General features: G+C 53.6%; 99 protein-coding genes, 3 pseudogenes and 1 riboswitch. Of the genes and pseudogenes, 76 read left to right on the top strand and 26 right to left on the bottom strand.

The features are described 5' to 3' along the window. Both PVA01S_RS05170 and PVA01S_RS05165 read left to right on the top strand, forming a co-directional pair. A pseudogene (locus tag PVA01S_RS05170) lies at positions 1–315 on the top strand (glycosyl transferase); the annotation flags it as partial. After that, the gene (locus PVA01S_RS05165; protein WP_127605705.1) at positions 312–1,391 is read left to right on the top strand and encodes a glycosyltransferase; all 1,080 of its coding nucleotides are present in this window, start codon (positions 312–314) and stop codon (positions 1,389–1,391) included. The pseudogene PVA01S_RS05170 and the gene PVA01S_RS05165, both read left to right, overlap by 4 nt. Before the next feature lie 206 nt (positions 1,392–1,597). Here PVA01S_RS05165 and murQ read toward each other — a convergent pair whose 3' ends face one another. Together murQ and PVA01S_RS05155 are read right to left on the bottom strand one after the other, a co-directional pair. Continuing rightward, complete coding sequence (murQ, locus tag PVA01S_RS05160) at positions 1,598–2,512, bottom strand: N-acetylmuramic acid 6-phosphate etherase (protein WP_127605703.1); 915 nt, start codon at positions 2,510–2,512, stop codon at positions 1,598–1,600. 118 nt (positions 2,513–2,630) lie between these two features. Next, positions 2,631–3,677 (bottom strand): N-acetylglucosamine kinase, encoded by a 1,047-nt coding sequence (locus tag PVA01S_RS05155; RefSeq protein WP_164751735.1) that lies wholly within the window; start codon positions 3,675–3,677, stop codon positions 2,631–2,633. A 170-nt stretch (positions 3,678–3,847) separates the two neighbouring features. On the opposite strand from PVA01S_RS05155, the gene PVA01S_RS05150 reads away from it, so the two are divergent. The 10 genes from PVA01S_RS05150 to PVA01S_RS05105 all read left to right on the top strand — a co-directional run bounded on the left by PVA01S_RS05150 (position 3,848) and on the right by PVA01S_RS05105 (position 15,884). Then, a complete protein-coding gene (locus PVA01S_RS05150; protein ID WP_054798416.1) occupies positions 3,848–4,702 on the top strand; it encodes a MurR/RpiR family transcriptional regulator in 855 nt (284 codons plus the stop codon). Positions 4,703–4,726: 24 nt separating this feature from the next. Continuing rightward, entirely contained in the window at positions 4,727–6,127 is a 1,401-nt protein-coding gene (locus PVA01S_RS05145) for an ABC transporter substrate-binding protein (protein ID WP_127605699.1), read from the top strand. Positions 6,128–6,292: 165 nt separating this feature from the next. Beyond that, positions 6,293–7,213 carry a carbohydrate ABC transporter permease gene (locus PVA01S_RS05140; RefSeq protein ID WP_127605697.1) on the top strand — a complete coding sequence of 307 codons (921 nt, stop codon included), beginning with the start codon at positions 6,293–6,295 and terminating at the stop codon, positions 7,211–7,213. 14 nt (positions 7,214–7,227) lie between these two features. Beyond that, the gene (locus tag PVA01S_RS05135; protein WP_054800397.1) at positions 7,228–8,061 is read left to right on the top strand and encodes a carbohydrate ABC transporter permease; all 834 of its coding nucleotides are present in this window, start codon (positions 7,228–7,230) and stop codon (positions 8,059–8,061) included. Positions 8,062–8,076: 15 nt separating this feature from the next. Next, positions 8,077–9,183, top strand: a complete 1,107-nt coding sequence (locus PVA01S_RS05130) for an ABC transporter ATP-binding protein (protein WP_127605695.1) — start codon at positions 8,077–8,079, stop codon at positions 9,181–9,183. Positions 9,184–9,218: 35 nt separating this feature from the next. Next, on the top strand, positions 9,219–9,908 hold the full coding sequence (locus tag PVA01S_RS05125) for a DUF2189 domain-containing protein (protein WP_127605693.1): 690 nt from the start codon (positions 9,219–9,221) through the stop codon (positions 9,906–9,908). Beyond that, positions 9,905–11,074 (top strand): exo-beta-N-acetylmuramidase NamZ family protein, encoded by a 1,170-nt coding sequence (locus tag PVA01S_RS05120; protein ID WP_127605691.1) that lies wholly within the window; start codon positions 9,905–9,907, stop codon positions 11,072–11,074. The genes PVA01S_RS05125 and PVA01S_RS05120 overlap by 4 nt, the downstream gene beginning before the upstream one ends. Positions 11,075–11,113: 39 nt before the next feature. Further along, positions 11,114–12,874, top strand: coding sequence for a beta-N-acetylhexosaminidase (nagZ, locus tag PVA01S_RS05115; RefSeq protein ID WP_244932899.1), 1,761 nt, complete (start codon positions 11,114–11,116; stop codon positions 12,872–12,874). Next, the gene (locus PVA01S_RS05110; protein WP_127605689.1) at positions 12,871–14,076 is read left to right on the top strand and encodes an anhydro-N-acetylmuramic acid kinase; all 1,206 of its coding nucleotides are present in this window, start codon (positions 12,871–12,873) and stop codon (positions 14,074–14,076) included. The genes nagZ and PVA01S_RS05110 overlap by 4 nt, the downstream gene beginning before the upstream one ends. Positions 14,077–14,420: 344 nt before the next feature. After that, positions 14,421–15,884, top strand: a complete 1,464-nt coding sequence (locus tag PVA01S_RS05105) for an amino acid permease (protein WP_127605687.1) — start codon at positions 14,421–14,423, stop codon at positions 15,882–15,884. 86 nt (positions 15,885–15,970) lie between these two features. Here the strand turns inward: PVA01S_RS05105 and PVA01S_RS05100 are convergent. The 3 genes and pseudogenes from PVA01S_RS05100 to PVA01S_RS05090 all read right to left on the bottom strand — a co-directional run bounded on the left by PVA01S_RS05100 (position 15,971) and on the right by PVA01S_RS05090 (position 18,104). After that, positions 15,971–16,919: pseudogene (locus PVA01S_RS05100) on the bottom strand (ABC transporter ATP-binding protein). A gap of 65 nt (positions 16,920–16,984) precedes the next feature. Further along, on the bottom strand, positions 16,985–17,329 hold the full coding sequence (locus PVA01S_RS05095; RefSeq protein WP_412760998.1) for an ABC-2 family transporter protein: 345 nt from the start codon (positions 17,327–17,329) through the stop codon (positions 16,985–16,987). 13 nt (positions 17,330–17,342) lie between these two features. Continuing rightward, positions 17,343–18,104 carry a sulfite exporter TauE/SafE family protein gene (locus PVA01S_RS05090; protein WP_127605683.1) on the bottom strand — a complete coding sequence of 254 codons (762 nt, stop codon included), beginning with the start codon at positions 18,102–18,104 and terminating at the stop codon, positions 17,343–17,345. Positions 18,105–18,541: 437 nt separating this feature from the next. Here PVA01S_RS05090 and PVA01S_RS05085 point away from each other — a divergent pair, with 437 nt between their 5' ends. The 7 genes from PVA01S_RS05085 (at position 18,542) to PVA01S_RS05055 (ending at position 27,378) form a co-directional block, all read left to right on the top strand. After that, entirely contained in the window at positions 18,542–20,317 is a 1,776-nt protein-coding gene (locus PVA01S_RS05085) for an ABC transporter ATP-binding protein (protein ID WP_127605682.1), read from the top strand. Positions 20,318–20,330: 13 nt separating this feature from the next. After that, positions 20,331–22,100, top strand: coding sequence for an ABC transporter ATP-binding protein (locus PVA01S_RS05080; RefSeq protein ID WP_127605735.1), 1,770 nt, complete (start codon positions 20,331–20,333; stop codon positions 22,098–22,100). Between the two features lie 178 nt (positions 22,101–22,278). Continuing rightward, the gene (locus tag PVA01S_RS05075) at positions 22,279–23,379 is read left to right on the top strand and encodes a DUF7847 domain-containing protein (protein ID WP_127605680.1); all 1,101 of its coding nucleotides are present in this window, start codon (positions 22,279–22,281) and stop codon (positions 23,377–23,379) included. Then, positions 23,372–24,013: a DUF4129 domain-containing protein gene (locus PVA01S_RS05070; RefSeq protein WP_127605678.1), complete on the top strand. Its 642-nt coding sequence runs from the start codon at positions 23,372–23,374 to the stop codon at positions 24,011–24,013. The genes PVA01S_RS05075 and PVA01S_RS05070 overlap by 8 nt, the downstream gene beginning before the upstream one ends. Beyond that, positions 23,997–25,124, top strand: a complete 1,128-nt coding sequence (locus PVA01S_RS05065) for a DUF4350 domain-containing protein (RefSeq protein WP_127605676.1) — start codon at positions 23,997–23,999, stop codon at positions 25,122–25,124. The genes PVA01S_RS05070 and PVA01S_RS05065 overlap by 17 nt, the downstream gene beginning before the upstream one ends. 6 nt (positions 25,125–25,130) lie before the next feature. Next, positions 25,131–26,051, top strand: coding sequence for an AAA family ATPase (locus tag PVA01S_RS05060; protein WP_127605674.1), 921 nt, complete (start codon positions 25,131–25,133; stop codon positions 26,049–26,051). Then, positions 26,002–27,378, top strand: a complete 1,377-nt coding sequence (locus PVA01S_RS05055) for a DUF58 domain-containing protein (RefSeq protein WP_244932898.1) — start codon at positions 26,002–26,004, stop codon at positions 27,376–27,378. The genes PVA01S_RS05060 and PVA01S_RS05055 overlap by 50 nt, the downstream gene beginning before the upstream one ends. A 23-nt stretch (positions 27,379–27,401) precedes the next feature. On the opposite strand, the gene PVA01S_RS05050 is transcribed toward PVA01S_RS05055, so the two are convergent. Further along, positions 27,402–28,427: a stage II sporulation protein M gene (locus PVA01S_RS05050; RefSeq protein ID WP_127605672.1), complete on the bottom strand. Its 1,026-nt coding sequence runs from the start codon at positions 28,425–28,427 to the stop codon at positions 27,402–27,404. Positions 28,428–28,498: 71 nt separating this feature from the next. Here PVA01S_RS05050 and PVA01S_RS05045 point away from each other — a divergent pair, with 71 nt between their 5' ends. Continuing rightward, a complete protein-coding gene (locus PVA01S_RS05045) occupies positions 28,499–29,302 on the top strand; it encodes an RDD family protein (RefSeq protein WP_127605670.1) in 804 nt (267 codons plus the stop codon). Positions 29,303–29,414: 112 nt separating this feature from the next. Here the strand turns inward: PVA01S_RS05045 and PVA01S_RS05040 are convergent, their stop codons facing one another. Continuing rightward, positions 29,415–29,594, bottom strand: a complete 180-nt coding sequence (locus PVA01S_RS05040) for a hypothetical protein (protein WP_127605668.1) — start codon at positions 29,592–29,594, stop codon at positions 29,415–29,417. Between the two features lie 209 nt (positions 29,595–29,803). On the opposite strand from PVA01S_RS05040, the gene tenA reads away from it, so the two are divergent. Next, entirely contained in the window at positions 29,804–30,469 is a 666-nt protein-coding gene (tenA, locus tag PVA01S_RS05035; RefSeq protein ID WP_127605667.1) for a thiaminase II, read from the top strand. 21 nt (positions 30,470–30,490) lie between these two features. Here tenA and PVA01S_RS05030 read toward each other — a convergent pair whose 3' ends face one another. The 4 genes from PVA01S_RS05030 to PVA01S_RS05015 form a co-directional block, all read right to left on the bottom strand. After that, positions 30,491–31,267, bottom strand: a complete 777-nt coding sequence (locus tag PVA01S_RS05030; protein WP_127605731.1) for an SDR family oxidoreductase — start codon at positions 31,265–31,267, stop codon at positions 30,491–30,493. Positions 31,268–31,378: 111 nt separating this feature from the next. Then, positions 31,379–31,738 carry a response regulator gene (locus PVA01S_RS05025; protein ID WP_127605665.1) on the bottom strand — a complete coding sequence of 120 codons (360 nt, stop codon included), beginning with the start codon at positions 31,736–31,738 and terminating at the stop codon, positions 31,379–31,381. 577 nt (positions 31,739–32,315) lie between these two features. Further along, a complete protein-coding gene (locus tag PVA01S_RS05020) occupies positions 32,316–33,299 on the bottom strand; it encodes a zinc-binding dehydrogenase (protein WP_127605663.1) in 984 nt (327 codons plus the stop codon). 93 nt (positions 33,300–33,392) lie between these two features. Then, on the bottom strand, positions 33,393–33,623 hold the full coding sequence (locus PVA01S_RS05015; protein ID WP_054799049.1) for a hypothetical protein: 231 nt from the start codon (positions 33,621–33,623) through the stop codon (positions 33,393–33,395). Between the two features lie 246 nt (positions 33,624–33,869). Here PVA01S_RS05015 and PVA01S_RS05010 point away from each other — a divergent pair, with 246 nt between their 5' ends. The 10 genes from PVA01S_RS05010 (at position 33,870) to PVA01S_RS04965 (ending at position 43,522) form a co-directional block, all read left to right on the top strand. Next, positions 33,870–34,619 (top strand): hypothetical protein, encoded by a 750-nt coding sequence (locus PVA01S_RS05010; protein ID WP_127605661.1) that lies wholly within the window; start codon positions 33,870–33,872, stop codon positions 34,617–34,619. Positions 34,620–34,942: 323 nt separating this feature from the next. Continuing rightward, positions 34,943–35,890: a 1-phosphofructokinase family hexose kinase gene (locus PVA01S_RS05005; RefSeq protein ID WP_054795300.1), complete on the top strand. Its 948-nt coding sequence runs from the start codon at positions 34,943–34,945 to the stop codon at positions 35,888–35,890. Positions 35,891–36,003: 113 nt separating this feature from the next. Next, on the top strand, positions 36,004–37,323 hold the full coding sequence (locus PVA01S_RS05000; RefSeq protein WP_127605657.1) for an ABC transporter substrate-binding protein: 1,320 nt from the start codon (positions 36,004–36,006) through the stop codon (positions 37,321–37,323). Between the two features lie 65 nt (positions 37,324–37,388). Next, complete coding sequence (locus tag PVA01S_RS04995; protein ID WP_155614238.1) at positions 37,389–38,282, top strand: carbohydrate ABC transporter permease; 894 nt, start codon at positions 37,389–37,391, stop codon at positions 38,280–38,282. Positions 38,283–38,288: 6 nt separating this feature from the next. Continuing rightward, positions 38,289–39,107 (top strand): carbohydrate ABC transporter permease, encoded by an 819-nt coding sequence (locus PVA01S_RS04990; RefSeq protein WP_054795283.1) that lies wholly within the window; start codon positions 38,289–38,291, stop codon positions 39,105–39,107. Next, the gene (locus PVA01S_RS04985) at positions 39,104–40,114 is read left to right on the top strand and encodes an alcohol dehydrogenase catalytic domain-containing protein (protein WP_127605654.1); all 1,011 of its coding nucleotides are present in this window, start codon (positions 39,104–39,106) and stop codon (positions 40,112–40,114) included. The genes PVA01S_RS04990 and PVA01S_RS04985 overlap by 4 nt, the downstream gene beginning before the upstream one ends. A gap of 11 nt (positions 40,115–40,125) precedes the next feature. After that, complete coding sequence (locus PVA01S_RS27145; RefSeq protein ID WP_127605652.1) at positions 40,126–40,881, top strand: sugar kinase; 756 nt, start codon at positions 40,126–40,128, stop codon at positions 40,879–40,881. Continuing rightward, entirely contained in the window at positions 40,853–41,545 is a 693-nt protein-coding gene (locus tag PVA01S_RS04975; RefSeq protein WP_244932897.1) for a xylulokinase, read from the top strand. Before PVA01S_RS27145 ends, PVA01S_RS04975 begins: the two co-directional genes overlap by 29 nt. A gap of 5 nt (positions 41,546–41,550) precedes the next feature. Then, the gene (locus PVA01S_RS04970; RefSeq protein ID WP_054799092.1) at positions 41,551–42,594 is read left to right on the top strand and encodes a galactitol-1-phosphate 5-dehydrogenase; all 1,044 of its coding nucleotides are present in this window, start codon (positions 41,551–41,553) and stop codon (positions 42,592–42,594) included. A 139-nt stretch (positions 42,595–42,733) separates the two neighbouring features. Next, entirely contained in the window at positions 42,734–43,522 is a 789-nt protein-coding gene (locus PVA01S_RS04965) for a DeoR/GlpR family DNA-binding transcription regulator (protein WP_127605648.1), read from the top strand. Positions 43,523–43,612: 90 nt separating this feature from the next. Here the strand turns inward: PVA01S_RS04965 and PVA01S_RS04960 are convergent, their stop codons facing one another. Both PVA01S_RS04960 and PVA01S_RS04955 read right to left on the bottom strand, forming a co-directional pair. Continuing rightward, positions 43,613–44,644: a Leu/Phe/Val dehydrogenase gene (locus PVA01S_RS04960; protein WP_054795278.1), complete on the bottom strand. Its 1,032-nt coding sequence runs from the start codon at positions 44,642–44,644 to the stop codon at positions 43,613–43,615. A 198-nt stretch (positions 44,645–44,842) separates the two neighbouring features. Beyond that, positions 44,843–45,370 carry a type 1 glutamine amidotransferase domain-containing protein gene (locus tag PVA01S_RS04955; RefSeq protein ID WP_054795277.1) on the bottom strand — a complete coding sequence of 176 codons (528 nt, stop codon included), beginning with the start codon at positions 45,368–45,370 and terminating at the stop codon, positions 44,843–44,845. Positions 45,371–45,612: 242 nt separating this feature from the next. Here PVA01S_RS04955 and PVA01S_RS27140 point away from each other — a divergent pair, with 242 nt between their 5' ends. Both PVA01S_RS27140 and PVA01S_RS04945 read left to right on the top strand, forming a co-directional pair. After that, positions 45,613–45,867, top strand: a complete 255-nt coding sequence (locus PVA01S_RS27140) for a YkgJ family cysteine cluster protein (protein WP_127605646.1) — start codon at positions 45,613–45,615, stop codon at positions 45,865–45,867. A 58-nt stretch (positions 45,868–45,925) separates the two neighbouring features. Then, on the top strand, positions 45,926–46,891 hold the full coding sequence (locus PVA01S_RS04945) for a D-2-hydroxyacid dehydrogenase family protein (RefSeq protein WP_127605644.1): 966 nt from the start codon (positions 45,926–45,928) through the stop codon (positions 46,889–46,891). 90 nt (positions 46,892–46,981) lie between these two features. On the opposite strand, the gene PVA01S_RS26485 is transcribed toward PVA01S_RS04945, so the two are convergent. The 3 genes from PVA01S_RS26485 to PVA01S_RS04935 all read right to left on the bottom strand — a co-directional run bounded on the left by PVA01S_RS26485 (position 46,982) and on the right by PVA01S_RS04935 (position 48,690). Beyond that, a complete protein-coding gene (locus tag PVA01S_RS26485) occupies positions 46,982–47,155 on the bottom strand; it encodes a hypothetical protein (RefSeq protein WP_164751734.1) in 174 nt (57 codons plus the stop codon). 194 nt (positions 47,156–47,349) lie between these two features. Next, positions 47,350–47,985, bottom strand: coding sequence for an FMN-dependent NADH-azoreductase (locus PVA01S_RS04940; protein WP_127605643.1), 636 nt, complete (start codon positions 47,983–47,985; stop codon positions 47,350–47,352). Positions 47,986–48,441: 456 nt separating this feature from the next. After that, complete coding sequence (locus tag PVA01S_RS04935; RefSeq protein ID WP_054795275.1) at positions 48,442–48,690, bottom strand: DUF1450 domain-containing protein; 249 nt, start codon at positions 48,688–48,690, stop codon at positions 48,442–48,444. 251 nt (positions 48,691–48,941) lie between these two features. Here PVA01S_RS04935 and PVA01S_RS04930 point away from each other — a divergent pair, with 251 nt between their 5' ends. The 3 genes from PVA01S_RS04930 to PVA01S_RS26475 all read left to right on the top strand — a co-directional run bounded on the left by PVA01S_RS04930 (position 48,942) and on the right by PVA01S_RS26475 (position 50,345). Next, positions 48,942–49,583, top strand: coding sequence for a sensor domain-containing protein (locus tag PVA01S_RS04930; RefSeq protein ID WP_127605641.1), 642 nt, complete (start codon positions 48,942–48,944; stop codon positions 49,581–49,583). A 185-nt stretch (positions 49,584–49,768) separates the two neighbouring features. Next, positions 49,769–49,906 carry a hypothetical protein gene (locus PVA01S_RS26480; RefSeq protein WP_155614243.1) on the top strand — a complete coding sequence of 46 codons (138 nt, stop codon included), beginning with the start codon at positions 49,769–49,771 and terminating at the stop codon, positions 49,904–49,906. Positions 49,907–49,982: 76 nt separating this feature from the next. Then, positions 49,983–50,066: riboswitch (cyclic di-GMP riboswitch) on the top strand. Positions 50,067–50,168: 102 nt separating this feature from the next. Continuing rightward, positions 50,169–50,345: a hypothetical protein gene (locus PVA01S_RS26475; protein WP_155614244.1), complete on the top strand. Its 177-nt coding sequence runs from the start codon at positions 50,169–50,171 to the stop codon at positions 50,343–50,345. A 102-nt stretch (positions 50,346–50,447) separates the two neighbouring features. Here PVA01S_RS26475 and PVA01S_RS04925 read toward each other — a convergent pair whose 3' ends face one another. Next, positions 50,448–51,446, bottom strand: coding sequence for an acrylyl-CoA reductase family protein (locus tag PVA01S_RS04925; RefSeq protein WP_054799051.1), 999 nt, complete (start codon positions 51,444–51,446; stop codon positions 50,448–50,450). Positions 51,447–51,875: 429 nt separating this feature from the next. On the opposite strand from PVA01S_RS04925, the gene PVA01S_RS04920 reads away from it, so the two are divergent. The 4 genes from PVA01S_RS04920 (at position 51,876) to PVA01S_RS27135 (ending at position 53,959) form a co-directional block, all read left to right on the top strand. Then, a complete protein-coding gene (locus PVA01S_RS04920; RefSeq protein ID WP_155614282.1) occupies positions 51,876–52,226 on the top strand; it encodes a response regulator in 351 nt (116 codons plus the stop codon). Positions 52,227–52,330: 104 nt separating this feature from the next. Next, positions 52,331–52,783, top strand: a complete 453-nt coding sequence (locus tag PVA01S_RS04915) for a GNAT family N-acetyltransferase (RefSeq protein WP_306439332.1) — start codon at positions 52,331–52,333, stop codon at positions 52,781–52,783. 150 nt (positions 52,784–52,933) lie between these two features. After that, positions 52,934–53,668, top strand: coding sequence for an ABC transporter transmembrane domain-containing protein (locus PVA01S_RS04910; RefSeq protein WP_244932896.1), 735 nt, complete (start codon positions 52,934–52,936; stop codon positions 53,666–53,668). Between the two features lie 42 nt (positions 53,669–53,710). Further along, the gene (locus PVA01S_RS27135; protein ID WP_244932895.1) at positions 53,711–53,959 is read left to right on the top strand and encodes a hypothetical protein; all 249 of its coding nucleotides are present in this window, start codon (positions 53,711–53,713) and stop codon (positions 53,957–53,959) included. 179 nt (positions 53,960–54,138) lie between these two features. Here the strand turns inward: PVA01S_RS27135 and PVA01S_RS04905 are convergent, their stop codons facing one another. Next, positions 54,139–55,695 carry an LTA synthase family protein gene (locus PVA01S_RS04905; protein ID WP_244932894.1) on the bottom strand — a complete coding sequence of 519 codons (1,557 nt, stop codon included), beginning with the start codon at positions 55,693–55,695 and terminating at the stop codon, positions 54,139–54,141. Between the two features lie 232 nt (positions 55,696–55,927). Between PVA01S_RS04905 and PVA01S_RS04900 the strand changes: the two genes are divergently transcribed. The 7 genes from PVA01S_RS04900 (at position 55,928) to PVA01S_RS04870 (ending at position 65,515) form a co-directional block, all read left to right on the top strand. Beyond that, complete coding sequence (locus PVA01S_RS04900) at positions 55,928–57,178, top strand: DUF2087 domain-containing protein (RefSeq protein WP_127605637.1); 1,251 nt, start codon at positions 55,928–55,930, stop codon at positions 57,176–57,178. 226 nt (positions 57,179–57,404) lie between these two features. Next, on the top strand, positions 57,405–58,013 hold the full coding sequence (locus tag PVA01S_RS04895; protein ID WP_236595937.1) for an FHA domain-containing protein: 609 nt from the start codon (positions 57,405–57,407) through the stop codon (positions 58,011–58,013). Between the two features lie 73 nt (positions 58,014–58,086). Further along, on the top strand, positions 58,087–59,376 hold the full coding sequence (gene murA / locus PVA01S_RS04890) for a UDP-N-acetylglucosamine 1-carboxyvinyltransferase (RefSeq protein WP_127605635.1): 1,290 nt from the start codon (positions 58,087–58,089) through the stop codon (positions 59,374–59,376). Positions 59,377–59,818: 442 nt separating this feature from the next. Next, entirely contained in the window at positions 59,819–62,509 is a 2,691-nt protein-coding gene (gene ppdK, locus PVA01S_RS04885) for a pyruvate, phosphate dikinase (protein ID WP_174817559.1), read from the top strand. A gap of 86 nt (positions 62,510–62,595) precedes the next feature. Next, the gene (gene ndk / locus PVA01S_RS04880; RefSeq protein WP_054795267.1) at positions 62,596–63,069 is read left to right on the top strand and encodes a nucleoside-diphosphate kinase; all 474 of its coding nucleotides are present in this window, start codon (positions 62,596–62,598) and stop codon (positions 63,067–63,069) included. A gap of 154 nt (positions 63,070–63,223) precedes the next feature. Then, on the top strand, positions 63,224–64,339 hold the full coding sequence (locus tag PVA01S_RS04875; protein WP_127605633.1) for an aminopeptidase: 1,116 nt from the start codon (positions 63,224–63,226) through the stop codon (positions 64,337–64,339). Positions 64,340–64,372: 33 nt separating this feature from the next. Continuing rightward, the gene (locus PVA01S_RS04870; protein WP_127605631.1) at positions 64,373–65,515 is read left to right on the top strand and encodes an AbrB family transcriptional regulator; all 1,143 of its coding nucleotides are present in this window, start codon (positions 64,373–64,375) and stop codon (positions 65,513–65,515) included. Positions 65,516–65,604: 89 nt separating this feature from the next. On the opposite strand, the gene PVA01S_RS04865 is transcribed toward PVA01S_RS04870, so the two are convergent. After that, positions 65,605–66,579 (bottom strand): MraY family glycosyltransferase, encoded by a 975-nt coding sequence (locus PVA01S_RS04865; protein ID WP_230875987.1) that lies wholly within the window; start codon positions 66,577–66,579, stop codon positions 65,605–65,607. Between the two features lie 240 nt (positions 66,580–66,819). On the opposite strand from PVA01S_RS04865, the gene PVA01S_RS04860 reads away from it, so the two are divergent. The 22 genes and pseudogenes from PVA01S_RS04860 (at position 66,820) to PVA01S_RS04750 (ending at position 87,661) form a co-directional block, all read left to right on the top strand. Next, entirely contained in the window at positions 66,820–67,359 is a 540-nt protein-coding gene (locus tag PVA01S_RS04860; protein WP_127605627.1) for an HXXEE domain-containing protein, read from the top strand. 196 nt (positions 67,360–67,555) lie between these two features. Next, entirely contained in the window at positions 67,556–69,778 is a 2,223-nt protein-coding gene (locus tag PVA01S_RS04855; RefSeq protein ID WP_127605625.1) for a helix-turn-helix domain-containing protein, read from the top strand. Positions 69,779–69,915: 137 nt separating this feature from the next. After that, positions 69,916–70,366, top strand: a pseudogene (locus PVA01S_RS04850) (enoyl-CoA hydratase-related protein). Positions 70,367–70,377: 11 nt separating this feature from the next. Then, entirely contained in the window at positions 70,378–71,559 is a 1,182-nt protein-coding gene (locus PVA01S_RS04840; protein ID WP_127605621.1) for an acetyl-CoA C-acetyltransferase, read from the top strand. A gap of 111 nt (positions 71,560–71,670) precedes the next feature. Next, positions 71,671–73,254 carry a long-chain-fatty-acid--CoA ligase gene (locus PVA01S_RS04835; RefSeq protein ID WP_127605619.1) on the top strand — a complete coding sequence of 528 codons (1,584 nt, stop codon included), beginning with the start codon at positions 71,671–71,673 and terminating at the stop codon, positions 73,252–73,254. Between the two features lie 220 nt (positions 73,255–73,474). Next, the gene (locus PVA01S_RS04830; protein WP_127605617.1) at positions 73,475–74,353 is read left to right on the top strand and encodes an alpha/beta fold hydrolase; all 879 of its coding nucleotides are present in this window, start codon (positions 73,475–73,477) and stop codon (positions 74,351–74,353) included. A gap of 354 nt (positions 74,354–74,707) precedes the next feature. Then, positions 74,708–75,322: a TetR/AcrR family transcriptional regulator gene (locus tag PVA01S_RS04825; RefSeq protein ID WP_127605615.1), complete on the top strand. Its 615-nt coding sequence runs from the start codon at positions 74,708–74,710 to the stop codon at positions 75,320–75,322. Between the two features lie 25 nt (positions 75,323–75,347). Further along, positions 75,348–75,539 (top strand): hypothetical protein, encoded by a 192-nt coding sequence (locus PVA01S_RS04820; RefSeq protein WP_054795259.1) that lies wholly within the window; start codon positions 75,348–75,350, stop codon positions 75,537–75,539. A 78-nt stretch (positions 75,540–75,617) separates the two neighbouring features. Continuing rightward, positions 75,618–76,844, top strand: a complete 1,227-nt coding sequence (locus tag PVA01S_RS04815; protein WP_127605613.1) for a hypothetical protein — start codon at positions 75,618–75,620, stop codon at positions 76,842–76,844. 429 nt (positions 76,845–77,273) lie between these two features. Further along, positions 77,274–78,137 carry an alpha/beta fold hydrolase gene (locus tag PVA01S_RS04810; protein ID WP_127605611.1) on the top strand — a complete coding sequence of 288 codons (864 nt, stop codon included), beginning with the start codon at positions 77,274–77,276 and terminating at the stop codon, positions 78,135–78,137. Positions 78,138–78,139: 2 nt separating this feature from the next. After that, on the top strand, positions 78,140–79,600 hold the full coding sequence (locus PVA01S_RS04805) for a 4-hydroxyphenylacetate 3-hydroxylase family protein (RefSeq protein WP_127605609.1): 1,461 nt from the start codon (positions 78,140–78,142) through the stop codon (positions 79,598–79,600). 13 nt (positions 79,601–79,613) lie between these two features. Continuing rightward, positions 79,614–80,402, top strand: coding sequence for an SDR family oxidoreductase (locus PVA01S_RS04800; RefSeq protein WP_054795256.1), 789 nt, complete (start codon positions 79,614–79,616; stop codon positions 80,400–80,402). Positions 80,403–80,419: 17 nt separating this feature from the next. Further along, positions 80,420–80,938, top strand: a complete 519-nt coding sequence (locus tag PVA01S_RS04795) for a cupin domain-containing protein (protein ID WP_127605607.1) — start codon at positions 80,420–80,422, stop codon at positions 80,936–80,938. A 13-nt stretch (positions 80,939–80,951) separates the two neighbouring features. Next, a complete protein-coding gene (locus tag PVA01S_RS04790) occupies positions 80,952–81,833 on the top strand; it encodes a VOC family protein (RefSeq protein WP_127605605.1) in 882 nt (293 codons plus the stop codon). After that, complete coding sequence (locus tag PVA01S_RS04785) at positions 81,830–82,093, top strand: hypothetical protein (protein WP_127605603.1); 264 nt, start codon at positions 81,830–81,832, stop codon at positions 82,091–82,093. Before PVA01S_RS04790 ends, PVA01S_RS04785 begins: the two co-directional genes overlap by 4 nt. 13 nt (positions 82,094–82,106) lie before the next feature. Next, positions 82,107–83,048 carry a 3,4-dihydroxyphenylacetate 2,3-dioxygenase gene (gene hpaD / locus PVA01S_RS04780; RefSeq protein WP_127605601.1) on the top strand — a complete coding sequence of 314 codons (942 nt, stop codon included), beginning with the start codon at positions 82,107–82,109 and terminating at the stop codon, positions 83,046–83,048. A 501-nt stretch (positions 83,049–83,549) separates the two neighbouring features. Further along, positions 83,550–84,896, top strand: coding sequence for an aromatic ring-hydroxylating oxygenase subunit alpha (locus tag PVA01S_RS04775; protein ID WP_127605599.1), 1,347 nt, complete (start codon positions 83,550–83,552; stop codon positions 84,894–84,896). A 48-nt stretch (positions 84,897–84,944) separates the two neighbouring features. Then, positions 84,945–85,463, top strand: coding sequence for an aromatic-ring-hydroxylating dioxygenase subunit beta (locus tag PVA01S_RS04770; RefSeq protein ID WP_054799067.1), 519 nt, complete (start codon positions 84,945–84,947; stop codon positions 85,461–85,463). A gap of 59 nt (positions 85,464–85,522) precedes the next feature. Then, the gene (locus PVA01S_RS04765; protein ID WP_127605597.1) at positions 85,523–86,290 is read left to right on the top strand and encodes an SDR family NAD(P)-dependent oxidoreductase; all 768 of its coding nucleotides are present in this window, start codon (positions 85,523–85,525) and stop codon (positions 86,288–86,290) included. Between the two features lie 23 nt (positions 86,291–86,313). Beyond that, positions 86,314–86,571 (top strand): YciI family protein, encoded by a 258-nt coding sequence (locus PVA01S_RS04760; RefSeq protein ID WP_127605595.1) that lies wholly within the window; start codon positions 86,314–86,316, stop codon positions 86,569–86,571. 52 nt (positions 86,572–86,623) lie between these two features. After that, a complete protein-coding gene (locus PVA01S_RS04755; protein WP_054795247.1) occupies positions 86,624–86,830 on the top strand; it encodes a hypothetical protein in 207 nt (68 codons plus the stop codon). A gap of 168 nt (positions 86,831–86,998) precedes the next feature. Next, positions 86,999–87,661, top strand: a complete 663-nt coding sequence (locus PVA01S_RS04750; RefSeq protein WP_230876004.1) for a GntR family transcriptional regulator — start codon at positions 86,999–87,001, stop codon at positions 87,659–87,661. A gap of 80 nt (positions 87,662–87,741) precedes the next feature. Here the strand turns inward: PVA01S_RS04750 and PVA01S_RS04745 are convergent, their stop codons facing one another. Continuing rightward, the gene (locus tag PVA01S_RS04745) at positions 87,742–88,539 is read right to left on the bottom strand and encodes an exodeoxyribonuclease III (RefSeq protein WP_054795245.1); all 798 of its coding nucleotides are present in this window, start codon (positions 88,537–88,539) and stop codon (positions 87,742–87,744) included. Positions 88,540–88,679: 140 nt separating this feature from the next. Between PVA01S_RS04745 and PVA01S_RS04740 the strand changes: the two genes are divergently transcribed. The 3 genes from PVA01S_RS04740 (at position 88,680) to PVA01S_RS04730 (ending at position 89,573) form a co-directional block, all read left to right on the top strand. Then, positions 88,680–88,847: a XapX domain-containing protein gene (locus tag PVA01S_RS04740; RefSeq protein WP_127605591.1), complete on the top strand. Its 168-nt coding sequence runs from the start codon at positions 88,680–88,682 to the stop codon at positions 88,845–88,847. 76 nt (positions 88,848–88,923) lie between these two features. Beyond that, entirely contained in the window at positions 88,924–89,082 is a 159-nt protein-coding gene (locus PVA01S_RS04735) for an anti-repressor SinI family protein (RefSeq protein ID WP_127605589.1), read from the top strand. Positions 89,083–89,237: 155 nt separating this feature from the next. Continuing rightward, entirely contained in the window at positions 89,238–89,573 is a 336-nt protein-coding gene (locus PVA01S_RS04730) for a helix-turn-helix domain-containing protein (RefSeq protein ID WP_054795244.1), read from the top strand. 123 nt (positions 89,574–89,696) lie between these two features. On the opposite strand, the gene PVA01S_RS04725 is transcribed toward PVA01S_RS04730, so the two are convergent. The 6 genes from PVA01S_RS04725 to PVA01S_RS04700 all read right to left on the bottom strand — a co-directional run bounded on the left by PVA01S_RS04725 (position 89,697) and on the right by PVA01S_RS04700 (position 97,716). Further along, entirely contained in the window at positions 89,697–91,922 is a 2,226-nt protein-coding gene (locus tag PVA01S_RS04725; protein WP_230875988.1) for a hypothetical protein, read from the bottom strand. 31 nt (positions 91,923–91,953) lie between these two features. Next, complete coding sequence (locus PVA01S_RS04720; protein WP_127605587.1) at positions 91,954–92,760, bottom strand: response regulator transcription factor; 807 nt, start codon at positions 92,758–92,760, stop codon at positions 91,954–91,956. A gap of 70 nt (positions 92,761–92,830) precedes the next feature. Further along, complete coding sequence (locus tag PVA01S_RS04715; RefSeq protein ID WP_127605585.1) at positions 92,831–94,291, bottom strand: glycosyltransferase family 2 protein; 1,461 nt, start codon at positions 94,289–94,291, stop codon at positions 92,831–92,833. 13 nt (positions 94,292–94,304) lie between these two features. After that, on the bottom strand, positions 94,305–95,501 hold the full coding sequence (locus PVA01S_RS04710; protein WP_127605583.1) for a HEAT repeat domain-containing protein: 1,197 nt from the start codon (positions 95,499–95,501) through the stop codon (positions 94,305–94,307). Positions 95,502–95,545: 44 nt separating this feature from the next. Then, positions 95,546–97,372 carry a glutamine--fructose-6-phosphate transaminase (isomerizing) gene (gene glmS / locus PVA01S_RS04705; protein ID WP_054799073.1) on the bottom strand — a complete coding sequence of 609 codons (1,827 nt, stop codon included), beginning with the start codon at positions 97,370–97,372 and terminating at the stop codon, positions 95,546–95,548. Positions 97,373–97,374: 2 nt separating this feature from the next. After that, on the bottom strand, positions 97,375–97,716 hold the full coding sequence (locus tag PVA01S_RS04700; protein WP_054795296.1) for a helix-turn-helix domain-containing protein: 342 nt from the start codon (positions 97,714–97,716) through the stop codon (positions 97,375–97,377). Between the two features lie 308 nt (positions 97,717–98,024). On the opposite strand from PVA01S_RS04700, the gene PVA01S_RS04695 reads away from it, so the two are divergent. From PVA01S_RS04695 to PVA01S_RS04680, 4 genes are read left to right on the top strand one after another with little or no spacing between them, the layout of a single operon-like run. After that, positions 98,025–98,936 (top strand): decaprenyl-phosphate phosphoribosyltransferase, encoded by a 912-nt coding sequence (locus PVA01S_RS04695; RefSeq protein WP_054799074.1) that lies wholly within the window; start codon positions 98,025–98,027, stop codon positions 98,934–98,936. 35 nt (positions 98,937–98,971) lie between these two features. Beyond that, positions 98,972–99,325: an SMR family transporter gene (locus PVA01S_RS04690; protein ID WP_164751731.1), complete on the top strand. Its 354-nt coding sequence runs from the start codon at positions 98,972–98,974 to the stop codon at positions 99,323–99,325. Positions 99,326–99,343: 18 nt separating this feature from the next. Continuing rightward, positions 99,344–99,778 carry a divergent PAP2 family protein gene (locus tag PVA01S_RS04685; RefSeq protein ID WP_127605579.1) on the top strand — a complete coding sequence of 145 codons (435 nt, stop codon included), beginning with the start codon at positions 99,344–99,346 and terminating at the stop codon, positions 99,776–99,778. A 44-nt stretch (positions 99,779–99,822) separates the two neighbouring features. Then, positions 99,823–101,505 carry a hypothetical protein gene (locus PVA01S_RS04680; RefSeq protein WP_127605577.1) on the top strand — a complete coding sequence of 561 codons (1,683 nt, stop codon included), beginning with the start codon at positions 99,823–99,825 and terminating at the stop codon, positions 101,503–101,505. Positions 101,506–101,511: the final 6 nt, after the last annotated feature.

The raw sequence follows: 101,511 nt of genomic DNA, 5'->3' as shown, positions 1-101,511 counted from the left end.
CCCAGAGCTGAAGTGGCCAGCCGGATGGGGTTTTATTTTTACCGGAAGCGGGACTATCGTACAGCGATATTCTGGTATGAATTAGCGACCCGGCTGCCGGCCGATACGAATCAGTGGGGCTTCAGTTATCCCGCTTACTGGACCTGGTATCCCCATTTGCATATGTGCGTTTGCTATTATCGGTTGGGCGAATACGAGAACGCATACGTTCATAACGAAGAAGCCCGCAAGTACCGTCCCGAGGACACGAATGTTCTCCACAATAAAACGCTGCTTGAGGGACTCCTTACGCTGCCAAAGAAGGTGGATGAATGAATGTCCGTATTAACAGCGTGCTATTCATTCAAGTCATTCCCGATATCCGAACGAATAAAATCGCCAACGTGTTAAGCCAAGCCGGCATCCAAACCGATCTGCTCTATTTAAAGACGCATCCTGCGGAAGTTTATCGCGGCTATGCACTGCCATATTCCCGGATTTTTAAACTCCGGATGATTAAGGAAATCGTCGAGTTTGTCGATCAATCCTCCTATGATCTTGTCATTAGCTGTAATGAGCCTGACATCATCAGCGCCGTGCTGGCCTGCTCCACCAAACCTGTCATACATGATTGTCACGACATGATGTCGCTCCGCGGGGATATTACGAACGATCAAGCGATTTTGGAATTCATTTCCAATAAATATGCGTCCGCGAACATCTATGTGACGGATTTAATCAAGGAAATTGCCGTACAACGATTCGGTCTGTCGAATAAACCGGTCACGGTGCTGGATAACTATGTTCTTCGTGAACAGCTACCCCAGCAATATCTTCCGAAATTAAGCCAAACGGACGGCGAGATCCATTGCGTCTATGAGGGAGGCTTAACGAATCGCAGCGATCATCACCGTTATATCGAACCTGTTTTACTTGCCCTTGCGCAGGAGAAAGTTCATGTTCACTATTACACCCCGTTTCAGAGCTCATATTACAGCATGCTGGAGCAGAAATCCCCTTACCTGCATTGGGAAGGAACCCGGGAGCCGAACGAGCTGATTTACGAGATGACCCGCTATGACGTCGGGCTAACCGTATTGCATGTAACCGAACGAAACAAACCGTTTCTGGACAGTACATTTCCAAACAAAGCGTGGGATTATTTGGCGGCGGGGTTGCCCATTTTGTTCAGCGATTTGACCTCGTTTCAACAGTTTTTGAAAAGCTATGCCGTCGGCCGCATTTTGGACTTGTCCGGCCATCTATTCGAACAGGTTCGGGCCGCCTCCCTTATACCAATCAATCCCGGTTTTTTGAACGATTACCGTCTCACGATGGAAGATCAAAGCGATCGGCTTGTGGAATTTTTGGAAGAAGCCGTCATTTCTTTTTATAAGCGGAGCAGGGAATAGCTCCCGGCTTTATCTCGTTGTAACCTGCCCCCGCCTGCTGAGGCGGGGGAGCGCCCCTTTGAAAGAACAGGGCAGAGGTGACACAGGGGCTGCTTGAAAATAGAGGTCGGCGTTACAAATGATCCAATCAATAAAAGCCCACGGAAGGATAGCACACGTGAGCTTTTTGAGTTGTTCACGAACATACTTACGATATTTCAATAGCCCTATTTCGTCAGCAGCAGCTCTAACGATTTGCGCACGAAGCCGCCGGTTTCGGCAAGTGCGGCCTGGGCTTGGGCACAATGGACGCCTCCGAGGAGCATGACGATGGCGGTTTTGACATGGCCGCCGGAGTCGGCGAAGGCTTGTTCTACGGCTTCCTCCGAAGCATCGGTGGCTAGCCGGATGATCCGCTTGGCGCGATCAACGAGCTTGATGTTCGACGGCTGTACATCGACCATCAGGTTGCCGTACACTTTGCCCATGCGGATCATCGATGTCGTCGTCAGCATGTTCAAGATGAGCTTCTGGGCGGTGCCCGCTTTCATCCGCGTGGAGCCGAGTACGACTTCCGGGCCGACCACGGCCTCGAGCACGATATCGGCCAGCGGAACCATAGGCGTCCCCTCATTGTTGCAGATGCCGATGACCCCGGCGCCGTTCGCCTTGGCCCGTTTCATCGCGCCGAGTACATAGGGCGTCCGTCCGCTGGCTGCGATGCCCACGGCAACATCGTTCGGCCCGATTCCGTGGGCATCCACATCGGACATGCCGAGCTCTTCGCTATCCTCGGCGCCCTCGACGGGATCCTTCACCGCTTGGAAGCCGCCGGCAATCAAACCCAGCACCATATCCGGCGAGGTGCCGTAGGTCGGAGGGCATTCGGACGCATCCAGGATGCCGATGCGGCCGCTGGTGCCGGCGCCGATGTAGATGAGGCGTCCGCCTTGTTGAAAGGAGGCGACGATGCGGTCGACGGCCTGTGCCAGCTTCGGAATCAGCCCTCGCAGCACGTCGGCGACTAGACGGTCTTCATCGTTGATGAGCGTCAGGATTTGCTCGGTCGGCAGCTCGTCGATTTGTCGTGTCCGCGGATTGACCTGCTCCGTCGTGAGTGTGTGTAGCTGATGTATGTGCATGGAGATAGCTCCTTCTTGAATAATTTTTTGGGATACCGTGCTCCTGCATCAGGCAGCGGTGTCGATAGCAGTTGCTCCAGCCGCTGCAGTTGCGCTAGTTGGCTGGAGAGGGGAATGCTCACTCGCCTGGCAGGAGTTGCAGCGCCAGCCGGGCGGCGCCATAGGCGGGCGCTTGCCGCGCTTCGTGCAGCCGCAGATCCGGCCAAGCGGCCTCCAGCCGCTCGCGAAACGTCTTCCGGTACAGCTCGCTGTACCGGAAGACCGAGCCGCTGAGCACCAGGTCCGCCTGCGCGAACCAAGCGTGCTTGCGCACAAGCGCGGACGTTTGCTCTGCCAAGGCTGCGGCGCTGCGCTCGATCAGCCGCCTGGCCGGCGGATCGCCGGCAGCGGCCGCTTCGATCGCATACCGCGCGAAGGCGGCGACGTCCTGCTTTTTAATGTGCGGCTGGTAGATATACCTCCGCAGCTCGACGATACGTTCCCAGCCGTATGCCTGTTCAATCATCGGCGTCATCGCCGTAGGCGGATCAATGCCGTCGTAGCTGCGCATGACCGCATGCAGCGTATCGAGACCGATGCGGTAGCCGCTGCCTTCGTCGCCAAGCAAGTGCCCCCAACCGCCGACACGGTAACAGTCCCCGTCCGGCGTGCGGCCGAAGACGATCGAGCCGGTTCCTGCGATGGCGAGCACGCCGAAACTGCGATCGAGCGTGGCCATCAGCACTATTTCCGCGTCGTTCGTCACGAGCAGCTTCGCCTCGACGCCCGTTTGTTCGAAATAAGACCGGATTGCGAAGGTTACGCGTTCGCGATCTTCATGCGTATCGACGCCCGCCATGCCAAGACAGAGGCCGAGCTCCCAACGTTGTCCGGGCGCACCGAGCTTGTCAAGCTTTTCACACTCCCCAAGCACTTCGCGCTTGTCAAGCCCTCCAAGCTCTTCGGACCTCTCCGGCCCCGGCGTTCCCGTTCCCCCGTCGTCTTCCCGTATAGAAGAAAGCGCTTGATTCAACAGCTGGGTCAGCTCGCGAACGGCGTCGTCGAAGCCAATCGCTTGCGGATTGCTCGGCCCTCCTGACAACCGGGTCAGCTCCAGTCCTGCGGCATTGATGACGCAAATCTCCGTTTTCGTCCCGCCGCCGTCGATGCCTACAAACAGCTTCACGAACATCACCTTCTTGCCACGTCATGTAAGATTATGTTTAAAGTATATACGAAAAGGCTTGTCCGTGTAAAACAAAATTTTATGATTGAAATATATGTTGAAATAAAGTTTCAGAGGCTTTATAATTGGAGTCAGTTGGAAATGAATTCTGGCAAGAGGGGGTGAGGGAGTTGAACGGCGGACTCGTCCGGTTAAGAGAAGCCCTGCACGATCTGACGCCATCGGAGAAGAAGGTGGCGGAATATATACTGGGCGATCCCAAAGGCGTTATTGCATTATCCGTAGCGCAGCTCGCGGAATACAGCGGGTCCAGTCAAGCCGCAATCGTGCGGTTGTGCAAGTCGCTCGGGCTGAAAGGGTTCCCGGATCTGAAGCTGAAGCTCGCGGGCGATTTGCAGGAGTCGGCCAAGGTGCCGGAGATGCAGGGCTATCAGGAAATCCGGCCGCATGACTCGATCTCGACTTTGATTCAGAACGTGTCGGCGAACAACATTCAGTCGATCCGCGACACCGTCAAGATTTTGGACGAAGCGATGGTAAGTCAAGCGGTGGAGGCGTTAGACCGGGCCGAGCGCATATTTTTCTTCGGGATCGGGGCCTCCGGATTGATCGCGCAGGACGCGCAGCACAAGTTCCTCCGTATTAACAAGACGGCGTTCTCGTTCGCCGACTCGCACGTGCAGTTGATGACGGCGGTTACCTTGACTCCCCGTGACGCTGCGGTAGCCATCTCTTACACAGGTGAAACCCGCGAAGTGATTACCGCATTGAAAGCGTCTTCAGAGCTGGGCGCCACGACGATCAGCATTACGAAATACGGTACGACGACGCTCCACAGCTACTCGCAAATTCCGCTCTGCATCTCTTCCACCGAGAACGAAATTCGCAGCGGCGCGATGGCTTCCCGCATCACACAATTGAATGTGATCGACATTTTGTATTTGGGAGTCGCCAGCCGCAACTACAACCAGTCGGTTCAATACCTCGACCGAAGCCGGGCGGTCATACGCGATTTGAACAAATAACCACAAACCAAGGGGGATTTAACGATGAAGCGTACGAAATGGCTGTCTTTAATGGTAATCAGTGCTTTGGCCCTAACAGCTTGTAACAACGCCGGCGGCGGTGCGGGAGAGACTGGAACGGCGGGAACGAAGACCGGCGAGCAAAGTGCGGCGCCGACCGAAGATAAGAAGCCGGATACCGTCAAAGTGTGGACGTATCCGGTGCATGCCGCGTACGAAGACGATCTGAAACAGCTTGTCGCTGATTTCACCAAAACGAACCCGCATATTAAAGTCGAGTACGAAATGCTGTCTTGGGCGGAAGGTCCGAAGAAGTTCGACGTCGCGCTTAACGCGGGCGATCCGCCGGACCTGTATTTCCACTCCGTCAGCGGTCAATACGTGAACACCGGCCTTGCCCTTCAATTGGACTCTTTCCTAACTAAAGAAATTAAAGACGATTACCAGCCGGGAACGCTGGAGCTCGGACAAATCCAGGGCAAACAGTACGGCCTCCCGCTGTACCAATTCCAATGGGCTTGGGGCGGCAACAAGCGCATCCTGGAGGAAGCCGGCATCGATTGGAAGAAAATACAAGCGAGCGGCTGGACGTGGTCCGAATTTAACGAAGCGGCCAAGAAGCTGACCAAAAAACTGCCGGACGGCTCTACCCAATACGGTCTCGTTACAGACGGCACGAGCCTTGACTTCATTCAAATGCTCTCACGCAACGCCGGGATGCCGGATGTGCTGGACAAAGACGGGAAATTCCAATGGAACGACACCCGGATTCTCGATACGATGAAATTTATCGAAGGACTGGTCAAAACCGGCGTTATGCCGAAGGAGAGCGCTGCCCTGGCGCCGCTCAAACGGACCGAAATGTTCTATGCCGGCCAAGCGGCGATCATCAGTAAAGCGATTCCATACTACGATGTCATGATCCAAAACCGCAACAAAGACATCGACGCTGGTAAAGTGAAGGGCGAGAAAATCGAGTTCATTCTCCTGCCTGTTCCGCACCACGACAACCAGCCGGCCAAGACGACGATGGGCGGCGAAGGCTATGTGGCCTTCAAGCAAAAGAACGATAAAGGCGAGCAGCACGCGAAGAACACGTTCCTCGTGATGGAAGCGCTCAGCGGAGCCAAAGCGGGCAATTCCGCCAACGAGCTGTCCCTGCCGTTCGTACGCAAGTCGCAAGCGAAGGAATTCGAAGGCAAAGGCAAAGCGAGCCAAGTGAACTCGGAGGCCGCCCAAGCGATGGCGAAAAACATCTCGATGCCGGTCGATCTCAGCATCGATGTCGATAAAGCCGCGAAGATGAAGCAGTTTAACGAGCAAGTGGTGAAACCGACGTTCCAGGCGGTGCTGGCCGGCGAGAAGACCGCCGATCAAGCGGTGGAAGACTTCAAGAACAAAGGCAAGCAAATGTTCGGCCAATAATTCAAGGGAAAACAGGAAACTGAGGCGAAGTACAAAGGGGAAGCCGTCCGATGAAGCTTAACGAAAGACGGACAGCCCGAAAGGGTAAGGCTTCCCCGTTTGTGCTTTCTTTCTTTCCTTTCAGAATGAGGACGAATCGGCTTTTTCGGCGGAAAGGAGACCCTCATGCAGCAAACTTCGGTTGCACGGCCCGTACCGGCACCAAGTCCCCTCAAGCGTTTTTGGCGGGAGTACGGGTGGGCGTATGCATTCATTGCGGTACCGGTGCTTTTGTTTCTCGTGTTTACGTTATATCCCGTCATTTCGGCGTTTATTATGAGCTTTCAGGAATACGGCATTCTGCAGTCCAAATGGGTCGGGGGCAGCAACTATTCGCGGTTGGTGCACGACGAAGTGTTCTGGAAATCGATGAAGAACACCGTCATTTTTACCGTCGGCACGGTGCCCGTCAATATTGTCATTACGTTCGGTCTCGCCTATCTTATATTTCAAACGAAAAACAAGTGGCAGACGTTTTTCAAAGCAGCGCTTTATTTGCCGACGGTCGCCTCCGGCGTCACGCTGTCGCTTGTTTGGCTGGCGATGTTCGACCCGACCTCGGGCGGCTTGTTCAATAAGGTGCTCGCCCTCTTCGGCTTGGAGCCGGTCATTTGGCTCGGGCAATCGAGCTCGGCGCTGTTTTCGCTCATGCTGATGACCTACCTCGGCTCACATGGCAGCGGCATTATTTTGTATTTGGCGGCGATGGGGGGCATCCCGAAGTCGCTGTACGAAGCGGCGGACATCGACCACGCGAGCGGCTGGACGCAGTTCACGAAGATTACTTGGCCGCTGCTTAAGCCGACGACGCTCTATTTGCTCGTGACGGGCGTTATCACATCGTTTCAGGTGTTCATCAGCGTGTACCTGATGACGCAGGGCGGTCCGAACTTTGCGACCACGACGATCGCCTATTTGATTTATGACACCGCATTCGTCTACTACGATTTCGGGCTTGCCTCCGCGCAGTCGTTCGTGCTGGCGGCGATGATCGTGATCGTGTCCGTCGTGCAATTCAAATACTTCTCGACGGATATCGAGTACTAGAGGGGGCAATCTCGATGAAAACAACCAACAAAACGATACTGATTGCTCTCGGCGCGGTAATTCTTTCATTTTGGGCATTCATCACGGTCATTCCGCTGTATTGGATGTTCATCGGCTCCTTTCAGGATTCGGCAGCGAGCGCGACGTTCAAGCCGCAGATGATTCCGGACATCTGGTCCATCGCGCCATACGAGCGTTTCTTCGACAAAACGATGGCGTGGCGCTGGCTGGTTAACTCGCTCTTCGTATCGGCGGTGCTGACGGTAACGAACCTGTTCTTCGCCTCCTTGGCCGGATACGCGTTCGCGAAGCTGAAGTTTCCCGGTAACAAGTCGATTTTCTGGGTGCTGCTCAGCACGATGATGATTCCCTCACAAGTCACGCTCATCCCGCTCTACATTCTCGTCATCAACATGTTTAATTTGGGCGACACGTATACGGCGATCATTTTGCCGGCGCTCGTCGGGGTGGGCAACATCTTCCTGATGAAGCAGTACATGTCCACGCTGCCTACGTCGCTCATTCATGCGGCGCGGATCGATGCGTGCAGCGAATTCGGCATTTTCTACAAAATCATTCTTCCGATGGCGAAGCCGGGGCTCGCGGTGCTCGCGATCTTCACGTTCGTAGCGCATTGGAACGATTTCTTCTGGCCTTTGCTCGTCACGCGCAGCAATGAGATGCGGACGATTCAGGTAGGCTTGGCCGGCTTTAAGTTTGCGGAATCGACCGACTACGGCGCGATCATGGCCGGGGCGACGATCGGGGCGCTGCCGATGATCGTATTGTTTTTCGCCTTGCAAAGGTATTTCCTGCAGGGCATCACCATTGGAGCCGTTAAGGGCTAGCTGGGAGGAGAACGTATGGCTCGCGTTGTTTTCGAAAATGTCCGTAAGGAATATGAGGATGTCAAAAGAGGCAGTTTTACGGCGGTAGCGGGCTCGAGCTTCGTCATTGAGGATAAAGAATTCGTCGTGTTCGTCGGCCCGTCGGGCTGCGGCAAGACGACGTCGTTGCGAATGATCGCCGGACTGGAGCAGCAGACGAGCGGCGATATTCTGATCGGCGACCGGGTAGTCAACCAGCTTCATCCCAAAGACCGCGATATCGCGATGGTGTTTCAAGATTATGCGCTGTATCCGCATATGACCGTTCGCGAGAATCTGTCGTTTGGTTTGAAAAATTTGAAAAAAAGCAAAGCCGAAATCGAAGAGAAGGTGAAGTCCGCCTCCTCGATCCTGGGCCTTGACGAGATGCTCGAGCGAAAGCCGCGGGAGCTGAGCGGCGGGCAGCGGCAGCGCGTTGCCGTCGGACGCGCGATCGTCCGCGATCCGCAGGTGTTCTTGTTCGACGAGCCGCTGTCCAACCTGGATGCGAAGCTGCGCATTCAGATGCGCGTGGAGCTGGCGGAGCTGCACAAGCGGCTCGGCGCGACGATCGTGTACGTGACGCACGATCAGGTTGAGGCGATGACGCTCGGGGAGCGCATCGTGGTGATGAACCACGGCGTCATCCAACAAATTGCGCCGCCTACGGAGCTGTACAACAACCCGAGCAACATGTTCGTCGCCGGGTTCATCGGCTCCCCGGCGATGAACTTCATCGACGCGCAGATCCAAGGGGACAAGGCGATCGTGGAAGGCGCGGCATTCACGCTGCCGGAGCGGATGGCAAGGAGCATGAAGGCGTACGAAGGACGGAGCGTTATCTTGGGCATTCGCCCGGAGCACATTTTCGGCGAAGACTTTGCGCTGCACGTCTCTCCCGAGCACAAGCTGTCGGCTACCGTACAGGTCGTCGAGCACCTGGGCTCGGAAAATCTGGTTTATTTCCGTGTCGGTGAGCGGATGGTAACGGCTAAGGTGCACCCGGAGACGAATGCTTCGATCGGACAGCTGAAGACGTTCATTATCGATCTGAGCAAGGCGCATTTCTTCAATCCGGATACCGAAGTGCGCATCATACTGTAACGATTGCGGGGCTTGAATAAGGAGGGAAAGGCTGCATGCGCAGTTTAAGTCAACTGATCGTACAGGCCGGCGGCCTGGCGTACCGGGAGATGATCGCGATATTTCTGTTCAGCGCGGTCAGCTCGGCCGTACTGATGCCGCTCGTATTTTTGTTCTCGGCGGGAACGGCGCTTCTGCTGGTGCCGGTCGTCTATGCTCCGCTGCTGGCAGGCGTCTTCTATGCGGCTCACCGGATGGTGGCGGGCGAACGGCCGAGGCTGAAGGATGTGTTCGCCGGGGCGGTTCGTTTCTTCATCCCGTCGGCCGTTTTCGGCCTGCTGTGCTCGTTGTTCGTGCTGATTCTGGCCTCCACCTGGTGGTATTACGGGCAGAAGGACGGTATGCTGCACTGGGCCCTGGCCATCTTCCAGACTTACTTTGTGACGATGTTCTTCGTATCTCAGCTGTATACGCTGCCGCTCATCGTGCAGGAGAACGAGCCTGTATTTCGCGCCGTAGGCCGCAGCGTGAAGCTGACTGTCACCCATCCGGGGTATACGATCGGGGCTTTCCTGCAGCTGCTGTGCGTCACGGTGCTGCTCGGATTGACCGTCGTCGGTTTCGCCTTCCTGTTTGCCGGAATGGCGGCGGTATACTCGAATATGGTTGCCCGTAACGTGCTCGCCGGGCGCGAGGAGAAGGCGGAGAACCAAGGCGGGAAGACGTGGGGGGGCATAGCCGGATGAAGGCGCGGGTTGCGGCTGGCGCCGATCTGCTTCCTCGCATCGCGGCGAAGCTGAGCGGGCTGCGACTCGGCTTGCTGACGAACCCGACGGGCGTGGACGCCCGTTTCCGGACGACGCTTGCCGCGTGCGCGGAGATGCCTTCGGTGCGGTTGTCCGCGCTCTTTGCCTGCGAGCACGGCTTGCGCGGCGAACGGCAGGCCGGCGTTCGCTTCGAAGACGAAGAGCATCCGGAGCTCGGCATCCCGGTCTACAGCTTGTACGGCACGCGCAAGAAGCCTGACGCCGCCATGCTGGAAGGCGTCGATGCCGTGCTCTTTGACATTCAGGATATCGGCGTCCGGTTCTATACTTATTTATCGACGCTTGTGTACATGATGGCGGCTTGCGCCCAAACGGGGCGTGCGCTGTACGTGCTGGACCGTCCGCATCCGCTCGGCGCCCTCCGGGCTGAAGGCGGGCTGCTGCAGCCCGGATACGAGTCAATGGTCGGGGCGGTCGCCGGAACGCCGTATGCGACAGGCATGACGATCGGCGAGTACGCCGGGTGGGTTAACGACCGGCTGGAGCAGCCGTGCGCACTGACGGTTGTACCGATGGAAGGGTGGAAGCGGGGCATGCGGTTCGATGAGACGGGCTTGCCGTGGATCGTGCCGTCGCCGAACGTGCCGACGCTTGACACGGTTCGCGTCTACGCAGGCACCTGTTTGTTCGAGGGCACGAACGTTTCCGAAGGACGAGGCACGACGCGTCCGTTCGAAACGGTAGGAGCGCCTTGGATCGACGGCGAACGGCTCGCGCGCGAATTCGCTTCGTTCGGACTGGCCGGGGTGCACGCGCATCCGCTTTATTTCTCGCCGACGTTCTCCAAGCATCAGGGCGAGCTGTGCGGAGGGGTTCGGCTGTATGTGACCGAGCCGGATGTTTTCGAATCGGTCCGGGCAGGTCTGACGCTGCTCCGGTCGATGCAGAAGCTGTACCCGGAGACGTTCCGGTTTCTACCCCCGGTCCGCGAAGGCGGAAAGGCGTTCATCGATTTATTGACGGGGGATTCGCTGGTAGCCGCCGAATTGGCGGAAGACGGCGGACTGCGCCGGGTGCTGGACCGTTACGAAGCCGACATAGAGGGTTGGAAGAAGGAGCGGAGCGGTTATTTACTGTATATGTAATGCACTTTATTTAACAACCCGGAAGGGGAGGAAATCGGGATGGACGTAGTGGAACGGAGCGCGGGGGAAGCAGGGGACAAAGCGGAAACAGCGGCTGTAGCGGCCGCGGAACTCGTGAAACGGATGACGCTGGAGGAGAAGATCGGGCAAATGGTGCTGTGCGGCTTCACCGGCACGGAGCCGTCGGCCGATATCGAGCGGTTGATTCGCGACGAAGCGGTCGGCGGCGTCATCTTGTTCGCCCGTAATGTGCAGAGCACGGAGCAGGTGGCCCGGCTCAACCGGTCGCTGCAAGCGGCCGCATCGATCGCCGGGCGGCTTCCCTTGTGGATCAGCATCGACCAGGAGGGCGGCATGGTCGCGCGGATCACCGACGGGGTTGCGCTGATGCCGGGTGCCATGGCGATTGCGGCCGGCGGCTCCGCCGAAGACGCCTATGAAGCGGCTTCGATCAGCGGCCGCGAGCTGAAGGCGCTTGGAATTAACCTGAACTTTGCCCCCGTTCTGGATGTGAACAACAATCCGGCCAACCCGGTTATCGGGGTGCGCTCCTTCGGCGAAGATCCGGGCCGCGTGGCGGGATTAGGCGTTGCGACGATCCGCGGGCTGCAAGAGGCCGGCGTTGTGGCGACAGCCAAGCATTTTCCCGGCCACGGGGATACGCATGTGGATTCGCATCTCGCTCTCCCGACGGTCGCGCATCCGCTCGAAAGGCTGGAGCAGGTTGAGCTGCGGCCGTTCCGGGAGGCGATCGCGGCCGGCGTCGACGCCATCATGTCGGCGCATATCGTATTTCCGGCGTACGAGCCGGCGAAGCTGCCGGTGACGCTGTCGCATGCGGCGCTGACCGGTCTGCTTCGCGGGGAGCTCGGCTATCAGGGCGTCATCATGACCGACTGTTTGGAGATGAACGCAATCGCCGAGCATTTCGGCACGGTGGAGGCTGCCGTTATGGCGGTCGAAGCGGGGGCCGACCTTGTGCTCATCAGCCACAGCCATGAGCGTCAGCTGGGGGCGCTGGAAGCGCTGCGGCTGGCGGTGCTAGCCGGACGCATCCGCGAGGAGCGCATCGACCGCTCGGTCGAGCGGCTGCTGGCGCTGAAGGCGCGGCGCGGCGTGCTGGTACCGGCCGCGGCTGGCGGCGTGCCGGGGGGAACAGCGGCAGAGGAGCCGCAAGACGAAGCGGTCGAGCCGGCTCTTGTGCCGCCGCTCGTTGGCTGCGAGGCGCATCTGGCGGCGGCGCAGCGCATCAGCGAAGCGAGCATCACGGTCGTGCGCAACGAGCGCGGACTGCTGCCGCTTGCGAAGGACCGTTCGCTGGTCGTGATCTCGGTGGAGGCTGCCGTTCAATCGGAGGTCGACGAGCTGCTGGAGGCCCCGCTTTCGCTGGGCAAAGCGCTTGTGGAGCTCGGCGCTTGCGAAACGGAATGGCTCGTGCCACTCCGCAAAGTTGGCGAGCTCAAGGAGGAGCTGGTGCGCAGCGCGCTGTTCGCCGATCAGGTCGTCGTGGCGACGTATAACGCCTATTTGGAGCCGGATCAGGCTGAATTGATAAGGGCGCTGCAGGCAAGAGGGAAGGATCCGATCGTCGTCGCGCTGCGCAGCCCTTACGATCTGCTTGCGTTTCCCGATGTCGGCGCATTCATGGCCGTTTACGAGAGCCGGCCGCTGGCGCTGCGCAGCGCGGCCAAGGTGCTGACTGGCGGCATTCCTGCCGCCGGCCGACTGCCGATCTCGCTTGGCGGGCAAGCTACGGCGGGTTCGGGTGCTGACGGCAGCCAAGGAGGAGACGCCGTATGATCCATTGGCTGCAGGCCGCTTTACACAAGCCGGAGCGTCTCATCGTCGGGCTTATGTCCGGTACCTCGCTCGACGGGATCGACGCCGCCGTCGTAAGGATCGCCGGAAGCGGGCTCGATTCGCGAATCGAGCTGGTGCATTATCACAGCGTCCGGTATGAGGAACCGCTTCGGGAGAAGCTGAAGCGGCTTTGCAGCCCGGATCACTCTTCGACGCCGGACGTATGCGCGATGAACTTTTACATGGCGGAGCGCTTTGCCGAGGCGGCGAGGGAAGCGGCCGCGGCCGCGGGGCTGCGGCTGGAGGACATCGATCTGATCAGTTCGCACGGCCAGACGATCTGGCATATCCCGGTCGCGGCGGAAGCGGCGGTCGACCCGTTCGGCGTTCGCTCAACGCTGCAGATCGGCGATCTGTCGGTGCTCGCGAAGCTGACGGGCCGGCCGGTCGCCGGCGATTACCGCACCGCCGATATGGCCGTCGGCGGGCAGGGAGCCCCGCTTACGCCTTATGGCGACCTGATTCTGTTCCGTGACGAGCACGTCGGCCGCATCGCGCAAAATATCGGCGGCATCGGCAACTGCGCGGTGCTGCCCGCGGGCGCGAAGCCGGAGCAGGTGACGGCCTTCGATACGGGGCCGGGCAACATGCTGATCGATCAGGCCGTGCTCGAGCTGACGGACGGCAGGCTGACGTATGACGCGGACGGCGCTTGGGCGGCGGCCGGACGGCCAGACGAGGCGCTGCTCGGCGAGATGCTGAGTCATCCGTACTTCGCTCTGGAGCCGGTCAAGACGACCGGCCGCGAGCTGTTCGGCAAAGCGTATGCGAACGCGTGGATGTCCCGCATGCGGGCGGCGGGCCTGCAGCCGGAGGACATCGTCGCCACGTTCACGGCGTTCACCGCCCGCAGCATCGCGCAGAGCTATCGCGACTTCGTGCTGCCCGGCCAGGCGATCGCCGAGGTCGTCGTCAGCGGCGGCGGCGCGCACAACCGGACGCTGCTGCGCATGCTTGGCGACCTGCTGCCGGGGCAGCGGGTGCGCTCCGCTGCATCGCTTGGCGTCTCGGATGACGCCAAGGAAGCGATTTGCTTCGCCGTGTTCGGCAACAACCTGCTTCACGGCGAGCCGAACAATCTTCCGTCCGCCACGGGAGCCGCGCGGCAGACGGTCATGGGCAAGCTGGCGCTGCCGGAATAGCGCCGGCGAATAGGTGAACATCCCGAAACGTCAGCCCAACGGGGCCGAACCTCGTGACTAACAATCAAAACGGTTTGCAAAATCGTTATATCGTGTATATCGTGGATGACGAAGCTCCTGATGACCATGACCATCGGGGGCTTTTTTTCATGAGCGCTGAAAGATTTGGTCGCTGCGGGGCCGACCGATCTGCTGGAATCATTTCTGGAAGAATTAACTTATTGTTTCCCCGACTAATTTTCCGTAAACTAATAAATGTTTTGTAAAAAGAAGAACATAACATGACGAAGACCCTTGATTGCAGCAAGAAAATGCATCACGGCGAACGATGTCGGGGGACGACTATGGACAACAAGAAGCACACAGCAGCGCCGCAGCGGGCGAACGAATTGAAGCGCGGATTGAAGGCCCGCCATTTGACGATGATCTCGATCGGGGGATCGATCGGTACCGGACTGTTCCTGGCCAGCGGAGGGGCGATTCATTCCGCCGGTCCGGGCGGGGCCTTGCTGGCCTATTCGGCGATCGGTTTAATGGTTTATTTCCTGATGACGAGCTTGGGCGAGATGGCGGCATGGATGCCGGTATCCGGCTCTTTCAGCACCTATGCCGGCCGGTTTGTCGATCCGGCGCTCGGTTTTGCGCTGGGATGGAACTATTGGTTCAACTGGGCGGTTACGATCGCGGCGGAGCTGTCGGCGGCCGGGCTTATAATGAAGTTTTGGTTTCCGGATACGCCGTCGCTGCCATGGTCCGTCCTGTTTCTGGCTTTCATGTTCGGGCTCAATTACTTGTCCGTACGGGGGTACGGGGAATCGGAATACTGGTTTGCGCTCATTAAAGTGGTGACGGTTATCGTTTTCATCGGCGTCGGCCTGTTGATGATCGTCGGCATTATCGGCGGCGAGGCCATAGGCTTCCGTCATTTTACGGAAGGCGACGCGCCGTTTCACGGAGGCTTCATGGCGGTGCTCGGCGTCTTTATGGCGGCAGGCTTCTCCTTCCAAGGGACGGAGCTGATCGGGATTGCGGCAGGGGAGAGCGATAACCCGCGTGTCAACATTCCGAAAGCGATCCGCCAAGTGTTTTGGCGCATCCTGCTGTTCTACATCCTTGCGATTTTCGTTATCGGGATGCTGATCTCGTATACGGACCCGGTTCTGATTAACGGCGATGTCGCTAACATTGCGGTCAGCCCGTTTACCATCGTATTTCAAAATGCGGGTCTTGCGTTCGCCGCTTCGGTCATGAACGCGATAATTCTGACCTCGGTGTTGTCCGCCGGGAACTCGGGCATGTACGCCTCCACTCGGATGCTCTGGGTGCTCGCCAAGGAAGGCAAGGCGCCGCGCCTGCTGGCGTCGTTGAACCGCCGCGGCGTACCCGTTGCGGCGCTTGCCGTGACGGCGGCGATCGGGATGCTCGCGTTCTTCACCTCGCTGTTCGGCGACGGGATCGTGTACATTTGGCTGCTGAATTTGTCGGGGATGTGCGGGTTTCTCGCCTGGCTCGGCATAGCCGTCAGCCATTACCGGTTTCGCCAAGCCTTCCTGTTGCAAGGTCACTCGCTGAGCGAGCTGCCGTTCAAGGCCAAGTGGTTTCCGTTCGGGCCGTTATTTGCCTTGGTGCTTTGTTTGTTCGTCATGTTCGGGCAAGGGTATGCGGCGGTAACCGGGGAAGAAATCGATTGGTACGGCCTGCTTTCCTCGTTCATCGGCCTGCCGTTGTTTGCCGCCATCTGGATCGGCTATAAATTGAAGCATAAAACGAAAGTCGTTCCGCTCGGGCAGTGTAAGCTGACCGACTGAACAAGATGAACAAGCCGTTGAACTCCGGCCAGCTGGAGTTCAACGGCTTTTTTACAGCGGATGCCCCTTATCTCCCGGTTGTTAGGCTAGTAAACGCGATGAATCACGTCTTCGAAAGCCGGGTCCTCCATAAGAATATCGTCGGGTTTCGCCCCAGCGGCTCAGCTCCCGCAGCATGTCCATCGCTTTCGCGTCCTGCCGGTTGCCCTCGATGACGACCCCGCTTTCCGACGTTTCGGCGATGCGGAACGGCAGCGATTCCGTCTCGGACGGCGCCGGAATGTGGAAGGCGCCGCGGATGACGGTCGGCAGTCCGATCATCTCGCGGAGCTGACGGGTCGTGCCGTCATAGGCGAGCCTGCCATGGTTGATGACCATCACCCGGCCGCACAGCTGTTCGATGTCGTCCATATCGTGAGTCGTGAGCAGGACGGTTTTGCCGAAGTCGCGGTTCAGCGTCTTCAGGAATGCACGGATGTTCCGCTTCGCCGAGACGTCCAGCCCGATCGTGGGCTCGTCAAGGAATAGCAGGTCGGGGTCATGCAGCAGGGCCGCCGCCAAATCGGCGCGCATCCGCTGGCCGAGCGACAGCTTGCGCACCGGCGTCTCCCAAAATTCACGCAAGTCGAGCAGGTCCGACAGCTCCTTGAGCCGACGGCGTTTTACCGAGCTCTCGACCCGGTACATCTCCGCTAAAATATCGAACGAGTCTTTAACCGGCAAATCCCACCACAGCTGGCTGCGCTGTCCGAACACGACGCCGAGCCGGCGGACGACGCGCCGCCGGTCCCGATGAGGGCTGTCCCCGCCGATGCGCACCGTGCCGGACGTCGGATGCCGGATGCCGGTCAGCATCTTGATCGTCGTCGATTTGCCGGCGCCGTTCGGACCGATGTACCCGACGAACTCGCCCGGTTCGATCGAGAAGCTGATATCGCGCACCGCTTCCTTCACCCGATATTCGCGGGAGAACAACGTGCGCAGCCCGGCCCATGGACCTTCGCGAACGACAGGGGTTTTAAATGGCTTAGACATATGATTGACTTCTATCCTCGATGGAGCGCTCAAGGTTTATTGCCGCCTCCCTAACTCCCCGTACTTTAATACTTTGTTAATCCGTACCGCCAGAACGCCAAGCTGCCCGCCAAGCACAGAAGAGCGGCCAATGCCGTCCCCGCAAGCAGCCAGACGCCGTATTCGCCCCGCACAATGTAAAGAGAAGGGACGTAACTGACGAAGCCGACCGGCACGACGACAAGGAGCAGCGATTGCAGCCACTTGGGATAGAGCGCAAGCGGATATTGCGCGGCCGTGCGGGCGGCGTCCTCGGTGATGTTCTGCAGCTCGGCGATCCGGGTGATCCAGAAGCCGACGGTCGCTGTGGCCAAACCGATCGAGAATAAAAGGATCGCCCCGGTCCCGATGGCGAATAAGGTCCAGGGCACAGAGGTCAAGGGATTACAGCAGCTTGATGCCGCTGAGCAGAATGATGGCGGCCATGGCGGTGCGCAGCGGCTTCGCCGGGATTTTCGCCGAGAGACGGCTTCCGAGTAGAACGCCCGGAACCGAGCCGATCAGCAGCTGGAAAGCAAGTCCGTAATGGATATGCCCGAGACCCGCATGCATGAGGCCTGCCGCCGACACGAGCAGGAAGGCATGGACGATGTCGGTGCCGACGAGCTCGGCGGCGGTAAGCCGGTAAAAGAACATCATCGCCAGCGCAAACAACGAGCCTGAGCCGATGGAAGTGAGGCCGACCAGAAAACCGAGGACAAAGCCGATGCTGATCGTCAGGACCAGCTTCCCTTCCAGCGGCTTGTCTTGAATGGCGCCGGTGGCTTCGTCCCCCAGCCACAGCTTGACCAAATTAAGCAGCGCAACGACAATGAGCATAATCCCGAGCGTATTCCTGATGATCGTATCTTGATAGGCATGCAGGGGCGGGTATGTTTTCAGCAGCAGGATCGAAGCCGCGGCGCCCGGTAGGCTGCCTAGCGCGAATTGCTTCACTAACGGCAGGTTTACGGTTTGTTGCCGGACATGCTGAACGCTGCCGAACAGCTTCGTGACCGAGCTGTAAAATAAATCAGTGGCGACGGCCACTGCCGGCTGTACGCCAATGGTGATGAGAAGCGGCGTTAAGAGTGCGGCTCCGCCAACGCCTGTCAGTCCGACGAGCATCCCGACGAAGGCGCCGATCAGGATAAGGCTGGGTTCGATAAGGCATCCCCTCCATGTGTATGGATTAAGTGCTTGTATCCTTGTTAGTGCTTATCGGTCTAATCTATGCGGGACAAGGGGGCGGCTTGCTTTTATTTTTGGCCCCGCACTCATCCCCTGTTGAAGCCCATGTACAATGGCGGTCGTCTGTGTCGCCTCGTCATCGCGCCACGCGCTAGGCTCATCGGGCGGAACTTTTTTCGCAAGGTGTTCAGCAGAGGCGGATCGTATGTTAAAATATTGAAGCAGCTTATGATCGGCATAAACCGTTTTCATCAGATTCCCGGGCTGCAGGCTTCGCGGATGCAAGGGCCGCAGCGGGCGGCCATGATGCCGTTGCTCCGAATGAAGTGCGGCCGAATCAACCTCCAGGACCGACAGTCGGTTGGGTTCTGGTCGAACGACCGCCCAAAACCACCCATAGGATGTGACGCGTCTTGAGTTCAGAACGATTATTGTTCGATTTCGTACGATCCAAGTGGCGTCAGTTTGCGTTTGCAATCGCGCTCATTGCGACGGCCAACATTGTTCAGTCCTACTACCCGAAGCTGCTCGGCAGCTTTACGGATCAGCTGCAGCGGGCAGAGTTAACACCGCCCGTCATCGTCGATTACAGCTTGATGCTGCTTGGCATCGGGGTGACGTTCGCGTTGTTCGGGGGTGTCGGCCAGTACATCATTATGCGGATCGGACGTTATTTCGAGTTTGTGACCCGCAAAAAGCTGTTCGACCATTTCACGCAGCTGAGCGAAAGCTTCTATTCGCAGCACGGGGTCGGCAAGCTGCTCAGCTACGTGATGAACGATGTAACCTCCATTCGGGAATCGATCTCGCTCGGGATCAATCAGACGACAAACGCGGTCATGCTGATTGCGGCCGCCGTCACGATGATGGCAATCAGCGCGATCCCGCTTTATTTGATCGCCGTCTGTATCGCGCCGCTGCTGATCATCCCGTTCGTCGTTGTCAAGCTTGGGCCTGTCATCCGTATTCGATCCTTAAGCGTACAGGAATCGCTTGGGAAGATGACCGAGTCGGCGGAGGAGCAGTTCGCCGGCATCCGCGTGACCAAGAAATTCGCCGTCGAGCCGATTATGATCAGGCGCTTCGGGGAGTCCGTGGACCGCATTCGCGACAACCAGCTGCGCCTGGTACGGGTATCGTCGTTATTCCAGGCGATCATCCCGTTTCTCGGCGCGCTTTCACTTGTCGTGACGATCGCATACGGCGGGTATTTGACCATCGAAAACCGCATTACGCTCGGTAATTTCGTCGCGCTGACGCTGTACATCCGGATGATGGTCAACCCGCTGCAGCAGATCGGCAATGTCATCAACACGGTCCTGCGGTCGCGGGCCTCGTTGGAACGGATCAACGACCTGCTGGCGCGGCCGGCTGACATTGCGGAAGATGAGGGAGCGAAGCCGGTCAATTTAGACCGCTCGGGCATTCGCGTCAGCGGCTTGTCGTTCGCTTATCCGGATGCGGCCAAGGATGCGCTGCACGGCATCGACTTGACGATTGAGCCGGGCAAGACGCTCGGTATCATCGGCAAGACGGGGAGCGGCAAGACGACGCTGGCGAAGCTGTTGCTGCGCATCTACGATCCGCCGGCCGGCGCGATCCGCATCGGCGGCGTCGACATCCGCGAGATGACGCTGGAAAGCTTGCGGACGCAAATCGCCTATGTGCCGCAGGAAGGGTTCCTGTTCAGCACGACGATTCGCGACAATATTGCCTTCTACCGCCGGGACTCGTCGCTTGGCGAGGTGGAACGCGCGGCGAAGCAAGCGCAAATTTACGCCAGTATTATCGCTTTCCCCGATCAGTTCGAGACGATGCTCGGCGAGCGCGGGGTAACGTTATCCGGCGGGCAGCGGCAGCGAACAAGCCTGGCCCGCGGCTTGATCAAAAATTCGCCGATTCTGATTCTCGACGACAGCGTGAGCGCGGTCGACGCGGTAACGGAGAAGGCAATAATCGAGACCATCCGCGCCGAGCGCCGGAACAAGACGACGATATTGATCGCGCATCGGATCAGCGCGCTTCAGCACGCCGACGAAATTATCGTGATGGACGAAGGGCGCATCGTGCAGCGGGGAACTCATCAGCAGCTGCTGGCTCAGCCGGGGATTTATGCGGTTTTACACGCCATTCAAGAGGAGGGGAGCCACTATGCCGAAGGAATTCGGACGCCCGGTTCCGGATCCTAGAAGGGATTCGACCATGGACGGCGCTCCGGAGACGCCGACGCAGTATAAGTCGGCGTTTCGTATCTTGCTCGGCTACGCGAAGCCGCACCGGTTGACGTTCGGCTTGATGGTCGTCTGTGTGCTGCTGGCGATCGCCGCCGACTTGCTCCAGCCGTTCTTGGTCAAAATCGCGATCGACGATCATCTCATGATCGGGGATACGAATTACGGGACGCTGGTGATGATCAGCGCCGTCTATTTGGGATTGTCGTTGACGAGCTTGCTGTTCACGTACTTGCAGAACAATTTGCTCCAGCACGCCGGACAGAGCATCGTCGCGACAATCCGCAAGGAGCTGTTCGAGCACATCTCGAAGCTGTCGATGTCCTACTTCGACCGGATGCCGAGCGGGAGCTTGATCACGCACGTGTCGAGCGACACCGAGACGTTGAACCAATTTTTTAATCAAGTGCTCTTAAGTCTGGTGCGCGACGGGATGACGCTGGTGTTTATCATCGTGATGATGTTTCAGCTGGACGTGGAGCTGACCTTGTACTGCTTGATTCTGTTGCCGGTGATCGCGCTGATTGCCGTCTCTTTCCGCTCGTATATGCGCAAGACGTACCAGATGGCGCGGACGAATTTATCGCGTATGGTGGCGTTCGTCGCCGAGAATTTGGCCGGGATGAATGTCATTCAAGCGTTCCATCAGGAACAGGAGCAGCAGGGGCAGTTTACCGATAAAAACCGCAGCTACTATCGCTCGAATTTGCGCGAGATCCGCACGAGCGTCCTGTTTAACCGCTCGTTCGATATGCTCGGCAACTTGTCGGTCGCATTCGTCACGTGGCTCGGCGGCATCGCCGTGTTCGACAAAAGTATCGAATTCGGCGTGTTGTATGCGTTCATCACGTACATCCGCCTGTTTTTCCAGCCGATCAACACGATTACGCAGCAGTGGAACACGCTGCAATCGGCTACGGTGTCGGTGAACCGGATCTGGCATATTTTCTCGGAACGGCCGGAGGTGAGGGATGCGGCGAAGCCTGCCCACATCGATCTGGGTTCGGTGCGCGGGAGGATTGACTTTAACCATGTGCACTTTGCTTATCAGGAAGGCGTCCCGGTCTTACGCGATGTCGATTTACATATCCAGCCGGGCGAAATGATCGGTATTGTCGGTACGACCGGCGCGGGCAAAAGCTCGCTGATCGGCTTGCTGTGCCGGTTTTACGACGTGACCCGGGGCAGCGTGAAGATTGACGGTACGGACATTCGCGATATCCCGCAGGCGACGCTGCACCGGATGATCGGACTTGTGCAGCAGGAGCCGTATTTGTACTCGGGCAGCATCGTCGACAACGTCCGCCTGTTCGATGAATCGATCTCGCGCGAGGCCGTCATCGACGCTTGTCGCTTTGTCGGAGCGGATGCGATCATCCGCCGCATGAAGGACGGCTACGACACGAGGTTGTCGGAACGGGGCAGCGGGCTGTCCGCGGGCGAGCGCCAGTTGATTTCGTTCGCGCGCATCCTCGTGTTCCAGCCGAAAATTTTGATTCTCGACGAAGCGACGGCCAATCTGGACTCGCATACGGAGCAGCTCATTCAGTCCGCGCTGCACGTCGTCTCGCAAGGCCGGACGACGCTTGTCATTGCGCACCGGCTGTCCACGATCATGCAGGCGGACCGCATCCTCGTCATGCGCCAAGGCGAAGTTGTCGAGGAAGGTGACCACCGCGGGCTGCTCGAGCTGCACGGCTACTACGAGCAGCTGTATTTGCACTCGCAGAGCGCGGGGTAAGGCAAGCGCGCTGCTTTCAGAGCTTGGCGCCCATTACACGAACAAAGAAGTCGGCTTTTGCCCGGTGCTGCCCGGGGAAAGCCGGCTTTCTGTTTGTTGCGGCGGCTGTAATTTTTGGTGCCACGGCTGCTGCCTTCGTGTATAATTATGGCGAATATGTAAGCGGGAGGATGCCAGGATGGAATTATTCAACAAGCCGATGGGCGTCGGGACGATTTTGGACAGAAGCTTTCAGCTGTACCGCAAACATTTCACCATGATATATCTTCTTGCGTTATTGTTCTTCGGACCGTTTTATTTCGTGCAAAACGTGCTGTTGTACGACATGAGCGGCGTTTCGTTCCTCCCGCAAAGCGAGCATTCGATTTCCGGTTCATTCGATCTTTTCTTGAATGGCAACAGGAGCGGACAGGCGGAAATGTCGGGCGGGCTTGCCGGGCTTGCCCTGCTCATGCCGCTGTATATACTGGCGTTCTTTCCGTCGTCGGTGGCTGCGCAGCTGCACTTGGTGAACGCGGCAGGCAAAGGCGAGAGCATTCGTTTCGGAGACCTGCTCCGCCAATCGTTCACGCCCTATTGGCGGATGGTCGGCAATACGTTTTTGTTCGGCTTGATTGTAACCGGGATCTATATCGGCCTAATTATCGTGTTTGTCGCTGTGTTCGGGGTGCTGGCCATCGTCGGCACGGGTTTCGGAGCGGCCTTTACGAGGATGGGCGCCGATCCGTTAGGCGGCGGCATCGCGTTTGTGGCGCTGATCGTCATTCTCTATTTGCTTGCGCTTTTCGCCGTGCTGGCCGTTGTCAGCTACTTCGTCGTGCGATTCGGCTTTTATTTGCCGGTTGTCGCCGTGGAGAAGGAGAGACAGGCGCTGCGCCGCAGCTGGAGGCTGACGAGGGGCAGCTTTTGGCGTATATTCGCCATTTATTTGGTGTTGACGGTCATTTATACCGTATTTCTGCTCGGCATCTATGCGCTTCTTGTGGCGGTGTTCAAAATGTCGCTGCTCGGCCAGCTGATCTACGTCCTGTTGTCTCTGCTCATCACGCCGTTCTACATGATCCCGTATGCGGTCATTTATTTCGATCTGCGCTTGCGCAGCGAGGGCACCGATTTGGAACAGATGCTTGCCCGCAGCCTGCCGAACGTGAACGGGCATAAGGACCCGGATGCGGCGATGCCGGGCAATGCAGGTGATGATCGTCCGGAGGACGAGGGCCCGACCGACTGGAGCGCCGTGGAGACGAAAATGACCGAGACGAAAAAGACCGATGAATAAAGCCGAAGTCCAGACGGATAAAGAGAAGCTGCAGGAGATTCTAAACCGCGACGAATATACCGCCTATATGCGGGAACGCAGCGGCAACCCGATCTTCGAATGGCTGCAGGAGAAGCTGGAGAAGATTGCCGACCTGTTCCCGGAGCTGGATATAGCGCCGGGAACGCCGAATGTGGTCGCGTACCTCCTGTTGGGCTTCCTGCTGGCCGCGCTGGCCGCCGCCATCCTGTGGATGATGCGCCTTCTGATTCTCGAGCGGCGCAGCCGGCGCCGGATTGTTTTCCGCAGCGCAGTCGAGCTGGACCGGTCTTCCGCAAGGCTGGCCGAGGAAGCGCAGCGGTTCGCCGCCGCCGGGGATTACCCCGAAGCGGTGCGGCACGCGTTCCTGGCGCTGCTGCTGCTCATGAATGAACGGGAGTGGGTACGGGCCCAGACGTGGAAGACGAACCGCGAATATGCGGAGGAGCTGCACGACCGCGAGCCTGCCGCCGCCCGGTCCTTTATCGAAGCGGCCCGGCTGTTCGAGCATGTGTATTACGGACGCGGAGAAGCAGAGGCGCGCGATTACGAGCGGATGACGGAGCTGCTGGCTTCGCTTGTCCGGGAAGGGGCGGGTCATGCTGAAACGAAATAAGACGCCGATTGCTCTCGTCCTTAGCGTCGCCGCGTTTCTCGGCATCGGCTGGCTGCTTGTCCGGCCCGATTTGCCGGATCTGCCGGCCTATGTGTCGGTTTCGGCGGATCGCGACGGAACGAAAGCGTTATATACGTTGTTGGAAGAGAAGAACGTCCCGGTTAAACGATGGCAGAAGCCTTGGCGGTTCTTGCCGAAGGCCTCCGGACAAACGCTGGTGCTCCTTCAGCCTTACAGCTTGACGGAGCGGGAGCGGGAAGAAATCGTGGGCTGGGTGGAGCGGGGCAACGAGCTGCTGGTGTTCGACAGTTCTCCTGAGGGCTGGACGACGTTTCCCGCAGCGGCACTGGACGAACCGGACCCCGGCGTCGTCCCGGTAACCGATCTGCGCCGTCCGGCCGAGACGGGGTTCACCGGCAGCGTCGCGTCCGCTTACCGGCTGGACGCATCGAGCGGCATGGAGCCGGTGCTTCGCGATGCGCGCGGGGTGATCGGCGGCCATCTCGCCGTCGGCGAAGGCAGCCTGAGCCTGTTCGTCGTGCCGGAATGGACCATGAACGAGCATGTGCTTGAGCATTCGCACTTCGAGCTGCTGTGGCCGTATTTGAACCGGCCGAGCGGCGCGCTCTGGGTTGACGAATACCACCACGGCCTGCAGGGCAAACCGGGGCTGCTTGCCGTGTACCCCGACTGGCTGCTCGCCGTGCTGCTGCAGCTGCTGCTTGCCGTCTTGCTATGGCTGTGGCGGAAAGCGGTCCGCTTCGGACCTGCCTTCACGCCGCGCGCATGGACGGTGCGGCGCGGCGACGAAACGCTGTTGGCCGCGGCAGGCTGGTACGAGCGGGGCAGGCTGACCCGTGAAGCGCTGGCGCATCAGGAGCGGTACGTGCGCAGCCGGCTGCGCGCCAGATTCGGCGTTCGCACCGACGCATCCGACGCCCAGGTGCTGGCCGCAGCCAAGCGTCACTGGGATAAGGCTGCGGTGGACCGGCTCGCGGCGCTGCTCGCTTGCTGGAGGGCGGCGGAGGAAGCCGTGTCGTATACGCCGAAGCAGTTGGAGATGGACAGCCGGAAGGCCGATGAAGTCATCCGCAATCTGGAGAAGGAGTGAAGTTCGATGCAACAGCTGCTGCAGCAAATGGAACGAATCGTGATCGGACAGCAGACGAATATCCGCCTGCTGCTGACCGCTTTTTTGGCCGGAGGCCACGTGCTCCTGGAAGGGGTTCCGGGGCTTGGGAAAACGAAGATGGTGCGCACGCTCGCCGATTTGACGGAGGGGTCGTTCAGCCGGGTTCAATTTACGCCGGATATGATGCCGGGCGATATGACCGGCAGCGCAATCTTTAATATGAGGGACAACGAGTTTCAGACGATACGGGGGCCGGTATTTACGAATTTGCTGCTGGCCGACGAAATCAACCGTACGCCGCCCAAGACGCAAGCGGCGCTGCTGGAGGCGATGGAGGAACGGCAGGTGACGATTCAAGGCACGACCTATCCGCTGCCCGATCCTTTTTTTGTCGTCGCCACGCAAAATCCGGTGGAGTACGAAGGCACGTATCCGCTGCCGGAGGCGCAGCTCGACCGGTTTTTGTTCAAATTAACGGTGTCGTATCCGTCGCTGGAGGCGGAATTGAACATATTGAAAGGCCACAAGCCGTTCTACGCAGTGCAGGAACAGCCGCAAGAGGCAGTGTTGTCGCTCGAAGAGTTCAAGGCGCTGCGGGCTGAACTGCCGCATGTCGTGGTTCAGGACGCGCTGATCGGCTACATCGCCGCCCTGATCCGCAAGACGCGGGAGGATAAAAGGCTGCAGCTTGGCGCAAGTCCCCGTGCGGGGATTGCGATGCTGATGGCCTCGCGGGCATGGGCGCTGCTCGACGGCCGCCGCTATGTGACGCCGGACGACATCAAGACGGTAGCCGGACCGGCGCTCCGGCACCGGCTGCTGCTGACGCCGCAGATTGAATTGGAGGGAGAGACGAGTGACCACTTCATCCAGGAAACGTTGGCCTCGATTCCGGTCCCTCGCTGATGCGATACAGCGGCGCATGATCGTACCGACGCCCCGCATGGCGGTCGCCGCCGCCAGCGGCGCGGCGTTGATCGCTGCCGGGTATGCGCTCGGCGCGGGCGCAGCGGCCTTCTTGCTCGTCAACGGCGCGCTGCTCGGCGCATCCGTGCTGGACCTGTCGCTGCTTCCGCGCAGAAGGCATGTCCGGGTGAGCCGCGATCTGCCGAGCCATGCGGACCGGGACGCGCCTTTCGAAGTTGCGGTGCGCGTCGAGACGGACCGGCCGGTTTCGCTGCGGCTTGAGCTTGCCGACGATGTGCCGCAGTCGTTCCTTGCCGTGCCGGTCGAATCGCTTGCTGCCGACTGGCAGGGGAGATCGGCCGAGATCCTGTATACGACTTGCGGACGCGAGCGCGGGATTCATAAGTTCCGGTTTGCCCGATTGCGTATTCGCGGGTCGCTTGGACTTTGGGCGAAACAGCTGGTTGCGCCGGTTGCGCAGGACATTCGCATTTATCCGGACATGTCGGGTGCTCGCGGTATATTGGCTTCCGTGCAGCATCAATTGATTTTGGAGGGGAAACGGGTGTTCCGCAAGGAACGTGCCGGGTCGGAGTTTCACATGATTCGCGAGTATGTGGAGGGCGATGACACGCGCCTGATCAACTGGCGGGCGTCGGCCCGGTCCCGGGCCCTGATGACGAACGTGTTTCGGCCCGAGCGCGGGAAGGTCGTCACGATTATGCTGGATTGCGGGCGCATGATGGGCGTAGAACTGGACGGACGCGCGAAGCTTGATGCGACGCTCGAAGCGGCGCTGTCGCTGGCGGCCGTGGCCTTGAAGCAGGGGGATAAAGTCGCGGTGATGGCTTTCTCGAACCGGGTTAAAGCTTACGTGCCGCCCGGCACGGGTACCGGCCATCTGCAGGCGATTACGGAAGCGCTCTTCCACCTGCAAAGCGATTTTGCGGAGTCCAGCTACGCCTCCGCCCTGCATCATCTAATGCGTGTGCAGAAGAAGCGCAGCTTGACCGTGCTGTTCTCCGACATGGACAATTATATGTACGAGGACCAGCTCCGTCCGCTGCTGCTGCGCATGCAAAAGCAGCACCTCCTGCTGCTGCTCGGGCTTCGGGACGAGGCGCTGCACCGTTGGACGAACATGGAGACGGGCGGCAAACGCGAAGCTTTCGTCAAAAGCTTGGCGCACAAGATGACGTTGGAGCGTCAAGCGTACGCGGCTGAGATGGCGTCCGGGGGCATCGATGTGGTCGACGTCCCGGTTGGCGAGCTCGCTTGGACGGCCGTCAACCGGTACTTGGACGTGAAGGCCGGCGACAGGCTGTAGGCGCCTCGAAACCGTCGGCCGAATTAGACGGGTGAGCGCTTCGGCTCCGGCTGTACGTCCGGCGCGTGAAATCCGTGCGAAGTTTCGTCCAACAGCAGCTTGCGCCCGTTCGCGATGCCGTAGAGGACGTACACGGCCAGCGCAAGCAGCGTTAACCCGGCGAAGGCGTACTTCGCTTCGAGCGAAAGTCCGGACGGGGTGATGTACCCTTCGATGATACCGGCGATGACGAACAGCGGGATCGTACCGACGAGCAGCAGCGCCGATTCTTTTACGGAGCGCAGGAACATATATTTACGCGTATACGGTCCCGGGTTAATCATCCGGTAGCCCATATACAAACCGGCGCCCCCGGCGATAAAAATAGCGGCCAGCTCAATGATGCCGTGTGGCAGGATGTAGGCCCAAAACCTATAGCTGTTGCCGGACTGCCAAAACACGGCGGTTAAGGCGCCGATCAAGAGGCCGTTGTAGAGCAGCAAGTAGACGGTTAATAGGCCGAACGTAATACCGCTGACAAACGCCAGCACGGCGACGCGGATGTTGTTGGTCATGATCGTCGAGGACATGACCGCGCTCTGGAGATCGTCGTGGCCCCGTCCGACTTGATGCGGATTGATGCTTTCCGCGATTTGAGCGGGAATTACCGTGTACAAATTCAACGGATCGGACCAAACGGCGAGAAAGCCGGAAAGTCCGCCGATGATGAACAGCAGGAGGGCTGCGGCGATGAACCGTCTGCGCTCCAGCACGAAGCCGATAAACTGCCTTTTAAAAAAGTCGGCCAGCCGGCCGGCCGGCTGGCGCTGCCCGGCAAAGAGCGCCTGATGCGCGCGCGAAACGAGCTGATTCAGGAAGGGGACGATTTCGTCGCCCGGGTAGTACGTTTGTGCGAACGCCAGATGCGCCGAGGCGGTTTTGTAAAGCAGTGTCAAACGATCGATCTGCATCGCCTGCACCGTCCGCTTGCTTCGCTCGAACGGCTCGAGCATCTGTTCCAATTCGGACCAAACGGGCTTATGCTCACGAATAAAGTACTGAATATCCATAAGACGGAGCATCCTCCTTCAAGACGATAAGTTCATACTACCACAATGAATAGAAGAAGGAGAGTGGGGAAATGAACGATAGCTATAACCGGGAAGCGACGGTTGTCACGCCGGAGCACGTGCGGCTGCAATTCCGTACAGCCGGACTCGGCAGCCGCACGGCCGCACAACTGATCGACGTGCTGCTGTTGATGCTCGTATTCGGCGCGGTGTGCCTGCTGATCGGGCTGGCGCTCATGGTCATGGGCATCGGCGTGAACGATATGCCGGGCGAATATGCACTCGCCTTTATCATCGTGTTCAGTTCGGTGCTGAGCGGCGGGTACTTCGTGTTAGCCGAGTATTATATGAACGGCCAGACGGTAGGCAAGAAGCAGTTGGGGTTGCGCGTCATTCAAGAGAATGGCCAACCGGTCACCTTCTTGTCCGCGATCATCCGCAATTTTTTCCGGCTTATCGATTTCTTGCCTTGGTTATATTTTCTGGGAGGGCTGTGGATCTTTTTCCATCCGATGGATAAAAGGCTGGGCGATCTCGCCGCCGGCACGCTCGTTGTGCGCGACACGCGCCGGGAACAGCTGCATCGACGCCGCCAAACGGAGAAATGGCTGAATCAGCGTGAGATGGCCGGTCGTCCCAACCTTTCGTTAACGGAGCTGCAGCGCAGACGGGTGGAGCGCGAAGACTGGCTGCTGCTGTCCGCCTACGTGGAACGGATTCCGTCGCTGACGCGAATCAAGCGCGACGCTCTGGCCGCGGAGATCGCCGGGCGGCTGGCCGCCAAGCTGGAGCTCGAAGCCGAACTCCGTTTCGTATCGGCGGAGGCGTTCTTGATGGAGCTTTACGTGCTGCTTGCGGGCGAATGGACGCTTTAGCGGCAGCCAGGCGACACAAAAAAGCGGCTTTGCCGGACGCATCTTCTGCGGAGGAAGCCCGGCAAGCCGCAGGCGCCGGACGGCGCAAACGAGCGTGTTTATGTAGAAGATATTAGGTCCGGATGCCGCATTTCCTGGCCAGCGTCGGCCAGTAGAAGACGAACAATTCCTCCCATCGGTCCTCGGGCAGCACACGCAGCCAGTTGGCAATCTGATTCAAGCCCATGTCATCCAATACACGTTCTGCGTATTCCTTTTCCTCACGTACATCTCTTGCCGTTGTTTCTACCACAATGCCAGCTCCTTCATCATTAAAAATGAACCCTCCTATATATATGCAGCCAGGATCGAGTTTGACATCGTTTGATAAAATTTTCTTCTTCCCGATCGATATGTTACAATTTAGGGTGACATGTTCAACCACTTTCACGGCGGAGAGTGGTTTTTTGTATGTCAATCCAACCAACAAGCCGGTGCCGGAAGTCCAGGAGGGGATTAGCCATGAAATTTTCAGAGCGTTTGCAGCAAAAGCTGAGGCCGATTTGGCGTCAAAACCACGATCATCCGTTCGTTCAAGAGCTGGGGAACGGGACGCTGGCGAAAGAGAAGTTCAGGTTTTATATGATTCAAGATTACTTGTATTTGATCGAGTACTCGAAGCTGTTCGCGCTGGGCGCCGTGAAAGCGGCAGACCTCGGGACGATGGGCAAGTTTGCGGCGCTCCTGCATGCAACCTTGCACGATGAGATGGCGCTGCACCGCAGTTACGCCGCTCGCTTCGGCATTTCGGAAGACGAGCTGGAGGAGGCGGAGCCTTCGCCGATTACGCTCGCGTATACGCATTACATGCTGCATGAGGCGCAGAAAGGTTCGCTCGCGGAGTTGGTGGCAGCCTTGCTGCCGTGCATGTGGGGGTATTGGGAGATCGGCAAAGAACTGAACGCCATACCCGGCGCGGCCGAACATGAGCTGTACGGCGAATGGATCCGGATGTACAGCTCGCCGGAGTATGGCGAATTGGCGGGCTGGTGCATCGACCTGCTCGATACGCTCGCGGCCGGGAAGACCGAAGCCGAGCTGGCGAAGCTGGAGACGGTCTTCTTGAACACGACCCGGTTCGAGTACATGTTCTGGGACATGTCGTACCACGGGCAGATGTGGCCGTAGGGTTATGCCATTCTCTTTATCTCATTGAAATCCACCATCGGAATGGAAGATTTGACCGGTCATCCACCCGGCGTCTTCCGTCGCCAGAAAAGCGATGAGGCTCGCCGCGTCTTGAGGCAGGCCTACTCGGCCCAAAGGGGAACGGCCGGCAAGCTCCCGCCGCACTTCCGGCGTCATCCAGCCCGTATCGGTCGGCCCGGGATTAACGGCATTAACCGTAATGCCTTTTGACCCGATCTCTGCTGCCAAAGTTCGGGTCAAAGCTTCTATAGCCCCTTTCGTCGCGGCATACGAAAGCTCGCCGACCATAGGGCCGAGAGATTGACCGGAAGTCATATTGATGATTCTTCCTCCGGTGCCTTGATTAAACCTTCTTGCAAATTCCACGCTTAACAAGGTCACGGCCCTTATGTTAATCGCATAATGGGCGTCTAACGATTCTGCTGTAATCGTATCCGCATTATCATTCACGGAATAGCAAGCGTTATTAATAAGGATGGCCGGCTTTCCGAGAGCTTCCTCGACCTGATTCAGGATGTGAGGGATGCTTCTTACATCGGCAAGATCGGCCATCGCATGTTCGCAGCGAACGCCAAGCCGGAGAATCTCTTTTCTTAGCTGCTCTTGTTCCGCGCTATTGCCGCCCCATGGCATTTGTTCATCATAGCCGACCCAGTATGTAAAAAAAATATCGGCTCCTTCGCCAGCCAGCGCTTTACAAATAGCCGCCCCAATTCCAGCACTCCGGCTTGCGCCTGTAACGAGTGCTATTTTACCTTTTAATTTACCGCTTTTCATTGGATCCAAATCTGATGCAGCTCCTATTTAATCCCTATTTGATCCCATAATAACCGGAATCACCCTCGGCTTGCCAGTTGAAAAATAACTATAGTTATTTTTTCCTGCCTGCTAGCTGAGAGCTTTATGAATGGCATGAATCATTCTGGCCTCATCAAACGGTTTCATAATAAAATCGATCGCTCCCGCCTGAATGGATTCGATGACATAATATTGATTTCCCATGGCGGAGCACATCACGACTTTTGCAGAAGGATGGATGCTCTTTATTTTTTTGAGAGCCTCGATTCCGTTTAAGTCCGGCATGATGATGTTCATGATGACTAAATCCGGATCGACCTCCCGGTAAGTTTGAACCGCTGTCCAGCCGTTCTCCGCTTCCCCGGCCAACCGGTGTCCCGACTTTTGTATCATATCTTTCAATATAAGCCGCATGAACGCTGAGTCGTCAACAATCATAATGGCAGCCATTACTGGATTCCCCCTACATTCGTTATATGAGATTTCATAATAAAATTGGAAGGAGCTGATCGGCATAGAATGATTATATGATAGGAAAGTAAACCGGAGAACCCGACTAAGGAAACAGAGCGCCCAGGTGTGAGACGGGATCTTCCGGAGACCGGATGGAACAATAAACGTGCTAACCAACCTATTTAAAAGTTTGTTTGCGTTTGAACAGGTAGATTAGAAAATCGATGATAAGTCCTGCCAAGAAGAAAGAGCTGACATGGATCAGGTAAGCAGGAAACCGAACCCGGATACTTGCACTGTCGGCAGCCAGTTTCGCACTATCATAATCGAATATCCAATGTCGCAATGGCTCTGTATATGCAACGGAATTCAAGAACGGGTTAAGTCCAATAAGGAGAATGTTCTTATCGTCATTTCCCCAGTAGTTGTTTAAGCCTATGACAAGGCTAATGATCGAGAGCCAAAAGGCAAACTTTTTCAACAGAAACAACAAAATCACGCCCTAACCTTTTCTAAAGTAAAAAAGAAGGGCTCAGGACGCTTGTCCCGGACACCCTTCTCCGGCAGGCTGAGCTTACAGCTCCGCTACAATTTTGCCTCTGACATGTCTTTGCGATAAGCGGATCAGCGCCTCCGGCACATCCTTCAGCGAGATGACTTCCGTTACCATCGGCTCCACCTTCTTAGCTGTCATCAGCTCCATGAATTCGGCCGCCATTTGGCCAAGCTCTTGCTCGGCTCGGACATCTCCGGATACATGTGCTCCACCCAGCATCATTTTGTGAACCGTGAACGTTTGGTGGGACGGCTGGAAGTCGGCAACCGTTTCCGGAGCGCCGGCGATGCAAGCCAGTTGTCCTCCGAATGACAGCATGGATAAATCCTCCTGGGCCGTACTTCGATTGATCGAATTGAGGATACAATCCACGCCAAGGCCGTTAGTCGCCTCCATGACCCTTTCGCGTACGTTCTCATGGTTGTAATCGATCGCCAAGTGCGCTCCGAGGCTCTTCACATATTCAAAGTTGGCAGGGGAAGTCGTGGTGATGATGGTGGAAGAGCCGAACGTCCGCGCCAATTGAATCGCATAGCCGCCGACACCCCCGGCTCCGGCGTGCACCAGGATGGATTGGCCCGCCTGGAGACGCATTTTTCTTTGCAGTGCTTGATAAGCCGTCAATCCCGCACAAGGAAAAGCTGCGGCTTCCACGAACGATATGCCCTCAGGAATGGAAGCAGCCGTGTGCGCCTTGGTGACGCTGTACTCCGCATAGCCTCCCGGCTTAACGAAGCTGCCGTGATACACCACGCGGTCTCCGGGCGACCACTGCGTGACGCCTTCACCGACGGTATCGACGACCCCGGCCACATCCACGCCGAGCACGAAAGGGTAGACCCAGTCGGGATGCCCGTTCAGTGAAACTTTATAATCAATGGGATTCAAGCTTGCTGCGCGAACCCGCACCCGAATTTCTCCCGGACCCGGTTCCGGCACCGGTAATTCCGATACGGTTAGCGTATCCGGTTTACCGGGGGCTTTCAGTAGTAAGGCTTTCATTCGAACCTCTCCTCGTCATGAGTCGTCCCTATATCATGATACCAAATGTATTTCAGCATGCAAATGCCGGAGACACAAACAAAAAGAGCAGCGCTAAAGGCTGCTCATCCGTTCTTCCTTATACTTCTTCAAGCCGTTGTAGGCCGTTTCCAATTGACTGCGAACATAAGTTTCCGGAGCTGATTCGGTTAGCATACCGCCGAGCCTGACTAAGCTATCAATAATGCCAAACAACTGAGGATCGGTTCGGTAGCAATCGAAAGACAAATCCTGCATCTCTTCGAACCTTTCTTTAAAACCTTCATAAGTTTTCAGTGGGGGCATTGCTAATCAATTCCCTTCTTATGAGGATTAAGATGAAGTATAAATTTGAGATATGCTTCTTATATTGTAGCGCTTTCATGACGATTAATCAATACATCGTCATGGATTTTTATGGAAACGGATGAAATTATGAATATCGCATATATTGATTTTTTAAGTTACTCCTATATAATAGCTCGTAGGAAAGTCAATAGGGTTTACGAACTAATAATGTAACGTAACTAACAACTTGGGGGATGCAATGCAATGAAATATGTACTATCTTTTCTCGCTTTGGTCGTACTCGGCGTATGGGGTGTTGTCGCGTTTATTATCGTCACCGACTCCAAGAAAGCGCCTGCCGTGCAAACCGCAAGTCAGTCCGTCCCGACTCCGAAACAAGAACCCGTGATAGCGAACGCTCCACAAACCGAGGCGCCCAATAAGGAGAATACACAAGCTGCGCCGCAGCAGCAATCGGCCCCGCCGGCTGCCGCCGTCAAGCCGGCGTATATATACGCAATCGACGACGCGAAGATCAAAGAGGCGATTGCGCTGGGGAAGAGCTGTTTGCTGGAATGCGGCAAGCCCTTTATGCTTCCTGTGACCTATTCGCCGCCCAAGAAGAGCGAATACGAAAGCCCGCTTGTATACGAGGCCAACATTGAACCGCCGTACGAGATGGTAGCGTCAGCCTCAGGCTTATCCTACTATAAGGAAGACAAGCTCATCGATGCAGCGACGGCGAAAAAGTACATCGATTACAATAAGCTCGGTTTTCATGTTAATTTTTATAAAGGATTCGCCAAAGGGTTTGCCGTCGTGTTGGTACAAGGAAACAAAGTGATTGAGCCGACCGACGTATCGGTCGATGAGTATTACAGCCGGTACAAACTGGCGAACTTTCCTGTCAGCGAGATTGATTTCACCAAGCCGGCTGTGCTGAAGGTGTTCGATAAGAGCAACACCAGTTATTATGTCGAGTTTGCCGTTGATTTTAACAAATACGTCAGGTAACATCCGGCAAAGCGACAGCTTCTTGCCGCGGACTTGAGCTGCTTCCCAAGCCCCTTCTGTTGTCAATAGCCCCGTTTAGGGCTGCTGACGCAGACAGGGGCATTTTTTTGTCTAAGGAATGCCGGCAGCCTTGGAGCCATCAAGTTTTTTTGCTCGCATCATATACCTGCGTTTTCGAATTGTAAAATTTGCAAAGTAAGGATTGACAAAAATAATTAAACGAAATATCATTGAATTAAATCGAAATAAAACGAAACTAAAAACATATGATTACGAAACATATTTTCATTGTTCAAGTGAGCGACTTCATAGGGGATGATTTGATGATTACAACCATTACTTTAAATGCCGCTATAGACAAAGTTCATTATATCGAACGTTTCCGGATAAACAGCGTGAACCGCGTTGCGGAAATTGCCGCCGAGCCTGGAGGGAAAGGCAATAACGTGGCCAAGGTTGCGCGTTTATTGGGTTCCGATGTAACCGCTTCCGGTTTCCTCGGCGGAGACACGGGGCGATTCGTCGATCAGCAATTGCGCGCCAGAGGAATTGCAAGCGATCCCGTCTGGGTAACCGGTCAAACCCGGGAAGCATTCAACATCATCGATCAAAGTTTGGGAACCCAAACCGAGATTTTAGAGCCCGGCCCTGAGATTAGCGCGGTTGAATGGCAAGAGATGAAGGTCAAAGTGAAGGATTTGGCGGCCAAGAGCAGCGTGATCAGTTTTTCGGGCAGTTTGCCGAGAGGTCTTCAGATTCACGCTTATGCGGAGCTTATCCAGGCTGCGAAGGAGGCGGGGGCGCTCACGATTCTCGATTCCAGCGGAGAGAGCTTACGTGCAGCAATTGAAAGCGCTCCCTTCCTTCTTAAACCTAATCGGGACGAATTGGCCCAATTGACCGGTCAACGCGCGGACAGTGCCGAAAGCGTAATCCATATGGCCAGAACCCTGATCGCCCAAGGCATCTCATGGGTAGTCGTTTCCCTGGACAAAGACGGATCGCTCGTCGTATCGGAGAATCAGGCATGGCAGGTTCTGCCGCCCGTTATTGATGCGGTGAATACGGTAGGCTGCGGGGACGCTTTGGTGGGGGGGACAGCCAACTTTCTCGATCTTCTCGGGGATAAGCCTGCAGCGTCCAGCATGATCGAAGCCGTTGCATGGGGAACCGCCGCCGCCGCTTCCAACGCCTTATATCCGATTGCCGGGCACGTGCATGCAGCCGGCATGCAGGAGATGCTGCGGCAGGTAACGGTCAAGCCTTTGTAGATTGGCGCGTTTCTTATTTTAATCTTGTGGGAGGTGATGATAAAAACATACGCGGTGCTGGACCAAACGTTTGGAATCGTCCTAATAACTTTCTAAAAGGGGAAGATGAAAAAATGAGCAAAACATGGAAAAGCAAATCAGCCTTTGCTTTATCAGGAATGATGGTCATGTCCGGACTGCTTGCCGCTTGTTCCGCCGGCGGTCAGAGTGAAGGCGGCGGTGCTGCCAAAGAGGGGGAAGCGAAGCAGGCGGTGACGATTACCGCTGCCATGCAGCAGCATACGGCCGTAGATGCGATTAAAGCCATGCTGCCCGATTTCGAGAAGCAAACCGGTATTAAGGTCAAATTTGATATTTTGCCGCAAGAAGAACTGCATTCCAAGACGGAGCTGGCGCTTGCTTCCAATTCCGATCAATATGACGTCGTTATGATGGATATGATGTTCACTACGCAATATGCCAAGGCCGGCTGGGTAGCACCCCTGGATGACATGATCGCCAAAAACGAAGCCACCGTGCAATCGAAGGATTTCCTTGAAGGATTTCTTAATGCTTTCAAAACGGACAACAAAACGTACGGACTGCCTTTCTACGGCGAGAGCACGATGCTGATGTACAACAAAGAAATGTTCGAGAAGGCCGGAATTACGAAGCCTCCGGGAACGATTGACGAGCTTGTCACAACGGCGAAAGCATTAACGAAAGACGGCAAATACGGGATCGCGCTGCGCGGAATGCGCGGAGAAGGCATGAACATTTATGTTTGGGCCGGATTCTATAACGCGTTCGGCGGCAAATGGCTGGTAGACGGCAAACCGGTCGTCAATAGCCCCGAAGCGATTAAGGCAACCGAGGTTTATGCGGAGCTGCTGAAAAATTCTGCCCCTCCGGGCGCCTCCAACTTCAGTTGGGACCAAGTGCAGCTGGCGGTTCAGCAGGGCACCGTGGCTATGGCGATCGATGCCACAAACTTCGCATCCAGGCTGGAAAGCCCTGAAAACTCGAAGGTTGTAGGCAAGATCGGATATGCTCCTGTTCCGAGCGGTCCGGCCGGCAGCTCTCCGAGCGTCTATACGGCGGGTCTTGTGATCCCGAAAGGCTCCAAGCATCAAGAGGCCGCCTTCCAATTTATGTCCTGGGCGACCAGCAAGGAGATTCAGCTCAAAACGGCAATTGACGGCATGCGCGGCGACGCCACCCGGAAATCCGTGTGGGAAGACCAGAGCTTCCGCAACAAGTACAATTACCCGGGCTGGATTGACGTAACGGTGCAAAGCATGGATAAAGCAAATCCCGATTATCGTCCGAGAATCAAGGAATGGAAAAGAATGGGCGACCGTCTGGGCATCGCGGTAAGCGAAGTGCTGGTCAACCGGAATGCCAAAGAGGCGCTCGACGCAGCGCAGAAGGATATCGAACAATACTTTAAATAATGAAGGATTCGGGTGGGCGGTTCCGATAAGGTGCCGCCCGGTATGATGGAGGTTCGATCCGCATAATGTTATCCAAAAAAAGACTGAAGTTGTTATTTTCGCTGGAGACGGATTCCGCCCCTAAACTGCTGGTGGCCCCCATTTTTATATTTTTGCTGGCTGTAACGGTTTTTCCGACCGTCTATGCTTTATTTACAAGCACGCAGCATTACTTCTTATCGGAGCCCTATAATAAGCATTTTACAGGAGTAGGCAACTATTGGTTCATGCTTAACGATTCCCGCTTTTGGGGGTCGTTGTCTACCACGTTCACCTTCATGCTCTCTTCGATCTTCATTGAAATGATTCTGGGGGCCGCGCTTGCACTCCTCATGTCGAGAAAGTTTTTCGGCAGCGGTCTCGCCAAGACGCTGTTCTTGCTTCCGACGATCACGACTCCCGTCGTTGTCGGGTTAATCTGGGTGATGATGTTTGACCCTCAATTCGGGATCATTAATTATACGTTAGGGCAGCTCGGATTCGCACCGCAGGCATGGCTGGCGGGCGAGAAGACGGCGATCTGGGCGGTTATTGCCGTAGATGTTTGGGAATGGACGCCGTTCGTGGCGCTTGTCGTCCTTGCGGGGCTTCAATCGCTTCCGGATGAGCCCTATGAAGCGGCGACGGTGGATGGCGCTTCCAGCGTTCAGAAGTTCGTGCATTTGACGCTGCCGCTTATTCAACCTTATCTGGTCATAGCCTTCGTCTTCCGGTTTATGGATTTGTTCCGGTGGTTCGATACGATCTACGTGATGACGAAGGGCGGACCTGGAACCGCAACGGAGACGTTGAATATGTTCGGGTATTTGACCGGCTTCAATTTCATGAATGTAGGTTATGCCGCATCCTTGGGTTTAACGATGCTGTTCATCATTACGACGATCTCGAAATTTGTCATTAATTTAGCTAGAAAGGGGTGATCATTCGTGCCTAGAAAGGTTCAAGACGTTATTTTTAACATCCTGCTATGGGCGATGATTGCCGCATTTGTGTTCCCGATCCTGTGGCTGGTGATGACGTCTTTAAAAACGCGGGTGGACGCGTTCAGCTTGCCGCCCAAGTTCATATTCACACCTACGTATACCAACTACTCCAAGGTGCTGGAAGACGGTTCTTTCTTACATTATTACTTCAACAGCGTCAAAGTCGGTTTCCTGAGCACGTTGTTCAGTTTGCTGATCGGTATTCCGGCTGCCTATGCGCTGGTGCGTTTCCCGATGCGCAAGAAAGAGGACTTCGCGTTCTGGGTGCTTTCTACCCGAATGGCGCCGCCGATTATGGTCATACTGCCTTTTTACCTGGTGTTCAAGCAATTCAATTTGCTGGATACGACCTTGGGACTCGTCCTTATTTATATGACGTTCAGCCTTTCGTTCATCTTATGGATGATGCGCAGTTATTTCGAAAGCATCTCGGTTGACCTGGAGGACGCGGCAAGAATTGACGGGGTATCCCGGTTAATGGCTTTTATTAAAGTCACTATACCGTTGTCCGCTCCGGGGATTGCCGCGGCAAGTATATTTTCATTCATCATGTCCTGGAATGAGTTCTTGTACTCGTTAATCCTTACGGGTGACAAGACCAAGACGGCGACGGTCGCGATTACCAGCTTTATCACCTTTGAGGGAATCCGATGGGGTGAGGTGGCAGCTGCAGGAACGATGGTTATTCTTCCGGTAATCATATTCGGCATCTGCATTCAAAAATATTTGGTGCAAGGAATGACCATGGGAGGCGTCAAATGAGCACAGAAACGTTTGCAGCCCTGCTGCTTCATCAACCGGGAGTCATGGAATATCGGCATGTCGAGCGCCCGCATATTGGAGACCGGGAGGTGCTGGTGAAAGTTTACGCTTGCGGGATTTGCGGCACGGACCGGCATATTTACCACGGCACCTACCCGGCATCCTTTCCCGTTACCATCGGGCATGAATTCGCAGGGGTCGTGGAGCAAATCGGCAAAGACATTCGTCACACGGCGGTCGGAGACTTTGTTTCGGTCAATCCGAACCGGTGGTGCGGCAACTGCGTTTCTTGTTTGGAAGGGGTGCCGCATTTATGCAGCGGCATGACGGCGCTGGGCGTTGATGTGAACGGAGGACTTTCCGTGTACTGCGCGGTTCCCGAGGAGCTGATTTACAAGATGAAGCCGGGGACTGACCCGCTTAAGGCTTGTTTAGCCGAACCGGTTTCGTGCGTACTTCACGGACTTGACCGGCTGCAAGTCAAGGCGGGCTATCGCGGGGCTGTTTTCGGCGGCGGCTTTATCGGTCAGTTGATGCTGCAGGCGATGCGGCTGCAGGGAGCCAGCGAGGTTACGCTCGTCGAGCCGCAGGCGATTAAACGGAATGTGGCGGAGAAGCTTGGCTTCCGAACGATAGACCCCGTAAACGAGAAGCACAAAATCAAGGAATTAATCGATCTGGACGTGACGGTCGATTGCGCCGGCGCCGGCGATGTCCTCATGCAATGCATGAAAGCAACGAAACGCGGCGGGGACATCCTGTTATTCGCAGCGTATCCGGAGAATAAAGCCGTTGCGATCGAGCCGTTCGAGGTGTTCCGTAAAGAGCTGCGGATCATCGGTTCCTTTACGTATCCGGACACGCAAGTTCGGGCGATCCGCATGATCGAATCCGGGCAATTCGAACTTGATCCGATTATATCCGAGCTCTCCCTGGAGGATGTGACCGGGCTATTGGAAGGGAAACGGGATCAAGCCGTGATCAAAGGCGTCGTCAGACTGCCATAAGAGGTGAGTTCATGGAGCACGTATATACAATCGGAGAGCTGCTCGTCGAGATCATGCGAACGGAGACGAATGTTCCGCTTTCGGAGCCAGCGATGTTCGCAGGCCCTTATCCGAGCGGCGCGCCGGCTATATTTATCGACGCCGTCGCCAAATTGGGCTTAAGCTGTGGAATCATTGGAGCGGTCGGGCAGGATGCGTTCGGACGCTGCCTCACGGATCGGCTGATGAAGGATGGAATTCAGTGTGCGCACGTGTACCGGAGCGATGCCAAGACGACGGGGATGGCGTTTGTCACTTATTCCGACGACGGCTCGCGGGACTTTCTGTTCCATATGAACGATTCAGCGGCCGTGGAGATCCCTTGGCCCATAGACCTCCAATTTATGCAGGGGACGAAGGCGCTGCACCTCAGCGGCACCAGCCTGACCATCAACGATTCGATCAGGGAACTTTGCTATGAAGCGGTCCGTGTAGTCAAGCGCGGCGGAGGGATCGTGACGTTTGATCCGAATCTTAGACCCGAGCTTGCCTTGGATCGCAAATGGATCGGTTGGTACGGCCCTGTCTTGCAGCATACCGACATTTTGCTTCCAAGCGGCGATGAAGTGGAACGGCTTACCGGCTGTCCGAATGTCGAAGAGGGGACGCAGCGGTTGTTCGAACAAGGACTGTGCAACCTTGGGAGCCGGAGCGGTCTATGCCGGGGAAGTGCAGGAGCAGGGGGGCCAGGCCGGGGGCATGAGTATTGTCATGGACCGTCCGGTTAAGAACGAGAAGCTGATATTAAGCTGTCACGTTGTTAAAGACAGGTGGATTCTGCAGGGGGGAACGGTCGGAGGCGGCAGCTTGAACTGGATGAAGCGGGAATTCGGGGGAACCGAGTCCGATTTTTTCCGGTATGCCAACGAAGCAGCTTCCCGGATCAGACCGGGAAGCGAAGGGCTTGTTTTCCTGCCGTATATGGCCGGGGAGCGTTCGCCGATTTGGGACCCTGACGCGAAGGGCGTCTTTATCGGCTTGTCTTTCGACAAGACCAAAGGGCATATGATTCGAGCGATTATGGAAGGGTGCGCGTTGTCCCTGCAGCATAATTTAAAGACGGCCGAGCAAAGCGGCGTACCCGTGCATACGCTGCATAGTGTCGGCGGGGCCGCGAACAGTGAGCTGTGGACGCAAATTAAAGCGGATATTACAGGCAAAGCGTTCCGTATTCCTTCTTCGGATTCCGCCGCCACGTTAGGCGCAGCCATCTTGGCAGGTGTCGGAACGGGAGTGTATCGGGATTGTGAGGATGCGGTGAGCAAGACGGTCCGCATCCAGCGCGAGCAAACGCCCAACCCAACAAACCAAGAGGTTTACCGGCAGGTGTACGACGTATACCTGGAGACCTATATCAAACTTAGAGATGTATTTCCGAAGATGGGATGGTGAGGAGCATGAAAGCTGCCGTGCTTTATGCGAAGAACGATATACGAATAGAGGAAATGGATACGCCTTCGTTACAACGGCATGAAATATTGATTAAGGTTAAAGCGACGGGAATTTGCGGTTCCGATTTGCCCCGCGTAATGGGAGATGCCGCTCATCACTATCCCATAGTGCTCGGTCATGAGTTTTCCGGCGTTGTGGAGAGCATCGGAAGCGAAGTGACCCGCGTGAAGGCGGGCGACCGGGTCGTGGGAGTTCCGCTCAAGCCTTGTTACGAATGTCATGATTGCCTTAGCGGCAACTTCGCCCAATGCAAGCATTATTCCTTCGTAGGTTCCCGGGTTAACGGGAGCTGGGCTGAATATGTGGTCATTCCGGAAGCAAACGCGATTACGTTCGACGAGAGCATAAGCTTCGAGGAAGCCGCCTTTGTTGAACCGTCGGCCGTAGCTCTGCACGCGCTAAGGTTAATTCAATATCAAGGCGGGGAGCATGTCGCCATTCTGGGCGGGGGGAATATCGGATTGCTGACGCTCCAATGGGCCAGAGTGTTGGGCGCCAAAGATATTACCGTTTTTGATATCGATGACGAGAGACTGGCTACCGCCAAAAGGCTTGGCGCCGATTATACGATTAATTCGGCCAAAGCAGGGTTCGAAGAGGGATGGAAGCAGATCACGGGCAATCATGGATTTGGCGTTGTCATGGAGACGGCAGGGTCCGACGTTACGATGAGATTAAGCTTCGAGATCGCCGCCAATAAAGCGAAGGTTTGCTTTATCGGGACGCCCGTGCGGGATTTGACCTTCTCGCATAAGCAGTTTGAATTGTTGAATCGCAAAGAATTTACGTTAACGGGCTCCTGGATGTCCTACAGCTCTCCGTTCCCTGGGGATGAATGGGAATTAACGCTGCATTTCCTGAAACGTGGATTGTTGAACTTTAAAGATATGGTGTTTAAACAGTACCCGCTGGAGGACATCGGCAAAGCTTTCGAATTATATCGCGATCCGAGTACCGTGAAAGGTAAAATTTTGCTGTTGAACGCGTAAAATAAGGGGATGAAGGTTGTAGACAAGCCGCTTTCTCAGGAATTCTGAATTGCCAACTCGGACAAAATTATCTATACTACTACTATAATAACGAAACGAAACAATTCAGAACAAAACGAAACACTGAGAGGGAACTTATATGGAAGAGGATCATGCGAATCGAAGAATGAGAAGCATTGAGAGACATCAATTCATTATGGATTATTTGAAAATTCATAAGAGCGTGGACGTATCCTTCCTAAGCTCCGAATTGGACGTTTCGGAAGTTACCATTCGTAAAGATTTGGAGAAGCTGGAACGCGATAAATTGCTGCTGCGCAGTCATGGCGGGGCGATATTAAACGAGAATCTGTTTATCGAGCCTTCTTTTATAGAGAAGGAGGATCAATTTACGGATGAGAAGCAGGCTATCGCCTCAGAGGCCGCAAAGTTAATCGAAAACGGGATGACGATTGCCCTGTCGACAGGGACAACCGTCAGTCATATGACGAAAAAAATCAAGGATCGCACCGGACTTACCATCGTGACCAATGCTATCAATGTGGCTATAGATTTAATGGGATCGAATGAAAATCATTTGTTCTTAACCGGAGGCAACATTCGTCCGAATACGTTCGCCTTAATTGGAGAGGCGGCCGAGAAAGCGCTGGACGGCGTGTATTGCGAGTATGCGTTCATTGGAATTAACGGGTTTAGCCTCGAGCAAGGCTTGACCACTCCAAGTATGGAGGAAGCAAGAGTCGTCCGGAAAATTATTGAGAACGCGAAACATGTTGTGGTGCTCGCGGACCACAGCAAGTTCAATAAGGTAGCTTTTTACCGGATTGTTAACGTCGATCAGGTTCATACGGTCATTACGGACCGTAAAGTGCCGCCCGAAGAAATCGATAAGCTTCGCGCGAGAGGCGTACACGTGATTACCGCTTAACCAAACAACAGTCGGGCAGGAATAAACTCCTCCCCGACTATTTCACGTTTATAGGCTTTCGGCCATTCCATAATTCAACAGAGGGGTCCGTCAGGGAGCTGCCAGAAGTTGTTCGGTCCGCTCGTCTGCAGCTTCCGATGTCGGGATTCGCTTCCGACCCGCGTAGTCGAACACGTTCGTAAGCGTACGGTAGATGTTCTCTACCTGTTTATTTGCGAATGCGGCGTCGCTGCCGTTCAATTCGCAAGAGGTGACAATAATGCCCCCGGCATTGATGATATAGTCGGGCGCATAAAGGATGCCGAGCTTATGAAGCTGATGACCGTGCCGCTTCTCGGCCAATTGGTTATTGGCGGCTCCGGCTACAATCCGGCATCGAAGCCGGGGCAGGGTGAGATCGTTAATGATCCCGCCTAGAGCGCAAGGCGAGAAGACATCGCAGGCGGCTTCAACGATTTCATCCGGGCGCAGCGCATGTGCGCCGAAATCTTTGACAGCCTGATTCCTTCGGCTAGGATTCACATCCGATACGACTAGTTTGGCGCCCGAACGTTTCAAATACCGGCAAAGCTGATAGCCTACCTTCCCTAACCCCTGAACAGCAACCGTTCTATGGATGAACGTCTCCGTACCGAATACGCGTTTGAGCGAAGCCCGGATACCCAGGTAAACGCCATAGGCCGTCATAGCAGCTGTTAAATCGCCGGTAGCCCCAAGCGAACCGGTAGTATCCGTCACATAGGTTGTTTCTAATCGGATCCAGTCCATATCCGCAACGCTTGTTCCCAAGTCCATGCCCGTTATATAGCGTCCCTGCAAGCTTTCAATATAACGGCCGAGGGCGCGAAATAACAGCTCGTGCTTCCGTTGATCGGGAGGGCCAAGGATAACCGCTTTACCTCCGCCGTATGGAAGACCGGAAATCGCTGATTTATAGGTCATGCCTTTTGCTAAACGGAGCGCATCCCGGACGGCATCTTCTTCGGAGGCATAATGCCACATCCGGCATCCGCCAAGCGCAGCCCCGAGCTTCGTATTATGAATGGCGATAATGGCTTTCAAACCGCTTGGCTGATCCTGCAGGAAAATCAGTTGCTCGAAATGTTCCTTCCATACCTCCATGCTGAGTCCTCCTCTATAGAACAGACCGGATGATTCTGCCTCTTGCTATTAAAGTATTCATTTAGGGTTAAAGGGGGTACATGAGCAGTTCCGAACATGAGCGCGATGGGAAGCGAAAAAAACGCAAAAAAATCCGAAAGAATTCTTCCGGATTTTTGGGGCGTGAATGGGGTGACCTCTACTTTTTCACGGTTAGCGTTAAGGCTGACTGACGGGCGTACGCAATTTGTTCAGCGTTTCGCGGATGAACGCTGGTTCGTCGGCAGGCGTTCGCGACGTGACGTAGTTGCCGTCAACGGCGACCTCTTGATCGACGTAGTTGGCGCCTGCATTGATCAGATCATCCTTCAATGGAGGGTAGCACGTCAATGTTTTGCCTTTAGCAAGACCGGCGCTGATCAGAATTTGCGGCCCATGGCAAATGGCCGATATCGGTTTGCCCTGACTGTCCATGTCTTTGACGAATTGCTGGATCTGCTTGTTGAGACGCAGGTTTTCCGGCGACGACCCGCCAGGAATGACGACCGCGTCGAACTGGTCAGCCTTCACTTCATCGATGGACGCATCAGCCGTATACGTGATCGTCTTGTTCTTGCCTGTCAGCTGTTCGCCCTTTTTCAACCCGATAATGACGGTTTCATGCCCGTCCGCTTTGATCGCATCGTACGGTTTCTGCATTTCGGAATCTTCAAAATCGTTGGCTAACAGGAAAGCGACTTTCTTCATCTCGTTAACACTCCTTTTTGAAAATGGTGATTTGGTGCCCATACTGTACAATACCCTTTTTTGGATTTCCATAAACAAAAAAGATAGCCAAAGGCGCATTCGCCGCACAGCGGGCCAGCACCCGTTCGCGCAAAATCCGGGTAAGAAAAGGATAAATGTTGTCGATGTGGAATTATACAAGGGATGGAAGAAATGATCGATCCAAGCTTCCTACATTACTTGAAGAACGGGGGGACTCCGTATTGGACTGCCGGGTAGGCTGCGCAGCTTGCTGTATTGTCGTTTCCATTTCTTCTCCCATTCCCGGAATGCCGCACGGGAAGCCGGCGGGAGTCCGCTGTTCGCAGCTTTCCGATGAGAATACTTGCAACCTCTTTGGGAAGCCGGAGCGTCCGGCCGTTTGCAGCAGCTTGAAGGCGTCGGTAGAAATGTGCGGGCGGTCGAATGAGGAAGCTTTTGCCCTTTTATCGGATTTGGAACAAGCGACAAGGCCTTGATGAAATCGAAGATACAGGTTAGAGCATGTACACCCAATCAGAAGGAGGTTGCCCGCGAATGAAACTTCGCTGTGCGATACTTGATGACTACCAGCAGGTAGCACGGACGATGGCCGACTGGTCCTCGCTCCTAGATCGAATTGAGGTTCAATCCTTTCATCGGCATTTTGAGGGGGAGGATGAAACGGCGGCAGCGCTCGCCGATTATGATATCGTTGTGATCATGCGCGAACGCACGCCTTTTCGGGCTTCGTTACTCGCACGTCTGCCGCGGTTGAAGCTGCTCGTTACGACAGGCATGCGCAATGCGGCAATCGATCTTGCAGCCGCTGCTTCGCACGGTGTGGTCGTTTGCGGCACAGCGGGCAAAACGGAGCCCGCCGTTGAGCTTACCTGGGCTTTAATATTGGGGCTGGCCCGACAGATTGTGCCCGAACATAACGCGCTCCGATCGAATGGCCCTTGGCAAAGCTCGATCGGGACTGACCTCTACGGCAAACGACTCGGCCTGCTGGGACTCGGTAAGATCGGCAGTCGGGTGGCGCGCATCGGGTTGGCCTTCGGCATGGATGTGATGGCCTGGAGCCAGCATTTAACCCAAGAGCGGACCGATGAGGTCGGCGTGCGGCTGGCAGCCTCCAAGGAAGAACTGCTGGAAAGCAGTGATTTTGTCTCCATCCATCTTGTGCTCAGCGAACGGACGAGAGGCTTGCTTGGACCCTCAGAGCTCAGGCGGATGCGCCCATCCGCCTATCTGATCAATACTTCCCGAGCTCCGATCGTGGATCAAACCGCCCTCGCGGAAGCTCTTCTTAACGGCTGGATCGCCGGTGCAGGCTTGGACGTATTCGACATCGAGCCTTTGCCGAAGGACGACGTATTCCGGTCCTTGCCCCATGTTCTGACCACACCGCATCTCGGATACGTGTCACAAGCGAATTACCATACGTATTATCGGGACGCGGTGGAAGACATCCAAGCTTATTTGTCCGGATCGCCAATCCGGCAGCTGACCTCATCATGATTTCATAAAGAGAACCCCACAGCAGCAAGTAGTGGGGTTCTTGTTCTCTTGAATTTGATGAAGCTGCCGATAACGGAAGCCGGTTACGCATTAAAGATGGCCGTGCATCCCGTAAGGGTTCGCGCTGATGTACCGGCGCCATTCTTCGTCCTGGGCCGGAGCTTCTTTAAGATGAACATCTGGCCCTTCCGTAATTTCTTGAGAAAACTCAACATTCAAGGAACCGTCGTAATAATTGGGAAAATCATTCTCCGATTTCGACATGCGCTCATCTCCTTGGCTTGTATTCCTATCAAACCTATTATTTACGGAAGCGGCGACTGTAATTCATTGGCATTGTTTAATTTCACATTACTATAATAATGCTGATAAGGCAATATTATCCATTGAAATAAATAAAAAGATAGGCCCGCTAAGCAGCGGGCCTCTGTATCTTTTTTTCACATGCATGTTGTGGATTAGAAACGTTTTGCAGCTTCTTTTGCTTGCGCGATAGCCTTCTCTTTAATCGATTGGGCTTGATCCGGCATAGCGGCCATGCCTTCAACAAAGATTCCTTCAAAGGATGGAACACCATGAAATTGCATAATTTTGCTCAGGTAGCTGTGGCCGCTTTCGAAACTTGCAGCCGGTCCTTCGGAGTAGACACCGCCGCTAGCTTGAATATGGATCGCTTTTTTGTCCGTAAGCAAGCCGACCGGCCCGTTCTCGGTATATTTAAACGTTTTGCCTGAAACACAAATTGCATCAATGTAGGCTTTCAAAATAGGAGGGAACGAAAAATTCCACATTGGAGAAACATAAACATATTTATCAGCGGCCACGTATTGACCGACAATTTCATTTAGTCTTGCGACTTTGGCTTTCTCCGCATCGGACAGTTGGTCGAACGAAGAGCCCGATTGAAGTTTTCCCCATCCGCTAAATACGTCAGCGTCGATATGTGGAATGTCCGTTTTGTATAAATCCAGGTGAATAATTTCATCTGTCGGATTTGCTTCACGGTAGGCCTCGATAAATTCTTTTCCCACAGCCATGCTGAATGAAGCTTGATGGTCATGAGGATGTGCAGTGATGTACAGTACAGTTGCCATAATCTGAAAACGTCCTTTCCATAATTGTGATGTGAGATGTGTACGTTTTTATTATAACTAATTTTATGTAAGTTGCAAATTAATAATTATTCGCTAACCGATAAAATTAACAAATAAGTATAGATTTGCTCACTACACCCTGAGTATTGTTCGCGGAACAAATTGTTCTTATATTAGGGCGGCGCTCGTCGCTCACGGAGTGAATCAGGACTCCGGCGTGTAGAGTATCCGGCGGGATGACATAGACAAAAAAGTGACCCGCAGCAGCGGGCTGCGGGTCTTCAAGATATATTGAAAAAGGGGGTCAAGGAATAGTATAGGCTGCTTTCATTAAGAACAGATGTTAACCAGATTTCAATTGTGTTACAAATATTGGAAAAGTTTAGGCAGTCAAGCTCGCCTCCATAAAAAGACCTGACCATCGGTCAGGTTGTATTCAGCATTGCCAATTATGTATTACACGGACAACGGTTCTTCGACGGAACCATGAAGAAGCTGCTTCAATTGCAAATAGAGCTGGTCGGGGGATTCGGCGCAAATAATGCCTGACTTGCCGACCTTGGCTACGCACTGCTTGGAGCACAGCTTGCAGCAGCCGAGGCAGTCTTTCTTCTTGTGCTCGAATTCGGGAAACTCGTCTTTCATTGTTTTGTAAACCGATTTGGAGCCGTTCTTAATGTTCTTGCAGCAATACTTGATCTTCATCGGGTCGCCTCCCCGGATATCCGTTTACTTGCGGTAATGATAATCATTCTCGATCATTATATAGGCAATCCAAGCCGTATGTCAACACCTTAGCATGAAAGAAAAGCTTCATCATCGGAGGAAAGCTTGGTGCCGGCAATCCCTGAAATCCCGACCAAAGTCCAGGCATAACCTGAACATAGGTTGGTAGGAAGCGACTCCCGATTCTCCTATAATAAACGTAACTGATATGGAAGAAGGAAGGATCGCACATGTTACATGCTGGCTCTGCTCCCGCCCCGTCTATGGGATGGAAACCGTCTTTTTTGTTGAAAATGCAATATTTCGTGGTCACGACATTACCGCTCGGCATTCTCGGGTTCGTGTTTGCCGTTACCTTCGGTCTTGTCGGCGTCGCGCTGACGCCGCTTGGGATCGGCATTCCAATTCTTTACGTGGCGCTTATCGGAAGCCGGGCGCTTCTGTCTTTGGACGCGCAGGCGTTGCAGGGAGGCTCGGGTCTCCGGGGCGAAGCTGCAGTTGAAGCTGCGGATACGGCTGCCAAGCCCGGCATGCGCCAAGTGCTGCTCTCGGTGGAATCGTATTTGCCGCTGCTGTATTGGCTGCTGAAGCTGCCTCTGAGCATCATTCAATTTACGTTGGCCGTGGCATTCCCGGTATCCGGTTTTGTTCTCTTGTTCGCACCGCTCGTTTACTGGGCGGCGCTGCAGGGTTACGGCTACGAACTGTTTAACAACGACATCGTGATGGATGTGCTGCTTCCGATGGCGTCGCCGGCGCAGCGATCGTATGCCGTCGCCGGGCTCGGGCTGATCTGGTTTCTCGTCGGGTTCTACGTGGTCAATCGGATGTTCAGCGCTTCCGTACGGTTTGTATCCGTGTTCCGGCGCTAGGTACTGTCCGGTAACCGAGTTGAAGACGCAAGGGCAGCATGACATGACTCCGGGCCTAGCGTCAAAAGTGCTATTTCGTAAAAGTGTGAATTCTTAAACATTATTCACCCCCGAAAACAGGTAAGATGTGGAATAGATCCCGCAGCGGCGCATAGGCGCATAGAGGTAGAGAGGAGATTTATTCCATGTCTGATGTGCTTCGACGAAAGAGAGGGCGGTTGTTAACCAGCTTGCTGGCGTTTGCGCTCATGCTTGCCATCGTTCCGCCTTCTCGGGACGGCCGGTGTCGCAAAGCCGGAAGCGAGCAGGACGCATCCGCATGAGAGTACCATGGGGCAAAGCAAATCATGTCGATTTATGGCTGGGTTCATGTTATACTAGGCCTGTTGGGTGATTTCAACACGACAAGGGCAAATCTGATGAAAGTCAGAGACGCAAAGCTATAGGGACTAAAGTGATAAACGATGTCAGCCAGCTGCCGAAAGTATGAGGAATATGTCGTAACACCTCCCTTTTGGCGAACAGGGGGAGTTTTTTTATCCCTCTGTGAAGCGTTCGGAATGATCTCATTACGGAGGTAGAAGGATGAATCCGGTGAAAACAATGGGCTTGGAGGAATGGCTTGGAGAAACGACGGCCAGCCGTTTGATGGAAGAGCTGGAGAAGGCGTCCAAGGAAGAGCTGCATGATCTGCGTCACGCGTTTGAAGCATTGATGCGCTATATGGAGTCGGTGCAGCCGATGCACGCGGTGGAAGCGTAACCCGCCCGATTTCTGAAGATATGGAAGCGCGTTGTCAAAAAAGCTTTCCCAGCAGAAAAAGAGTCCTGTGGAGCAATGGCTCCAAAGGACTCTTTGGCGTTATTATGAAAGGTCGAGATTGACGATAGCCCGGCCGCGAAGCCGACCGCTGCGAATCGCCGCAAGCGTATCGGCCAGATTGCCCAGGCCGATCTCCCGCGCACCGGTCTCCAGGTACGATACAGGTTTCCAGTCGGCTGCGAGCCTGGACCACACTTCCCGTCTCGTCAGCGTATCGCAGTATACCGAATCGATGCCGAGCAGCTTCACACCGCGCAGAATGAACGGATATACAGTCGTTGCGAAATCCGCCCCTCCGGTCAGACCGCTGACCGCAGCAGAACCGCCGTAACGAAGCGTGCTTAAAATAAACGGCAGCGACGCGCCGCCGACCGGATCGACCGCCCCCGCCCAGCGTTCCTTACGCAGCGGTTTGCCGTCCGGCGGGATTAATGCGTCTCTCTCGATGACTTCCGCAGCGCCCAGGCCCAGCAAATACTCGCTTTCGGCAAGCTTGCCCGTACTGGCCGTCACACGGTAACCGAGCTTGGACAGAAGCGAAACCGCTACGCTCCCGACGCCGCCGGTCGCACCGGTGACGAGTACCGGGCCTTGCTCCGGCCGGAGGCCGTTGCGCTCCATCTGGAGCACCGACAGGGCCGCCGTAAAGCCGGCGGTGCCGAGCGACATCGCTTCCCGGGCCGTCAGCCCATCGGGAAGCGGAACGACCCAACCGGCAGGAACGCGCGCCAGTTGGCTGAAACCGCCCGGGTGGGAGACGCCGAGCTCGTAGCCGGTGACAAGCACTTCATCGCCCACGGCAAAAGAAGGGTCGTCCGAATGAACGACCTCTCCGGCTAAATCGATACCCGGTACGAACGGGTACGACTTGACGATCGGACTGACGGGTTGCGCCGCCATCGCGTCTTTATAATTGATGCTGGAATATCGTACCCGTATGGTGACTTCTCCGTCCGGCAGGCGATCATGCCCGAGCGTTTGGATGGAGCCGGCGGCTTGATCGCCCTGTTTCTCTAGCACGAATGCTTGGAACTTATCCATTGGATCGCATCTCCCTATGTTCATGTTACTTTCTATGTTAGCATTATTTACCGATAATTTAAATGTAAAAATAGACGCTTTCCGGCAAGATCCGGAGAACATGAGGACGTCGATTTCATATTTCCATACTTGTATTTTTCCGGCAGGATGGTATAATTCAATGTACAAAAGGTATCGCCCGCATCAGGTGAACTTTGCGAAATTCAAGGCCGCAAAGCTACAGCCACTACCGTCTTTACCAAGTCAGCCAACTGCCGAAGGACAGAGGAATACGTGATTTGAGGCTCCTTTGATGCATGCTGGGGGTCTTTTTAATATGCCGTGCTGCCGTGAAAATATTGTATAACCGCACATCTTCGGGACAACTAGGCGTGACGCTTTTCCATACTACCCAATCGAAGAGGAGGCTGTTCCGGCGTGAAGAAAATTATGATCGTCGACGATTCGCTCTTTATGCGCATGTTATTGAAAAACGTCATTCATGAGCTTGGCTATGAACAAGTCGTTGAAGCAAGCAATGGAGTGGAAGCGCTGTCATTATACCCGGAAGAGATGCCCGACGTCGTCACGATGGACATAACCATGCCGGAGATGGACGGCATTACAGCACTGGAGAAAATCAAGGATTTGAATCCGGATGCGAAGGTTATCATGGTGTCGGCGATGGGCCAGCAAGCGCTACTCATTCGCGCCGTCAGTATGGGAGCGAGCGACTTTATCGTCAAGCCGTTCAGTAAGGATCGCGTCCGCGAAGCACTGAAGAAGGCGTTCGCCGGATAACGCACGCGAATCCTTGAGGAAGCAGCGGCTTGTTTGGTACAATGGACTGTGATACGAAGCGTGGAAGGCTACCCCTTACGGCTAAGAGATAGAGGAGAAGGTTCATGTTGAGGTTACAGGGGCTTGTCGTAACGACGGAGGAAGAGCTGCGGCAATGCTTGTCCGTTCGTAAAGAGGTATTTGTCGATGAGCAGCAGGTGCCGCTCGATTTGGAGCTGGACGAGTTTGACGCTTCGACGTCGGCTTGCCGCCATTTCCTGATCCGGGACGGCGAACTGCCGATTGCAGCGGCCCGTTACCGGATGTACGATGAACGGACGGCCAAGCTTCAGCGAATTGCGGTCCGCCAGCCTTATCGGGGCAAGGGCATCGGCAAGATGATGATCGATATGATGGAAGACGATATTCGCGAACGGGAAATCGCGTCGATCATGTTGGACGCGCAGACGCACGCGACAAGGTTTTATGAGAAGCTGGGATATGCGACAGTATCTGAAGAACCATTTCTGGATGCAGGCATTTGGCATGTACGGATGACAAAAACGATAACGGAGTGAACGGCCCGCAGCGGCCGTTTTTTTATGTCGTCAGGCGAAGACGTTCCGCGAATACGGCCGCTCATCAGGGATGAAATGCGGCTTCCACATATTCCGATTGGAGAATATGTATCGTTATTCCGGCAATATTTGCGGCCTCAGAGGGGACGAATGCTGGCGTTGAGCGTGCTGCTGCTGACAGGTATCGCGCTGCAGCTCGTGAATCCGCAAATTATTCGCTATTTCATCGATAGCGCGCACTCGCTGCATTCGGGGAGGCCGCTCGTTCTGGCGGCGGCTTTGTTTATCGGGGTTAGCCTCGTACAGCAATTGATAGCGGTGGGCGCTTCGTACATCGGGGCGAACGCCGGTTGGACGGTGACCAATCAGCTGCGCGGAGACGTGGCGGAGCATTGCTTGAAGCTCGATATGACATTTCACAAAACGCAAATGTCCGGCGCGATTATCGAGCGGGTAGACGGAGATATCAACAACTTGTCCAACTTCTTCTTACAGTTTGCCGTCATGCTCGTCAGCAACGTTATTCTGGTCGCCGCTATGCTCGTCCTGTTGTTCCGGGAAGGCTGGCTTATTGGCGCGGGGATGCTTGTGTTCGTCGTGTTTGCGCTGCTGGCGATCCGTTACATCCGCCGGCTCGCCGTTCCGCATTGGAGCCGCTTGCGCCAAATGAGCGCGAGCTTCTACGGTTTTCTCGGCGAACATCTGAAGGGGACGGAGGATACGCGGGCCAGCGGAGCGACGAATTACGTGATGCACCGCTTCTACCGCATGATGCGGGAGTGGCTGCCGCTTCGGGTGCGCGCGTTCTTCGGATGGGCGTCGATGTGGATTGCGACAATTATCGTGTTCGCCATCGGCAACGCGGTTGCTTTCGCGATCAGCTAATATTTATGGAAGCAGGGCTCGATCACCCTGGGCACCGTCTACATGATCTTTTATTATACGGAGCTGCTGGCGAAGCCGATCGAACAAATCAGCACCCAGATGGAGGATTTGCAAACAGCGAGGAGCTCCGCCGCATTTGGTACGGCGTCGAAGAGCAGGCGGGGGCACCGGCGGGGGATGACGGGGAATAAGGTTACGTCATTTCCCGGGCAAGCGCAGGACTCGACAGCCTTCAACATGCGAACCGCACAGAATGACGCTGTCTGGAGGCATGCGGGGGGAGGCAGTTAGGAGTCTGCGCCCTTATTCCGTCATGTCTGCTAGCGCAAGTGGATCGGCTGGGCGGCAGGCGCATCACGGCTACGCTCATTCGCATTTCGCCGGAGCTGCAACCGAATTTGAACGCGAAAAAGACAGGGAAGCCGACGCTTCCCTGTCCTTTTCAACTTAAGGCCTATTCCCGGATGCCGTCACTTGTTCATCGCTTGAACCGTAACCGTGGCCGGCGAGGAGACGGCTAATATTTGTTTTTTCGAGTCGATCACCTTCACTTCCACGGTCAGCGCGCCGGGCTTGGCGGTCAACTCCCGCGGCAGGGCGGTACTGAGCGATGACTCGCTTAGCCAGGCCGTCTCCAGCTGCTTGCCGTTAACGAATATCGAGCAGCCGAGTCCGAAGCGTCCGCCTTCGACGGTTAGCGTGGTGCGTCCTAAGGCATCCTCGGCGGCGCTGATGACAGATGGTTCGACCCGCCGGATTTCAGGCGCTCCATAGCCGAGCTTGAAGCCGGAGAGCCTCGCTTTCGCTTCGTCGGCGCGCTGCTGCTCCTGTTCCAGGATCGCCTGCTGCCGGCTGCGGTAGTCGGCGACCATCGCCGGGTCGACACCCATCTCGGCATACGCTTCTTCGGGCGGAACAAGCGGCATTTTTTGCGATAAATCGTACAAATAGTCCGTGTACGGGCTGCCTTCCCGTTGGGCGAGACGGAGCACGTAAGGACCGAGAAACGAAGGGCTGAAATGAAGCTTTTCGTTCTTTTCGCGCGGCAAGTAGTTGTTCCAGATAACCACGGGAACCTCGTGCATCTTGGTCAAGAAGTCCGGGTCGTTCTCGCCGGTAATGTAGCCCGTCTCCTCATAAACCGTATACTTCTCAAGCGACGGCAGATGGTCCCCGAAAAAGACGATGATCGTCGGCTCCTTCAACCGGCTGTAATGAACGATCAGCTCCTCAAGCATCCGATCTGCGCCTTCCATCCCTTGCGCGTACGTCTCCGTTAACCCGATCGCTTCCGGGGAAACCTTGCCTTTCACGTCGATCGTATTCCGTTTGAACTTGCCGGGCCAGTAATGGTAATGATTCTCCATCGTGTTGGCGAAAATGAAGTCCGAGCCCGGGCTCTGCTCGCTCTGTTCGATGATCCGTCTGGCTACGGCGTGATCGCCGATATACGGACCTACGTATTCGTCCGGGTTGAAATATTCGAGGCTGATAAATTGGGAGAAACCCAAATATTTATACACCTCGGAGCTGTTGAAAAACCATCCGTGAAACGGGCTGATCGCCGTTGTCGCATAGCCTTGGCCGGCCAGGAGGCTGGCGAGCGAGGCCGTCGGTTGTTTGATGTATTGCTCATACACGATCGAATCTTTCGGGAAAAAACGGTACGAATGCCCGGTCAGCACCTCAAGCTCGACATTGGCGGTGCCGCCGCCGAACATCGGCGAGAGCATGGTGCCGTGTGTATACCGTTTTTGCAAGCTGTGGAAAAACGGCGCCGGATCGCGGCTGAACACAAGCCCGGGCAGCTGTGTGGCATCCCAGAACGATTCGCTCAGCACAACGATAATGTTCGGTGGTTTGTTCAGCTGTTCGGGCTCCCAGTCGGTCGCCGGTTCCATGTCAAGCGAGGGGATCGACCGTACCGGCACGCGATCCGGGTTTATCCATTCGGAAGTCGGTAAGAGAAGAAGCATCATGGTTAGTAAAGATGCGGATAAAATACGGACGGTTCGGGATAGGCGCATGGTTGATCTCCTAAGATGAAGTAACGGTAATCGCTTTCGCAATGTCATGATCATTATATCATTTCTGGAGACAGGGAGGTAGAAGCTTGACGCATTGAAGAGAAGCAAAGATCCGGACGATGACTTCTATGTATGTTTCACAGGGCTAATGGATAATTAATAGACATATTTAATTAATGTTTGACAATATATAAACGTACTAATAATATGTCTATATATAGGAGGGTTTGCGATGGATGGCATGTTTATCGACGGGATGGAGCGGGCCTCGCTTGAAGAGATCGAACGGGGTTACATCTATGAGGAGGAGGAAGGGCGTTACACGTGTTTAATATGCGGCAGCTCTTCCGAGCAAGGGGTTATTTATCCGTCTCCGGACGAACAAGCTTGGTGGGACGCCGAGAAATGGATGACGAAGCATATCGTGCGGGAGCACGGGTCGGTTTTTCACGCACTGCTGCATTTGGACAAAAAGTGGACCGGTTTGTCCGCGCTGCAAAGGCAGCTGCTGCAATTTTTCCATCAAGGGATGAGCGATGCCGAGGTGATCGAGCGATTGGGCGGCGGAAGCGCGTCGACGATTCGCAATCATCGGTTCACGCTGCGGGAGAAGGAGAAGCAGGCGAAGCTTTTTCTGGTGCTGATGTCGTTGATGGAAAAAGGCAGGGCGGCGGCCTCGGCCGGTAGCCCGGTGAAAGACAAGAAAAAGCAGAAGCCGGCAGGTGTACAGCCGCTGCAGGAGACGGTGGAGCGTGACAACGATTATTTTCCGTACGGAACGGACGGTCCGCTTCGGGAATGGCCGCGTAAGGAGAAGGTCCGCGCGTTGATCGCCGAAGAACTCGTCAGGCGTTTTCAGCCTGGCCGTATCTATTCGGAAGCCGACATTAACGAAGTGTTGGAGCAGGCTTGGCACGATTATGCCGTCATCCGCCGGTATATGGTCGATCATGGGTTATTGGAGCGGACGGAGGACGGACGCCGATATTGGGTTGGCGCCGCCGTTTCGTCATCGGAGCGGGCGCCGGCAGCAGCGCAAGAGGAGGAGAGGTTGTCTATGAGTAAGGAACGGCGCAAGGAGCTGGTGAGGGCCTACCAGGAGAAAGAGCAGCAGATCGGCGTGTTTCGATTTGTGAACGGAAAGAACGGCAAGGCGCTTGTCGGCGCCAGTAAAAACCTGGAAGCGATGGAGCGGCGCTTGCCTTTTGAGCTAAAGATGGGTGCGAGCCGGAATGTACAGCTTCAAAAGGATTGGAACGAAGCGGATGAAGGGGATTTTACGTTCGAGGTGCTGGAACGCCTGAAGCTTCGCAAGGACAGTTTCCAGGACGTCAATCATGAGCTGCACGTCATGGAGAGCAAGTGGCTAAACGAGCTTCAGCCTTATGGGGAGCGCGGGTACAATTCGCAGCCAAAGAAACGAGGTCAGGCCGGAGACGCCGAGAAGGACGAGACGGACGCGAGGGACGAGAGGGACGTCTAAACGAAGCAGCCATAACTGAAAAGTAAGCGTTACGTCAGCCAGCAGATATTTCCCTTACTCTTGAAAATACGATATGATGATAAAGACTGCAATCTTTATACGTCATACTCGTATTTTTGCTGTGATAGTGGAGGGAAACGTTCTGGATACTTACGCTTGTCTATATGTGATCCGGGGAGAACCGTTTCGTTCGGGCACGTGCCTTCATCTGACTTCAGCAGAGACGGTGATCGGGCGCGCTACGAACAACTTCGCCCCGGACTTTGCTTTTTCCAACGCATTTATTTCAAGAAAGCACGTCGTTATCCGCCGGGAAGGGGAGAAGGCGGTGTTATACGATCTGGATTCACGCCACGGTACCGAGCTTAACGGGGTATTGGTGGAACCGCATGTGCCGTACCCGCTCCAATCGTTCGACATTATTAAGATGGCGAAAGGGATGACCGTGCTGCATTTTTCCTATTTGTTCGCCGATCAGACGCTGGAGTTCGAACCGCTCAGCATGACCCAGGCATGGGAAGAGCCGAGCGGACCTTCGATGATCTATTGGGAGAAGCGGGAATGCGTCGTGGACGGGAAGCGAATCGCGATGTCGGAGAAGGAATATTTGCTGCTTCATTTGTTATACGAGCAGGCGAACCGGCTTGTCGCCATCGATGACATTAAACGAAACGTATGGTCCGAACGCACGACCGGACCTGACGGTGTGCCGGATGTCACGATGGACGAACTGAACGCGCTCGTCTATCGTATCCGTAAAAAGTACGGGAAAGACACGTTCCTGATCAGCGCTGTTCGCGGCAGCGGATATGTGCTCGAGCTGGATTCCAAATAGGCGGCTGCCATGGTGACTGACTACCTTGTTCGCCATGACGCGCCGTAACCGTTATAACCAGGGAGGGATAAGCATGCGCTATATCCAAGTGGAGCCTGCCGGGCCGCTGCAAGGCTCGGTGCAAATTCCCGGCTCGAAGAATAGCTCGCTGGCGCTGCTTGCGGCGGCTTGTTTGGCCGATGACGTCGTCACGCTGGAGGGGATTCCGCTGATTGACGATGTCAAGGTGATCGCGCAAATTTCACGGGATATCGGAATGTCGCTCGTTCGCAAGCCGACGGGCGAGGTTGTGATTGATCCGCGGTTTATTCATAGTGCAACCATCGATCCTGGCAAAGCGGCGTCATACCGCGCTTCCTATTATTTCGCGGGGGCGCTGCTCGCCAAGTTCGGCCGTGTGACGGTAGGATTTCCGGGCGGAGACGATTTCTCGTCGCGACCGATCGATCAGCATGTTAAAGCATTTCAAGCGCTTGGCGCCACCGTTATTTTTCACGAAGACCACTATGTGGTGGAATCGAGACAGCTGAAGGGTGCCGACATTTATTTCGACACGGTCACCTCGGGCGCTACGATCAACGGCATGCTGGCGGCCGTTCGAGCCCAGGGGCGAACGAACCTGTATAATGCCGCGGTCGACCCCGAGGTCGTCGATACGGCAGCTTTCTTGAATGCGCTTGGCGCCAAAATATACGGAGCGGGCACGGACCGCATCCGGATTGAGGGCGTGCCGTATTTGAACGGCGGCTGCCATATGGTGATCCCGGACCGGCTTATCGCCGGCGCCTTTCTGATGGCGGCGGGCATCACCGGCGGGCGTGTAACCGTAGGCGAGGTCATCCCCGAACACTTGGGCGCATGCCTGGCCAAGCTGGAGGAATGCGGGATGGAGCTGGAAGTGGACGAGACGAGCATTACCGCCTACGGGCGCGGTTCGATTAAAGCGACGCGGGTGCGGACGTCGATGTATCCCGGCTTCGCTACCGATCTGCAGCAGCCGATGACGGCGCTGTTGACGCAGGCAAAGGGCAAAAGCATCATCACCGAGCGCGTCTATCCGAACCGCTTCAACCATGTGCCGCAGCTGCGGCGGATGGGCGCCGACATTGAGGTTCGGCAGGAAAGCGCCTTTATCCGCGGCGGACGGCCGCTCTTCGGCGCTTGGGTTCATGCGACGGACGTGCGTGCCGGAACGAGCCTGGTGCTAGCCGCTCTGGCGGCCGATGGGGTGACGCGAATTACCGGCGTAGAGCACCTGGAGCGCGGTTACGACGACGTGATCGGCAGCTTTGCGGCGCTCGGCGCGCGTTTAACGTTGTGCGAGGCCGAGGATGAGCGCGTGCATGCCGTCTTTGTGAGGTGACGGTGTGCCGTAGCGGAATCCTGATTCCTTATATCGCCGATTAGACCGGCGGAATGTATGATAGCGGAGTTACGATGAGCCATTCGCTCTAAAGCCGGGGGAAATCCCCGGTTTGGGCGAATAAGGCATCGGAGCTCCGCTATTTTTGTGTGAACGTGACGGGTGAGGCGCATAGGGCCGCCGTAGTCCCGCAGCTTCCTGGACTTTCGCGATATCGGGTTCGTTCAACAAGGGGTCTGCGCCAAGAAACAGCGAACATGGAGCGACAGCAGATAAATTCGAGATGTTTGTTTAATAGTGTGTCATTAAAATTAAATAGTACACACTATTTACAAAGAAATTGTTGTATGTTATGTTTTAGATGTGATTTACAAGTGGAATAAAACGCACGTTAATTTCGTTAATTCAGACTATGACCGAATTGTTCAGAGGAGGCATTTGCATGAAGTTCGTTGTACCGTTTGATCAGGGGCATGCGGATATGAAAGCGACGCTTGGCGGGAAGGGGGCAAACTTGGCGGAGATGACCCGGGTAGGGCTGCCGGTTCCTCCGGGGTTTACGGTGACCACTGACGTTTGTCGCGCCTACTACGCCTTGGGCGGCCAGCTTCCGGACGGAGTCCGCGAAGAGGTGGCGTCCGCGCTGCGCGTGCTGGAGTCGTCCCAAGGGAAGCAATTCGGCGATCCTGCGAAGCCGCTGCTCGTTTCGGTGCGTTCCGGATCCGTCACCTCGATGCCCGGGATGATGGATACGATTCTCAATCTCGGGTTAAACGATGAAACGGTTGCCGGGCTGGCTGCATTAACGGGGGATGCGCGATTCGCGTACGACTGCTACCGGCGCTTGATCCAAATGTTTGGGAACGTCGTGTTTCAGATTGAATCGCATCACTTTGAAAGTCAGCTTTCCCGACTGAAGCAGCGGCTCGGTGTCGGACAAGACAGCGAAGTAAGTGCCGAAGGCTGGCAAGAGCTGATCGAATCGTACCGGTCAATCGTAGTGAAAGAGACGGGCCGTCCGTTCCCGCAAGACGTGCGCGAACAATTGGAGCTGGCGGTCGAAGCGGTATTCCGTTCGTGGAACAATACGCGGGCCCAAGTGTACCGCAAAATCCACCGCATTCCCGACGAACAGGGAACGGCGGTCAATATCCAGGCGATGGTATTCGGCAATTTGGGGGCCGATTCGGGTACGGGCGTATTGTTCACCCGCAATCCTTCGACCGGGGAACGGCGTCTGTACGGGGAATATTTGATTAACGCCCAAGGGGAAGATGTCGTTGCGGGGGTTCGCACGCCGGTACCGATCGAACAGCTCGGTGCGGATATGCCGCTCGTGTTCGACCAGTTGGAGCGAACGGCGGCGATGCTGGAGAAGCATTATAAGGATATGCAGGATATTGAATTTACGGTGGAGCAAGGGGCGCTCTATTTGCTGCAAACCCGTTCGGGCAAACGGACGGCGCAGGCGGCGGTCAAGGTCGCCGTGGATATGGCCAACGAGGGGTTAATCAGCCGGGGAGACGCCGTCGAGCGAATCGAGCCGTTTCATTTGGATCAGTTGTTGCACCGGGCCATTGACGTGGACCAGGCGCTGGATGTATTGGCTTCGGGGCTTCCGGCATCGCCGGGCGCTGCGACGGGAGAAGCCGTGTTCGATGCCGACCTGGCGGAAGCGTGGTCGCGCGCCGGCCGCAAAACGATTCTCGTGCGTTCGGAGACGACGCCGGAAGACATACACGGCGTGCTTGCCGCCGAAGGCGTACTGACGAGCCGGGGCGGCATGACCAGCCATGCGGCCGTTGTCGCCAGGGGCATGGGTAAGCCTTGCGTATGCGGATGCGAGGCCGTAAGAATCGAAGACCGATCGTTCGTCGTACACGCCGGTGGCGAGTTCGTTACGATTCGGGAAGGCGACACGATCTCGATCGACGGCTCGACCGGCCGCGTCATTCGAGGCGGAGTTAACTTGCGCGAGCCTGAGCTGACGGAGGAGCTGCAGCAGCTGCTCCGGTGGGCCGACGATATCCGCACGCTGCAGGTATATACCAATGCGGACACGCCGGAAGATGCGGCGAAAGCCCGGGATTTCGGCGCGGAAGGCATCGGGCTGTGCCGTACGGAGCATATGTTTATGTCGGCGGCGCGGGTGCCGGTCGTGCAAGCCATGATTTTGGCGGATTCGGCGGAGGAGCGGGCCGAAGCGCTCGAGAAGCTGCTGCCGATGCAGCAGCAAGACTTCGAAGGGTTGTTCCGGGCTATGGATGGGCTGACGGTTACGATTCGATTGCTGGATCCGCCGTTGCACGAATTTTTGCCGAACATGGAGCAGCTGGTGCTTCAGCATGAACGATTGCGCAATGACCCGAATGCCTCGTCCGAGGAAATCGACCGAAACGAGAAGCTGCTGCGCAAAGTGCGGTCGCTGCACGAGATGAACCCGATGCTGGGGACTCGCGGATGCCGCCTCGGTCTCGTCCTGCCGGAAATTTACGAGATGCAGGCGGATGCTATTTTCCGCGCCGTGGTGCGCTGCTTGGAGGAAGGTATCGACGTACGGCCGGATATTATGATTCCGCTGGTCGGGCATGCGAACGAGCTGATCCGGATGCGTGAGCTTGTAACGAAGCGGGCGGAGGCGATACTGGGCGATAAGGCGGCCACGTTCCCTTACCATGTGGGGACGATGATCGAAGTTCCGAGAGCGGCGATTACGGCGGCGCAAATTGCCAAGCACGCAGACTTCTTCTCGTTCGGTACGAACGATTTGACGCAGATGACGTTCGGCTACAGCCGGGACGACGCGGAAGGGAAATTTCTTGCGCATTACGTGGAAACGAAGCTGCTGCCGGAAAACCCGTTCCAAGTGCTGGATGAGGACGGCGTCGGCCGCTTGATCGAATGGGCGGTGGAGCAGGGCAAAGCGGTTAAGCCGTTATTGAAAACAGGCATATGCGGCGAGCATGGAGGCGATAAGTCATCGATCTTCTTCTGCCATGCGGCGGGACTAAACTATGTAAGCTGCTCCCCGTACAGAGTGCCGCTTGCCCGGATTGCAGCCGCTCAAGCGCAGCTGGCGCTCGGCCATCCTCAGTCCGATGCCGAACGGAGCTTGAGCGAACATATTGCTTAACTCATAAAAATGAGAAAAAATGGGAATACTGATTGAAGAGACTTGGGTTGAATCGCGTACAAATTAGTGGATGGAGTGAGTCGTTTATGGAGCAGACGTTCTTATTGGTGAAACCTGATGGCGTGAAACGCCAATTAATCGGAAATATTGTGAATCGCTTTGAACAGCGCGGATTCGAGCTGATCGGTGCCAAGCTCATCCGGATTACGAGAGAACAGGCAGAATATCATTATGAGGAGCACAAAGCGAAGCCGTTCTTCGGCGAGCTCGTCGATTTCATCACGTCGGGACCGGTGTTCGCGATGGTATGGCAGGGAGAGAACATCATTCAAATTTCCCGCGCCATGATGGGCAAAACGAACCCGGCCGATGCGGCTCCGGGTACGATTCGCGGCGATTTCGCCTCCGAGGTGGCCAAGAACGTCATTCACGGCTCGGATTCGCCTGAAAGCGCGTTGCGGGAGATCGCCAACTTCTTTAAGCCGGAAGAATTGTTGACTTCGACCTATTTAGACGGTACGGCGGACCGCAGCGACGATTCTCCGGTAAGCATTCATTGAAATAACGAATAGACGACCAAGCCGACCCCTTCATCAGGAGTCGGCTTTTTTACTCATTTTTTTGGAAGGGCGGGTTGCTGAATTTGAACTTTGAACGGAAATTCGTTACATTGGAAGTAGAATTGTAGGGCAGTTGCCAAAGGAGCGTATGCAGATGCGGGATCCAAGACTGAAACAGTTTGCGAAAAATTTGGTGCGTTATTCGATCGATCTCCAGCCGGGAGAAAACGTGCTGATCGAAATGATTGGGCTTCGCGATCAGGAATTGACCAAGTGTCTAATAGAAGAAGTGTATGCGGCAGGAGGAAATCCGTTCCTGGAGTTCCGGAATCCGGAAGTGACCCGCAGCCTGATGCTCGGCGGAACCGAGGCGCTTTACGCGCAAATGGCTGAGCTGGAGCTAGCGCGGATGAAAAAAATGCACGCGTATTTGGCCGTTCGCAGCGGCGACAACATTACCGAAACGTCCGATGTACCGGATGAAAAGATGCGTTTGTATACCAAAATATTCCAGCGTCCGGTTACGGATCAGCGGGTCAACCATACGAAGTGGTGCATCATGCGTTACCCGAACGCGTCGATGGCCCAGCTCGCCAATACGAGCACCGAAGCTTTCGAGAATTTTTATTTCCAGGTCTGCAATTTGGACTACAGCAAGATGTCGTCGGCGATGGATGCCCTCGTCGAGCGGATGCTGCGTACCGACCAAGTAAGGCTAGTTGCCCCGGGAACCGATCTCACCTTCTCGATCAAGGATATTCCGGCGATCAAATGCGCCGGGAAGAACAACATTCCCGACGGCGAAGTGTTCACTGCGCCGGTGAAAGATTCGGTGAACGGCGTCATTTCGTACAACACGCCGACCATTTACAACGGAACGGGATTCGAGAACATCGTGCTCCGGTTTGAGAACGGCAAGATCGTCGAAGCGACCGGCAGCGATACGAGAAAGCTGAACGATATCCTGGATACGGACGATGGCGCCCGTTATATCGGCGAGTTTGCGATCGGGGTCAATCCATATATTCAGAAGCCGATGAAAGACATCTTGTTCGACGAGAAAATCGACGGCAGTATTCACTTTACACCGGGCAACGCATATGAGGATGCGGACAATGGCAACCGTTCATCGGTTCATTGGGACATGGTGCTCATTCAGAGGCCGGAATACGGCGGCGGCGAAATTTATTTCGACGGCGAGCTCATCCGCAAGGACGGACGTTTTGTCGTACCGGATTTGGAGAAATTGAATCCGGAGAATTTGAAATAAAGCCGAGCGCTGACGTAGGGGAATGATGGCTTCATGGAAGACTCGAGTGAATCGAATCGTTCAAATCGATCTCACGAGAAGGAAAGCTTACAAACAGCAGCGGTTCGCTTGCTGGAAACGGCGGCGGTCACGTTCGCCGGGGGGCTTCTGTTCTCGCTGATGCACGTCCCGCTGAGTTGGATGCTGGGACCGTTAACGGCTACCTTGCTGTGGCAGGGCTTGACCAAAAGACAGCTTGCATGGCCGGTAACGCTTCGCAACTTAGGCCTGCTGCTGCTGGGTTACGGGATGGGGCTGTCGTTCACGATGGAAAGCGCGCGCCAAATCGTCGGCCAGCTGCCGTCGATGCTCGCGTCGACCGTGCTGACGGTTGGCTTCAGCTTGCTGATGTCGGTGTGGATTGCCCGCGCTGCGAGGATTACGCCGCAGAGCAGCTTGCTCGGCAGCATACCGGGCGGGCTTTCGCAGATGGTCGTGCTGGGAGAGGAGTTTCCCGAAGCGGATGGAACGATCGTCACGTTCATGCAGACGATCCGGCTTCTCACGGTCGTTTTCATTGTCCCGTTCCTGGCGGTGCACGGCTTGAGCGGCGGTGAGGCTGCGGCGATGCCTACAGCTTCCGTGGCTGACTCAACCGGGTCGGGCTTCGCCGGGGGCGGAGCGTTCATGGCCGTGGTTGCGGCCTTTGCGGCGCTGGTCTCCGGGTTGGCCGCCGTCCGGCTGCGAATGCCGACGCCCTGGTTTCTCGGCCCTGTCATCGCTTCGGCGCTCATGATGATTGCGGATTGGGCGCCGCCGCATCCGCCTTCCGTGCTTGTGCTCGCCGCACAATGGAGTCTCGGGATTTATCTCGGACTCGGTATTCGCTTTAGCGCCTTGGCCGGTTGGCGAAGGCTGCTGCCTTACTCGCTGGCGGGCGGGCTCGCGATCGTCGCGTTCTGCCTGGTGCTGGCTTACGTCTTCAGTCTCCTTCATCCGATCAGCATGGCTACAGCGTTCTTGAGCTTATCGCCCGGAGGCATGACGGAGATGGGCGTAACCGCCTCGGCTGTCCATGCGGACGTGTCGATGGTGGTGGCGTACCAGATGTTTCGCATCTTGTTTATTTTGTTTATTGTCCCTTATGCGCTGCGCCGTTTATTTCGCGTTCCGAAAGGAACGGGTGTAGAAGGATAGCGCGTACGAGAAACGGCCTTCCCGCGGGTTAACCGTACGGGAAGGCCGTTTGAATTTTATTGCATATGGACCGCGGATAAGCAGCTTCATTAAACGTTGAGTAAAAGCAAAATGATCGAGCTTAACCCGAAGCACATGTTGACCAGGCAGAGAAACAGGACGACTTGTTTCGGATTCAGTCCGCTGCGCAGCAACCGGTAATGCGCCTGGCTTGCATCCGCCTGATAGATCGGCTTGCGTTCGCGAAGCCGCTTCAGGACGACGAAGATGTTGTCGAAGATCGGCACGCCAAGCGCAAGAATCGGGATGAGCAGCGACAGCACCGTCGCTTGCTTGAATGCGCCGTCCAGCGCCACGACCGCGAGCAGAAATCCGAACAGCGTCGCACCCGCATCACCCATGAACACCTTCGCAGGCGGTTTGTTGTACCGCAGGTACGCAACCGCGGCGCCGACGAGAATGATAGCCATCATCGCGGAGTCCGACTGGCCTTTGGCCAAGGCGACGACGAACAGCGTGACGGCGGAGATGGCGGACAACCCGCCGGCCAATCCGTCCATGCCGTCCGAGAAGTTAATGACCGTAGTGACGCCGAATATCCAGGTAACCGTTAAGAAAAATTGCAAATAAACCGGCAGTAAAATATCCTCGCCGCCGAACGGGTTGTTGAAACCGTAGAAGACGACGCCGGATTTGTACACAATGATCGCGGCGGCGAGCTGTACGATCAGCTTCGGCCAAGCGGCAAGTTCTTTGCCGTGCGTTTTGTACCAGTCGTCAACGAGCCCGATGCAGACGATGAGCAGCGAACCGATGAGCAGCGATACGGTGCGGCTGCCTTGGAACGTGATAAACGTCATGTACGCGCAGACGAACCCGGCGAAGATCGCGATACCGGCGGTTAACGGAATCGGATCGCGATGAATTTTACGTTCGACATCGGGCTTGGGCTTGTCCACGAAATCGATGCGGAACGCCCATCTGCGAAGCGGTGGAATGAGCAGCAGTACGACGAGAAACGATACGAGAAAGGCGGCGAAGTATGCGATAATCGGTCCCTCCAATATTCGGCATGATTCGTGGAAATCTTTAGAAATTATAACATACAGGAGCGGGATGAATCCATCCATGACGGAATTATCAGGCAGTCGTCAGTCTCGGGATCATAAAGATGGCAAACTTTGCAAAAACAATTGACAATTACTTCATGCTGTCCTAAACTAACTTTAAAGTTATATAACTTTAGAGTTAGTTTTGTGGTGTTCGAATTCACACAAATTAGGACGGAAGCGAGGTTATATGACATGGTTGAATTTCTGGATTCCTTTATCAGCATCAACTCGGTAATTTGGTTATTTCTTGTTGCCTTTATGCTTCATGACTTTGAGGAGATCATCCGGATCGAGCCCTGGTTTCGGAGGCATCAACCAAGCATTTACCGAAAGGTGCCGAGGCGGTTCAGAAACACGCTCGATTCATTCTCACGAATGACGGCGCCGCAGTTTTCCGTTGCCGTTTGCCTTGAATTTGTAGTGTTTGTTCCGTGTACGTTTATGGCGGCTGAACATGGCAGTTACTTGCTGTTCCTGGGTTTCAATGCGGTTATGCTGCTTCATGTTTTTATGCATATCGGTCAGGCCGTATTCGTAAGAATGCTGGTGCCGGGAGTGGTTACGAGTGTCCTCATCATCCTTCCTTATACGATTTATGTTTTTTACAGGCTGCTAAGTGAGAAACTGATAACGTTGACCGATATAGGACTGAGTCTTCCGTTAGGATTACTGCTGATTCCCATTTTGTTACTGGGTCATAAGGCGGGCGAGAAACTGGTTCCAAATGGTTGAGAAATGTGTGAACGACGGAGAACGGTGATATCCATGTCCAATCAAAGGGTAAAATGTCGGTGCGACGCTGCACCGATTTTTATTTGCCAAAATGATTTTTATAAATTAAAGGAATTTACATAAAGACGTCAAATTGAATTATGTAAAAAACACTGTCAATCAAAAAACATAATAAATAGTTTCGGGAGTGAATGAAATGAACGAGTTGACTAAGCGTGAACGGCTGAAGCAGAAGATCGAATCTCATCTTCGTGATCTCGCAAGGCAGCTCGTCAAGTTCGACACCTTGGAAGAGACGCTTCACTATTTAATGGACTCTTTTTGGATGGATTTTACTTCCGACTTTGTCGCCATTTTATTGAAAGAAGGGGATCAGCTCATTCCTAAGGTGTGGAGGGGAGAAACCCTTCAAGTCAAGCATACCCTTCATCTGACTGTCGATCCTGATTCCAGGCTTCTTCAAGACGCGCTTTGGTGGCCGAACGAGAGTGGAATGAGCGATAGCGATTTCAGAAAAGCGTTGGAGAACGAGAAGCTCTCGACTTGGTTTACCGTTCCTTTGAAGGAAAGAGAGAAGACATTCGGTATTTGCATCATCGGATTTCGCAATTTTGTCCCTCTCATTGTCGAAGCGGAAAACTATTTCGTGGAATTTGGCCGGGATGTCGCGGTAGCTATGGAGTTAGCCCGGGATAAAGAACGCCAGAAGCGAAAAATCAAAGGCATGGAGTGGTTGAGGGAAAAGATTTTCCCCGGTACGTCAATCGAACATATGGTGGAAAAAATGGTCGACCGTGCTGGGAAAGGAACGATGGCAGCGGCAGCAAGCATTTTTTTGTATGACGAAAAAAACAATTGTTTAATTTATCAGCCCCCGTCTTATGGGACATTCGTATCCCCCGATAACATGGTGATCGATAACGAAAGCAATCTATCGCGATTGTTTCCGTATTTCGGGAAGGCCGGGGGCGAACAATTAACGGTGCCCTTGGTCGTTAATTTGAAAACGATCGGTATTCTTCATGTCTCGGGAAAGCAAGATGGAGTGTTTACCGAAGATGATTTGGAGCTGCTTGAGTTTTTATCGACGCATGTCTCTATGCAGATAGAGAACGCCCGATTAGTTCAGAACGAACAAGAGCGCAGATTAAGACTGCAGAACATCATGATCCATCAACAGGAACTTGTAAAAAAGACCATCGAGGAGGAGAGTCTATACGAGATCACCAGAACCGTCAGCTCCATTTTCGGTTATTCGGTTTTTCTATTCGATCGGCTTCTGCGGCTGCTGTCTCATCATGCTATGAAGGAAGAACAGCTATCGCTGCCCAATTTGCTGCATCTCGTTAAAGAGCATGAACAGCAAATCCGGCAGATTAAATCCGATGAATTATGGCTTCAGCTGGACGAAGGGCCATGTTATGTGAGCATCTGGCCGATTATTGGAGGCGGCAGGCAGTTAGGTTATTTAGCAGTGTTCTCAGACCGCAAGTACTGGGACGATGTTCTCCGACTAACCGTCAATAACGCGCTCAATGTGTACGCCATCGAGTTTATTAAGCAAAAACTGGTGATGGATACGCGAGAACAGGTGAAGGAAAGTTTCATGAATCAGCTTTTTTCCGAAAAAATCGAGGATCCGGAGAAAGTCGTACAGTATACCACCTTTATCAACTGGAACGTCTATGATTCTCATCGGGTGGCGTATTTGTCAGTGAAGCTTGATATGGAAGTGGAGCGGGAAAGCGATCTCATTGGAGTGGAGGAGAAGAAATCAAGATTGTGGGATATTATGAAAATGGCGCTCTCGAATCAAGATCAAGGGGTAATCTTGACGAGAAAAGGCGATGAGTTTATCCTCATCAGCCGCGTGACAAACGAGCAGACAAATGCCAAAGCTTATTGGCAGTCGATGTATCAGCAGGTACAAAAAATCGCCAAAGCTGAAATGCCATCTTGTCATGTTTATTTGGGTGTTGGCGGACGTACCGAACGGATGGAAGATTACTATTTTGCGTACAAACAAGCCGTTCAAACCGCGAACCTGATTCGCCTTCGTTACCCGGAAGCGGGATTCGCCATTTTTGAAGAGTTCGAGTCTTACTCTCTTCTTCATCAATTAACCGATCACAAAATTTCAACGATTTTTGTGCAAAAAAAGCTGGCGCCGCTGCTGCGTTATACGGAGGGAAGTGGAGCTGATCTGTTTCAAACCCTCCGGATCTATTTATCAAACAACGGAAGTATGAGAGAGACCTCCGAGGCGTTATATATTCATCGGAGCACGCTGCAATACCGTTTGGATAAAATCAGGGAAATTTTGCAAATCGATATTGAGCAAGCCGAGCAGCGGTTCAGCCTGCTGATGGCCTATAAATTATACGATCTGCTGGACCTGTCTCCTCCGCAAATCTGCTGAATGTTCCGTTGCAGATTCCTGCAATCCGCCGATTATAGAAGCTGGAAAAATGCTTTATCATGAATTTAAGTAAGCGATTACATCTTAGATCGCGTCATGGATTATTTCTACGATGAATTTAAGTATGTTTACCACAAATAACAGAGGATGGGATCAATCCGTTGAACGGGCAGTTGTTTCGGGAGCTCGGGTTGCTCTTTAACGAATGGGAACAAAACGATGATGTGCGGGCCGTGGTCCTTACAGGCAAGGGGGACCGAGCTTTCGCCGCAGGTGCGGATATTAAAGACATGCTGAATCTGAATACCAGGGAAGTCCTTCAATTTTGCCAAGTATCCCGCAATGCCTTTTCGAAGGTCGAATCCATTCCAAAGCCTGTGATCGCAGCAGTTAACGGATTGGCGCTCGGAGGCGGCGCAACACAAAGGCTGCAGCGGTTAATCGGTCAACTCGGGCGGTCAAGCGGATCTTCAAACCGGATTGGATCTGGAAATCTCATGCTTCGGCAACGCCTATGCAAGCGATGACAGCAAAGAAGGCATGCGAGCGTTTATAGAAAAACGAAAGCCGCAATTTTCAGGATGTTAGGAGGGCGTAACATGGGAAACCGTCATGTTTTCTTGATCGAAGGCGCGCGCACCGCGTTCGGTGAGTTTGGAGGATCATTCAAAGAGGTATCCGCCATCGAATTAGCGACTGCCAGCGCCATAAAAGCGTTGGAAAAAGCGAATGTGACGGCGGAAGAAGTGGATCAGGTCGTCATTGGCAACGTGATCCAGTCCAGTGCAGATGCCATCTATATGGGCCGCCATGTCGGATTGAAATCAGGCGTTCCGAAACACGTACCCGGATTAACGGTGAACAGGCTTTGCGGTTCCGGACTTCAATCGATTGTGAATGCATCTCAATCGATTATGCTGGGAGAATCCGACCTGGCGCTTGCAGGCGGCGCGGAAAATATGAGCCAAGTACCTCATGTGATTCGTGGAGCAAGATGGGGAATCCCCCTCGGCAAAGCGCCGATGGAAGATTACTTGTGGGAGGCGCTGTACGATCCTTACGGGGATTGCACAATGGCCATAACCGCCGAAAATCTGGCCTCGCAATACGGGATCACAAGGGAACAGGTCGATGCGTTTGCCGTCAGAAGCCATGACAGAGCCCAGGCGGCCATAGATAATGGCCGCTTTGCCGAAGAAATCGTCCCCTATACGATTCTAGGAAGAAAGGAAAGTGTAGTTGTGGACCGTGATGAACATCCCCGTCCGACTACCCTGGAGACGCTGGCGAAGCTGCCTGCCCGCTTCACGAAAGACGGGGTAGTGACGGCAGGCAACGCCAGCGGAATCAACGACGGCGCGGCAGTAACGGTGGTGGCTTTGGAAGAATATGTGAAGCGGCGGAACCTGAAACCGCTTGCGCGGTTAGTTTCCTGGGGCATTGTCGGTGTAGAACCGAAGATTATGGGTATCGGACCGGTCATGGCGATCCGGCAAGCGCTCCATAAAGCGGGAATGACGATCAAAGACTTGGACCTGATTGAAATTAACGAGGCGCTCGCCGCTCAATATCTCGCTTGCCAGAAAGAGCTCGACTTCGATCCGGAGATCGGCAACGTCAATGGCGGGGCGGTCGCATTGGGCCATCCGTTAGGCGCTAGCGGCGCTAGAATTACATTGTCGCTTCTATACGAATTGCGGCGCCGCAACAAAAAATATGGCGTTTCTTCTTTATGCATCGGCGGAGGTCAAGGGATTGCAGCCATTTGGGAGCGGCTGTAATCCCCCTTTTCCATAGAACGAATGAACATCAGTCACGGTTCTCGGTTGAATTGAAAGTGCATATATTGTTTGTTGCGGTTGGTTGATACCAGAGCATAGGGGGAAGTTCCCATGTATAAATATGAGTATGACTTATCGGTTGCGCAAGTATTTGAACGGGCATATAAACGGAATCCGGTGAAAGAAGTCATTTTCGACCGGACGCGAAGAATGACATACGAGGAGCTTTGGAACGAGTCGAGATATATGGCCGCCGCTCTTCGTGATCTGAACGTCGGGAAGGGCGACAAGTTAGCTGTCTGTTTGCCCAATTGGCACGAGTTTGTGGTCGTCTATCTTGCTGCGGCGTTTCTGGGTGCAGTCATCGTTCCTTGTAACACCAGGTACCAGCAGCATGAAGTAGAATATATACTGACGAACTCCGGCGCGAAGATTGCCTTTTGTACGAAAGAATTCAGCGGTGTTCCTCACGCTGATCAGTTTACACAAGCGAAAAATATGGTTAACAGTCTGAACCAGATCGTATCGGTACGCTTCGAACAGGAAGGGCTCATATCCTATCAACGATTGATAGAAAGAGGCAAAAACTCCTTGTTCGTACCCGAAGACATTCAACCCAAAGACGATGTCTTTGCTATTTTGTATACGTCTGGAACGACGGGTAGACCGAAAGGAGCGATGCTGACACACTCCAATATCGCTCACACCGGTACAATTTCGGCGGAAGCCATGAAATGTGCGCCGGAGGATGTTTTTCTTATTGCGGTCCCGGTTTTTCATGTTTTCGGAATTACGCCGAGTATTCTAAGCACGTTCGCTTGTGCGGGGAGCATGGTGCTCGTAGATCAGTATAAAGCCAAGGACGTGCTCGAACTGATCCAGCAAGAGCGGGTGACGGTGCATAACGGCGTACCGACGATGTTTATTTTAGAGTTGAATCACCCGGATTTTGCTTCCTTTGACCTTTCTTCCTTGCGAACGGGCATTATCGCTGCGGCTCCATGTCCGGTGGAAGTCGTCAAACGGATTCGCTCGGAAATGGGATGCAATATTGTAGTCGCATACGGATTGACCGAAACTTCGCCGACTTTAACGATTACCGATTTTAATGACGACGATAAGATTCGATCCGAGACCGTCGGCAAGGTGCTGCCTGGTGCGGAGGTCAAAATTGTTGACCCCCGCAGGGTACCGGTCGGTCCGGGAGTAGTTGGAGAACTGGCTTGCAGAGGTTTTGGCGTGATGAAAGGTTATTACAACATGCCTGAGGCCACTCAAGCGGCAATCCATCAAGAAGGGTGGTTTTATTCAGGTGATCTGGCAACCATGGACGAACAGGGTTATATCCGGATTGTCGGGAGAATCAAAGAAATGATTATTCGCGGAGGATACAACATCTATCCGAGGGAAATCGAAGAAATTTTATATGGCCATCCTTCCGTCATGGAGGCGGCCGTCGTCGGTCTGCCCGATACTGTGCTGGGCGAAATTTCATGCGCTGCCATTCGTGTCAGAAGCGGAGAGCAGCTGCAAACGGAAGAGATTAAAAATTACATCAAATCGAAAGTTGCCGATTACAAGGTTCCCGACAAGTTCGTTTTTGTCGATGCGCTTCCGATGACGGCTAGCGGGAAAATCAAAAAAATCGATCTTCAACAACAACTAAAAACGGAATTGGAGGATCAACTGCGGTGAAAATGAGAACGATGAAACGGCACGATACACCCCTTGCCGGGTAGCCTCCTGATATTTTAAGTACCTCGTCCTTTGGGCCGGCAAGCTTCGGACAACACTTACGACTCCAAGAGGCCTTTTTCATGTTCAAATCGTATTTTTCTTCCTTACAGGTATGCTGACCGTTGCTATAATGATACAATCTGAAGGACGAACTAATAAAAACGCCTGAGGTGTTTCAGTGAGCGTACCTGCCATTTATAAAAGCGAAGAAGGAAAGAAAAAAATCTTAAACGATTATGAGTCGTACCTGAAGCGATTTCATGTTGAATTTGAAAGAGTGTTCGTAGACACGCGCTTTGGTCGAACGCATACCTTAGTGACAGGGCCTGTTGACGGAAAACCCGTCTTTATCTTTCAGGGCGGCAATTGCATTAACCCGATGACGTTATCCTGGTTTTCATCCTTGTTTGGGGAGTATCGGATTTACGCTCCAGACACAATCGGGCATCCGGGCTACAGTGCGGAAACAAGAATGTCAGCTAAAGATGACAGTTTTGCATTATGGGTTTCCGATTTAATGGAGCATTTTGGAGTTGACAAAAGTGCATTTATCGGCCCTTCTTATGGCGCGGGCATCATACTAAGAATAGCAGCGTTTCTGCCGGAGAAAATTGCATGCTCGGTCTTGGTCGCTCCGTCTGGATTGAAGTTAGGCTCCAAAATGAAAATGATACAGAAAATCTTAATTCCCATGATAGGGTTTACTATCAGCTCATCGCAAAAGCAATTGCAAAAAATAGCGGATACGATGTCTTTCAACAGCATGAAGGAAATAGATAAAAACATAATCGGCGACATTTTTACACATGTAAAATTAGAACAAGACATGCCGAAAATAACCGAAAAAAGAGAGCTTGTGAATTACTCCTCTCCTACTATGGTGCTAGCAGGTACAAAGGATATATTCTTCCCAAGTGAAAAGGTGATTGCGGCCGCAGAAGCGATCATACCCAACTTAGCGGCAGCAACCGTCTATGAAATGGGCCATTTCCCGTCGGAACCATTTCTGCAAAAAATAAATAGCGATATCAAGCAGTTCTTAACGGTCTACTATTAAAGCCATAATTAAACGAGCTGTCTAATTCCCTCCAACCGACGTCGAATCAATGGCTGTTGTAATGGCAGTTGCATGGGAACGCATTCCGGCGTATAAACAGACACCTCCGAAGCATCATAAAATGCTCCGGGGTGTCTTTTTGTGATTTGTGCTTTGACATTCGCTTACGCATCCGTGCTTTCCTCTCCAAAGTCGTCATGTTTGTCCTGATCATGGTTGTTCCGCGAGTATGCGTATAGATCATTGACAAAATTTGAAAGATGTGATAAAACTAACTGATTAGTTATGTGAATTCATAGTTAGTTTTTCTGTTCAAATGTTAACTTATCGTTCAGTAATTGAAGAGGTGCCTATATGGAAAGGAATCGAACGAAAAAAGGGGAGTTAAGCCGCATTCGATTATTGGAGGCTGCGACTCAACAATTTGCTCTGAACGGGTACTTTACTACAAAAATAAGCGACATCGTAAAAGCTGCGGGACTCACGCAAGCCGCATTTTATTTGTATTTCCCGAGCAAGGATGCGATTTTTTCCGAACTGGTCAATGAATATCGAATGCGCTTAAAGGTTCTGGCCAATGCAGGGAGTCTGGTAACACCACTGCCAAGCTCTGACGTTCCAGAGCAAGTAAAGGAAAATTTAAAAAATTTGTTCTTATTTCTTAATGCTTCCCCTGAGCTGACCAAAATTGCACTTTATGATTCGCCTGATAGCGAACAAATCAAAAAAGAAATGATGGACATGATCATTCATAACTTACGCAGCAACCAGGAAGCGGGGCACGTCCGAAAAGACCTGCCGATCGAGGTGGCCGCAGAATGTATGGTTGCCATGCTCGAACGAATGGTCACCAAGATTGTGAACGAAGAAACAAATCCGGTTTCCCTTGCAAATGACATTACTGACGTCATACTTTATGGAATTTTATCGCATCGAAAAGATGATGATCATGCCAAAGACTGCATGTAGAGAAAAGACGAAAAGAGGGTTGTAGATGCGAATTAAAGTCGAATTGTCTATTGGTGGTCAAATAGCAAAGGTAGATGAACTCGTGCTCGAGGAAAACAAGCTTGGCGAGCTCATGGACGAAGAGGTCGAACAAGCGATCGAAATGAATATCCGCAACTGGGTGGATAAGATGATCAGCATTCATTGGGAAGTCGTAGAGAAAGACGAAACGCAATAACAGGACTGAACGGTGCGAGACACCGCACGTAACTTTTCACTTGAATTTTCGTCTAAATAGGGAAAGGAGGTGAGTGATATGACCAAATGGTTCATCTTGCTGCTGGCCACAGCCATGGCCGTCCTGTCCGGACCGCAGCTCTCTCACGCAGAGCAGGAGCTCGCCGCGCCAAGCGTTATGCCTTATGTAACCTTGCTTGACGACTTTACGCTGTATGCAAGCAGCGAGACAAGACCGGATGAGGCCATCGGCGCGCTGAGTGCCCTCCAATCGGTACATCTAGCCCCGATCGAAAGCAGCAGGCTGCTTGACATCACACGTATGGATAAGGTGCGGATTGAGACGTGGCTTGGCGAAGCATGGATTAACTTGAAGGAAGGCTCCTACAAGTACGGCAAGCTGGAGCTTCAGGAGCAGACGCTGACTTTACTTGAACAGGAGACCCCAATATATGAATCACCGATGAAAATGACAGCGTATGGACTTTCTCCGCAACAGGTTCAGGCGGTTGCTTCCATCAGCGTGTGCGATCCTTACACCCCCTGCTATACGAACGCGAACGATAAGTGGTATTTGATCCAGACCTCCTGGCTTGGAAACAAATGGATTCGTCCGTATCATTTTGCCGAGAAATACAAAGGGGATCCGGTCGAAGGCATGATCGCGATTGCTCAGGAGAGCGAGGTGTACCTATTTCCCTTCGATAATCCGATGACTGACGAGCCAAAGCTGCCTCCTCAGGTGGTGAAGCCTGTCGCGAAGTATATTCAGCAGACGCGCATGGTTCCTCCAAGCGTCTGGTACCAGATCGATACCCCGAAAGGACTGAGATGGATCCACCTTGACTCTTATGGGTACGGATTTGAGGGTGTAGAAAGCGTCGACCTTAAGCTGGACATTCCCGTCCCATTCTACTATTACAGGTCACCCTTCGACTACTACGCGGAGCCATCGGAGCAGCAGCAGCCGCAAGCCGTTCATGTGATTGGCAGAAGAGACGGCTGGTACTTCGTGCTAGCGGACGATTCAGGCAAGTGGATCAACCCGGCCAAGGAAATCGCCTCGCAGTTGACAGGGGATTTTGAGAACGATGCCAAGCTCGGAGTGAAGCAGAGTAATGCCCGCCTCGACCTGACCGAATCATCGATTGCACTCGATACGCCTTATGTAGACAGTTCGTTGCTGAACAACGCGCTAACCTTCACACCGCAAACCGTTACCGCTTCACGCGTATGGACGTCCCCTAACGGGGAGTCCTGGTATTACATCCATACGTGGCAGGGCCCTAAATGGGTACGGCCCTGAGCAGGCGTAATCCCCGTGCGCGGACACTTCATATTTCTCATGAAATGCATGTTTTACGCAAGTATTCCAGTTGGATCATGATCACACAACTATGTAGTGATGTCCGCCAAAGAAGCTGGTTAAATACCGTGAGGGCTGCCACATGGCAGTCCTTTGCTGCGCTAACGGACAGACCTCAGCCTCATTATAGCGCTTTCTATTCAATTGAAAATTCAAAAACCGGTTGACAACAAACAACTAAGATATTAGTATATCAGATATAAGGAGGTGATGTGGCCTCACTATAGGAAAATACCAAAAGGAAAGCAGGTGTTATCAAAGCAGAGCATTAATCGATACCCGCGTTCAGGAGAAAAAAGCGGTTGCATAGAAAAGGAAATTATGGTATTCTATTACTAAGATACTAGTATACCAAAAATGAGGTGAACCATGGGAGAGAAGGTCGGCATGTGGTCACAATTAGCGGGTGTCCCTTTAAAACAGGACTATATCAATGTAAAAGGAATTAGAACGCGCATATTGGAAGCAGGAGAAGGAGATCCTCTCATCTTCGTTCACGGTACGGGTGGACATCTTGAAGCATATGCCAGGAACATAGGGAGACTGTCGGAAGACTTCAGGGTAATCGCTTACGATATGGTTGGACACGGATATAGTGACAAACCTGATAGACCGTACACCATCGATTATTTGAGTGATCATCTGGTTGGTCTGGCGGAGGCTTTGGGATTGCAGAAATTCAATCTATCCGGGGAGTCATTGGGAGGATGGGTCGCGGCTTGGACAGCCGCTCATTACCCGGATCTGGTCGATAAAGTGATTCTAAACACTCCCGGTAATATTACCAATAAGCCGGAAGTCATGAAGAAAGTAAAAGATTCCACAATTAGCGCTGTAGTGGAAGCGACTTATGAAAATGTAAGATCGCGGTTGGAGTGGTTGTTTCTTGATAAGAGTTTTGTGACGGATGAACTGGTGAACATTCGTTATCAGATATATACCCAACGGGAGTTTAAAAGGGCAGTCTACAATATTGTGTGTCTACAGGATTGGGAAGTCAGGAAAGATTATGCCTGGGGGCCTGAATGGTGCGGAAAGATCAAGTGTCCAACTTTGCTGTTATGGACAGATAACGATCCCACAGGGACGGTTGATGAAGCATTCATATTAAAGTCATGGATACCTAGCAGCCAGTTATATGTAATCAGCGAAGCCGGCCACTGGCCGCAATGGGAGAAGCCTGGAGAGTTCAATGACGTACATCACAGATTTCTTAAGGAAGGAAGATTGTAAACATGGGGGCAAGAAGAGGAACGGACTATATACAAAGGTTGAAGGACAATCCTCCGGAAACTTGGATCGGCAATGAACAAGTAAAGGATCCAACAACCCATCCGCTTGTAGCGCCGGCTGTAAAATCGATAGCAAGACTGTATGATTCACAATGGGAAAAGGATAAGCGTTCTTATATGTTGTCGAAATCACCTAAAACGGGCGACCTAATCGGTACCTCTTTTCTTGTTCCGAAGTCGAAGGAAGATCTGGTCCGCCGCCGGTTGATGCATAAAGATTGGGCGGAAGAAACGTTTGGGATGATGGGGCGCTCCACTGATTTTATGAGCGCCATGCTGACAGCATGGTATATCCATGCGGATTTCTTTGGCCCTTACGCGGATAATGCCCGGAATTATTTTGAATATGTACGGGAAAATGATTTGTATTTAACCCATGTGCTGATAGATCCTCAGGTAGATCGCGGTAAGGCGCCGTCTGAACAGCCGGATGAATTCACATATCTGGGAGTCGTAAGAGAAACGGATGCCGGTATTATTGTTCGCGGGGCCAAAATGCTGGCTACCGCAGGCCCATATGCGGATGAGATGCTTGTGTGGCCGTTCCATTTGCGAAAACCAACCGAAAAAGATTACAAATATGCAATTTCCTTCGCGCTTCCTCTAAACACCCCCGGCGTACGATTAATTGCCCGAGAGTCTTTCGTCCGCCAATCCGTATTTGACCATCCGTTGGCTTCGCGGTTTGATGAACTGGATAGTGTAGTTGTATTTGATGATGTGCTGGTTCCATGGGAGCGAGTGTTCATCTATCAGGATGTTGAACGTGTAAACACGATTTGGAAACTAAATTCAAACGCATTTACGGGGCATCAATCCGCTATCCGTTTGCAAGCTAAGCTGCAGTTCCTGGCTGGACTCGTCATGAGAGCGACCGAAATGGTGAATACCAATCAATTTCCTCATGTTCAGGATATGATAGGTGAAATAACCACCTATATTGAATTAATTAGAGCAGCGGTACATTCTTCAGAAGCTACCAGCGAACAAAGTCCTGACGGCATCTATTTACCGAATGTTACTCCTTTGTATGCGATTCGAAATTCGGGTAACCGTTGGTACCCCCGCGTCAGGGAGATCATTCAGTTTGTGGTCGCAGGCGGGTTGATGTATCAACCGGCAAGTGTGGATGTGTTTAATAGTCCGATTGCAAGTGATGTCCGCAAGTATTATCGGGGAGCCGAAGTGACAGCCGAAGAGAAAGTGAAGCTGTTCAAAGCCGCTGCGGAGATTGCTGTTTCAGACTTTGGATCTCGCCATGAATTATATGAGCGCTTCTATGCAGGGGATCCGATGTTCCTGCGTATTCAAACACAATATTCCGGTTATGACAAACGGGAACCTTTGGCTCTGGTAGACAAAATGCTTGCATCGTATGGGATTGAAAATAACAGCAAATTATAGGTGGGATATGCATATGGATTTAAAAGGAAAGAAAGCGTTGGTCACAGCTTCAAGCTCAGGTATTGGTAGAGGGATTGCGGAACGGCTTGCAAAAGAGGGAGCTACCGTATTTTTAAGCGGTATTGAAAGGGATCTGCTTCCACAAACAGCACAGGAAATTCACAGGGAAACAGGTTCGCAAGTGTTTTACCAACCCTCCGATTTCACAAATCCGGCTTCGGTAGATGAATTGGCGAGCGCAGCAATTGCCGAAATGGGCGGCATTGACATCCTTGTCTACAATACCGGAGGCCCCAAACCGGGCAGCTTTCTCAACTTGAGCAGTTCCGATTGGGATTTCTCTTATCGTCTAATTCTGGATGCTGCAATTCGTCTGACAAGAGCGGTGTTGCCTGGCATGCAGGAAAATCAGTGGGGACGTTTAATATATATGACATCATCCTCTGTGATTCGTCCGCTGCCTAACCTTCACTTGTCCAATGTAATGCGGGCTGGTGTTAAAGCGCTTTCGGAATCGCTCGCTTGCGAAGTAGGGCCTTACGGCGTGACAACTAATGTGATTGCGCCAGCTCATATCGATACGGATCGCATCCGGCAAATCGCTGATTACAGAGCGAAACAAGCAGGGATACCTCTAGAAGAGGTTCTTAGGCAAGACCAGGAGAGCATTCCTGTCGGACGGTTCGGCAAGCCGGATGATGTGGCCTCCCTCGTAGCATTTCTTGCTTCGGAGCACGCTTCCTTCATAACAGGTCAAACCCATGTTATTGACGGGGGGTTCACCATTGTAAGTCCACTCTGAACTGGGGAGGTAAAGAAATGCATCATGGGAACAAACCGACAAGCGAACAAAAACTGAATTCTTTCTTTGCCAATTTAAAAAAGTTGAAACAGCGTGACCATCAAGAAATTTCTTCCGATGGTCTGGTCGTGCACTCCGAAGACGCAATTTGGCTTGATAGCCAAGCAACAGGGAACCCAAGTGAAATTGGAATTTTAGTAGATATTCCTGCCAAATCGTTGGAATTTTATTTGCAAAAAATACCGGCAAACAGCAGTTCAGATCTGCAGCGTCATGTTCATGAATCGGTCCATTATGTAATCGAAGGGGAAGGCTATTCGGAAATCGGCGATCAGGTTGTAACGTGGTCAAAGGGAGATTTTGTTTATACTCCTCCATGGATTTGGCATCGACACTACAATCCGCATTCTGCTGAAGTACAAATGCTGTTGGTTGAAAACTCCAGAGCCTTGGACGCACTTGACGCTAATCGCCGGGAAAGTCTAGGGATGGTTAGTTTTGAACAATATTTTAAAAATAATAGCGTGAAAAATTAAGGAGGTATAGGAAATGGGGATTTTTAAATTTGCCAACGGAACAATTAATGTCATCGATTTAGCAAAATCAATTGAATTCTACCGCGATATTATCGGATTGCATGAAATTGCAAGAGAGAAAGATACGGTTTATTTCGGCTGTGGGGCTGATCATAACTATGACCTAGCCATTAAACAAGGTGGAACAGGTTTAGACCTTTTTGCACTGCAGGTAGTGAACGAAGAGGATCTCGGCTATTTTGAGAAAAAACTGTCATCACTGGGCGTACCCAGTCAACGTTTGACGGATCCGGAACCAGGGAAAAAGGCAGCGCTGCGGTTTGCGGCCCCCTCGAATCACCAAATGGAACTGGTACTTCTGGATCACCGGCCCAAATACATTCATCCTGTAGTGGGCAATAAAGGAAGCAGAGGTCTTGGTTTGCTGGATGCCGATCATATCACGGTACATACCAAGGACGTCAACGGATTTGTGCAATTTTTGAAAGATGCTCTTGATTTTAGCGTCTCCGATGTGTTCGAGCCGGCGCCCGGCATATGGGGAGCAGCGTGGACGCATGCTTCCGATTACCATCATGACGTGGCTGCGATAGGCACTCCGGAACATACGACCCTGCATCATTACGCATTTCAGGTAAACGGTTTAGAGGATATGAAGCGGGCCGCAGATTTGCTCGCGCAGGCCGGTTATAAAATTGAAGTTGGTCCGGGAAGACATTCGGTAGGCGGCAATCTGTATACGTATTTTATGGATCCGAGCGGAAACCGAATGGAGCTGTCTGCTGAAATGCCAAGAGCGGATCACGCTATTTCCCATAGAGTGTGGGAGGATTTCCCGACCGCATTCAGTTCATGGGGGGCATTTCCAGTCGAATCATTCGGTAAGGGGTCTTGAGGCATTTAATTGAAATTCATGGAGAAACAAAACCGCAGTGTATTTGGACTCAAACCTGTAATCGCTTTCATTTTGATCGATTGGATTGGCCTAACATCGGTTTGGTGCTTGAAAGAAACGGTAATGTTACCGGTACGGCTGCTGGTGCAGCCGTGCTGGGACACCCGGCCCGTGCGGATGCTTGGTTAGCCAATAAATGGTCGGAATATTTGATTATAGAAGATCAATTCGCCAAAATTATAATTGCCCATGTGGCGTGAAGGAGACAGTAGGATGATTTTACGACTGGGACACACGGAACTTTTCGTTACCGATTTGGAAAAGGCCAGGGAATTTTATGTTGATGTATTGGGCTTTCGCGAACATGATTCTGACAAGCAGCATATATACTTGCGGGGGGTAGACGAGTTCGATACCCATACGCTTACGCTTACGAAAAATAGCTACAGTGGACTAGGTCATTTCGCTCTGCGGGTTTCGGATCCTGAAGATTTGGAACGATTGGCTCACCATCACAAAAAATTGGGAATTCCGTATACGAGGGTACCCGATGGTGCCGAGCCGGGGCAAGGTGCTTCATTGCGAATCGTGGAACCGAACGGACATCCGATTGAATTTTACCACGACATGCAACAAATTGATATATTTGACGAAACCGGGCGGTTAAAAAGATTGCCGATGCGTTTTACTCATACGGATAAAGGAATTCCACCGCTGCGGATCGATCATGTCAATTTGCGTGTAGCCAGTGTTGACAAGGCATTAAATTACTGGAGAGACGAATTGAATTTTAGTGTTTCTGAATATGTGGAGCGGGACGGAGAAACTTTCGCAGCGTGGACCCGGCGTTTCCCTGGTACGCACGATGTCGCACTTGTGAAAGCAAGCGGAGCGGCATTGCATCATGTGGCGTACACGGTGCAGGGGCCGGCTGAAATTATTCGAACCGCCGATCTGCTGGCTGATGCCGGCTATCAAGATTCGATTGAATACGGACCGGGACGACACGGTTTGAGCAATGCGTTCTTCTTGTACATCCGCGATCCGGATGGGAATAGAATGGAAATTTATACCGGGGATTATTTACGGGATCTAGATATGCCGCCTGTAAAATGGACCTGGGAGGATTACAGCACCAGAGGAAGACTTTGGTGGGGAGCCGCTCATCCTGAACGATTCCAGGAAACAAGACCGGTCAACCAGAATTGGCTGTAACAGGCAGCAGGCTGCTGAGATATCCGTTCATTTCACTCTTACGTTTTCCTTGCTGAAAATTAAGACGTTAGGAGGGTTCGGCGCTGGGCTTTGTGTTTCTCTTCCATTGGTTCCCGAGCGGGGTAGTGCCATAGCAGCCGGTTGGTCATATATTGACTATCTATATCCATCTATGTATAATGAAATTATTGAAGTTGTAAGCGCATACACAATCTCCCGAAACGTTCTAATATTCTAGTATTTCAACCAACTCGCAATTGCTCAACAAACAACAAACAACAAGCAACCCCAGCGCAGGAACCACCGCCAGCACGATCGCTATCTTACACTACCTTCACAGCAGTATTCTACACACTCAACCAAGCCGCACGCTAAAGTCAGCAAGCAAAGAACAGCTATCCATATCGGAATCCAAGAAAATTAATAACCGATTTAAGATTCTAGAATCTGAACTTAAGTCAAAACGTAATCCGTTGATGAAGAGAAGGGAGCGATTAACAAGTGACAATTCCAAAAAAAGTGGGCGAAGATGTTTGTTTATCGGATGGTACAAAGGTTAAAGATTTGTTGGATTTGGATGAAGGGTATATCTCATCGCGAGTCATCGGTGATCCCGAAATTCATCAGATGGAAATCGAAAAAATATTTTCCAAAATCTGGATTCCTGTTGCTCATGAATCTGAAATACCGAATAAAGGCGATTATGTCTTGAGATTTATTGGAAACGAAGAGGTGATTGTTTCGCGTTCAGAGGCGGGTGTCGTCAACATTGTACTGAACGCTTGTACGCATAGAGGTTCTCCTGTATGCCGCTCGGAAATGGGAAACTCTTCCCATTTCAGATGTCCTTACCATGGATTTACGTTTAAACAGAATGGAGATCTCATCGGAGTTCCGGCCCATAAGGAGGCCTTCGGTGATGGCTTTGATAAAAGTCAGTACAGTCTGGTAAAGGCGAGGGCCGCCACCTATGCAGGGCTTATTTTTGGGACCTTTAACGAATCAGCTCCTCCTTTAGAAGAGCAGTTGGGAAGCTTGAAGTGGTACCTGGATATGATGCTGCAGCACACGAATGAGGGCATGGAAGTGATCGGAGCACCACAGCGTTGGACCGTAAAGTCGAACTGGAAGCTAGGTGCCGACAACTTTGTTGGGGATGCTTATCATACATTTATGACCCACCAGTCAGCTGTGCAATTAAAGCTTGTTCCGAGTGGGGATCCGAAGTTTGCGTTCTATGGCGTACATGTTTCTTGCGAGAATGGAAATGGTCTTGGATTGATCGGCGGTCCACCCGAATATGAGCTTCCGCCTTTCTACGGCGTTCCCCAAGATATCGTCGAAAAGATTGAACAGAAATTAACACCTGAACATCAAAAAGCGTTTAGACGACTCGCTTATATTCATGGAAACATATACCCGAACATGTCGTTTGGATATTTCTCTTGGGCAACGGAAGATGGAAAGCATCCGGGTTCCTATTTGACATTAAGACAATGGGTACCGAAAGGACCACATGAAATGGAAGTCTTCTCTTGGGTGCTTGTCGAGAAAGAAGCACCCGATTGGTGGAAAGAGCTTGCAAGAGAGACGTATGTCCGAACATTTGGATCGAGTGGTATGCTGGAACAAGATGATACGGAAATGTGGAAAAACATTACTCGGGCCACCAAGGGATATATAGCGCAATCGAAATTAAAATTTATTTATCGCATGGGTATTGATCGAAAGCCCGAGCAAGGCGATTGGCCAGGGCCAGGAACGGTTTATCAAGGGGATTACAGCGAGGCTAACCAATTGAACATTTGGCATCAATGGCAAAAATTATTGACCGACAGCAATGAATGATCATCTTTCAACACCAATTGGAAAATAACATGCAGAGGAGGAGAGTACATGCATTCTACCAGCATTAGAATTGGAAATCCTGTTTATTTCGAAATTGTGGAATTTCTACAAAATGAAGCAGAAGTACTGGACAGCGGGGACTTTCGGGAATGGTTAAACATGTTAGATCAAGAGATTCAGTACATCATGCCTGTAAGGACGAATCGCGAGCGAGTACACGGAGAAGGTTTTATTGGAAATATGTATCACTTTGAGGAGAACTTTGCTTCTCTGAGGAAAAGGGTAGAGCGGTTTGAGACGGAATTTGCTTGGGCGGAAGATCCGCCGTCTCGTACAAGAAGGTTTATCAATAATGTTCGTGTCGAGCAAACGGCTGAACATGAATTTAAAGTAAAGAGCTACCTTCTTCTAACCCGCAGCCGTGGTAACGAACCTGAATATGGCCTTATTACTTGTGTTCGTAACGACATCCTGACGCGTGCCGGGCAAGAAATTAAATTAAAAACAAGAGAAATACTGATCGATCAAACGACATTAGGGATGGACAATATAGCGGTCTTTTTCTAAATCTGATGGTTCAGCAATGATTCTGAGATTGGATATGAATCCACTGGGAGGAACCGAAGTTGACAAATCGATTAGCAAACAAAGTCGCGTTTATTACGGGGGCAGCAGGAGGTCAAGGGCGAGCGGCGGCAGTTGTTTTTGCCCGTGAAGGAGCGAAAGTGGCGGCCATCGACATGGATGCGAATGGTCTCCAGGAAACGGTCAGGCTAGTAAGCGAAGCAGGTGGTGAAGCCATCGCTATTGAATGCGATGTTACCCATGAAGAACAAGTCAAGCAAGCGATTCAAAAGACGGTGGATGCTTTTGGGAAGTTGACTACGATTTACAACAATGCAGGGATTGCTCATAAAAACTTTATGATATCGGTAGAAGACACAAGTGTGGAAGAATGGGATAAAATTCAAAATGTAAATACAAGAGGGTTGTTCTTTGTATCGAAGTATGGCATTGCTGAACTATTACGCGCAGGCGGTGGAACTATAATCAATACAGCATCCACAGCTGCCTTAATCAACAGTCCAGGCGGTCCTTCCTATTCCGCATCTAAGGGAGCCATCATTTCGTTTACGCGTCAAGTCGCTGCATCCTATGCGAGAAAAGGGATTCGCGCTAACGTCATTGCCCCGGGGTATGTAATTACAGCGATGACGAAGGCCATGGAAGAAGTTTTGCCAGAGTTAGACAAAGTGGCTTCCGAAGCAACTCCCCTTGGCAGAGGAGCACAGCCGGAAGAAATTGCGAATATTGCTCTTTTCCTGGCTTCCGACGAATCTTCGTTTGTCACAGGTTCTGTGATTGTCGCCGATGGAGGATTGACGATCGTTTAAAACCAGTTAAGGGAGTGGTTTCCATGTGGTTAGTTCAATTAGGTATAAAAAAATCGATGGATCAAATCGATCCGACATGGTTTGAACAACATAATAACCGCAATCAACAATTACGCGAAAAAGGCGTCATAGCGGCTAACGGGCCCTTTGCCGATGGAAGCGGCGGTTGTATTGTTTACAACTGCTCAAAAGAGGAATTTGTGTCCATTATCGAATCCGATCCCTTAGTTGTCAATGGCGTTGTTGACTACGAGTACAAGGAATGGAACGCTGCGTTTTAAGCGAAATCAGTAGCGGTCTGTACTTGCGTAACTCATAGAAAGGAGGAGGAAAATGCCAGCCGAACCGCAAATTATAGTGGGTAATGAGTTTACCCAAGTGCTCATTAAGAAGGTATATACAAGAAACGGAGAGAGGTTGGAAATTACTTCGCCAAAGTTAAATCAATCGATTCTACTCGATCCGTTAGCCCTTGAAAGCTTGACCTGGCAGGAGCCTGAAGTGTTTACGGAATTTTTAGCTAAACCATTCGGTAAATAAGGCTAAATATGAACAAGTAGCCGTGTCCTTCGTAGATCTCTTTAGATCTACAGGCCACGGTTTACTATTATTTACATAAAATACCTTAATTTGAGAAATTTATGATAAAGAGTTATAATATCCTATTATGTTGAGAAGCTTTACATGGAGGACGTCGCAGTGAATAAAATGGACCTATCCTTGTCCAAAACCATTCGAACCTATGAATATATAAAAGATGGCCTGAAGTCCGGAAGATGGGTTTTTGGGGATGAAATATCGGTTGTTGAAGTAGCAGATGAGCTTGAGGTTTCCAGGCGTCCTGTCATCGATGCTCTAAAGAAACTGGAAGCGGAGTATTTTGTTGAAATTGTTCCGCAAACCGGGTGTCGTGTAAAGAAGTATTCACAGGATGAAATGGCTGACCATTTTTTGACGGTTATGGCCCTGGAGGGAATGGCAGCTTATTTGGCTGCACAAAGAAGAGAAGACCGGGAGGTCAATGAATTATATTTGATCAATGAACAACTGGAAAAAGTGATTAATGAAAGATTTTCCAGGGATAGGTATTTTCATGAGAACCGGGAGCTGCATTATGTGATTTTGAAAATGTCCAGATCGGAAAAGCTGTTAAGTATGACGAAGAGTCAATGGGATTTAAATGATTTTTTCCTTTGCAACATCCCTTTATTTGAACAAAATCTAAACCGTACAATCACTGAGCATGAGATGATCATTGAAAAGATTGCAGATAAAGACGCTGTAGGTGCACGGACATTAATGGAAACGCATATTCATACCTTTGCAACACTCGTTCAAAAGAAAATCGTGCCGAACTCGTCATCACTGTAAAAATAGTTTTGAAAATAAATAAAAACGGAGCCGCGCGGGTTCCGTTTTCTATTTGCATAAAGCGGGCTCGAGATCGTCGGCTACTGATTCACAACGCTGACCGGACCGGCACCCTCGTTCAAGTTATCTGCGATTGTCAGGATAACAGGGCAATGATCGCTGCCTGTAACATGGGCATCAATCTGTGCGTCAAGTAAGGAGGGAGCAAGTCTTGAAGAGGCGAGGAAGTAATCGATTCGCCATCCGATATTCCGCTCTCTCACCTTAGGCATATGCGACCACCATGTATAGGCATCTGCCTGGTCGGGGTAGAAATGTCTGAAGGTGTCGATAAAGCCGGCATCCAGCAATTGGGTCATTTTGCTTCGTTCTTCCGGGGTAAAGCCAGAGTTGTTACGATTGGACTTCGCATTCTTGAGGTCAATCTCGTGGTGGGCCACATTGAGATCACCACAAATAATAACAGGCTTATGTGCATCCAACTGCTGAAGGTAGCTTCGGAACCGGTCTTCCCATTCCAGTCGATATTCCAGCCTGGACAGATCGCGTCTTGCATTCGGCGTGTATACATTGACTAAATAGAAGGCGTCGAACTCCAGCGTGATGATCCGCCCCTCAGGTTCTTGATCCTCCTCCAAGCCGAATCGTACGGAAAGCGGTTTGATCTTTGTTAATACAGCAGTTCCGGAATACCCCTTCTTAACGGCGTAATTCCAATACTGATCATACGCCGTACCATATTCCAGACGAATTTGCCCTTCTTGCAGTTTCGTTTCTTGAATACAGAAAATATCGGCGTCCATTTTTGTAAAGTAGTCGTTAAATCCTTTATTCACACACGCCCTTAAACCGTTAACATTCCATGATACCAGCTTCATTGTCGTTCATCTCCTTGCAGCGCACGTTTCTAGTAGTATATCATATTTAGACATGCCCACGGTTGCATGGATAGTAAAAAGGATATGATATCTATAACATCGAATTTCAAATCAAGTCGGTTGATAATGGAGTGAGCAGAATGAGAGAATGGATACTGGCCCTGCTGGCAGGGCTTATCGTTGGATGCATTTTTAAGCTGCTCAAATTACCGCTTCCAGCCCCGCCTGTCCTGCCCGGGATACTGGGCATCGTAGGCATATATTTGGGCGGTATCCTCACGCAGCGCTTGTTGGAATGGTTGAAATGATAGACCCGCGTAAAATAGAACTTGGACACGAATAGTATGGTGCGTCAAGTTACCGGAAATCTGGAGGGACCGGGCTATGTCCGTAAAACAAACGCTTGTACCCAACAAGAACCTGGACGAGAACTGGGTCTACCTGATGATCGCAGCTCGCGATTCAGGGCTTTCCACGGAGGAAGTCCGGCAATTTTTCCGCGAATGCAAACAAAACGAAGATGATGATGAGCTGAAACGTTAACTTCAAGAGAGAAAAAAGCTGCGCAGGTAAACAAAATTTTTTTAACCTGTATTGATAGCGCTTACATGGTTATGATATAAAAAATAATCATCCACACTATGAACATTTTTTGTTAAAATATTGTTATACTGCAGGATGACAAAGGGGTCACTACCATGATTGGCAAGAAAGTCAAGCAGCTGCGCTTGGAACAAGGCTTTACCCTTACCGAATTGGCAGAGAAAGCGGGGGTAGCGAAATCCTATTTGAGCTCGATCGAACGCGAGGTCCAGTCGAATCCATCGATCCAGTTTCTTGAAAAGATTAGTGCGGTGTTGGGCGTTCCGCTGGAAACGTTTATTCAACATCACCCCCATCCTCATGAGCAGTTGGATGAGGAATGGCTTGGTCTGGTAAGAGAGGCCATGGATTCGGGCATCAGCAAAGAGCAGTTTGTGGAATTTTTGGAGTATAACAAGTGGCGCAACAGGCAGAAACGCTCCGAGGAATGATAGAGATAAAGCTGGTGCGGGCGAGTGAATGGTTGTACGTAAAGCCCCTATAACCTATGAGTTTCCGCTCATCGGCTATGGGGGCATTTTTGCTGCTTTAAGCTGTGCGCCGGTAAAGTACGGCTATGGTTGGGAAACGTGATCGTCAATCTGATGAAAAGCGTCCTTCATCAGGTCGTAGCTTTTCTTGAGGCGCTCGACGTACTGGACCTTGTTCCAGGCAGGCCATGTATAGGCCGGCAGCTTGGAGACAGGGTATTCGGCGCCGGCGTCTTTCACCAATCCGCGGACGGAACCGTCCGAGCGCTGAACGATCCAAGGAAGCAAGCGAATCCCTTGGGTTGTCGTGGCTGCCAGTTTACCATCCTTCTCGCCGTAGCTCATGACCTGTAGGGAACTGGGGTCGGTGAAACCGAGCAACATCCAGGGGATACGCATCTCTACGACGCTGCCCTTGGCCTGCCACATGGTTAAGGAATTGAAGTCCGCCGAGGCCGGATCCGTCGATCCGCGCTTCAGCATCCCGGCAGGTACATCCTGAAACGGATTGTACCGGGTGGAATCCGGCGGAATCTGCTCCAGACCCACGGCCAGCTTCCACGGGTTAAATATACCGGAATCGTCTTTCATGTCCTCGGGCTTGACCTTCAGCATCCCATACTGATTGCCGTATAACCGGGTGTGAAAATCGTAGTTAGATGCGATCTTCACTTGGCTTTCATTGTCTTTTCCGAGCTCAATGAGCGTTTCCAGCCCTTCGTCGAGCTTGACTCCGCCCAGTTCCTTCGCATGCCGGTTGCCGCCGGGAATCGTATCGACGCCGAAGTAGAGCTTCTCGCGCTCCGGATCAAACGGCTGCTCCAGCTCGCCCGCGATGTAGACGTAGGCCTCGTCATGGGTCATCCAAATGGATTTCCATCCCGGATAGCCGCCCGCGAGCGTTCGCTTCTCGTCCTCTTTAAGCGATTGCCAGTCGCTTGCGTCTCCGTCGATTTGGAGCGTCCCGGCCTTGCCGGACATCTCGGCCACCAGCCCGAAATGTTGTTCGTTCGTCAAGACGTTGTTCCACAGCTTGCGGCGGCTTTGCGGGATTTCGAAGTGCATCGTGTTCCAGGTGCGCTTAAACCACTCGTCCTGCCAGGAGAAGACGATACCTCCCGCCATGCCTGCGCTTGCAATATCCTGCAGGAGAGAGGCGTTGATCTGTCCCTGCTGCGTCTCGTCATGCCCTCCTTGATGCCGGTCTTTATTGGCCAGATGTCCGATTCCCAAAGAGGAAGGAACGCCGAATTCCGTAATCATAACCGGCATGTCCTTATGGTAGGCCTTCAACTTGGTCAAATAGCTTAAGTAGGTGTTGGCCGTTCCGTCCTTGTCCTTCATATCCATCAGCGTTTGATCCAAGAGGAAAAAGTCGGGATAGTAAGGATAAGCGTGAAAGGATGCAAAATATCCGGCAGGCCAGTTGTGCGCATTCAGGCGGGTCGCATCGACGCTTACCATATCCTCTTGAACGAGGACCTCGCCGGGATGCTTGAGCGGATCGGTTGTAACCCAATTCGTAAAGGTCAACGGATGCTTCCAACCGTTCTCCGACTCCAGCACCGCCAAATGGTCGAGCATTTCCGCAAGCCAGTTCTCAAAAGGGGAAGCGTTCGGTTTAGCGGAAATGTGGGTGCCTTGGAAGCCGGTCTTGTCTTTATGCAGGTCGTTGGTATTCTGAACCGTCTTCGGATCCCATTCCGTCCCGATATGCCACGCCAGCAAATAAGGGCCGGCATTGTAACGGTAGGAGCCGGTCGCCTTGCCGAGCCGCTCCGGAATATCGGCGGTCCCGTACACCGCTCCTACGGCATAGGTGATTTCGCTTTGAAACTCCGAGTAAATCGCTTCGAGGTAGGCGTCTTTTGATTCGATCAGCTCATCTTCCGGAGTCCATACGCCCTGAATGAAATAGAGCGGCTGGTCCGCATGACGCTGGTTGTATTCCACAAGCGCTTGATAAAAAACCGGCGTTAGAATCGTATATACCCGAATCGTATTGGCGCCGAGCTCTTGAATTTGTTTGAACCATTCCAAATACTTTTCCTTGCTGATCGGCAGCTCGCCCGGGTCATGCCCGGGAAGCGCAGCACCCACATTGACTCCTTTGACAAAAAAAGGAGTCCACTGCTGCTTATCGTACATCTCGATGTGATCCCCCAGCGTACGGAACTTGATTTGCGATCCGTCCGCGCTTTGGACGCTCTCCACTTTCTTGGTTGGCCAGTAATGCCAGACCAGGAAAAAGGCGACGGACAGCAAGGCAAAGCGCATCAGCCAGGCGATGGGTGAAGTGTTCCCTTTCATGGGCACGAACTCCTTTTATCCACAAGCTAAGTTAGGCGAGCAGCCGCCTGAGGCGCGCTTCAAGCTCCATGGGTGAGAATGGCTTCTTGATCACATCGGCGGCGCCCAGGTCAAAGCATTTGCAAATGTCCTGCTCGACGGTAAGGTCGGTCAGCACGACAACTTTGCACGCCCGGCTCTGGGTTTGCCGGATGCGGTGTATCACCTGGTAGCCGTCGAGTGCAGGCAGCGCCAGCTCTGTGATGACCAGGTCCGGCTGGACCGATTCCACGAGCCGGAGCCCTTCCATGCCGTCATGTGCTGGACGGACATCGTATCCTTGAAGTCCGAGCCGGACGTTCAGGAAATCGAGCAAATCGGCGTTCGGATCGATCATCACGACCGTCGGTGGTTCCGGGGATTGAGGCTGGCCCTGATAAACGGCGATGTCCGATTGTTCTTTCTCATCCAGCAAAGCCAGGAAGTCGATCAAGGTTTCATCGGAAGCGGGAGCGCTCTCCGGGAAGCTGGCAACGGCCATGGCGCCGTTCAACAGTCCGGCATCCTGCAGGTAAGCCTTGACCGACAGAGACACGAAATGGGTGAAAGCCAGCGATTGCCCCGGCAGCAGGATAGTCAATGTCCCTTCATCCGTTTCGTAATTGGCTATAACGGCCAGGTTCTCGTTCTCCTTGGCCAGACGTGTCTCCAAATCCTGAAGCCATATCGGGCTGATGCCGTGCGTTGAAGCTGCGATCAGTCCGCACTCCGTCCAAGGGACGGCTGCTTGAAGGACGCTGTTCATTCGATTGGTTAGACGTTGTGACAAGCGGGAACCGGTTAATAACGCATTGTTCATTGTTCTTTCACTCCATTTCCATTCATATTGAGGTGGCGATCATACGCACATATAGGGGAGCGGCCGTCCATTAGACGGCCTGTGCTTTGGTAGTCTTTTTTGAGGAAGAGGATCCGGCCTGATGGGCCGCTTCATCCTGCCAGCTGCGGCGTACCATGTTGCCCCAAGCATTATTGCGGCGAATATAATCCCACAGTCCGAGCAGCTTCCAGAGTGCATTGATTTGATCGTAACCGACCGCCATTACCACCGATAACCCGATCATGCGCAGCAGGTCGTACGTGCGAATGGGGCGGCGGAAAGCCAATTGTTCAATCAACAGCGACCCGCAAGTAAAGATCATGCCAATAAGCAGATTGACCAGCAGGAAGATAAGGAGCACCGGCAGCTGTGTCATGTCCAGCAATACGTATCCCGCGAGCGCCGCCAAACCGGACAGCCGGACAAAAGGATTCAGAATCTCGTACACGATGGTGTAGGGCAGGGATAACCAGCCGATCACCTTGTACTTCGGAATGAACAGCATCGCGCGGAATCGGCTGACGTTCCATAAGCTGCCGCGGATCCAGCGGCGGCGCTGGGCGCTGAGCACCTTCAGCGTGTCGGGCGCCTGCGTCCAGCAGACGGCGTCCGGACAAAACACGATCCGGTAGGGCAAATTGCGGTCCAGCATATATTTGTGAAGCTTGATCACGATGTTCATGTCCTCGCCGGGACAGTCCTCTTGATAGCCGCCCACTTTGACCAAGTAATCTTTGCGAAACAGGCCGAAGGCCCCGGACACGATAAGCAGCCCGTTCATAGCGCTCCAGCCGATCCGGCCGCCGAGGAAGGCTTTCATATACTCGACATATTGAAGGGCGGGAAGCCATTTGTTCGACAGCCGGACCGACAGCACGCGGCCGTCCTCAATGGTACTCCCGTTCGCGATCCGGACATTGCCCCCGACAGCAATATGCTGCTCGGGGTTTTCCATATAGACTTTAACCAATCGGATCAAGGCGTCTTTTTCCAGCAGGCTGTCGGCATCGATGGTGGAGACCAGCGGATATTTAGCAACATTAATACCGGCATTCAGCGCATCGGCTTTACCGCCGTTCGCTTTGTCGATGACGACCAGTCTGGGATAGAGGGGGTTGCGGTACGCTCCCCGGATCGGTTTGGATTGCACCAGAGGACGGAAGCCGGTCAGACGGGTCGGCTTCAATTCGAACGTATCCACCAGCACTTGAAGCGTCCGGTCGGCTGAGCCGTCATTGATGACGACGACTTCATACATGGGAAATTCCAGCGTCATTAAGGAACGCACGCTCTCGATGATGGTCAGCTCCTCATTATAGGAGGGGACCAGAATCGATACGGGAGGGACGTATTCCGAGCCTGCCAGCTCCCGGAAGCGCGAGTTCATGGTGCTTTTGACAATGGAGAGTATCTTCTGATGGGAGATCGCGAGTATGAATAAGTGCAGTAAACTGGATCCGATAATCAGATAAAAGGCAATGATTCCGTAGTTCAGCAAAAACGATCTCATCCGGGTCCCCTTTCTACGAGCTGATCCGGGGCCTATGGGATGGCCGGGACGCGCCGTGTTCACCAAGTGTTCGCCGGAAAATGAAATTCAGCCGGTTGTAGTGAGGCATTTGCAGCGCCTCCTGTGAAGCCGAAACCTCCGCTTGGTTCAGCTCTTCATGCACAGCCTCCCAGGCGGACTCGCGGGAGGCTCCGTTCTCGGAGCTGCAGGCCGTCTCGCACAATGCCTCAAAACCGGCGGAGCCGAGCTTGGATAAGCTTCTGGCGCTGTAATAGCGGACCCACCATTCCTCGTCGGCCATACTGCGGGTGAGCGCTTCGAGATAAAAGTCAAGCTGCTGTTCGCCCACGGCCTTGGCCGCAGCGGCACGGATTTCCCAATCCGGATGGCGGATCAGCTCGCCGATTCGCTCGAGCGGCAGCAGGTGAGGATACTGCAGGAACATTTTTGCCGCTTTGACCCGGATTTCTTTATGCCCGGACATGATCAACCGGTCCAATGCGCCGAACACATGCGGATCGTTTCGTCCGGAAAGACTGATCAAAGCCACCGTGAGCACCGCTTCGTTATTTTCGCTGCGAAGCAGCTCGGCAAAGAGCGGTGCCGGATCTAAGGAAGAAGAGGCGATAGTATCGGCGATAAGCTGATGAGCCTTGGGATGGTGTTCGGTAAGCAGCTGCATCAGGCGGCGCAAATCCTCGAGCGTTGCGGCGCACTTGGCGGCGGCGCGTCCGACGACGAATGCGGTCGGTTCGCTGCCTTCCCGTTCCAAGAGATTCAGCAGTTCACCGGTACATTCGGCCGCCCGCATGACACCCAAATGATAAGCGGCTTCCATGCGTACCCCGTGCCTGGAGCTGCGCAGCCGCTGACGCTCCAGCTCCACAAGTCCCAGATCCCGGCAAAGGGCGGTAAGCTTGCCCCGCTGCTCGCCGTCGATCGCCTCGATCCACTGCAGCAGCTTCGACTGAATGGCTTTCAGCTCTACGGGGGTCAAACGCCCGGGGGGCGGGAACAGCGCGTCCGCCCCGTGCATGTTGGCGCTAAGGTAAGTAAAGTAATCCTGATGCTTTTCCAGGCTTTGTTTCATTCGTTCGGTGATGGTCCTGTGCCGGCTCCGCAGCAGGAATAGTGCGGTAAAACCGCCGGCGATCGTCAAGCTCAAAGCGGTCAACACGGAGTCGGCCTGGTCTAATGGCTCCATCCACATACGGTTTATCCTCCTTACTCTCTATCCGTGCGTGTTCAGCTTGGCTACTCGACCGTTACGCTTTTCGCCAAATTGCGAGGTTTGTCCACGTCATTCCCCCGAATCGAAGCCGTGTAGTAAGCGAGCAGCTGCAGCGGCACCACGGCAAGGGCAGGCGCCAGCAGGGAATAGGTGCGCGGCACGTAGATCACTTGATCTGCGGTTTTCTCCAGCTCGGTTTGACCTTCCAAAGCCAGCGCGATCACGTAAGCGCCCCGTGCCTTGACTTCCTTGATGTTGCTCGCGGTTTTCTCCAGCAGCAGCTCCTGGGTTGCCAGCGCAATGACCGGCGTGCCTTCTTCAATCAGCGCCAAGGAGCCGTGCTTCAGCTCGCCCGCGGCATACGCCTCCGAATGAATGTAGGATATTTCCTTCAGCTTAAGCGACGCTTCCATCGCCAGGCTGTAGTCGAGTCCGCGGCCGATAAAGAAAAGGTGATTCTGATTCGAAATCTGCTCGGCGATCTGGCGGACCGGTTCCAGGCCTTCCAGCATTTCTTCCACTTGGGAAGGCAGCCGTTCCAGCATGGCAATCAGCTCGATGAGCGAGGCTTGGTCCAGCGTCTCCATGGACTGGGCCATGAACAGACCGAGTAAATAGAAGGCGATCAACTGCGAGCTGTAAGCTTTGGTCGAGGCGACGGCGATCTCGGGACCGGCCAGTGTGAACAGGACATCGTCCGCTTCGCGGGCCACCGAGCTGCCGATTACATTCGTGATGGCCATGACGCGGGCGCCGCACTGCCTGGCCTCGCGCATGGCGGCCAGCGTATCCGCGGTTTCTCCCGATTGACTGACGGCGATGACGAGCGTGTTCTCGCGGATCACGGGCATCCGGTAGCGGTACTCGGAGGCGAGGTCGACTTCAACCGGAATGCGGGTCAGTCGTTCGATGACGGTTTTACCGACGAGCGCCGCATGGTAAGCCGTGCCGCAGGCGACCATATGGATCTGCTTCAGACCGCGGATTTGCTCTGCGGACAGCGTCATGCCGGGAAGCACGATTTCCTTCCCCTCGTTGATTCTTCCGCGCATCGTATCCTGGTAGGCGCGCGGCTGATCATGAATTTCTTTGAGCATGAAGGTATCGAACCCGTTCTTCTCCGCCATCATGAGATCCCAATCGATGTGGAACAGCTGCTTGGCGATGAAATTGCCCTCAAGCGTCATCAGTTCGACCCCGTCCCGCGTCAGCACGGCCATCTCGCCGTCATTCAAAATGTAAACATCGCGCGTATATTCCAGAATGGCCGGAATATCGGAGCCGATGAAATTTTCACCTTGTCCGACGCCGATAATGAGCGGACTGGCCCAGCGGACCGCAACCAGCTTGTCCGGCTCGTGCTCGGAAAGCACGGCGATGGCGTAGGCGCCCCGCACTTGGCTGACGGCCTTCCTGACGGCTTCGGTTAAATCTCCTTCATAATGGTGGGCGATCAGATGAGAGATGACCTCGGTGTCGGTCTCCGACAAGAACCGGTAACCGAGCTGCTCGAGCTCTTCCTTTAATTGCAGGTGATTCTCAATGATACCGTTATGTACAACGGAAATTTTCATGTCGTTGTCGGTATGCGGATGCGAATTGGCATCCGAGGGCTTCCCGTGAGTGGCCCAGCGGGTATGACCGATGCCGGCGAAGCCCGTGAGCGGCTGCGCCTCCAGCCGCGTTTCCAGCTCGCTGATTCTTCCTTTCGTTTTGCGGAGCTCAAGCCCAGCTTCCGTGTGAATGGCCACCCCGGCGGAATCGTATCCCCGGTACTCCAGTTTTTTCAAACCTTCCAATAAAATGTTCTGTGAATTCCGGTTGCCGATATAACCTACAATGCCACACATGATTACTCCTCCTCTTGTTCGCTTTGGCCTACTTGCCATTTTCGAAATTCGATAATGCTCTTCAATTCTTCCCGGCTGATGCCGCAGTTCAGAGCGTCCTGAAACAGGTCATACCACTCCTGCATCACCATGGGATCACGCTCCGGCGTATCGGGTTGAACCAGCTGTTTCAATGAAACGTCCAGCGCGGCCGCAATTTTGTCCAACAAGTGGACGGACGGATTCGAATGAATGTCCCGTTCGATGGTACTCAAGTAAGATTTGGCAACACCAGCGGCCTCCGCCAGTTCAGAGAGCGTTAACCCTCTTTCCATGCGAAGCTTTCTCACTCGTTTTCCCAACATGCTCCATCGGTCCTTTGTTGTAGTTTCCTTGCGCAAAAACACAGGCGTATCGTCCGTCAAGACGTTCCTTATAACGAACGAATAATTGGAGTATAACGTAAAAAACGTCAAATTAAAAATTGAACAGCTCGGATTATTCCGTTTTAAAGAACAAAAAACGTGGATTTACTGCCATATTCTCCAAAATACTACCAAATATCGTTCTTTATAAAGAATCTTTCGTTCGTTATAATGAATTGCGGAATGGAGGTATACCCGTAATTATCAGACATAAGCCGCACCTAATCGATGACAAAGGAGGTTTGGTCATGTCCCAATCCAAAGCGCACGCCGAGCTGGAAGGCTGGGGAAGCCGGCCGGTTCCCATCCGCTATCTGGCCTTGATGCGGCCCCGGCAGTGGACGAAAAATTTGCTCGTGTTTGCTGCCCTGATCTTTTCCATTCAACAGGCGGACATGCACATGCTCGGTCAAGCTTTGGTCGGCTTTGTGCTGTTCTGTCTCGTCTCCAGCTGCGTGTATGTGCTGAACGATTACGTAGACCGGGAACGGGACCGGATGCATCCGGAGAAGAAGAACCGGCCGCTTGCTTCCGGCGCGATTCATCCGCAGGCGGCGCTGCTGTTCGGCTTCGTCCTGCTGACATGCTGCCTGATGCTGGCGTTCCGCTTCCAGGTTGCTTTCGGGCTTGTGCTGTCCGCCTATTTTTGCATGAATGTGCTGTATTCCCTGCGGCTCAAGCATGTCGTGATTGTCGACCTGCTCATCGTCGCCTCCGGGTTCGTGCTGCGCGCGGTAGGCGGCGGTCTCGTCATCGGTGTACCGTTAACGCCGTGGTTCCTGCTTTGCACGATGCTGCTGGCCTTGTTTCTGGCGATCGGCAAACGCAGGCACGAGCTGGCGCTGATGCAGAACGGCATGGGCTCGCACCGCAAAGTGCTGGATTCGTATTCGATGGAGATGCTGAACCAAATGTCGGGGATCGTGACGACGGCGACGATTATGAGCTACGCGCTGTTCACCTTTACCTCGGGCCATACGATCCAGCTGATGTGGACGTTAATCTTCGTGCTTTACGGCGTGTTCCGCTACTTGTATCTGATTCACATGGAAGGAAAGGGCGGCCGCCCGGAAAAGCTGCTGCTTGAGGATAAGCATATTTTGCTGACGGTGATTTTGTACGGATTTTCCGTCGTGTGCATTCTGCTGTTCTTCAATTAATTAAAACAAGCTCGGTTGGGAAGGGAGAAGCTGCGGTGATCCATTATGTATGGTTATTCGTATCCGTATTGCTAGGCGCCGCGGGGCAGGTGCTGATGAAATGGGGCGTCGGTACACCCAAACCGGCGGGCGCCGCCATGTTGTCCTGGTCCTCTATGGCGTCTTATGGGCCGATTGCGGCAGGGCTGGCTTGTTATGGTTTAAGCTCGGTGTTCTGGCTGCTTGCGCTCAAGAAGTTCCCGCTCAGCACCGCTTATCCGATGGTCAGTTTGGGCTATATTGTCGTCATGGTGCTAGGATTTTATTTGTTTCATGAATCGTTATCGATGCAAACATGGATCGGCGCCGCCTTCATCTCCTTCGGCGTGCTGCTCATTGCGCGAGCATAACGGAAAGGGGGAGTGGATGTGGACATCGGTGCAGGCTTCTTGTATCCGGCGCTGCCTTTCATCGCCTGGCTCGTGTCCGGGACGCTGAAGTATGCGGTGAACAGGGTGCGGCACGGCCGCGATGCCCGGAAGCTGATCGGCAACGGCGGCTTTCCGAGTACGCATACGTCGGTTGTATCGTCTGTCGCCATGCTGATCGGCTTCGATCAGGGCTGGGGGACGCCGCTGTTCGGTCTCGCCGTCGCCTTGACCTACATCGTGATGATCGATGCGGTGGGCATCCGCCGCGCTGTCGGGGAGAGCGCGAAACGCATTAACGAACTGACCCGCGAAATTGCCGCCGCCGGCGGGGCCGGCCTGAGAGAAAGGCAGGGGCATACCCGGTCAGAGGTGCTTGGCGGCCTGGCGGTCGGCACGCTGCTTGCTTGGATCGCCTCGCAGCTGACGGGTTAGTCCAGGTACATACAAAGATTTTTCGGATAATGGGAGTGGGCATTATGAGAAACCGGATGGCATCTATTAGTTTGGTCAGCGGAATGACGCTCCTGACGCTCAACGTCGCCGCCTTTATGATCCCGGCGCTGCTGTTTCTTGCCGGGCTGCCGGTGATGAAGGCGGACTTTTGGCTCGCGGCGGCTCTGGCCGCCTTGCTCTCCTGGATCGCGTCGAAGAAGCTGGCGGAGGAACAGCACATGAAGGTGTTCGCCATGTCGGCGGGACTGAGCGCTTTGCTGTTTATAGGCGGCTTCGTGGTGTGCGGGTATTTCTACGATCTGTCCTATGACGGCCAGGCTTATCACCAAGAAGCGATCATTCATTTGGCGGAAGGATGGAACCCCGTCTACGATAAGGAAATTTCCATGCCGACGGGCAACAGTATCTGGGTTAACCATTACGCGAAGGCGGCCGAGATTGCCGCGGCTTCCATCTATATGGCAACCGGTCTGCTCGAGCCAAGCAAGGTCATCAACTTGATGATGATGGCGGCTTCCGGCCTGCTCAGTCTGGCGGCGCTGCTGACCTTGAAGCCTGAGAACAAGGTCACCGCTTGGGTGGTGGCCCTGCTGCTTGCGCTTAACCCGGTCAGCGTTTACCAGTCGTTCACCTTTTATGTCGATGGACTGCTGGGTTCGCTGCTGCTATGTCTGCTTGCGCTCGGGTGCTTGATCTTCACCCGTCCGGGCTGGCTGCTGACGACGGTGTATACGCTGGGGATGATCATGATGATGAACCTCAAATTCACCGCCGTCGGTTACGCGGGTGTGCTGACCGTGGGGCTGCTCATTGCCCTGTATATGGGTGAGCAGTTTGCCCGGCTGAAGCATCTGTTTCGCATGGCGGCAGTCGGGGGGCTGATCGGCGTGCTTCTCGTCGGATACAATCCTTACGTGACCAATACGCTCCACTACGGGCATCCTTTTCATCCGCTTGCTGGGGACAATGCCATCGATGTTGTGAAGAACTTTACGCCTCGCAATCTGGAACGGATGAACCGCTTCGAGCGGGTGGCAGCCTCTTACTTCGCCGAACCGATGGGCAACCGCACGGATAAGAAGCCAACGCAGTTCCAATGGCCGTTTATATTCAGCGCCCAAGCGCTGCCGACCTATGCCGAGAATGATGTCGCGGTAGCCGGCTTCGGGCCTTTGTTCAGCGGTGCGCTGCTGCTTGCTCTGCTGGTGCTGGCGTTGGCCTTGCGGCGGCGCCCCGGAATCACCTTGGCTGCCATCGGGGTCATTGCGCTGGTGGTGGTAACTTCCTTGATCAACCCGGCGGCCTGGTGGGCACGCTATGTGCCCCAGCTCTGGACCGTGCCATTGATTTGCGTATGGCTTGCCCTGTGTGTGAAGGGATACCGGTTCTTGAACGGCGTCGGCATCGCACTGGCTGTCGTGATTGCCGCGAATGCGCTGTTGGTCGGCGGCTCGTTCACGACCAGGCAGTGGGCGATGAGCGAGGAGCTCCGCGGCCAGCTGGCGCAGCTGCAGTCGGCGTCCCAGCCGGTGAAAGCTGAGTTTACCTACAGCTGGTCCAACCGGGAACGGCTTAAAGCGTACGGCATCGAATTCAAGGAGGAAACGCCGCTCGTCTGCAGCAGCGAGAAGGTGACGCTGATTAAATCAGGAACCACCCTCTGCGTAGATCAGGATAAACAGGAGATGCAGGTTAAAGCGAAGTAAAGATCA

The organism is Paenibacillus validus NBRC 15382, from assembly GCF_004000985.1.
Classification (GTDB): Bacteria; Bacillota; Bacilli; order Paenibacillales; family NBRC-103111; genus Paenibacillus_G; species Paenibacillus_G validus.
This window is presented reverse-complemented; position numbering and strand designations above follow the sequence as displayed.

Excerpts from the sequence above, each read along its gene's own strand:
- PVA01S_RS05165 (WP_127605705.1), top strand. The coding sequence starts at position 312 with ATGAATGTCCGTATTAACAGCGTGCTATTCATTCAAGTCATTCCCGAT.
- murQ (WP_127605703.1), bottom strand. The coding sequence starts at position 2,512 with ATGCACATACATCAGCTACACACACTCACGACGGAGCAGGTCAATCCG.
- PVA01S_RS05145 (WP_127605699.1), top strand. The coding sequence starts at position 4,727 with ATGAAGCGTACGAAATGGCTGTCTTTAATGGTAATCAGTGCTTTGGCC.
- PVA01S_RS05140 (WP_127605697.1), top strand. The coding sequence starts at position 6,293 with ATGCAGCAAACTTCGGTTGCACGGCCCGTACCGGCACCAAGTCCCCTC.
- PVA01S_RS05135 (WP_054800397.1), top strand. The coding sequence starts at position 7,228 with ATGAAAACAACCAACAAAACGATACTGATTGCTCTCGGCGCGGTAATT.
- PVA01S_RS05130 (WP_127605695.1), top strand. The coding sequence starts at position 8,077 with ATGGCTCGCGTTGTTTTCGAAAATGTCCGTAAGGAATATGAGGATGTC.
- PVA01S_RS05125 (WP_127605693.1), top strand. The coding sequence starts at position 9,219 with ATGCGCAGTTTAAGTCAACTGATCGTACAGGCCGGCGGCCTGGCGTAC.
- PVA01S_RS05120 (WP_127605691.1), top strand. The coding sequence starts at position 9,905 with ATGAAGGCGCGGGTTGCGGCTGGCGCCGATCTGCTTCCTCGCATCGCG.
- nagZ (WP_244932899.1), top strand. The coding sequence starts at position 11,114 with ATGGACGTAGTGGAACGGAGCGCGGGGGAAGCAGGGGACAAAGCGGAA.
- PVA01S_RS05110 (WP_127605689.1), top strand. The coding sequence starts at position 12,871 with ATGATCCATTGGCTGCAGGCCGCTTTACACAAGCCGGAGCGTCTCATC.
- PVA01S_RS05105 (WP_127605687.1), top strand. The coding sequence starts at position 14,421 with ATGGACAACAAGAAGCACACAGCAGCGCCGCAGCGGGCGAACGAATTG.
- PVA01S_RS05080 (WP_127605735.1), top strand. The coding sequence starts at position 20,331 with ATGGACGGCGCTCCGGAGACGCCGACGCAGTATAAGTCGGCGTTTCGT.
- PVA01S_RS05075 (WP_127605680.1), top strand. The coding sequence starts at position 22,279 with ATGGAATTATTCAACAAGCCGATGGGCGTCGGGACGATTTTGGACAGA.
- PVA01S_RS05070 (WP_127605678.1), top strand. The coding sequence starts at position 23,372 with ATGAATAAAGCCGAAGTCCAGACGGATAAAGAGAAGCTGCAGGAGATT.
- PVA01S_RS05065 (WP_127605676.1), top strand. The coding sequence starts at position 23,997 with ATGCTGAAACGAAATAAGACGCCGATTGCTCTCGTCCTTAGCGTCGCC.
- PVA01S_RS05060 (WP_127605674.1), top strand. The coding sequence starts at position 25,131 with ATGCAACAGCTGCTGCAGCAAATGGAACGAATCGTGATCGGACAGCAG.
- PVA01S_RS05050 (WP_127605672.1), bottom strand. The coding sequence starts at position 28,427 with ATGGATATTCAGTACTTTATTCGTGAGCATAAGCCCGTTTGGTCCGAA.
- PVA01S_RS05045 (WP_127605670.1), top strand. The coding sequence starts at position 28,499 with ATGAACGATAGCTATAACCGGGAAGCGACGGTTGTCACGCCGGAGCAC.
- tenA (WP_127605667.1), top strand. The coding sequence starts at position 29,804 with ATGAAATTTTCAGAGCGTTTGCAGCAAAAGCTGAGGCCGATTTGGCGT.
- PVA01S_RS05030 (WP_127605731.1), bottom strand. The coding sequence starts at position 31,267 with ATGAAAAGCGGTAAATTAAAAGGTAAAATAGCACTCGTTACAGGCGCA.
- PVA01S_RS05025 (WP_127605665.1), bottom strand. The coding sequence starts at position 31,738 with ATGGCTGCCATTATGATTGTTGACGACTCAGCGTTCATGCGGCTTATA.
- PVA01S_RS05020 (WP_127605663.1), bottom strand. The coding sequence starts at position 33,299 with ATGAAAGCCTTACTACTGAAAGCCCCCGGTAAACCGGATACGCTAACC.
- PVA01S_RS05015 (WP_054799049.1), bottom strand. The coding sequence starts at position 33,623 with ATGCCCCCACTGAAAACTTATGAAGGTTTTAAAGAAAGGTTCGAAGAG.
- PVA01S_RS05010 (WP_127605661.1), top strand. The coding sequence starts at position 33,870 with ATGAAATATGTACTATCTTTTCTCGCTTTGGTCGTACTCGGCGTATGG.
- PVA01S_RS05005 (WP_054795300.1), top strand. The coding sequence starts at position 34,943 with ATGATTACAACCATTACTTTAAATGCCGCTATAGACAAAGTTCATTAT.
- PVA01S_RS05000 (WP_127605657.1), top strand. The coding sequence starts at position 36,004 with ATGAGCAAAACATGGAAAAGCAAATCAGCCTTTGCTTTATCAGGAATG.
- PVA01S_RS04995 (WP_155614238.1), top strand. The coding sequence starts at position 37,389 with ATGTTATCCAAAAAAAGACTGAAGTTGTTATTTTCGCTGGAGACGGAT.
- PVA01S_RS04985 (WP_127605654.1), top strand. The coding sequence starts at position 39,104 with ATGAGCACAGAAACGTTTGCAGCCCTGCTGCTTCATCAACCGGGAGTC.
- PVA01S_RS27145 (WP_127605652.1), top strand. The coding sequence starts at position 40,126 with ATGGAGCACGTATATACAATCGGAGAGCTGCTCGTCGAGATCATGCGA.
- PVA01S_RS04975 (WP_244932897.1), top strand. The coding sequence starts at position 40,853 with ATGAGTATTGTCATGGACCGTCCGGTTAAGAACGAGAAGCTGATATTA.
- PVA01S_RS04970 (WP_054799092.1), top strand. The coding sequence starts at position 41,551 with ATGAAAGCTGCCGTGCTTTATGCGAAGAACGATATACGAATAGAGGAA.
- PVA01S_RS04965 (WP_127605648.1), top strand. The coding sequence starts at position 42,734 with ATGGAAGAGGATCATGCGAATCGAAGAATGAGAAGCATTGAGAGACAT.
- PVA01S_RS04960 (WP_054795278.1), bottom strand. The coding sequence starts at position 44,644 with ATGGAGGTATGGAAGGAACATTTCGAGCAACTGATTTTCCTGCAGGAT.
- PVA01S_RS04955 (WP_054795277.1), bottom strand. The coding sequence starts at position 45,370 with ATGAAGAAAGTCGCTTTCCTGTTAGCCAACGATTTTGAAGATTCCGAA.
- PVA01S_RS04945 (WP_127605644.1), top strand. The coding sequence starts at position 45,926 with ATGAAACTTCGCTGTGCGATACTTGATGACTACCAGCAGGTAGCACGG.
- PVA01S_RS26485 (WP_164751734.1), bottom strand. The coding sequence starts at position 47,155 with ATGTCGAAATCGGAGAATGATTTTCCCAATTATTACGACGGTTCCTTG.
- PVA01S_RS04940 (WP_127605643.1), bottom strand. The coding sequence starts at position 47,985 with ATGGCAACTGTACTGTACATCACTGCACATCCTCATGACCATCAAGCT.
- PVA01S_RS04935 (WP_054795275.1), bottom strand. The coding sequence starts at position 48,690 with ATGAAGATCAAGTATTGCTGCAAGAACATTAAGAACGGCTCCAAATCG.
- PVA01S_RS04930 (WP_127605641.1), top strand. The coding sequence starts at position 48,942 with ATGTTACATGCTGGCTCTGCTCCCGCCCCGTCTATGGGATGGAAACCG.
- PVA01S_RS26480 (WP_155614243.1), top strand. The coding sequence starts at position 49,769 with ATGTCTGATGTGCTTCGACGAAAGAGAGGGCGGTTGTTAACCAGCTTG.
- PVA01S_RS26475 (WP_155614244.1), top strand. The coding sequence starts at position 50,169 with ATGAATCCGGTGAAAACAATGGGCTTGGAGGAATGGCTTGGAGAAACG.
- PVA01S_RS04925 (WP_054799051.1), bottom strand. The coding sequence starts at position 51,446 with ATGGATAAGTTCCAAGCATTCGTGCTAGAGAAACAGGGCGATCAAGCC.
- PVA01S_RS04920 (WP_155614282.1), top strand. The coding sequence starts at position 51,876 with ATGATCGTCGACGATTCGCTCTTTATGCGCATGTTATTGAAAAACGTC.
- PVA01S_RS04915 (WP_306439332.1), top strand. The coding sequence starts at position 52,331 with ATGTTGAGGTTACAGGGGCTTGTCGTAACGACGGAGGAAGAGCTGCGG.
- PVA01S_RS04910 (WP_244932896.1), top strand. The coding sequence starts at position 52,934 with ATGCTGGCGTTGAGCGTGCTGCTGCTGACAGGTATCGCGCTGCAGCTC.
- PVA01S_RS27135 (WP_244932895.1), top strand. The coding sequence starts at position 53,711 with ATGATCTTTTATTATACGGAGCTGCTGGCGAAGCCGATCGAACAAATC.
- PVA01S_RS04905 (WP_244932894.1), bottom strand. The coding sequence starts at position 55,695 with ATGCGCCTATCCCGAACCGTCCGTATTTTATCCGCATCTTTACTAACC.
- PVA01S_RS04900 (WP_127605637.1), top strand. The coding sequence starts at position 55,928 with ATGGATGGCATGTTTATCGACGGGATGGAGCGGGCCTCGCTTGAAGAG.
- murA (WP_127605635.1), top strand. The coding sequence starts at position 58,087 with ATGCGCTATATCCAAGTGGAGCCTGCCGGGCCGCTGCAAGGCTCGGTG.
- ppdK (WP_174817559.1), top strand. The coding sequence starts at position 59,819 with ATGAAGTTCGTTGTACCGTTTGATCAGGGGCATGCGGATATGAAAGCG.
- ndk (WP_054795267.1), top strand. The coding sequence starts at position 62,596 with ATGGAGCAGACGTTCTTATTGGTGAAACCTGATGGCGTGAAACGCCAA.
- PVA01S_RS04875 (WP_127605633.1), top strand. The coding sequence starts at position 63,224 with ATGCGGGATCCAAGACTGAAACAGTTTGCGAAAAATTTGGTGCGTTAT.
- PVA01S_RS04870 (WP_127605631.1), top strand. The coding sequence starts at position 64,373 with ATGGAAGACTCGAGTGAATCGAATCGTTCAAATCGATCTCACGAGAAG.
- PVA01S_RS04860 (WP_127605627.1), top strand. The coding sequence starts at position 66,820 with ATGGTTGAATTTCTGGATTCCTTTATCAGCATCAACTCGGTAATTTGG.
- PVA01S_RS04855 (WP_127605625.1), top strand. The coding sequence starts at position 67,556 with ATGAACGAGTTGACTAAGCGTGAACGGCTGAAGCAGAAGATCGAATCT.
- PVA01S_RS04840 (WP_127605621.1), top strand. The coding sequence starts at position 70,378 with ATGGGAAACCGTCATGTTTTCTTGATCGAAGGCGCGCGCACCGCGTTC.
- PVA01S_RS04835 (WP_127605619.1), top strand. The coding sequence starts at position 71,671 with ATGTATAAATATGAGTATGACTTATCGGTTGCGCAAGTATTTGAACGG.
- PVA01S_RS04825 (WP_127605615.1), top strand. The coding sequence starts at position 74,708 with ATGGAAAGGAATCGAACGAAAAAAGGGGAGTTAAGCCGCATTCGATTA.
- PVA01S_RS04820 (WP_054795259.1), top strand. The coding sequence starts at position 75,348 with ATGCGAATTAAAGTCGAATTGTCTATTGGTGGTCAAATAGCAAAGGTA.
- PVA01S_RS04815 (WP_127605613.1), top strand. The coding sequence starts at position 75,618 with ATGACCAAATGGTTCATCTTGCTGCTGGCCACAGCCATGGCCGTCCTG.
- PVA01S_RS04810 (WP_127605611.1), top strand. The coding sequence starts at position 77,274 with ATGGGAGAGAAGGTCGGCATGTGGTCACAATTAGCGGGTGTCCCTTTA.
- PVA01S_RS04805 (WP_127605609.1), top strand. The coding sequence starts at position 78,140 with ATGGGGGCAAGAAGAGGAACGGACTATATACAAAGGTTGAAGGACAAT.
- PVA01S_RS04800 (WP_054795256.1), top strand. The coding sequence starts at position 79,614 with ATGGATTTAAAAGGAAAGAAAGCGTTGGTCACAGCTTCAAGCTCAGGT.
- PVA01S_RS04795 (WP_127605607.1), top strand. The coding sequence starts at position 80,420 with ATGCATCATGGGAACAAACCGACAAGCGAACAAAAACTGAATTCTTTC.
- PVA01S_RS04790 (WP_127605605.1), top strand. The coding sequence starts at position 80,952 with ATGGGGATTTTTAAATTTGCCAACGGAACAATTAATGTCATCGATTTA.
- hpaD (WP_127605601.1), top strand. The coding sequence starts at position 82,107 with ATGATTTTACGACTGGGACACACGGAACTTTTCGTTACCGATTTGGAA.
- PVA01S_RS04770 (WP_054799067.1), top strand. The coding sequence starts at position 84,945 with ATGCATTCTACCAGCATTAGAATTGGAAATCCTGTTTATTTCGAAATT.
- PVA01S_RS04760 (WP_127605595.1), top strand. The coding sequence starts at position 86,314 with ATGTGGTTAGTTCAATTAGGTATAAAAAAATCGATGGATCAAATCGAT.
- PVA01S_RS04755 (WP_054795247.1), top strand. The coding sequence starts at position 86,624 with ATGCCAGCCGAACCGCAAATTATAGTGGGTAATGAGTTTACCCAAGTG.
- PVA01S_RS04750 (WP_230876004.1), top strand. The coding sequence starts at position 86,999 with ATGGACCTATCCTTGTCCAAAACCATTCGAACCTATGAATATATAAAA.
- PVA01S_RS04745 (WP_054795245.1), bottom strand. The coding sequence starts at position 88,539 with ATGAAGCTGGTATCATGGAATGTTAACGGTTTAAGGGCGTGTGTGAAT.
- PVA01S_RS04740 (WP_127605591.1), top strand. The coding sequence starts at position 88,680 with ATGAGAGAATGGATACTGGCCCTGCTGGCAGGGCTTATCGTTGGATGC.
- PVA01S_RS04735 (WP_127605589.1), top strand. The coding sequence starts at position 88,924 with ATGTCCGTAAAACAAACGCTTGTACCCAACAAGAACCTGGACGAGAAC.
- PVA01S_RS04730 (WP_054795244.1), top strand. The coding sequence starts at position 89,238 with ATGATTGGCAAGAAAGTCAAGCAGCTGCGCTTGGAACAAGGCTTTACC.
- PVA01S_RS04725 (WP_230875988.1), bottom strand. The coding sequence starts at position 91,922 with ATGAAAGGGAACACTTCACCCATCGCCTGGCTGATGCGCTTTGCCTTG.
- PVA01S_RS04720 (WP_127605587.1), bottom strand. The coding sequence starts at position 92,760 with ATGAACAATGCGTTATTAACCGGTTCCCGCTTGTCACAACGTCTAACC.
- PVA01S_RS04715 (WP_127605585.1), bottom strand. The coding sequence starts at position 94,291 with ATGAGATCGTTTTTGCTGAACTACGGAATCATTGCCTTTTATCTGATT.
- PVA01S_RS04710 (WP_127605583.1), bottom strand. The coding sequence starts at position 95,501 with ATGTGGATGGAGCCATTAGACCAGGCCGACTCCGTGTTGACCGCTTTG.
- glmS (WP_054799073.1), bottom strand. The coding sequence starts at position 97,372 with ATGTGTGGCATTGTAGGTTATATCGGCAACCGGAATTCACAGAACATT.
- PVA01S_RS04700 (WP_054795296.1), bottom strand. The coding sequence starts at position 97,716 with ATGTTGGGAAAACGAGTGAGAAAGCTTCGCATGGAAAGAGGGTTAACG.
- PVA01S_RS04695 (WP_054799074.1), top strand. The coding sequence starts at position 98,025 with ATGTCCCAATCCAAAGCGCACGCCGAGCTGGAAGGCTGGGGAAGCCGG.
- PVA01S_RS04680 (WP_127605577.1), top strand. The coding sequence starts at position 99,823 with ATGAGAAACCGGATGGCATCTATTAGTTTGGTCAGCGGAATGACGCTC.